Below are 115,343 nucleotides of genomic sequence, written 5' to 3'. Positions count from 1 at the left end.
TTTAATAAAGACAGCAATGGCAAGGTGGATGAAGGCAAAGACACCTATGGCTTTAACGCTAAAGTAGCGGTGGGCGTGGATAAGCAAGATATCTTGCAACACCAGAATGCCAATATTGAAGCAGGCAAGGTCAGCCTCAACAGCGGCAAAGATGTGAGTATTCAGGGCGGCAATATCAAGGCTGATGTGGTGAGCGGCAAAGTGGGCGGAGATTTAATCGTCAGCAGCCAGCAAGATCGCGATCACAGCACCAAGGCAGATATCAGCCTTAGCCTGAATGCCGAAAAACATCAGGGTGAAAATGGCCTGGTTGCCGATAAATTAGGCGGGCTGGGCGATACCGTAAAAGGCAAAGCCACCGGTGCAGTCAATAAGGCCGCCGATAAAGTAGCAGACAAGTATGAAAGCTTTGCCTTTAACAAAGGCCTGAAAACCGATACCACCCAGGGTGTTAGCTTTTCGGCCAAAGACGGCGGCAGTGTTGCCCTGCCGGAGCAGCTGACCAGCGGGCCATCAGAGGGTGGCAAGGTGGATGGTCTGGCGCGTAAAGCAGGTAATGGCATAAAAGAAGCGCTGCTTGGCCATGATAAAGAAGGCTCATCGATCACCCCATCGCTTGATTTAGCCATTAAACACAGCGCCAGCGATTTTGTAAAAACCGAATCAGGCATCAGCGGCAAGCAGGGTGTAACGCTGGATGTTGGTGGTAAATCGGTTTTAACCGGCGCTAAAGCAGAATCCGCCGCAGGCAAAGCGGCAATTGGCCATGTAGAAACGCATCAGCTCAGCGGCCGGGAGTATTCGGTATCTGCAGGCATTAACGCATCCACCTCGCCTGGCGAAGTGATTTCCAAGGGCATAGATAAAATCAGCTCGGGCAGCACACCCGTACTACAAGTGGGTGTGACCAACCAGGCGCAAGTCATTGATGGAGCCCTTATTTCAGCAAAATAATGCTTATAAATTACCTGCGTGTATCTTACGCAACAGGTAAATCAAATAGCTTATATTCAATATGAGTAATTTTAACGATGATCGGGCTATTAAGAGCTGCACCGGCAAGATCTCGTTACCCCAAGGCGGAGCGTATCAATCCGGGTAAAGCCCGGATTGATCCCCACCGGATGCCAAGCCCTTAAACCCTTGCCTGAGGCAATCAAACAATGGCTTTTATTCACATTTAAACTGACCGGGTATATCGCCATGAAATGGCCTTATCTAATTGCCGCAGCCTCCCTGATTGCCCTTAGCGCTTACTCACAATGGCCTGCAGACGCGCAATCCACCCCCGCAGCAACCCCGCCTTCCCCCTCCGGCATCATCAGTGTAAAAGCCCCCTGGCTCAGTGCAGCATCCACAGCCGGATCAGCAGAAGCTGTAAAAGATACTGACCAAAATCACGATGGCGTACCCGATGAGGTTAATGCTTATATCAGGCAGCATTACGCCACATCCCAGGTCAGCCAGCTCGCCTTTACCCAGCTGGCCCAAGGCTGGAGCAGCGCCATTTATGAGGTATCCACCCCGGAGCAAGCCAAGCTGGCGGGGGAGAAAATTGCCCGTGGCATTGCCTGCCTGATGAGCGAGGACGTCACGCAAAAAACGGGCAAAACAGCACACGCCATGTATGACGAGCTGCTCAAAACCCGCGCCGAAATGCTGGGTACACCCCAGCGTACCGAGGCCTATTTACGCTTTCAGACACTGGCAGCCGGCCAGTATTTTGCTGATCCTGGCAATCAGCCCTGCAATTTCCAGCCTGCCAGTTTAAGCAACTGAAACCACGCTTTACCCCTACACAAAACAGGAGCTAACCATGCTGAAACGCCTTATCCTGCTTGCCACTTTAATAGCCAGCCCGGCCTTTGCCGCGCCCGCTGCCGTGGTTTTTGTAAATGGTATTCAAAACACTTTTGATGATTCTGTTGCCAGCATGCTGGTGCTTAAAGCCAATATGAAGGCCAAAAAACTGGATAAAGACTTTGTCTATGGCAATGCCTATAACGCCAGCAATGGTTTTTTTAGCGATATGTGGCAGGTATTCCAGCAAAAAAAACATGAAACGCAAAACGTCAAAGACTTCTGGCGCATGCTTGATGGCGGCACCACCCAGGCGGGCTGGATGAGCCAGGATATTTACGATAAATATCTGAACAGCCTCAGCACCAGCTCAATGCCCGAGCTGCCTGAGCATTTGAAAATGTACCGCCAGTATCTGGCCGAAGGGCGCAAGCTGGTACTGGTTGCGCATTCACAAGGCAATCTCTACGCCAATGCCGAACAAAATATGCTGGTTTCCGGCCCGCGCAGCGCGCAGGGCAAAATCAGCAGCGTGGGAGTGGCCAGCCCGGCACAATATCTGTTGCCAGGCTCCAGCTATATCACCTCATCCTGGGATCAGGTGATTAACGGGCTGAGGATGATAAAAAACGCACTGCCATCTAATATCAGCATTGGCTTTCAGCCCGCACAAGACACACTGGGGCATTCTTTTGTAAAAATTTATATGAATACTGCATACCCGGCGGCAGATCAGGTGCTGAATAATGTCAGCCTGCAAGCGGCTTAAGCACTTACAGCTTACTCAAGCCCAGGCACGTTTTCGGATTAGTTGTAATCAATCGCACATATAATCTGGCCATACCCGCTTGCGCATTTGATTGCTGCGGCGTATCACTCTATGTGCGGGCAGCAACACAAACTGTTGGCGCACCGCATCATTCACTAAGGGATATTAAAGATGACTATCAAAGCAATCGGAATCTCTGGCAGCCTGCGTAAAGCATCAACAAACAGTGGCCTGCTGCGTTGTGCCAAAGCCAATTTACCTGCGGGTATGGAATTAGAAATCGTCGATATCTCGGCGATTCCTTTTTATAACGGCGATATCGCAGCAGGCGATCGCCCTGCGGTACTGACAGAGCTGCTGGCTAAAATTGCAGCGGCCGATGCGCTGGTATTAGCCTGCCCTGAATACAACTACTCCTTGGCCCCTGCCCTTAAAAACGTCATCGACTGGGCATCGCGCGAAGCTGATAACAAAGCACTGAACGGCAAGCCTGTGGCGATTTTAGGCGCGGCAGGTGGCATGGGCTCTTCCCGCTCGCAATATCATTTGCGCCAGGTTTGCGTATTTGTAAACCTGCACCCGCTGGCAAAACCCGAAGTCTTTGCCAACGCCTTTGCGGGCGGCTTTGATGCCAATGGCAATGTAATTGATGAAACCATCAGCAAAAATGTAGCGGCACAAATGGTGGCGTTGCAGGAATGGACTAAACAGTTGCAGAAGTAAGATTCTTAGCCTTGATACATCGCTAAACGTTGAACCACAGAGTAAAACGAGAACACAAAGAGCCACAGAGAAAACCATCAAATCATTGATTTTCTCTGTGAAACGCTGTGCTCTCAGTAAGATCTGTGGTTCAATATTTTGCTTACTCAGCTTTAAGCTGAAGCATATTTAATCCTGCCAGCGATACACATCCATCGCCAACACCCCGCCAGTGATTCCACTATGGCTGCGCTCTACTTTCTCCCCCTGAGCAGCGCCCATCACCACAAAAATAGGCAATAGATGCTCATCAGTTGGATGGGCACGGCTGGCTTCCGGTGCCTGACGGCGGTAATCGAGCAGAGCCTTGATATCGTTTGCCAGCAGCTTTTCATTCATCCATGCCTGAAATGCGGGCACGTATGCCGGCACACGCGGATCGCCCTCAGTAATATCGCCCATTACCTCGTACAGATTATGCGTCAGGCTGCCCGAGCCGATAATCATCACGCCTTCCTGCTGCAAACCTGCCAAAGCCTGCCCTAAGCGGTAATGATGCTCAGGGCCTTGCCTTGGCTGAATCGACAATTGCACCACCGGTACACCGGCATCCGGATACATCACCCTGAGCGGCACCCAGGCGCCATGATCCAAGCCCCGGCTGGGGTGAACCGCCACCGGCAAACCTGCTGCCTCTAATACAGCGGCCACTTTTTCTGCCAGCCACGGCGCGCCGGGTGCCGGGTATTGCAAATCAAACAGCGCCGCAGGAAAGCCGCCAAAATCGTGAATCGTTTCAGGCTGGCTGGCCGCACCCACCGCAGGCTGCAAAGAGCCCCAATGTGCCGACACCATCAAAATCGCCTTAGGCTTAGGCAAATCCGCCACCAAAGCCTGCCAGGCAAGACCCGTTTTCCCAGCATCCAAAGCCAGCATGGGAGAGCCATGAGAAATATAAAAACTGGGAAACATGATGAATTCCTTGGTGTTCGATATTTTAAGAACCTGAAATCTGCAGACACAGAGCGCACAGAGAATCGATTTTCTCCGTGAAACTCTGTATTTTCAGCATTCTCTGTGGTTCAAGATTTGGGTTTAAATCTTAATCCGCAAAACGAGGTGAGCGTTTCAGAGCAAATGCACCGTCGCCCATCAATACTTGCACCAGGGCCGCAGCAATCAAGAATACCGGGTATTCCCAGCCGCCATTAGCATTGCCAAACGACCAGCCATTAGCAAAGTGAACCGTGCTTGCACCAATCAATACCGGCAACAATGCAGCTGCCACTAAACGAGGGTAAAGACCCAGCAGCAGAAACAAGCCACCAAACACCTCAGCCCCCGCCACCGGATAAGCCATCCAGCCCGGAAAGCCAACCGAAGCAAAAAACTGTGCCGTGCCGGGCAAAGTAAACACAAACACCTTGGTTAAGCCGTGTGCCAGAAACATAATGGCCAGAGCCGTGCGAAGAAAAAGGGCTGCGTATGGGGCGGTTTTGTTATCAATCATTTTGAATCTCCAGTGGTTTGCGCCATGTGTTTGGCATCGATGGAGTGCAGTATGACGATTGCCGGTTGAGGGATAAATACAGATATCCTCAAATAATTATCCCTTAATATGGGATAATTATTTGAGGATGAAATTACGTAGGATGGGTAAAACCCGCCGTTTTCTAGCATCTCATTACTGGATTGAGCTGGTTAAATACCGTAGATCAAAAGATCTTTTTGAGTTTGATTACGGCGGGCCTCATCCCGCCCAACACGAGCCCACCATTATGGACAAACTCACCGCCATGCAAGTCTTCACCCGTGTAGTTGACGCGGGGAGCTTTGTAAAAGCAGCCGATCAGCTGGATATCTCGACAAGTGCTGTGTCGCGTTTAGTGGCGGAACTGGAAAGCCATTTAAATACCCGCCTCTTGCAGCGCAGCACCCGCAAGCTTAGCCTCACCGAGGCAGGCCGCGTTTACCATGCGCGGTGTTTGCAGATTTTAGGCGATGTGGCAGAGGCCGAATCGGAGCTGGGGCAGGAAGGCCAGCGGCCCTTTGGCCTGCTGCGGATTAATGTACCGGTGTCTTTTGGCCAGCTGCACCTCTCCCCGCTGATTTCGGCTTACCAACAGGCCCATCCCGATGTAATCGTAGAAGTTGAGCTGACAGACCGCAGTGTTGATCTGGTTGAAGAAGGCTTTGATCTGGCACTGCGCATCTCAGGCCAGATCAGCGATACGCTGGTGGCAAGGCGTTTAGCGACCATTCGTATTGTTACCGCAGCAGCGCCCGGCTATCTGGCCCGGCACGGCAGGCCGCTCACCCCTGCCGATTTAGCCAACCATAACTGCCTGATTTACACCCATGGCAATCGCCGGGGCGAGTGGGATTTTAGCGGGCCGGATGGCGATATCACGATAAAAGTAGCCGGGCATTTCAGAGCCAATAATGGCGATCTGTTGCGCCGCGCGGCCCTTGCCGGTGAAGGCATTATTTGCGAGCCAAGCTTTTTAATTGGTGAAGATTTAGCCAGTGGCGCGCTGGAAATCCTGCTGCCCGATTACACCGCCCCGGAGCTGGCGCTTTACGCCGTCTACCCCAGCCACCGCCACCTCTCCGCTAAAATCCGCAGCTTTATCGACTTTTTACCCGCCCAAATGAGCGAGCCGCCCGCCTGGGATGGCTGGATGAAAAAATAATTCATTACATATGCCAAGAGATTGCCTCTGTATATTGCCCACATCAGAGCCTAACCCGGACAAACGCCCATGAAATCCATCTTACTGATCAGCGCCCTCTGCTCGCTTTTAGTGGCTTGCGGCGGAGGGGATGTCACCGTAAATAGCGATGGCATCAATATTGTTGCCGTAGATACCGTGCCCGCCATCCATAATCTGCGCGTACTGGCCGGGGTAAAAGACGCCAGCGGCATTACCCCGATTAATGATGGTTTTTTCAGCGTGGAATGGGATGCTAAATCCACCGACATTGCCACGTTAAACCTATACCTCAGCAAAGATGCACTGGTCAGCGGTGATGATACCGATTTGTTTTTTACACTAAACCCGGAAAAAAACACGAGAGCAACCCTGAAATGGGAAAAAGACAAAGACAATATCTCTCTGTCTGGCGTGCCAACTTCGGTTAATTCATTTTTAAGCAATAACCCGGAAGGCAAAGGCTATATCATCGCCAAAGCCTGTGGCTTTAAAGTGGATACAGCGGGTGGATCACGCAAAGAATGCGTGCAGAAAGAAATAGCTATAAAACTTATTAAATAATATTAATTAAATAAAAAATCAGCCATTGATTAAAATTACAGGCCTCACAAATCTATATTCCATTTTATTGGAAAAAAAATTGTGATAAATATCATTAACTTTCTGTAAATAGTTGCTACTCTTTAATGCTGATCATCCATATGATGCCTTATCAATATGCTGCGGCTCTTGCCATAAAGATTGCATCAATTCACTTTTAAGGAAGATTAAATGAAAATTAAACTAGCTATCCTTACCGCCATCACCTGCGCAAGTACCTTTGCCGCCAGCCCGGATCCTATGAAACCCTTTCCTGCGCCAGAAGCAGGCTTTGTGCGCAAAGTGATTCAACTGCCGAAAGTAAAAAACCCGGAGCTTTACCGCGTGCAATTATTGCCGGGCAAGATGATGGAGGTGGATTGCAATACCAGGAATTTGGGCGGGCAATTAAAAAAGGAAACCGCACAGGGCTGGGGATATGATTATTGGGTACTGCCACAAATTGAGCCAGGCATCAGCACCATGATGGCGTGCCCTCCGAATGCGCCTAAAAAACAAGCTTTTGTCAGCGTTTATTCAGAAGAGCTGCACCGCTATAACGATAAATTGCCCATGGTGGTTTATGTCCCTGAAGGCGTGGAATTACGTTACCGTATTTGGTCTGCCAAAGATAAAACTCAAACTGCAGAAAATGGCTAATTAATTTATATGAAAAGGCGATATTAGCTCAATACCGGCATCGCCTTTTTTAATCTCCGCATTTATACCATTAAGAATACCCAATTAAATATTCACAGCCTGAGCGCCTTCTGCCTGTGCTTTAAGTCTTTGCAGGGTAATGGGCAGACCCTTATCCACCAGCGGGGCAAGCATTCTGATTAAGAGGGGTTTCAGCAGCCCGGCAAACGTCACCCGATGCACAACCCTGGTGCCGCCCTCCACAGCCTCCAGCTCGTGATCAAAATCCATTCGATACAGGAAGGTCTTGCTGGTAACCGTAAAGTTACGGTTTAGCTCAACGGCGGTCACTTCCATAGGCACCGTATTGCCCTTGGCAGGCGTTAAACTGCCCTTAGAGCCCAGCGTTAAGCCCTCTTTTAATGAAGAAGCTTTCGTATCCGGATCCCACCCCTTCCAATTATCAACATCCTGGTAAATACGAAAAATCGTTTCAGGTGCAGCGGCAATCACAACTTGCTTTTCAACGATATTCATCATTTTCTCCAAGTAAGCGCAAAGATACACGCCCACAGATTGCAAGGGGCAAGCCAATTTATGACACCATACTACACCCAAGCATTGAGGTAAATGCCAGAAATTTGTCAGTTTAATGTATTAATTAATCGGGGTTTTTATTGCGAAAACGTTAAGCCAGTTAATTTATTAGCTCATCGCACGGGGCTTAAGAATCCCCTTGAAGCACGCCGAAGCGAGGAATAAGCGGCTCGGGGTTTCGGAAAGGGGGTAGCGAGGCAGCGAGCGCGCAGCCTTTTTCGCCGAGCCGATTATCCGCAGTGAGGGGTTTCGTGCTGGCCGGGGTCGCCTTCTTTGCTTACTTTATTGGCGAAGCAGAAATCAAATACTTCGCGGGGGATTCCCGCTCCGAGATCAACGTGCCAAAAGCACTAAAAAGCCCTTGTATGGCGGGTTAGCGCAGGCGCAACCTCGATTCAGGGCTGCTAATAAGCTGAGGAGCCGTAATCAAGTAGGTGACGTGTAATTGGCGGCATGGCTGAGCGCGGGTTGATAAACCCAACCCGCCCTACAGGGCTATACCCACCAGTAAGGTGCCGTTGCAGGAATTGAAGCATCCTCAACTCCAGTAGCTATCCCAGCTTCTACGGAGGCAGCCGCCCCCAATAATTTTGCCTTACCCTCGAGATGAGAACGGACACGTAGGATCTTGCGTGCTCCATTGGTGCGCTCCTCAAAGATGTCTGCATAGCGCTTAGCATCGAAGTCAAGACTTGCAACGCACTCAGCAAGCCGGGCATGGTCGACAGCCCCCGCGGTGAAACTCCAGTTCATTGGATGAACTTTGACCTTGCCGTGAGGAACGATAAGCCGTTTGGTTCCAGCCAAGAACATGACAACGGCCATAGACTCAATATTTCCAATGCAGTGCATCGTAACGGGAATGGAAAGGGATCGTAGAAAATGGTACGCAGCAAACCCTTGGTCCGTGTTTCCACCATCACTCGATATGAGAATAACAAGCTCGGTAGCACCTTCTTTCAATGCTGAGAGCGTGGCATGTTGAAGCCCCGCCAGTGTGTCGGGATTGATGCTGCGCATGAAGTAAATGACATGCAAAGTCATTGGAATTCCTCTGTCGTATGAGGGAGCGACATCAAGCCATGTATGGCGGCTTAACCGCAGCCGTAACCCGTGCTTCAAAAAGCTGAGTGGTAATTAGCTTGTTGTCAGCCGCTGGCATTCTCACCCAGCGCGGGTTGATCAATCCAAGCCCCCATAATTAACAAATAATGAAAATAACAAGTCAGTTAGTAACCATATATCATAGCGATAACACCCACCATAAAAAACTCAATATGAAAGATATGCGACGATTATTACTTGGCTACCTGATACTGATAACGCTAAACACCCACGCAGGTGTAATAGAAAATACCTCGCGTGAAATCAGCCGGGGCATCTCGGATGGCGCGGTGCAAAGCACCACCAAAGCACTTGAACAAATTCAAAAAAACAGCGAACGAAGAGCTAAAGAATATGCGGAAGATAATAAGCGCAGGCAGCGTTTAGCCAGTATCAGCGGCTGCGCAACAAACGCTAAAAAAACCAGCTGCAAATGCTTTGATAAGCAAGGCGGAATTGAAAATATTCTGGACGAAAAACAATGTATGGAAGTGGTTAACCGCGGCCTGGCTGCAATCAACGATATGTAAAAATCAGGCAAACTCTGCTATGGCATCGATGCTCGCCTGCCACCGACGCCATTCTCACACGGGCAGCCTTACTTACTCTGCCTGACTAAGCTTTCTACATCCAGCGTTGCAGCGCTGGTTCTTTCTGCCAGTTTTCTGACTTCATCGGCTACCACCGCAAAGCCACGGCCTGCTTCTCCGGCGCGGGCGGCTTCAATGGCGGCATTCAGCGCCAGCAGATTGGTTTGATCAGCAATTGATTTAATCGTGCCGACGATGGTGGCGATTTCGGCCAGGCTTTTTTCCAGGCTTTGCCTTTGCGAGCTTTCGCCGCTCAGTGCTTCGGATTGCTTTTCGGCATCAATGGCGGCCAATGCACCCACTACGCGCAGCGGTGCGCCATTATTGTCACGGCGGGTTTTGCCTCTTGCGCGAAACCAGTGATATTCATTGTTTTTGCACTTCAGACGGTATTCGATGTCGTAAGGCGTTTTGCCGGTTTTATCGTTTAGATGCGCGGCAAATGCATCAAGCACACCTTGCTTTTCATCCGGGTGTAAGCGGCTGGCCCAGCTTTCCAGTACATCCGGAAACTCGTTCACCGAATGAAAACCCAATAAAGCCCTGAATTGCTCAGACCACCAGAAAGCATTTTGCGGGTTAACCGGGTTATCCACATCGACTTCCATATCCCACAGACCTTCAGACAGCATTGCGCTGCTTAGCTCGAACCTGGTCAGGGTTTTATCCAGCTCGGCCTCGTGCTGTTTACGCAGGGAGATTCCCTCTAAAGAGCCGGCCACTCTGAGCGGCACGCCTTCGCTATTACGCTGAGTAGCCCCCCTGGCCCTGAACCAGCGGTATTGCTTATCTTTGCATTGCAGGCGATATTCAATATCGTAAGGAGTGCGTCCGCTTCTGTCATTTAAGTGATCGGCAAAGGCAGTCAGCGTAGTGTCTTTATCGTCAGGGTGCAAAAGGTTAGCCCAGCTGCCCAGCACATTAGGAAAATCACGCTCATCGCTAAACCCAAGCAAATGCCTGAAGGTAGGCGACCACCAGAATACATTAGCGGGATTAACCGGATCACCCGCCACCACGCTCATATCCCAAAGGCCTTCGCTTGATGCCCGGTTCACCAGATCAAAACGTGTTTCTAAGGCCGTGTACTGCGCTTTTTCCCTCGCTAATTCTTCCTGCAAGGCACTGACTTCTTCATTCAAAGCCCGTTTTTCGTGCAGGGCCGCAGAAAGCTCTTCGCTGGTTTTATGCCAGATGCGATGTAATTTATCGCCAATTGCACGCAGCTTCTCGTCGCCATCCATGGTCCAGCGTGGCATATCTCCACGCAAAGCCGCTTCGGCCGCGCTGTCTAATTGGCTAATCAGCCGACTTTGCTTAAAAAACATAGTGCACCTCAATCGATACCCCGACCCAGACGGGATTTATATCAATCTAGTGCATTGCGGCTGTAGCTCTAAGAAAAAAACAAATATTTTTTACAAAATTAGTAATTAATTAATTGCTTCAATGTATTTTACATATAAAACACACGAAACAATTGTAAATTGTTAATGTAAGCTAATGGCTAATTTCTGCCAGCGGAGTAGTAAACTGTGCGTGCACTTTACTCACCACGGCCCTGGCATCTGCTTCTGAAGTGAGGCCCGCCAGCACCACCCGATAGCGTCGGGCCTGGCTGCGAATTTTTACCGGATACCCCGCCTGCTGCAAGCTGTCATAAAGCACCAAAGCCTCGTCAGCACTGGCGTAATTGGCCCAGGTAATACGCCATGGTCCTTTTTTTATAAGCGCACCGGCATGGCCTTCTATTTCGGTTTCTGCCGCCCATTTTTTAAGTTTTTCAGGCTCTACTTTCCCAACGGGCAGAGGCTCCTGATCATGCGGGGCAATATAAAAACTTAAAGGCTCGTTCAGCTCCACCTGCGGCCTGCCTTCTGCTGCCACAGATATTTTGCCTTCCAGCAGGCACACCACGTCTTTATCACTATCGGCCTTGCCCCATAAATCGGTACCGCGTATCCCCGCTGTTACGGCTGCCACAGTGACTTTCACCTCACGCTGGCTGTTTTTATTCAGTGCATTGGTCGTAAAGCGAAAAGCGCCGGTCACCATTTTTAGCGCAGCCTTAAAAACACTCCCATCTTTACCATTGGCTTCATTAAGCTGATCAAGGGATAAATGTGCATTCTCGCCCAGCTTCACCCGGCTGCCTTCGGGCAGCTGCAAGTAAACCCTTGCCCCTGGCCCGGTTGTGATCCGGTCTCCTGGTAAAAGCTGCAGCTGGGGTGAGAGTGGTTTTTTTATCCCGCTGCGCTCCACCCATGCAGGCAGCTGTACGGATTCCACAATGGCAGGCCCGGCATGGGCTAGAGAGGCGAGTAATAAACCCATTAAAAGCGCTAAACGCATATCAGCTTCCTTCTGAAACCCGAAATCCAAACATTCGGGATATAATCATCGGCTTTGTGTAAGTACAACGGGATTTCCGGCATGATCGAGCTCTATACACCGTCTGACATCGAGGCTGCGGCCCAGCAGCATTGGGAAAAAAATCAGGTTTTTGCGGCCATCGAAAAGGCCGGTCAGCCTAAATACTATTGCCTGTCTATGTTCCCTTACCCAAGTGGCAAGCTCCACATGGGCCATGTGCGTAACTACACCATAGGCGATGTACTCTCACGCTTCCACGCTTTGAATGGTTTTAATGTGATGCAGCCTATGGGCTGGGACGCATTTGGCCTGCCCGCTGAAAACGCAGCCATGAAAAACAGCGTAGCGCCTGCAGAGTGGACTTATTCCAATATCGAATATATGAAAACCCAGCTCAAATCTTTGGGCCTGGCCGTAGATTGGAATCGTGAAATTGCCACCTGCAAGCCAGATTACTATCGCTGGGAGCAGTGGCTGTTTACCCGCCTGTTTGAAAAAGGCGTGATTTATAAAAAGAGCGGCACAGTAAACTGGGATCCGGTTGATCAGACCGTGCTGGCAAACGAGCAAGTGGTGGATGGGCGCGGCTGGCGCTCTGGCGCGGTAGTAGAAAAGCGCGAAATCCCAATGTATTACTTCAAGATCACCGATTACGCCGAGCAATTGCTGCAAGATCTGGATCAGCTGGATGGCTGGCCGGAGCAGGTAAAAACCATGCAGCGCAACTGGATTGGCAAATCGCGCGGTATGGATGTGACCTTTCCGCTGGCAGAGGCTGCGGATGGCATCGAATCACTCACCGTTTACACCACCCGCCCCGATACCCTGATGGGTGCAACTTATGTGGCCGTTGCTGCCGAGCATCCGCTGGCCACTTCAGCAGCCGTGGGCAATGCTGACTTGCAAGCCTTTATTGCCGAATGCAAAAGCGGCTCTGTGGCCGAAGCCGATATGGCAACCATGGAAAAGAAAGGCATGGATTCCGGCCATAAAGTACGCCATCCGCTGACAGGCGATTTACTGCCGGTGTGGGTAGCCAACTATGTGCTGATGAACTACGGCACCGGCGCGGTCATGGCCGTGCCTGCGCACGATGAGCGCGATTTCGCCTTTGCGCATAAATACAATCTGCCACTGAAAGCCGTTATCGAAACCTCTGCTGGCCGTGATGTGGCCGAGCCATGGCAGGATGCCTATGGCGAGCACGGTATCTTGTTTAATTCCGGCGAGTTTGATGGCCTGAATTTTGAACAAGCCTATGACGCCATGGCCGCTAAATTGTCTGCACAGAATGCAGGCGCGCCAAAAACTCAGTACCGCCTGCGCGACTGGGGTATCAGCCGTCAGCGCTACTGGGGCTGCCCAATCCCTATTATCCATTGCGATGCCTGCGGTGATGTCCCCGTACCAGAGCAAGATTTGCCAGTTGTACTGCCAGAAAATGTGATTCCGGATGGTGCCGGCTCGCCTTTGGCCCGTATGCCAGAGTTTTACGAAACAACATGTCCTAAGTGCGGCGCAGCAGCTAAGCGCGAAACCGACACCATGGATACCTTTGTTGAATCTTCATGGTATTACGCCCGCTACGCCTCGCCAAAATGCGAAACTGGCCTGGTAGACAAAGCGGCGTCCGATCATTGGTTGCCGGTTGATCAGTATATCGGCGGGATTGAGCACGCCATTCTGCATCTTTTATATGCGCGCTTCTTCCACAAGCTGATGCGTGATGAAGGCCTGGTTTCTGGCGACGAGCCATTTAAAAAACTGCTCACCCAAGGCATGGTGGTGTGCGAGACGTTCTACCGCGATATGGATAACGGCGGCAAAGACTGGATTAACTTTGCCGATGTAGAAATCGAGCGCGATGCCAAGGGAAAAATGATTTCGGCCACCAGCAAGGCAGATGGCCTGCCGGTGATGGTAGCGGGCGTTGAAAAAATGTCCAAATCCAAAAACAACGGTGTTGATCCGCAAGAGCTGATCGAGCTGTACGGCGCAGATACCGCCCGCCTGTTTATGATGTTTGCCTCGCCACCAGAGCAATCTCTGGAATGGTCTGATGCGGGTGCTGAAGGCGCGCACCGCTTCCTGAAACGCTTCTGGAAGCTGTCGTTTGATCATGTCAGCTCTGGCGTGGTGGCTAAATATACAGCGGGTGAAATCAGCAAGGAGCAAAAAGCACTGCGCTTTGCCCTGCACACCGCCATTGCTAAAATCAGCGATGACTACAGCCGCCGTCAGCAGTTTAATACCGTGATTGCAGCCGTAATGGAGCTGCTAAATACTTACTCCGGCATGCTGAATAAAGGCCAGCTGGCAGATGATGCAGGCAAGGCAATCGCTCAGGAAGTGCTGGAAGCTGCGGCTATTCTGCTTGCCCCTATCGTGCCGCATATTTGCGAAGCAATCTGGGCGGCCCTGGTGCCACAAACCAGCTTGCTGAACCAAAGCTGGCCGGTAGTGGATGCAACGGCGCTGGTGCAGGACGAAATTGAAATGATGATTCAGGTCAACGGTAAACTGCGTGGCAGCATTCGCGTTGCCAAAGACACGCCAAAAGAGCAAATTGAAGCGCTGGCGCTGAGCCATGAGCATGTGCAGAAGTTTATCGAAGGCACGCCGAAAAAAATCATCGTTGTACCTGGCCGTTTAGTCAGTATTGTGGTTTAAAAGGCCACAGCGGCATGGCCGTTGCAACCTGCAGGCAATACGCGGGTTTCAGCGGCCATGACCGGCTATTTATCCAACCCGCAGCTAACCATGGGCAAATCTATGCTTAAAGCCTTTATCTCTTTGCTTCTGCTTGGCCTGCTGACAGGCTGCGGCTTTCATTTGCGCGGCACCGGGCCGGGTACGTTTCCGTACACCACAGCCCATGTGATCGGCGAAAGCGCAGTTGCCCAGCAGCTGAAGCAAAGCTTATCCACACTGCCAAGCGTTACGCTCAATGCGCTTAAGCCCGCTGTTGTAATTAATATTATGAGTGATAGCACCGAGCAAAAAGTGCTTACAGTTAATAATGCAGGCCGGGTTAGCGAATACCGTTTGTTTTATCGCGTTACTTACAGCGTACAGGCCGGTGAGCAGCAACTGATTGAAAATGGCAAATTGCAGCTCAACCGCGATTACAGCTACGACGAAAACAACAGCCTGGGTAAAGACGCTGAAGCAGGGCTTCTGATAGCCGATATGCAGCAAGACGCAGCCCAGCAAATTTTGCGCCGCATCAGCGCACTGGCCAAATTGAAAGATGCGCAGTAAATCATCCACATCCCATCAGCGTAAGGATTAACCATGCGCCCTGATGATCTGCCCCGCCACCTGAGCAAAGGCCTTGCCGCGCTTTACACCCTGCATGGCGACGAAACCCTGCTGGTGCTCGAAGCCGCGCAGCAAGTCAGAGATGCAGCAAGAGCTGCTGGCTATGCAGAGCGTGAAGTGCTCACCGCAGAGCCCGGCTTTGCATGGTCTGAGCTGGAAATGCAGGGCAATTCTTTTTCGCTCTTTTCAGATAAAAAACTAATCGAGCTGCGCATCACCACCGGCAAGCCCGGCATTGATGGCGGCAAGGCCATTGAAGCCTATTGCCAGCGCCTGCCGCCCGACACCATCACCTTAGTCACCTGCCCGCGCCTTGATAAAACCGGCCAGAACAGCAAGTGGTTTCAGGCTCTGGCGGCCAAAGGCGAAGTGCTTGAAGCCAAAAATATCGAACACCGCCAATTGCCCGAATGGATAGCCGGGCGGCTGGCACGCCAGCAGCAAAAACTCGCCCCGGAAGCACTGCAATTTTTAGCCGACCGGGTTGAGGGCAATTTGCTCGCCGCCTTTCAGGAAATCCAAAAACTGGCCCTGCTGCACCCTGAGGGTGAAATCAGCGTCAGCGATTTACAAGCCAGCGTTGCGAATGTGGCGCGCTACGATGTATTTCAGCTGGGCACAGCCTTACTCACAGGGGACGCCACCCGCTTTGCCCGTATGCTGGCAGGCCTGCGGGCCGAAGGGGAAGCACCACATTTAGTGCTTTGGTCGCTGGCTGAAGAAATCCGCACCCTGTACCGGCTGGGCCTTGGCAAACAACGCGGCACGCCCACCGCACAATTATTTAAAGAATTACGTATCTGGGGCGAAAAACAAAAGCTGGCAGAGCCTGCCCTGGCCCGCGTCAAAGCCGCCCAGCTAAAAACCGCCCTCGCCCACGCCGCCCTCATCGATCAGATGAATAAAGGCATAGGCAAAGGCGAAGTGTGGGACGAGTTGATGATGATGTGCTTGCCGCTGTTAAGGAAGAAATAATATGGTAAGGGTGAGGAAAACCTGCTCCTATCAGCTTAAAGTAAATTCGCAGGTTGGGTTAGCAGCTTTATCGTGTAACCCAAGCTACGTGAGCAGCACTCCGGCGAGTTTCACCCGCCCTGAATTTGAACAAACGCCACCAAGACAGACCCATCCAAATATAAAAAAACAGGGCCCTTCCAATGAAAGAACAAATCCTCGTCAACATCACCCCACAAGAAACCCGCGTGGCCACCGTTGAAGATGGTGTGGTTCAGGATATTCATATAGAACGATCAGCCCACCGCGGCCTGGTTGGCAATATTTATTTGGGCGTGGTGAAACGCGTCTTACCCGGCATGCAAAGCGCCTTTATTGAAATTGGCCTGGAGCGTGCCGCTTTTTTGCATATTGCCGATGTGATCGAGCAACGCCAGCATCCTAACGAAGTGCAAAGGATCGAGCGCATCGTGCACGAAGGCCAGCCGGTGCTGGTGCAAGTTGCCAAAGACCCTATCGGCAGCAAAGGCGCACGGCTCTCCACCCAGATCAGCATTGCAGGGCGCTTTTTAGTTTTTTTACCGCAAGAAAAACATATCGGCATCAGCCAGCGTATTGATAAAGATGTTGAACGCAGCCAGCTGAAAAAACGCCTTGAATTACTGCTGGCCGAATCAAAGCATCAGGGTTATATCATCCGCACCTCGGCCGAGCACGCCACCGATGAAGAGCTGACCGCCGATATTCAGTATCTGGATAAAATCTGGGCCGATATCCAGCAAAAATCAGTCACCCTGCCCGCCAGATCACTGTTATTTCAAGATTTATCTCTGCAATTGCGTGTGCTGCGCGATATGGTCAACAGCGAAACCGAAGAAGTGCTGGTTGATTCGCGCGAAAACTTTGCCAAAATGAGCGAATTTGCCGGGGCTTTTGTCTCTGATGTTTTGCCTCGGGTTAAGCATTACGCTGGCGAGCGGCCCCTGTTTGAATTGTTTGCGGTAGAGGCAGAAATCGAACACGCCATGGTGCGGCGGGTTGATCTTAAATTTGGCGGCTACCTGATTATCGATCAAACCGAAGCCATGACCACGGTGGATGTGAATACCGGCGGCTTTGTGGGCACCCGCTCCTTTGATGACACCATTTTCAAAACCAATCTGGAAGCCACTCAGGTCATTGCCCGCCAGCTGCGCCTGCGCAATTTAGGCGGCATTATCATTGTTGATTTTATCGATATGGATAATGAAGAGCACAAATCAGCCGTGATGGAAGAGCTGAAAAAAGCCATGAGCCGCGACCGTACCAAGGTTACTGTCAGCCCATTTACCAGCCTTGGCCTTGTAGAAATCACCCGTAAACGCACACGCGAATCGCTGGCCCATGTGCTCTGCCAGACCTGCCCAACCTGCCAGGGGCGTGGTGAAATCAAAACAGCGCAAACCATTTGCTATGAAATTCTGCGTGAAATCCTGCGCGAAGCCCGCCAGTTCAACGCCAAAGAATACCGAATTCTTGCCTCGCAAAGCGTGATTGATATGTTTCTGGATGAAGAATCCGCCAATCTTGCCCAACTGGCCGACTTTATTCAAAAGCCGATTTATTTGCAGGTAGAAAACGCCTATTCCCAGGAAATATTTGACGTGGTTTTGGTGTGAGCAAAACCCAGGCCAATTGGGGCTGGATCATTCCCGCATTGATCGGGGCCGCTATGTTTTTTATTCTTTTTGGAAAAAACATTCTGGCCCCGGCCAATACTGAATGGTTATTACAGGGAGATCCTGCACAAAGCTATCTTGGATGGCTTTTTTTTCGCCAGGATAATACCTGGCACTGGCCTTTGGGCTTAAATCCACAATACGGCGGGGTGATTTCCAGCTCTGTTGTATTTACCGATTCAATTCCGCTATTTGCTCTTTTTTTTAAATTATTCTCCCCGCTGCTCAGCGAACATTTCCAATACCACGGGATATGGATACTGCTCTGCTTTATTTTGCAGGGCGCACTCGCATGGCAATGCGCCAAATACACCACCCAATCATTTTATTACTGCCTTGCCAGCAGTCTTTTACTGCTGGCAAGTGCCCCCATGATGGCAAGAATAGGCGGGGTTGGTCACTTTGCCCTGTCTGCCCACTGGTTAATTCTGGGTGGATTCTGGGCTTATCTCAGTAAACAAAACAAGCTCTGGTATCTCTTTCTGGGGCTGGCAGCACTCATTCACGCCTATTTACTGGCCATGCTGCTACCCCTATGGCTGGCTTCTTTATGGGCCAATCCCCGGCTCAGATATCAATCGCTGATATTTATACCAATTTATATTTATGCGCTTTTATACAGCAGCGGCTATTTTTGTATCGCTGGCGGGCTGTCTGGCGCAGGGCAAATATACTATAGCGCCAATTTGCTTTCTGTCATTGATTCAAAAAACTGGGGCTTATTACACAAGCTGCCCTCCGCCTGGCCAGAGCAAAATGATGCAATGAATTATATGGGCACAGGTGCACTGTTTATCTATATCAATCTTATTTTAAACAGCCTTGCCAGATTAATAAAACCCACACAGAATCAGTCCGATTCAGCCGATATTCAATGGTGGCCGCTCGCAACAGCCTGCAGCCTGCTGGCCCTCTATGCCCTCAGCCCGCTGATTACCCTGGGCTCTTATCATTTAATTGAAATAAAATTGCCTGCAGCAATATCCGCTCTAACCGGGGTTTTCAGAGCGGTTGGCCGCTTTACCTGGCCCCTGAGTTATTTACTGATTCTGCTCAGCACCGTATTGCTATTAAAAAGATTTAAACCGCGGCAGAGCGCCTTTATCTTAAGCCTCGCCTTAATATTACAATTTGCGGATATCTATTGCACCATTGCCACACTAAAACAGGAAGGCATTCCCTCTGGCCTGAGCCGCCCCTCGCCATTAAAATCGCCATTCTGGCAGCAGCCTCCACAAGGTATCAATGCACTTAAAATTTACCCGCTGCAACATGCAGACCCGGATTATATTCATCTGGCCAATTGGGCTGCGCAACATAAAATGAGCATTAACACCGCTTATTTTGCCCGTCATGACGCATCCAGAATACAGCCTGAAAATAAAACTGTATTAAAGGCGCTAAAAGACGGCAGCATAGATAATAAAACATTGTTTATTATAAAAGACAATGCTTTAATTGAATCACTAAACAATAAAAAATATTTAATACAGCAAGAAGATCATTTTACCCTGCTCAGAAAAAAACCTGAATAAAACCCTGTGTGATCCGCGTTCAATAAAAGTACGGCTTTCTAATTTTCGCGGTTAAAATATTCCGGATTTTTCAGGCGGCACATCTTTAAACAGAAAACCTTTTATATAGTAAATACCTGCTTCAGATATGCTTATTGCTGGTGTATATCAGCTGAGGGTCTTTCATGAAACAATGGTTTATTGTACCCGGGCAATTACTCGCCGTAATCGGCCTGTGGGTTGTGGCTTATTTATTGCTTTATGGCCAGATACAAAAACAAGTTGATACACACGAAGGAATACCCTATCCCACATTCAGCTGGGCGGCCCCGCAGCTTTTATTCAAGCAGTCGCAATCAATCCAGTCACTCAGTCTGCAAGGCTATATTCCCGGCGCGCAAACATTAAGCATTTTATGCAATCAGCAGCCACTACAATCCCAGCTATTCAGGCAGGGCTATTTCACACTCAGCCATCGTTTTAACAATAGCTGCCCGGATGGCCAATTATCCATTCAATCCAGCTACTCACAAATTCCTGCCAATAAAACCGGCTCGCAGGACCACCGCGTACTTTCCTACCAATTAGGGTTGGCGCAAATTAATGGCAAAGATATTTCATTAGCCACATTAATTAAAACAAGCAGCGGGCTGTATGGGCTGGAAGAAAACTTCAGCCGGATCAGCACCACAGAAATATTAAGCCGCAGCCACGATGCTGGCTGGTATCACAAAATAGCCAGTAAAGATTATGCTTTTAATGGCGACAGAACCATCCAGCAAACCGTAGCATGGCCTTTTCTTTATCCCTATTCTGTTAAAGCCCTTCATGCCATCAGCGGGCTGGATATTGATAAAAGCATGCTGCGCTTTAATCTGATCTGCTCGTTGCTGGCAATGCTCAGCTTGTTTTATCTTGGCAAGCTATTAAAACTAAATACCTGCAGCGCCTTATTAGCCCCTGCATGGTTTGCATTTAACCCTTTTTCTTTCTTTGTTTTTGGCGGGTTTTCCGAATCGCTGTTTATGCTGCTCTTTTCTGCCGCATTAATTTTAGCCATTAAAGAAAAATGGATCAGCGCGGCCCTCATGATCAGCGCCATGACGGCATCCCGATTTATAGGGGGAATTGCTATCCTTTTACTAATGCTCTATTGGCTTTCAATCAATTATCAAAGCCAGGGCATCAAAAAAAGCAGCATCATGATCATTAAAATGGGGCTGATTTCAACGCTGGGTATTTTGCTGGATATGGCAGTAAAAGCCCATGCCACAGGCGAACCTTTAGCGGCCTTTCTGGTTCGCTCAGCATGGAAAATATCGCCTTTGCAATTAGCCACACGTATCTTTGATTTAAGGCTTATTCAATCTGCGGAGTATTTACCCGTTCTGCTGTTAGCGCTGGGGCTAATGATCTGTGCCATTTATATTTGTATATTGTGTATAAAAACACATCAACATAAAGCAGCACTGATTGCAGGCAGCGGCGCATTAATACTAGGCACCACGCTTTTAATGAACCCGGAAATCCACTCAGTCGGGCGCTATTCACTTTCACTTGCGCCATGCATTATTGGCATACTGAGTTATGATCGCTTAAAGCAGCAATCCACGGCACTTATTGCTTTAAGCTGCACAATCGGTGCGGCATTTTCCGGCCTGATTATCAGCAATATCTATTCAGGCCTCGCCCCGTTTTAACTTAGGCCCTGTTGACGTTTCATTCACAATTGCGCTAAGCAAGTAAACGTCAGCACCCCCTTATTACAACTGTTTATTTTTTTGAAATACCCAGATACGGCTGCCAAAATAACTCAGCAGGGGCACCAGCAGCAGGGAAAAAAACAAGGCCATCGCTTCATTAAACAAAGCTATTTTTAATAAAAAAGTCAGCAAAATATTATTCGCCAGAAACCCCATACTTGCGAGCAAAAAAGACTTTGCCAGTGTGCTGGGGTGCCAGGAAGTCATCGCAAAAGTCCAATAATTATGCCCAATATATGACAAAACAAAAGCGCCCAAAAAAGCACACAAATTTGCCAGATAGACATTCACTCCCGCGTAAAGCAGTATAAAAGCAATCAATAAATGCAGGCCGGTGGCCGCCAGGCCAACAATTCCAAATTTCATTAATTGCTTAATACTTTGCAGCCATCTTTTAAAAAACATATTCATTATTTATCTTAATTAAGAAGATGCGGCATCAAATGCCCTGGGGTGATTGATATATTCACCCTTTAAGCGGGGAAGATAGAGCTTTCTCACAATATAGGGCGGGCGGCGCTTTGACTCGACATAGGCCCTGCCTAAATATTCGCCCATAATACCAAGGCCGATCAGCTGCAAACCAGAGAAAAACAAAAAAAGGGTAATTAAAGATGCATAGCCAGGCACATCAATCCCATAAACGATGGTGCGAACTACAATATAAAGCGCGTAGATAAACGACACCGATGCCACCATAAACCCTAAATAGCTCCAGATTCGCAGCGGCGTAATAGAAAGCGATGTAATTCCCTCTATGGCTAAATTCCAGAGTTTCCAGAGATTAAATTTACTGCTGCCAGAGTTTCTTTCGGCTCTTTTATAATTAAGCGTTGTGGTTTTAAAGCCAACCCAGGCAAAAATCCCCTTCATAAAACGCCTGCTTTCCGGCAAGGACATCACCGTATCCACCACCAATCTGTCCATTAAGCGATAATCACCGACATTATCCGGCACATTCACCTCAGACATTTTATTGATGGCCTTATAAAACCAGCGGGCGCTGAGCCGCTTTGCCACGCTATCGCTTGATCTGTCGCTGCGTCTTGCTAAAACAACCTCGTAGCCTTCTTCCCATTTACTGATCATTGGTGCAATCAGCTCCGGCGGGTCCTGCAAATCTGCATCCATAGGGATAATTGCATCGCCGCTTGCATGAGCAAGCCCGGCGGTCAGCGCGGCCTCTTTACCAAAATTACGCGATAAATCCACCACCAGCAGCTCGGGCATCAGTCTTTGCTGCTCCAGCAAAATAGCCAGTGTTTTATCCGTACTGCCATCATTCACGGCCACAATCTCCCATGGGCGGGCCAGGCTGCGCAGCGTATCCGAGATTGTTGCCAAAGTATGCAACAGCCCCTCTTCCTCATTAAAAAACGGGATCACGATTGAAATCACAAACCACCCCCTCACCCTATTGAAGAACAATCTTTTTTAAGTAAAACCAAGGATACGAGTGCTTTTTTACAGGCGGAAATACAAAACAGGCAGCAACTAGATTACTGAAAGAATAGAAGAAAGCAAGAATACCGAAAGATCGTGGCAGGTTTGTGGAGCTTTGTGGACAAACATCTATTTTCCCGCCATTGACGTGCTTCACTTAAAACTACGCTCTGGTGTGCTCAGAAACGAGGCCAGGCAAGGCCCAGGCAAAGAAAGCCGTACATTATTTGCAAATCTGCCATTCATCTTTTCCGACGAACGTAGGGAAAAACTTCATATAGGCATTTCATATAGGAGAAAAATTTCCTAGATTGATGATTATGCCCAGCACATACTCTGTCCCTATTCTTACAAATGATGCACAGCGCCTCAGATTGCAGGCACTGCAGGCAGAGTTTTGTAATGCCTGCAATTTAGTTGCGCCGATCTCGCAGCAACACCGCTGCTGGCATCGCGTTACGCTGCACCATCTGGCCTACAGAGTGCTGCGTGAACAACACCCCGGTTTAGGTGCGCAAATGGCTTGTAATGCTATTTATGCCGTATGCCGTGCCTATCGCACCCTGTATGAACATCCGCAAAGTAAATGGAAAAACCTTCCTGCCGAATCCCCCCTGCCTAATTTGCTTTTTTTGGCTTCGGCTCCGGTTTATTTCGACCGCCATACCTTAAGCATTAAAGACAATATTTTATCGATGTTTACTTTAGAAGGACGCCTGAGATTTCAGCTGCAATTACCTGCCGAAGTGATCGAACGTTTTGCTTCCCATCGCTTAAGAGAAATTGTTTTAACGCAAATTGATCTGCAGTATGTGCTGAATTTTATTTTTCTGGATATCGATGAAGAATCCCAATCCAGCACTGATGATGAATGGCCAGAGTATTTATTAACCTTAGAATCACCTCAGACTAATACAGAAAACGTGTAACCTTTTTTAAAAGGAAATAACATGAAAAAGCAAATGCAGCCCCGCTCTGAACTGGCCATTGTATTACATAGTCTTCGCCAGCATTTTTGGGCAGCAGGGTTATTCAGTTTCTTTATTAATTTGCTGATGCTGGTTCCTTCCATTTATATGCTGCAGGTGTACGACCGGGTATTAGCCAGCAGAAATGAAACCACATTAATCATGATTACCATCATTACCCTGGGTCTGTATGGAATGATGTCTTTACTGGAAATGATACGCTCCAGATTATTAGTTCGTATCAGCAGTAAATTAGATTCACAGCTTAATTCAAGGGTATTTACTGCCGCCTTTGAGCGTAATTTAAAGCAGGGCAATGGTGATGCAGGTTTAGCTCTGGCCGATTTAACCAATATCCGCCAATTTTTAACCGGCCAGGGGCTGTTTGCTTTTTTTGATGCCCCATGGGCCCCTATCTATCTGGCTGTTTTATTTATGCTGGGTGCATTGCTGGGCTGGCTGGCAGTGATCGGCGCCATTCTTTTAACTGCGCTGGCCTATTTCACTGAAATGGTCAGCAAAAAGCCCCTTGCCGAGGCCTCTACCCATGCCAATTTAGCCACGCGCTTTGCCAATAATAATTTGCGCAATGCCGAAGTGATTGAAGCCATGGGCATGTTAGACGGCTTAATGAAACGCTGGTATCGCCACCACGGTAAATTTCTGGCCCTGCAGGGGGAAGCCAGCGATAAAGCCGGGGGCATTTCTGCCGTTACCAAATTTACCCGTATCAGTTTGCAATCGCTAATTTTGGGGGCAGGTGCGCTTCTTGTGATTGAGGGCAGCACCACACCGGGCGCAATGATTGCAGGCTCTATTCTGATGGGCCGTGCACTGGCCCCGATTGAGCTGGCCATTGGCTCATGGAAGCAATTTATCGGTGTGCGCTCGGCCTATTCCCGCCTGCAAGACCTGCTGACAGCCTACCCGGCCCGCAATATCGGCATGAGCCTGCCCCGGCCCAGCGGCCAGCTGCTGGCCGATAATATTTCTGCAGCGATTCCCGGCACCCAGAATATGGTGATCAAGAATATGAATTTCGGCATGGCTGCCGGGCAAATTTTGGGCATTATCGGGCCAAGCGCCTGCGGCAAATCCACACTTGCCCGCCTGCTGGTCGGGGTGTGGCCTACGGTTATGGGTAAGGTCAGGCTGGATGGTGTGGATGTTTATACATGGAGTAAAGCCGAGCTTGGCCCCTATATTGGCTACCTGCCTCAGGATATCGAACTGTTCTCCGGCACAATCGCCGAAAACATTGCCCGCTTTGGTGAAATAGACAGCGAAAAAGTAGTGGCGGCCGCTCAGATGGCGGATGTGCACGAAATGATATTGCGCCTGCCTCAGGGCTACGACACGGCCATTGGTGAAGGCGGTGCAGGCCTGTCTGGCGGGCAGCGCCAGCGTATTGGTCTGGCCCGCGCCCTCTACGGCATGCCCAGCCTGATTGTGCTGGACGAACCCAATGCCAATCTGGATGACACCGGCGAGCGGGCTTTAGTGCAGGCCATCCTGCGGGCCAAAGAAAGCGGCGCTACCGTCGTGCTGATTACTCACCGTACCCATGTTCTGGCCGTGGTAGACCTCTTGCTGGTGATGGCAGATGGCATGCTGAAATATTACGGGCCGCGTGATCAGGTATTAGCCGCGCTGACCCCGGCAGTTGCAGCACAGCCAGAGCAGCAAACCACAGCCTGATGCCTGAACGCAGCCCGGATATCCCGCTTTATCCGGCTGCAGGCCTGAGCAAAAAATAATCACTTTATCTTTATTGATTAAAAGGGTTGAGCCATGTTGAAACTAGCCACAAAAAAATCACCCGAACCCATACTCGATGTGAATGATGCATTAACAGATACCAGGTCAGTCACCCGTCTGGGCTTATTTATTCTTTTATTTGGCTTGGGTGGCTTTTTAATTTGGGCGATATTTGCCCCATTAGATGAAGGCGTACCCACCAATGGTGTGGTCTCTGTAGAAAGTAAACGCAAAGCCATTCAACATTTACAAGGCGGAATGATTTCTAAAATACTGGTCAAAGAAGGCGCAGAAGTACAAGTCAATCAGCCTTTGGTTTTACTCGATCAAACCCAGATTAATGCGGTGTTATCCACAGTACAAAATAATTACTGGCAAACACAGGCCCTGGCAGACCGGCTTTATGCAGAGCTGAAACACGCGCCAAAAATCAGCTTTAATGAAAAGCTGCTTAAAGCCACAAATCCGCAAGCTAAAGAAATCATGAATACGCAAATGCAATTATTTGATACCCGCCGCACGGTATTAATTAATGAAGGCAATATTTTGCAGCAAAGCATTGCAGGGATTAATGAGCAAATCACCGGGCTGCGTGCATTAAAAGACGGCCGTAAACAGCAAATGAGTTTATTAGAAAAAGATATCGCCGGTTTAAGAGAGCTGGTCAATGATGGCTATGCCCCGCGCTCGCGCCTGTTTGAAATGGAGCGCTTATTTGCCCAGCTTTCTGGTGAATATGGCGAAGGGCTTGGGCGGATCGAGCAGGCCAGCCGGCAAAAAGGTGAATTAAGCTTAAAAATCCTGCAGCGCACCCAGGAATTTGATAAAGAAGCCGAAACACAATACAGCCAGATCCAGGGTGATTTAAATCGCTGGAGCAATGAAATCAAAGCGAAAGAAGAAGATCTGTCACGCTCAGTATTACGCTCCCCCGCTGCGGGCCGCGTGGTTGGGATGAATGTGCATACCGTTGGCGGCATTATCCGCCCCGGTGAAACACTGATGGAAATCGTGCCCGAAAACGATGAATTAGTGATTGAAATTCAGCTGCCTCCCCATCTGATTGATAAGGTTCATCCGGGCCTTCTGGCTGATATCCGCTTCTCATCCTTAGGCAATAAAGGCACGCCCCCCATTTTAGAAGGCGAGCTGACCAGCATCTCGGCAGACCGCATTGTAGATTCACGTGGCAATGCCTATTTCAGCGCCAAAGTAGTGGTGACTAAAAACGGGCTTGCCAAGCTGAGTAAGGAAAAACTCGCCATCCAGCCTGGCATGTCCACCGAAGTAATCATTAAAACAGGCGAGCGCAGCCTGCTTGATTACATCGTGCGCCCACTGCTTAACCGCCTTGCCTTTTCCTTCACAGAAAAATAAGGGGATCTCGATGCGAACCAGGATCTGCTTACTCTCACTGCTTATGTGCTCTGCGCTTCATGCGGCAGAATTAGCCAGCCTTTATCCCAAGGCGGTACAAAACGACAGCCGTTATGCCATCGCCAGAGCTCAGAATCTTGCGGCTCAGGAAATTGTCCCCATCGCCAGAGCAGGGCTGCTGCCCAATTTATCAATCTCGGCCCAGGGCAGCCGTGAATGGGTGAACACAGAGTTTGATGTTGAAGTGGGCAAAAACACGCAAACCATTTCAAGAGACTATTTATATAACGGCCAGACTTATGCCGCCACGCTGGTACAGCCACTCTTTAAAATGGCGGCATGGGATAATTTATCTCAGGCCGAATTCCAGCAAAAAGAAGCTAACCACGCGCTGGAGCGCAGCCAGCAAGAGCTGATTATGCGTCTGGCCCAGCAATACCTGGATGTGCAGCTTGCCTTTGATAAGCTGCAGCTCTTAAACGAGCAAAAAAAGGCGTATCAGGAGCAAAAAACTCAGGCCAGCAAATGGTTTGCGGCGGGCTATGGCACTATCACCGATGTCAATGAAGCCCAGAATCGTCTGGATTTTGTGGATGCCGACATCCTTTCGGCAGAGGCCGCACACAGCAGCAAGCTGCATGAGCTAAGCGTCACCGTGGGCGAGCCGATGAATCATCTGCCCCACCGTAAACCCAGCGCAATGCAGGCAGATTTGCATCTGCGCTATTCCCTGAACGAGTGGCTGGAGCAGGCAAAAAAATATAACCCGGTGCTGTTTGAGCGCCAGGCCTCTGTAGATGCGGCTCAGCTGGAAATCAGTAAAAGCAATGATCAGCACCTGCCTACAGTGGATTTGCGCTTACGCACCAGTTACGAAGAAAGCCCCAGCTACAGCACCGTCGATAATGTCATCAAATCCAACAGCATTATGGTTTACGCCAGCATCCCAGTTTTTTCAGGCGGTGAAATCAATGCCCGCAGCAAGCGTGCCGTTGCCCAGCACACGGCCGCCAGTGAAGATCAGCGCAATATGCTGCAGCAGGTAGAGCTTGGGCTGCGCCAGCAATACCTTGATCTCAGCTCAAACTCGGCACAAATCAAAGCCCTGCTGGAAGCCGTTCGCTCTGGCGATGTGCTGATTCAATCAACCCGCAAAGGAATTCAATCCGGCGTGCGCAGCAATGTTGATTTACTCAACGCCCAAAGCCGCTTTTTTGAAGCACAGCAAAAACATACCGCAGCGCAGTACACCTACTTAAGCGGCTATATCCGGCTGAAGTTTTATGCAGGCACTTTGCAGGAAACAGACTTAAACACCCTGGACCTGGCCTTACGCTAAAACACGCCCCCGGCCATCGCCCTTGGGCAAAAGCGGGTGCAGACCTGACCGCAGTTAATCCGCTTATTGGTTTTATTTAAATCACCCTGATTCACTCAAAAAGAGAGATAAAGCATGAGTAACTGGACGGCAGGTTATGTTGCAGATATTGCTTACACCTATGGCTATTACGCTGAGCTGAATCCTCACAGGGTGAAAATGGCGTTTTTAAGTGCCGGGCTGGCCTGCCCCGAAATAGGCACGGCGTGCGAGCTGGGCTTTGGTCAGGGCGTCAGTGCCAATTTGCATGCCGCCGCCAGCACCATTCAGTGGTACGGCACTGATTTCAACCCCTCCCAGGCGGGCTTTGCCCAGGAGCTGGCCAGGGCCTCTCATTCAGAAGCAAAGCTGTTTGATGAATCGTTTGCAGATTTTGCCGCGCGCAATGATTTACCAGAATTTGATTTCATTGGCCTGCATGGCATCTGGAGCTGGATCTCCGATGAAAACCGCAGCACGATTGTGGATTTCATTCGTAAAAAATTAAAAGTGGGCGGTGTTTTATACATCAGCTATAACACCCAGCCCGGCTGGGCCAACTTTGCGCCTATGCGGCATTTAATGACTCAGCACGCAGAAGTGGTGGGTGTTGAAGGCAATGGGATTGTCAGCCGCATCAATGGCGCACTGGATTTCACTGAAAAACTGCTGGCTACCGAGCCGCTCTATGCCAGAGCCAACCCGCATGTGCACGAGCGGGTTAAAAAACTAAAAGAGCAAAACCGCCATTATTTAGCGCATGAATACTTTAACCGCGACTGGCTGCCCATGCATTTTTCCACCATGGCCGAATGGCTGGAGCCAGCCAAGCTGAGCTTTGCCTGCTCCGCTCATTATTTAGACCAGATTGATTCCATTAATTTAAGCAATGAGCAGCAACAATTTTTAGAAGACATCCCCGATGCCATGTTCCGCGAAACAGTGCGCGATTTTATGGTAAACCAGCAGTTCCGCCGTGATTACTGGGTACGTGGCCCGCGCAAGCTGGGCAATATCAAGCAAACAGAATTACTGCGTCAGCAGCGGATTATCCTGATCCAACACCGGCCCGATGTGTCGCTTACCGCCACAGGCAGCCTGGGTGAAGCCAATATGCAAGAGGCCGTTTATGCCCCTATTTTAGATACGCTGGCAGATCATCAGATCATGACACTGGGGCACATTGAGCAAATCACAGGCCAAAGCTTTGTGAAAATCTTGCAAGCCATCTATGTATTAATCGGCAGCGGCAGTCTGGTAACGGTTCAGAATGACGATGAAATTGCCAAAGCCAAACCCCGGTGCGAACAGCTGAATCTGCACCTTTGCAAACAAGCGCGGGCCAGCAACGAAGTAGGCTACCTGGCCAGCCCGGTACTGGGCGGCGGCGTGCCTGTTGGCCGCTTTCAGCAAATCTTTTTACTGGCCAGACAAGAGGGCATGCATCAGGCCGAAGAATGGGCCCAATATGCCTGGCAGATATTAGTGCGGCAGGAGCAAAGATTATTACTGGAAGGTAAAACCATCGACTCAGAAGAGGGCAATCTCAGCCAGCTCAGAAAATGGGCTCATACCTTTGCAGATAAGGAATTAAAAATCCTTAAAGCACTGGGCGTTGCCTGATGACTTCAGGCGGCACTTCTGCTCTGTCGCTTTCCCCTTGGTAAAAGGGGGATTGAGGGGGGTTTGCCTTTGGTTTTTTGCTTATTTAAGCTCAGCGTCAAAGCAAATCCCCCCTGGCCACCCTTTTTCAAAGCGGGGAATAAGTGTACTGCTTCTTATTTTTTTAAAATATAAAAGAATCAAATACTTAACTCAGCAACACCTGCCGCGCCTTCAGGTAATACGCTTTGCGCTGCTTCATCCCTGTGTATCCGCCATTAATGCTGATACTGATAAATTCAACCGGGGACAAATCCAATACTTCGCCATGATATTTTTTCTTTAAAACATCCTGGTCATCATGATTAGCCGCATCATTTAAATGCCGGCCAGCCCAGTATTCGCATGCACTCCAGACTGCATATTCGGCTTGCTCCAGCATTTCCGGGTGATTTATAAACAGATCCCGGCGGCCTTTTTTAATGCCTAATTGCAAATAATTAGCGCGGCCTGTGGTTTGAAAGATGCCGCGCCCTTTATATTTAACACCATCCCCCGCTTTGCAATTACCCAAATCTGCCCTGCCTTCATAAGCCGCCCCGCTTGCGTATTCTTGCAGCGTTTTAAAGTGATCGCTCTCAACGCAGGCTTGCGCTAAAAAATGGGCATATTCCTGAGCGCAGTCAATTTCATACTGCGGGCACAGCTTATTGATCCATTCAAGTAAGCCAGGCATCAGCGGCGTGGTCTTGCCTGCAATGGCGCTTAAATGTGCGGCAGTAATCAACAGGCCCATGATTCTCTCCTTTAAAAAGGGTAACTCTTTTTATAGCAGAGCAAAAAAACCCCGCCCCCTTTGCAAGGGGCGGGGTTGTTGGCTGGCAAAGAATCTGCCACCTGGCTTTCTTAGATTAGAAAGTTAAAACTTCACCAGCAAAGTTAGAGCCAGTCAGATCAACCAGACCCGTGATTTTCACCACGATGTCGTTGGCATCAAGGGCTGTTTGCTGCAGTGCTGCACCAGTGCTGTTCACCATGGCGACCACATAGGTGTCACCACCATATTGGAACCAATCCACTTTACCTGTGTTAGCAGCTAAAGTTGATGCGGTTGGGTCTGTACCCTGTGCAGTAGTTAGCAAGGTGTAATTAGCAGCCATGTTTAAAGCATCGGTCAGAGAAGCCGCTGTAGCCACGTTGATTTGTGAAGCTGCAACTGAAGCACCCAATAAGGTGAAGGCATCTGCTGTGGTACCAAAGCTGACTTGATGGCCTGTGATTGTAGAACCTGCAGCAAAGTTAATCGTGGTATTTGCGTAAGCTGCTGTTGTACCGCCTGTTACAGCACCTGTTACAACCACGGTTTCAGCACCCGCATTGGCTACACTCGCTGTACCAATATTCAACGTAGCCCCGGTACCCACAGTCACCTGCGTTGTACCCGCACCCGAAGCGATATTAAATACATCGCCAGCGCCTGTGGCCACAATGGTATTAGAGCCTGTACCCACTGTGATCACATCACCTGCACCGTTGGCAACCAGCTGGTTAGCACCATTACCCAGAGTGAAGGTATTGCTGCCGCCTGAAGCCACTGCCTGAATCACACCCGCACCAACCGATGCAGCTTCTGTACCAGCAGTTGAATCTGTAGCCTGAATAAATTTCAGACCCGAGCCGCTGGTGAAGAGATCAGCGGCCTGGCCTGCTGCCAGATTGAAGGTCACATTATTATGTGCATCTGCAGCAGTAACAGTGAAGGTAGTGGTGTTGGTGAAGGTACCGTTACCAAAGGTAAACTTGCCACCAGCCAGAGTGGAATCGATGGTGTTCAAGGCAGTACCGGTTTCTTTCAGCAGGGTGAAGGCGTTATTCCCTGTAACCTGAATGGTATTCACGGTATTGCTTGCATCGGACAGCTCTTGCACGATGTGCGCAGCGCCATTTGCAGCAAATTTCACTAAAGCGTCGCCTGTTACGGTCAGCTTATTCACTGTTGTGGCATTGGTTTGCAGTGTAACGGTCAGGCTGTTGCTGCCAGACGCGCCCACTTGCGTGGTTTCCAGCAAGCCAATATGCGTATTACCTGTCGCATTCAATACCAGCTCGGCTGAGGCGGCTAAGTTTGTAAACTTAGTGGTATTAGTATTGGCAGCAGCTGTACCGGCAGCGGTCAGTGTTGCTTTAGAGAAGCCGGTGTAATCCAGCGTGGAGCTTGTGGCCAGCGTTGTAATATCAGCAGAGCCGGTGATATTGGTTACATTCGTTGCAACCACAGTGGCTTCACCGAAGGTAGAACCAAAGCCCTTCACAGAAGCCACATCTTTCAGCTCAACAATCACGCTGTTGTTGTTAGTACCCGCTTGCAATGTATTGCCGTTATCAGACGACACTACATAGCTGCGGCCGTTGGACGAGAAGGCCACCACTTTATTTGCACCACCCGTGGTTGCACTGCTGACCAGGATAGACGCTGCGCTGATCAGCTCATTGGTAGTGAATTGGGAGAGGTTATTACCCCCTGTGGCACCGAAGGTAATCACGCCATTGCTGATGCTGTAGGTTAAGTTAGCCAGCTTGGTAAACAGCGCGCCAGAGGAATCCAGCACCGTTGCCATTGTATTGGCACCCGTTACGTTATTCACCCCATTGGTACCCGAATTAGCCAGAATGGTCTTGGCAAGGTCAGCATTATCAGCCGTATTACGGAAGGTAATGGTATCGCTTGCAGACTGGCTGTTAACGGTAAACTTAGTCACGCCGCCTTTACTGCCGTTGTCGGTGAGCGTTGCGCCTTCTTTCAGGATCAGCTTATCTACTTTGGCGGTTGAAGCAGTCAGATTCACTGTTTCACTACCTGAGGAGAACTTATGGCTGACTGCATTCCATGCGCCACCCAGGCCAGCTTTGTATTCACCACCGCCCGCACCTGAAGTAAACAGATTGTCGACTGTAGCAAAGTTAGTGCTGTCTGTTGTTGCAACGCCTGCACCCACAAAGGCTGCCGTACCGCCTACTGCCAGTTGCGAGATTTCGCCCGCTTGCACAGTAATCAGCACTTTAGTGGAATCCACCACCACGGCCGAAGCAATGCCTGGCTTATCGGTAGACGCTGCGGCGGTAATACCCGCAGCAATTTTAGTGGCGATTTGTGCTGTTGTATCGTTATTGGCAACAGCGATAGTAATAGCACCCGCACCACCGTTAAAGGTGACCGTGATATTACCGGCACCCGCACCACCAATCGCTGTAGCGGATTCAAGAACAATTTGCTGCTGTCCGCCCACAATCGAGTCAGCAATCGTTGCATTTGCAGCATTTTCTGCTGTACCCACTTCAAACGCAGCGGCCTTGGTTAAGACAATACTGCCACCACTTGCAACAGCCGTAACTGCCGGGCTGCCCGCACCACCTTTAACCACGTTACCCAGTGCATTATTGGTAGTGGCATCATTAGTAATGGCTGCTGCAAGTAAGCCTGCAACAGTTGCCGCACTATTGTTACCAATCGAGGTGTAGGTATACGTTGCACCATTGATGGTTACTGTGGCGGTCTCACCATTTTGCCAGTTGTTGGTTGCTGTACCGGTTAATGTCACCAGAGCTTTAAAGTTAGTGGTGTCATTAGAACCAGCGGCTTTCAGTACAGATGTACCCCCCGTAAAGGTTGTACCTGCATTGGATACCTTAGCTGCAGTGACATCAACCGATGTGGCGGAATTAACCAGTGTGCCGTCATTGGTTGTGGTGCCGGTATGGGTAGAAGCATTGATCGATGTAAAGCCCGCGTTAGAAGTAAGCGCCAGGCCGCGATCGCCACCTACCACCAGTGTTGCTGCGCCCGCTGTACCTGTATCTGTCAGTGTGACTGTATTCAGGCTGGTAGCATTGGCTGTAGAAACATAACCGCCTTTTGCATTGATGGTAATCGCTTCGAATGCGTTTGCTGTAATAGCACCCGTACCCAAGCCACCCCCTGCAGCAAGAATTGCCGAACCTGGGCTTGCCAGTGTTGTACCACCCGTACCCACATTAATCGTCAGCGCATTATTTGTTGCAGTGGTGTTGCTGCCTGCAAGGCTCACTGTTTTATCTGTGGTATTGGCTGTAACCGAGAATACGCCGCCAAGATTAGTCAGCGTAATATTGCCCGCCACTGCGCCCAGCTGAACATCGGTATTAAAGCCCGATGCATCGTAGCTGCCGCCAGCGCTATTGGCCAGCGCACCAAGACGCAAGATTTCAAAGCCTTTCACCGCAGTTGCGCTGCCTAAAGCCACATCTGTACCAGCTGCAGCATAGTTAGCCACCAGTACATCGCTGGTGCCTGCGCCGCCATCAATGGCAACCAGATTACCCCAGCCCGATGCATTGGAATTAACAGTGAGCGTATCTACACCGCTACCACCAATATATTTCTGTGCAGTGGCCGCAGTTGTGGTTGCCTGCATTAAGGAAGTGACATTACCCGTAGCAGCAGACGCATCTACCGTCATGGCTTTGCCCAAATTACCTGTACCAAATACATCGGCGGTATCAAAGGTGGTTGCACCTGCGCCTTTTAATGTTACGGTGGCAATGGCGGTAGAAACGTTACCCAGTTTCAGCGTAGCCGCTGCCGCATTGTTAACCGTAACCGCCGTTGCAGCTGCCGCATCCACTTGCAGAGTGGCGCTGGAAGCTGTGCCATTATCTGTAATGGTCAGTGTGCCGGCTTTGCTGTCAACCACAGTGACATTATTTGTGGTGGCAACACCGTTATCCCACACATTCTTATTATTAGCACCCTGAGTAATCGTCAGTGCATGTGCAGCCGTATTGTTGGTAATAGTAATGGTGTTGGCACCGCCTTCAGTATTGAGCACCGACAGCGCTGTTAAGGCATCTGATGTAATCGCTACGCCATCAGCACCTTGCAGACCAGTCAGGGATACATTAGCCAGCTTGCTGACACCCACTGCTTTACCTGAATTGCCACCACCCGTTGCCAGCGTAGCCTGAATATCTTTAATCGCTGCAGTATTACCCCCACGGACAGAAACCGTGGCTGCACCATTAGTGTTTACATTAACTACACCTACACCGTGATAGTTAATGCTGCCTACTGACGTCACATCTGCAATAGTTACATCACCTGTAGGGGCCAGATTAGCGTCTTTCAGTGCTGTACCTGCCGCATTAAGTGCATCAGAAGCAGCACCCACAGTAATTGCACCAGACGTTTTAGTGGTGGTAATAGCCACGGTAGAGCCACCGCGCACGGTAGTGGTATCAGCACCCGGGCCGCTGAAGGTGCGGGTAATTGCAACTGCACCGCTTGGTACGGTATTCACCCCGCTAATGACTTCACCTACTGTGACAGCACCACCCGTGGTATTTACGGTAACTGTTGTACCGCCATCCACAATCACATTACCTGCATTGGTGCTTGCTAAATAAGCACCTGTACCTGTAAGCATATCAGACTGATTAACCAGCACGGCACCTGTAGGTGCGCTGGCAACAGACTGACCAATTGTGACGTTCTGACCTTTAGCATTCACAGTCACATTGGAGCCGCCATCAATGACCACAGCACGGGCAAAGCCATTGCCATTCAGGGTTTCTGTAACCGTGACATTCCCTGTTGGATTGCTGACCTGATCTGCCACACCGGCATTGGCTGCACGGCCAATCGTGACATTTGCACCTGTTGTGCTGACAGTAACGTCTGTACCCCCGGTAATGAGCACGGCACCAGTAGCACCAGCGTTATTCACAATACCGGTGTTGGTTACTTTGATGATGCCACTTGGGTTCAGTGTGTTTTCTTTAGCTGCACCCAAATTACCGATATTTACCGCATTGGCTGCATTGGTTGTGATGGTGACGTTTTTACCGCCAGACACACCAATTGCACCCGCTGCTGTATTGTTATTGGTAGAGCCAGCCAGGCCGTTGTAAGCAATTTGTGCCACTTCATTGATAGTGACATTGCCTGTAGGCAGGTTTGTTAAATCAACCCGGCCTGCATCGCCCACAGTAATTGCGCCTGCACCTTTTAATGCGGTGTCGTTAATCGACACATCCACACCGCCAAATACAGTAATAGCGCCTGTGCCAGCGCTATTTACGGTGATATTGCCTGATGCATTGGCTACTTTACCTGCGGTGTTGTTACCGGTATTGGCTGTGGTATTACCAATTTCAATCACACCGCTGTTTGAAGAAGAGCTGGTGGTGACATTAACGGTAGTACCGCCAAACACATTCACGGCACCTGCAGCACTGTTGTTTTGATTAACAACAATTTTGCCTGTAGTCACTTCCGTAGCCAAAGGTACGCGGCCAGTACCAGGGCTACCCACCAGAATATTCCCGCCCACCGAGGTAGCAGTGACATCTGTACCGCCAACCACGGTTAAAGCACCTGCAAAGCCATTGTGTGTGGCATCAACTACTGTGCCATTTACACCATTCGCTGCCGTAAATACATCGGCTGCACCGCCGTTGGTTGTGCCTTTCAGGCTGCGTACATCGGCGTAGCCAACAGTGCTGAACCCTGTACCCGCTGCAGTATTACCAGAAGAATTCAAAATAATGTTCTGAATATTGGTCAGGGTAACGCCGGCAGGAATATTGCCGTTGGTGGTACCAGGGGACAAATCAGTAATCGTTAAGGTATTGGTGGTTTTACCTGCCGTACCAAATAATTTATCACCTGTGTTTAAGGTTGGGCCTTTGCCATCCACATTGAAAATCGTTTGTGAGGCAAAGAAGCTGTCTGCAGTTTGCAGATCTAAGCCAGGTGTTAAGGTAAATAAGGTTGCAGCACTCAGTGTTGCAATATTTGCAGGGATAGCGGCAGTTTGCGCAGCCTGTGTGCTTGGTAAAACTGCAGCCAGGAAAATACGTGCTGTAGTGGCTGAAGATTCGCCCACGTATTTCAGGATACCTGCGTTATCAGAAAGCGCATCGGTATATGCGCCAGCAACGGCAAGCTTGGATGCCAGCGTTGCAGCATCAGAGCCTGTTGCACCATCCAGAATAGCCAGCGCCATTTTACCAATCGTTAAACGGCCGGAATTGATTTCGTTGATGTAGTACTGCAGACCAACTGTTTCAGCAACACGGCCAAAGGCTGCTTTATATACAGCATCAATTTGAGCTTGCAGTGCTAAAGAACCATAAAGTGAGACAGATTCAGGTGATGTTGCAAAGGCATTTACAACATTAGAAACACCTTCTTTATCGACACGGTCAGACCAGTATTGTAAGCCAGCGTAATCAGCTGGACGTTGATAGTAAGCGATATACAGTTTCTGTACATAAGTCAGTGCTGCTGCAGTTGCCATTTTACGAACTCCTAAAAGTTTGTGTAAGCTATCGTCCAGCTTTAAGCCAGGGCTTTTCCATAATGGATCGTGCCACGGACAAATGCATTGTTCTCCTCCCCTAAATTTAAAAATGTGATAGCAATCACAAAATGAGGATTAGCCGCTCAGCACGGGGTGAACGGCTATTGAAAACCACAGCAAACAACTAAACCATTGATTTTATTTATAAAAATATTTTTACATGTAAAAAAACATAAAATTTATCTTGATTTTTAGCAAACAAAGCCAGCTTTTAGATATTTCATCCCCACAGACAAACAGATTGACCCATTTTTATATTTGTGATTTTTATATGACACCCCCCTGTAAATCGCTTTTTTTCGCCATTTTTATGGCCAAAAAATCCAATAAAACACTATAAAAACACAGTAATAGTTCTTATTTACAAACAAAGCCAGATTTTCTGCCTGCCAAGGCAAGAAAACAGACCTGACTAAACCATCAGGTATTTATTTTTCATGTAAGGATTGAAATAAGAGACGCTGGCCCGAAGCTCCGTACAATCAAGCTTCGGGATCGCAATGAAAAACACAGGAAGGAAAGTGCTGAATAAGCAGGATGGCCTTACTTTGCTTCTGCAGGCGTTTGCTTTTTGCCCGCCAAAAAATCATCTAAACCTTTTTGTACTAAATCGTAGGTTTTATCCACATTACTGGCAATGCTGCCATCGAGCACCTGCAAACTCTTAAGAATATCTCTTGCCTCTTTAAAACCCTGCTCTACCCCGCCACGAATCACCTTGGTAAATTCCTCAGCAATTTTATCCGGGTCTTGTCCGGGCCTTTGTTTGGCAAAAGCATCGTAAAACCCCGTTGAGAGCGCAACTATTCGCCCGGCAGTGCCTTCGGGCGAGTTATCCTGGCCCATCGCATTTTTAATGGCATCGTCACCAAATTCTGGCTTGAGCACTTCATTTATCTTATCAATAGCTGTTCTGAATAAAAGCTGCATTGGCTTATCGCCACTGCTGATCGACACCTGCAAAGATGCTTGCAAAATCTGCTGGTTTGTTTGTGCACGAATGCTTGCCTCGCTCAGCCCGGGCTTTTTATCCGTATCTTTCACATCCTTGCTTTGGACGGCGGCTGGCGATGAGGTGGAAACAGAGTTAATCACGATAAAGCTCCTTATCAATCTATCGCACAAAGGTATACGACAGATTATCGGCAGGAAACATACTTAACTTCAGGACTATCTTTCCTCCTCTGATCGACGGTTTGCTGCCAGGCGACTTGATTTAGCGCAAAACATGTAAAAATTGCGACATCCTTCCGTTTACCCGAATAGCATTCGTGGCTATGCTCCGCTCCTGATTGATCATTCTGCACCGGTTTTATATGCCCCAGCCCAAACACTCCCACTCCCTGCTTGAAGACTTACAAGGATTAATGACCGGCGTATTGCTTATGGCGCTGGCGATCCAGTTTTTTAAACAAGCGGGTCTGCTCACAGGCGGGGCAACGGGTCTGGCATTTCTGTTGCACTACATCGCCCATTGGTCATATGGCACCGTATTGTTTCTGATTAATCTGCCGATCTATATTTTCTCTTACCGTATGCTGGGTAAAGAATTCACGCTTAAAACATTTGCCTGCGTAGGCACACTCGCCCTGCTATGTGGCTGGCTGCCAAACTGGATTAATCTGGGGGATGTTGATCCTGTTTTTGCAGGTTTAATGGGCGGCTTACTGGCAGGCGTAGGTATTTTGATGCTGATCAGGCATAAAGCCAGCTTAGGTGGCGTAACCGTATTGGCTCTTTATTTACAAAAGCGTTTTGGCTGGCGCACAGGCTATGTGCAGTTAGTGGTTGATCTCTTTATTCTGTGTGTTGGTTTTGGCGTAGTTGATCACAAACAACTATTAATATCTGTATTAGGTGCTTTTGCTTTAAACCTTGCGATTGCAATTAATCACCGGCCAGACCGGTACATCGGCATGTAATAATACATCAATAAAAAAAGGCCATTATTTAATGGCCTTTTTTTATTTTGCTTACTCAACATTAATTTTCCTGCGACGATTCACCAACAAGGCAATTAAACCCAGCCCCATTAACGCATAAGTTTCCGGCTCTGGCACAGGTGCTGCAACCATACCTTGCCCCTGAATCCCCATCAGATCATAACCAGGCGACCAGCCACCATCACTGAGTGACCTTACTTTAACCTGGGCAATACCATTACTAAAACCACTTAAATTAATAAAGCTGGATTGAGCTGAATATCCCGAAGATGTTAAAGGCTCATATGCCATTCCAAGAAACGACCAACTATCTGTTGAATTTAAGCGCCCATAAATTTCTGCGCTTTCATTTGCGCCATTTGCAACTGAATAAATATTTAAACCCGTTGTCGCTTTTTGCCCCGTAAATGAATAAATCGCTTCATAGCCACTCTGCACAGCAACCCATTCACCGTATGTTGGGGCACCAGTAGCTAATGCTCCTGAAACATTAATTAAAGTGCCAGGAGTACCATTTTGAAACCCCAGAAGATTCGCATCATTCTGACTTGCATTTTTATAACTAATAAATTGATCAACATACGCATCAACAGCGTGCGCCGTACTAAATATGCCAGTCAGTACTATGATTGCGGCAGCATTTATTCTTATCTTCATGTTTATTCCTTATATTTAAAAATTAGAAACCACTAAATAGGTCACTATCATTTTAAAAATGAATGCTATTGGCAGATGAATTCATCTTTATCTGCCCTATGCATCAACTTGCCTGCGCCGATTAACCAGCAAGGCAATTAGTCCTAACCCCATTAATGCATATGTTTCTGGCTCTGGCACAGGAGCCGCCAGCATCCCCCGGCCTTGAATCCCCATTAAATCAAAACCAGGGGACCAGCCTGCTACGTCTGTACCACGGATCATCACCTGGCTGACACCGCTTAATCCCGTACCAGCTAAGCTTAGAAATGAAGAGACCGGATTATACGTTGTGCCTAATGGTGCTCCTTCAGTTACCGAGCCAATCATAGTCCAGGCATCCGCAATATTGAGCTTTCCCCAAACACTAACATTAGACAAAGCACCTGCATCCACATAATAAATATCCAGCCCTTCAGTCGCGTTCTGACCATTAAAACCATAAACAGCTGAGTAATCTGTAGGGATAGAAACCCATTGCGATACCGTAGGCGCACCAAGAATAATATTTGGATTAACAACTTCAGGAGGAGGTGCAGTCAGCGTGCCATTATTGCCATATGCCACCGCATTATTTCCTAATGCATCTTTGAAGCTGATAAATTGATCAACATATGCGTTTACCGCATGTGCCGAACTAAATAAGCTGAACAATATAGTAATTGCAGCCGCATTTTTCTTGATATTCATATCTGTTCCTTGAATTTTTAAAACATATGATTTAAAAAACGGCTTCATAAACAGCAATAGATATAAATGCATTAGTTAAGTTAAATATTTAACTAAGAAAACAGATTAATTAGATTTCAGCAATCCGTTTATCTGATGTGTATTTTTACCGGAAACAACTTTCCATTTCAATCCACAGAAAGATCAACATTCAGACGTCTGGTATTCAAGATATATAGAAATAATGAAGGAAAATCATCACATATTGCCTTTGTAATAAAAACACAGGCTGTTACAGCGCTATTTCCTTCGAAACAAAGCCATTCATTCGCCAATACAGCAATAGAACAGTTCTAGAGAAACATAGAGAAAGGAAGTGTTTGGAATTTGAAAGTTTGATTGGTATTAACTAAAAATTGGCCAATGTGTTCCAGTTCACAAAGAAAGCATTCAATGATCTGCTTACACATGGCACTTTTACACACAGCCAGGCGTCCGGAGTAAACAAGAAAAACTGCATGGTGCAGGGGAAAGCACAGCAGGCATAAAAAAACCGGCTTTTCCTGAACAGAAAAACCGGCATCTTATTTAATACCTTTATGAATCAGCGATCAGCAGCAGCCAGCTTCCGTGCTAATGCAGATAAAGCAGCCGGGCGGTTAGAACAGCAACTTAGCCGCCCTGCAGCATCAAGAGCAAGATCCAAATCATAGGGCAGACGGCCCGCAATCAGCCACAGCTTATCGTGTGGTAAGGCATCAATCAGCGCCCGCTGCTCTTTAGATAATGCAGCGTTATACGATACAAAAATAATTTGTTCTGCATGTGCGGCCCTGCTTAAAACCACGTCCAGCTCCGCCGCTGATGGCTGCAAGCCTATCCACTCTTCACTCACTGTAAATGCCAGCTCACGCAAAGGCGTCGCCAGTGAATTACGCGCTTCAGGCGTTTTGCCAAGAGCGACTTCATCAATCTCGGTATGAACGCGCACCTCGGCGCTAATCAACAAAACAGCTTTATTTTTATCGAGCTGCCTTGCCTCGCCACTGATTGCCGCCTGATGAACGCGCTCTGACAATTGCAATGACTCTGGAGCCAATAACGATGGCACAAGGCTGGCCCAATCCGACATCTGATAGCGCTGTTTTAATGCAAGAATACGCAGCACTGATTCATCAATACGAGCCTCTGAAATCTCACCATCTTTAACGGCCCGCAATACTTCAGCAAAGGCTGCTGCCTGCTTGGCTGGTGTATGTGAAATCAACACAATATCGGCTCCGGCGGCAATCGCTGATACAGCCCCTTCAACCGTACCTACCCCTTTGCCAATTGCATCCATTTCCAGGCAATCAGTAATCACAACCCCCTGATAATTCAGCTCATTTCTTAATAAGCCAGTGAGAACAGCGTGAGAAATCGTTGCTGGCTTAGCCAAATCCGGCTCAATAGCCGGAAATGCAACATGCGCCGTCATCACAGCATCCAGCCCTGCATCAAAAGCGGCACTAAACGGAGCCAGCTCTACGGCATCGAGACGAGCCCGGTTATGGGCAACCACCGGCATACTGTGATGGGAATCAACGGCAGTATCACCATGCCCCGGAAAATGCTTCCCCGTGGCAGCCATGCCAGCCGACTGTATGCCCCGCAATGCAGCCAGCCCATACTGGCAAACGTCGCTGACTGTTTCGCCATAAGCCCGCACACCAATCACCGGATTTTGCGGGTTATTATTAATATCCAGCACCGGCGCAAAATTGATATTTATCCCCAGCGATTTCAGCTCAGCATTACCAACCCTGGTAAGCGCTTCGCAATCTGCTTCGCTCGCTGTATGTTTAAATGCCATGGCTGAGGGCAGCGGTGTCACACCTGCTTCGATCCGCATCACCATGCCACCTTCCTGATCCGTACCAATCATTAATGGCACAGGGCTATTTTCTGAATTGATTTGTTGTAAGCGCAAATTCAGGGCAGCAAGCTGGCCAGGAGTTTCAACATTGCGCCGGAACAAAATGATGCCCCCCAGCTGATGTGCCCTTAGCATGTCTTCAATATGCGAATTGGGGACCAGACCATCAAACCCTACCATAAACAGCTGGGCAACTTTCTGGCTAAGAGTCAGGGATTGTAAGAGTTCAGCAGCGTGCATGGGCAATACTCCAGGGGGATATGGTGGTGTGCAGCCATTATAATGCGATGGGTTTCACCCGCCCTACGCGCTTTGTAATGTTGACAAGATGGGCAAAGTTACTTCGAATAACTGCAAACCTGTAACACATCACCACTTTGGCTGCTTAAATGATGAACCCAATAATCCGAGCGTTCATTTTTAGCGCCCTGCATCAGCCAGCCATTTTTTTGATAAGCCGCCATCGCCGCTTGATTATCCCGGCCAACAGCAAGCACGGCAGCTTTGCAATTTGCCGCCTGCAGCTGAGTAATTGCAAACTGATTAAGCCGCTTGAAATAGCCTTTACCCCGAAACTCCGGAACAAGATAGAACAGATGCACATAGCCTGTTTGCTCAAGATGGGAATAGGTTTTTAATTCTATTTGCCCAATAACTTGATCTGCTAAATAGACCTGAACATAAACCCATTGCGGATCATTGCTTCTGACGATGATTTTATTTCTGTAATCTGCCCCATCAACGCCCACAAACTCAGTGAAGCCATCCAAGCTCTGGAAGCTGCAAAAAAAGGCGTCTTTGCGAAACTGCAGGCAAAGATCAAAATCGCGCTGCGGATCTATTTTTTTAAACTGCATTGTTATTTCCTTTGGCGCATAAAAAAACCGGGCCATGCAGCCCGGTTTTTTTAATTAGCCCAATGCTTAAGCCAGGCGTTTCAAAACTTCAGCCTTGCCCAGCAAAGCCAGCACCGCATCCACCGAAGGCGTATGCGTGGTGCCGCAGACTTTGGCCCGCAGTGGCATGCCGACCTGCCCCATTTTTACGCCCTGCGATTTGCAGAATTCTTTAATAAATGCCGAGATGCTCGCGGTATCCCATACTTCCAGTGCTGCAGCTTCGCTGGCAAAGGCGCTCAGGCGGGCCAGATCATCGCTCGTCAGATGCTTGGCTACAATCTCATCAGAAGGCGTGAGCGGCTGGTAAAAGTATTCTGCTTCGGCAGCCAGCTCAACGATGGTTTGCACGCGCTCTTTAAGCAAAGCGACGACATCCACCAGGGCAGGCCCCTGGCTCAGGTCTATCCCTTTTTCATCCAGGAAGCGCTTAGCCAGATCAGCCAGGCGGGCAGTATCCGCAGCTTTGATATGCTGAGCATTCAGCCACAGCAGTTTTTCTTTATCAAAGCGGCTTGGGCTGGCTGATACATCTTTCAGATCAAACCATTCTACAAACTGCGCCATGGTGAAGCATTCGTCGTCACCGTGGCCCCAGCCTAAACGGGCCAGGTAGTTGAGCAGGGCTTCCGGCAAATAACCTGCGCGGTCGTAATCCACCACACTGACGGCATCGCGGCGCTTGGATAATTTCTGGCCCTGGTCGTTATGAATCATGGGCAGATGGGCAAATTGCGGCACCACCGCACCCAGCGCGTTAAAAATATGAATCTGGCGGGGGGTGTTATTCACATGATCATCACCACGAATCACCTGGGTGATGCCCATATCCCAGTCATCCACCACTACGCAGAAGTTATAGGTTGGTGTGCCGTCCGGGCGGGCGATGATCAGATCGTCCAGCTCGATATTGCCAATCTCGATCCGGCCTTTCACCAGATCATCCCATGCTGCTACGCCATCCAGTGGCGTTCTGAAGCGCAGTACGGGCTGCACACCCGCCGGAGGCTCAGGCAAAACCTTGCCTTCCTCTGGTCTCCAGCGGCGGTCGTATTTGGCTTTTAAGCCCAAAGCTTCCTGCTCGGCGCGCATGGCATCGAGCTCTTCTTTGGACATATAACAAGGGTAGGCGTGGCCACTGGCTAAGAGTTGCTTAACGGCTTCGCGGTAGCGATCCATGCGTTGCATTTGGTAAAACGGGCCTTCATCGTAATCGATGCCTACCCAATGCATGCCATCCATGATGGCTTTCACAGATTCTGGTGTGGAGCGCTCTAAATCGGTGTCTTCAATGCGCAGCACAAATGCACCGCCATTTTTGCGGGCATGCGCCCATGAAAACAGCGCGGTGCGTACACCACCAATATGTAATAAGCCCGTAGGACTAGGGGCAAAACGAGTACGTACAGTCATAAAAAAGCTACCGGAAATAGTGCGTGGAAGGCGATATTGTAGCGCGTAAGAGCAAACTGCGCCGCAGACGCAGCGGATCTACCCTATCCACCACAACAAACACTTAGGAATCCGATGCTTCTCATTACTGTGGCTTAAGCCGCGAAAGCTCCGCATAAATAAGGTCATTGGCGGCAAAAGCCGCTCCCTGCCCTTTTATGCTAAAGCTTGCAGCACTTCAGATCAAAGCGCCGCGGTACGCACCTGCTTGGCCGCCAGCACGCGGTTATTGATATTCAGCGGCAGATTATTGGGGTTTTGCACCACAATATTCTCGCTTAGCACCGGCATCGTGCTTTGCACCGGGCTCTCGAAACGCACCAAAATATCGTAGTAAGTACGTAAACGCTCAACAAAAATCACGGGTTCGCCACCGCGGGCATAGCCATATTTGGCGGATTTAAAATATTGCGGATTACGCAAAAGTGGCAGTGTGGTTTTTACATCCACCCAGCTATCCGGATTTTTGCCCAGCTTCACAGCCAATGCGCGGGCATCAAGCAGATGGCCTAATCCTACGTTGTAGGCGGCCAGCGCCAGCCAGGTACGATCAGGCTCAGTAATATTCTCAGCCAGGCTGTCTTTCATGGTCTGGATATAACGCGCGCCACCCTGAATGCTTTGGTAGGGGTCGAGGCGGTTCACGCCCAAACGTTCTGCCGTATCGTTGGTGAGCATCATCATGCCACGCACACCCGACATCGAAACCGCTTCCGGATCCCACATTGATTCCTGATAAGACAGTGCAGCAACCAAACGCCAATCCAGGCCGGTTTTCGTTTCAGCCTCTTTAAACCACTTTTTATAGCGTGGCAAAGTGGCTTTACGCTTGTCTAAAAACGCCATGGCATCCATTGGGCCAAGACGATTCACATGGCCGTAATATCGGTCAAGCAGACTGCGCAGCTCACCGCTTTGAGTCATTTTGCTGAAGAAGCCCTGAAACAAGGTAAACAGCTCGCTGTCTCCTTCCGGAGCAGCCCAAGCCAGCTGTTGCACCGAGCCCATATCACGCGAAATAGCGATTTTTGGGAAGTAATTTTGTGCAACATCCGCAGCATGCGAATCCACCATGGCGTAAGTGAGCTGGCCATTGGCAACGCGCTCAATCAAGTCTTCACTATCGCCATCTTCTACCACATGCCAGTTCAGACCAGGCTTGCTGGCCTTTAGCTTATCCAGCGCCATGGTGTACTGAGGCAGCGTACTGATACTTGCCTCTCCCGCGCTCAGCTCTGCCAGAACACTGGCTGCTGTTTTATTGCTTGGGTAAACCAGCACAGGCTCGATACTTTGGTAGGCCGGGCCAAATGCAAGCCCCTGGCTTTCAAAGCCATTTTGCACGCCAACGGCAAAATGAGCTTCATTTCCCTTTAGCCTGGAAAGTAACTCGGCATAGCTGCTGGTCACGATAAAACGCACTTTCAGCCCATTTGCTACTGCAAAGCGAGTAACGAGGTCGTACTCCAAGCCTGCGTAATTGCCTTCAGCATCGACATAGAGTGTGGTCGGACCGTTTTGTACCAGTACGACGAGTTCTTGTGATTCTGCCCAAGGAAGAACCCGGTTGGAAGATTGTTCCGGCATATCGCCGCAACCCGTTAGGACAACTGTTGCTAGAGCCATGAGCCAATGTTTCATGCGCATCCCGTTTGTTGATACCGGCCGCATTCTGCACTAATTCATCCTAAAATGACAAACACTGCTTTGCCTTAGGTAAAAATTGCGCTAGAATTCGTCTCCTCTTTGGAGAGGTGGCAGAGTGGTTGAATGTACCTGACTCGAAATCAGGCGTACTCGCAAGAGTATCGGGGGTTCGAATCCCCCTCTCTCCTCCAGATTTATCAAAAACGGCAAGCCCTCAGGCTTGCCGTTTTTGCGTTGAAGGAGCGCCAATATAAGGCCAAGCCCCTATCCCACGCTGTGACAAATTACCCTTTCGTCATAGCCGGCTCTTTCAAGATCGCAAATTTTTCCTTTTGGCGCAACTGCTTAAGTGCTGCCAATAGCAGTACTTGCGCGGTGTGAGGAGCGAAATGCTGCTCACATAAAGACGAAACTGGCAATAATCCCATTACGCTATTTGTTAACCAAATTGCATCTGCTTTTTTAATCTCATCCAGCTTCCAGACTCGTTTTTCCACCTTCCAGCCATGCTGCATTGCAGCATCAAAAACGACCTCACACATCACCCCATTTACCCCGCTTTGATCCAGTTTTGGGGTACTTAAAATGCTGTCGCTTAAAACCAACACATTACTCATTACGCCTTCGATAATCTGATCATCTCTGTCCAGCATCAGGCCTTCAAAAATATCCGGATCACTCCATTCCCGCCGCGCTAAAACATTTTCTAAACGATTCAAATGCTTAACCCCTGCCAGAGCGGGCTGCCAGCTTGTACGCGTCGTGCAAACCCGTACTTTTACGCCCTGCTGATAAAAATTATCGGGATATACAGGTAAAGCAGCCACTTGAACAATACGATTGACCTCCAGCGCCGGCGGCGAGCCATAACCACGAGCCGTTTCTCCTCTTGTAATGATGATCTTAAGCACAGCGTCAACAGGCGTAAGCTTTCGAAAGTCTTCTAACAGCAAAGACTCAGCCGGGCACATTATTCCTATTGCAGCACAATCTTGCTGTAAGCGTGCGTAATGTCTGGCCCAAAATTCAATCGCCCCGCCGGTGCAGCGCATGGTGCGAAACACTCCGTCACCAAATTGAAACGCCCGATCGGCCATACTGATGGCATCCTGGAGCTGGCCATTAAGCAATCTCATTTAAAACTCCATAAAAAAAGGGTGAACAAAACAATTTGCTTTGCCACCCTGAATTAAGCTGATGCACATGCACTTAAAAGCATGCCCGCCCTGCAAACGGGCTTATCCTTCAACGCCAATGGCACGCAATAAGCCACGTGCTTTATGCCTTGTTTCTTGTAATTCACGCTCAGGATCTGAATCAATCACAATACCAGCGCCTGCTCTGAAATAAAGCTGGTTTTGCCTTTGTAAGAAAGTACGAATCAGGATGTTGAGATCCATTGACCCATCCAAATTAATATAACCCATGCTGCCCGTGTAAGCATATCGTGGCCTATCTTCCAGCTCCCTGATAATTTGCATACAGCGAACCTTAGGGCAACCTGTAATGGTCCCTCCGGGAAAGAGCGCTCTGAGGATATCTGCTGGTGTTTGTCCAGCGCTTAACTGCCCGCGGACATTAGATTCAATATGATGCACAAAAGCATAGGTTGCCACAGCCATCAGCTCGTCCACCTGCACCGTGCCGGGACGACAAATACGCCCCAGGTCATTACGCTCTAAATCTACCAGCATAATGTGCTCAGCACGCTCTTTAGGTGTAGCTAAGAGCCGCTCTTTAAGCCGGGCATCTTCAGCTTCATCCAGCGATCTTGGGTGAGTACCTGCAATTGGCCGGGTTTCAACACAATCGCCTTTTACTTTAACCAGGCGCTCTGGTGAAGAGCTGACCACCGCACCATAGCTGCCTAAATCAAGCAGGGTAGAAAACGGCGCAGGATTGCGAACCCGCAAGCTGGCAAAAAGCTCGGCAGGGCTTAAAGCTTGTGCCAGCTGCACATCCCAGCCTCGGGATAAATTCACCTGAAAAACATCGCCTTCTCTTATATATATAAGAGCCTGCTCTGCCCCGTGTAAAAAGGCTTCAGGATCATCCTCGGTAATGGATGCAACTTGCGGCAAAGACGGATTAAATTCGGGCAAATCAGCAACCCGCCCGGCGAGCATTTCTAACTCTTCCAGTGTTTCGGCTACCAGCCATGCCTGCCCGGATGGGCGCTCAAGTAAAACAGCGGCAGGAATGCGTAATAAGGCAGCGACAGGAAAATCAGCCTCAGCACGTTGCGGCACATGTGGCTCAAAGACTGAAAGCAGCTCATAGCCCGCGTAAGTGAACCAGCCCCCCGCAAAAGGCGCGTCAAGCGGCAGCTCTTCCGGGCGGGGCAGCAAGGTATTCAGGGGCAAGCTGCGCAGATCACTGACAAAAGCATCGCCCTCACCCGCAGCATAAACACGTACTTCCCGCGGCAAGGCAAAGAGAATATCCCACCCCGCATGACCGCCACCTGTTTCAGCAAGGGCAGGAAAACGGACAGGATCGCTGGCGTGCAACGCTAATAAGTCAGGAGTTTGGGAAAGAGATAGACAGAACATAATCAGTATTTTAACAGGGCAAGTGCAGCCTTATACCTTATCACTTAAACAAGCGATAGCATTGTATTAAATCCCTTGTGTTTACTTATCACTAAGCCACCAGAGAAATAATGCTTTGTACAGGCATAGAAAACATACAAACAGGCAGGGGCAATGCCTTTGCTGTTATAGCTTCAGATCCGTTCACAAGGCCCATTTCATGCCATGAATGCGATCGCACCTTTTGGGCAAGCTGCTAGAATATATAAAACACCGCTAAAAAAAAGAAGGCAAATATGCGCTTATCCGCCTTACTTCTCAGCCTGATGATCAGCGGCACCGCCTGTGCCGAACCCGTGACTGTTTCCTCGCTCGATTTAGACCGTTATTTAGGCCGCTGGTACGAAATCGCCAGTTTCCCAATGTATTTTCAGCGCATGTGCGTTGCGGATACCACCGCGGAATACACAAAACAAGGGGACGATAAAATTGGTGTGCTCAATCGCTGCCGCAAACAAGATGGCAGCTTTGCAGAGGCAAGCGGACACGCAAGCGTGATACCCCACAGTGGCAATGCAAAATTAAAAGTCAGCTTCTTCTGGCCATTCTCTGCGGATTACTGGGTCTTTGGCCTGGGTGATGATTACCAATGGGCACTCGTAGGCAACCCTAATCACAAATATCTGTGGCTGCTTTCGCGCAGCCAGACCATCAGCAGGCAAGATTTAAATACCGCACTGGATATTGCCAAAGAGCAGGGCTTTGATATCAGCCAGCTGAATTACACATTACAGCGCGAGGATTAACCCCCAAGCCTGGCCAGGGTATATTCTGCAAGTAGTCTGTTTGCTAATGACTGCAACTTTACCCAAGTCCTGAATCGCTTGCTGTCTTACCTGGCTTTACCTTGTAAAAACACTATTTATATATACTGCAATTTACAGACGTAAAAAAGGCTGCCGGAGCAGCCTTTTTTGTTACTGCTTTCCGCTTTAAATTTTGCGGAAAACCAGCGTACCGTTGGTGCCGCCAAAACCAAAAGAGTTAGAGATTGCAACGCCAATCTTCATATCTCTCGCGGTATTAGCCACATAATCCAGATCACAACCACCCGCAATATCCTGCTCAAAGATATTGATGGTGGGCGGGGATACCTGATGATGCAGAGCCAGGATGGAGTAAATCGCTTCCACACCACCCGCGCCGCCCAATAAATGGCCTGTCATGGATTTAGTAGAATTTACCACCAGCTTTTTAGCATGATCACCAAAGGCAATTTTCAGCGCATTGGTTTCATTTGCATCACCCACTGGCGTTGATGTGCCGTGAGCATTCACATAATCCACTTCATCCGGATTAATGCCAGCATCACGCAAGGCGTTGGTTACGCCACGCGCCGGGCCTTCTGCCGTTGGCGAAGTGATATGGTAAGCATCCGAGCTCATACCAAAACCGATCAGCTCGGCGTAAATGGTTGCGCCACGTTTTTTAGCATGCTCGTACTCTTCCAGTACCAGCACACCCGCGCCTTCACCCATGACAAAGCCATCGCGCCCCGTATCCCAAGGGCGGGATGCCGTAGCCGGATCATCATTGCGGGTAGACAGCGCTTTCATGGCGGCAAAGCCGCCCATGCCAAGGCGGGAAATCGCGCCTTCTGCACCGCCAGCAACCATCACATCTGCATCACCGTACTGAATTATACGGGCCGCATCGCCAATACTATGCGCACCGGTAGTACATGCAGAAACGATGCCGTAACTTGGTCCCTGATAGCCTTTCAAAATGGTTACATGACCTGCAACCAGATTAATCAGGCAACCCGGAATAAAGAACGGGCCAATTTTGCGCGGGCCGCTTTCAAGCATCGCCGCGCTGGTCTGCTCGATAGACCAAAGGCCACCGATACCAGAACCAATGTTCACGCCAACGCGTGTTTTATCTAAATCCGCAACATCATCGAGACCTGCATCTTTAATCGCTTGCAGGGCTGCGGCGATACCGTAATGGATAAACACATCCATACGGCGTGCGTCTTTTGCCGAGATGTACTCGGTAATATCGAAACCTTTGACTTCACCAGCAATGGTGCAGGCCAGGTCGCTGGCGTCGAAACGGGTAATTTGGGTGATGCCAGACTGACCAGCGAGCAAATTTGCCCAACCGGTAGCCACATCATTGCCTACCGGCGAGACATGTCCCAAGCCGGTGACAACTACTCTGCGTTTAGACACGGGGCAGTCTCCGTGAGATGGCCCTATAAAGGACCAGATGGAACAAGACCTCCACAATAAACGCTTACACGCTTATCGCAGAGGCCTCGAGAAAAACTAATTACTTGTTCAGATTAGCATTGACGAAGTCAATAGCTTGCTGAACGGTAGTAATCTTTTCGGCTTCTTCGTCAGGAATTTCGCACTCGAATTCTTCTTCCAGTGCCATGACGAGTTCAACGGTATCGAGAGAATCGGCACCGAGGTCGTTTACAAACGATGAGTCAATCTTAACGTCTGTTTCCGGCACGCCAAGTTGCTCGGCAACGATCTTCTTAACACGCTGTTCGATGTTTTCCATGAATTTATGTCCCAAGCCTTGTCTTAATTACTAAAAAAAACGTCGGCATTCTACCAAAAAAACAGTCACAGCAAACGTTTGTCGAGTGACTTCGGTCAAATGCACAACCAAAAAACCACGCTGAGCGGCAAATTAAATCTGCGATCAGCGTAGATACCGCCTTAATTCATATACATTCCGCCGTTTACATGCAGGGTATTACCTGTAATGTAAGCAGCTTTATCTGACGCCAAAAAACTCACCGCATCTGCAATATCCTGCGGATTACCTAAGCGTCCTAAGGCAATTTGTTCGACTAGTTTAGCCTTTTGTTCATCAGGCAGCGACTTTGTCATGTCGGTATCAATAAAACCAGGCGCCACTGCATTCACAGTCACCCCTCTGGAGCCAATCTCACGCGCCAGCGATTTGGTAAAACCAAACAGAGCCGCTTTTGCCGAGCAGTAGTTTGCTTGCCCAGGATTACCTGTAGCTCCCACCACCGACGCAATATTAATAATCCGGCCCCAGCGCGCTTTCATCATGCCGCGCATAACGGCCTTGGAGAGCTTATACACCGGACGCAGATTGGTTGCCATCACCTCATCCCATTCTTCGTCCTTCATGCGCATCAGGAGATTATCACGGGTAATCCCTGCATTATTCACAAGAATGGTCACCGGGCCAAATTGTTGGGTAATTGAGTCAATAATCGCATCACAAGCGCCCTCTTCGGTCACTTGCAAGCGTAAGCCGCAACCCGCGTTACCAGCTTTTTTTAAGTAAGCCGTAATCGCTTCTGCGCCCGCGTCTGAGGTTGCGGTACCAATCACCAGCGCCCCTGCACGAGCAAGCTCAAGTGCAATCGACTGACCAATACCACGGGATGCCCCCGTTACCAGTGCTACTTTACCTTCAAAACTCATGCAAAATCTCCAGATTATTCAAGCAGCCTGCAAGGGCTTACAGCATTGCTTTTAATGTTTGCAGTGCTGCAGCGTCAACCAGCGCCACCTGCTGCGCTTCAGTTGCAATTCGCTTATTCAAGCCTGCCAGTACTTTACCCGGACCACATTCTGCAATCACGGTGATTCCGTCATTTGCCATCTTAGTGATGGTTTCCACCCAGCGTACTGGCTCATAAAGCTGACGAACCAATGCATCTTTAATTTGTGCGGCATCGCTATATGCGGCCACATCTGCATTATGCAAGACAGGAATCACAGGCGTATTGATGACGATTGTATCTAACTTTTGTTGCAACTTTTCTGCAGCAGGACGCATTAAAGCGCAATGCGATGGTACAGACACTGGTAATAACATCGCCCGCTTAGCACCACGCGCTTTACAAGCATCGCAAGCGCGCTCAACTGCAGCCTTGCTTCCCGCAATCACAACCTGGCCTGGTGAATTAAAATTCACCGCAGCAACAACCTCGCCCTGCGCAGCTTCTTCACAAGCCGCAATAATCTGATCATCAGCAAGGCCCAGAATAGCCGCCATTGCGCCTGTGCCTGCGGGCACAGCATCCTGCATCGCCGTTGCACGCAAACGGACTAATTGCAGCGCATCGCCAAAAGACAATGCCTCTGCCGCCACAAGCGCAGTGTATTCGCCAAGGCTGTGTCCTGCCAGGACTTCTGGCTGTGCGCCCCCTTGTGCCTGCCATGCGCGCCATGCGGCCACGCCTGCAGTCAGCATCAGAGGCTGAGTATTGACGGTTGCATTTAACAGCTCAGCAGGGCCATCAGCGACCATTTGCCATAAGTCTTCACCCAGAATCGCCGAAGCTTCGTCAAACGTTGCTTTTACTACCGCCAAATCAGCCCAGCCATTCATCATGCCGATTGATTGAGAGCCTTGGCCCGGGAATACAAATGCTAATGCCATTTTTTTCTCCTCTCACGCCGCTGAAGCACATGGCTTCAGCAAAATTCAAACAGTTATTTTAATGCCGGATAGTCAAACGGCGCATTGCTGCGCCGTTAACATTAAAACTGAGCGATGACCGCGCCCCAGGCAAAACCACCACCAATCCCTTCCATTAAAATTTTCTGGCCCGGCTTAATCCGGCCATCACGCACTGCTACGTCCAGCGCTAAAGGAATGGATGCAGCAGAAGTATTACCATGCTCAGCCACAGTCACCACCACTTTATCCATACTTAAACCAAGATGCTTTGCGGTGGATTCAATAATACGAATATTGGCCTGATGCGGAACCAGCCAATCAATTTCAGATTGAGCAAGGCCAGCGGCCTCAAGCGTTTCTACAGCCACATCAGCAAGTGCTCTGACTGCAAACTTAAATACAGCATTACCTTCCATATACAGCCACGGGCTGCCTGTCAGGCTACCGTATTTCACCTTTGCATCTGCTTTCAGAATATGGCGGTAACGGCCATCTGCTCGTAAATTAGTGGCCAGAATACCGGTTTCCACGGAAGGCTTCAGAACAACTGCGCCAGCGCCATCACCAAATAAGATGCATGTGCCGCGGTCTTCCCAGTTAATCAAGTGAGAAACCGTCTCTGCCCCCACCACCACGGCGCATTTTGCTGCACCCGTTTTCACAAATTTTTCAGCCGTACTCAGCGCGTAAATAAACCCTGCACATACCGCCTGCACATCAAACGCCGGGAAACCATGCAAGCCTAATTTATCCTGCACGATACAAGCCGTTGACGGAAAAATCTGATCACCCGTTGTTGTGGCCACAATCAGTAAATCAATTTCTTCTTTGCTTACACCCGCAGCGGCAATGGCCGCCTCAACGGCTTTCAGCGCCAAATCAGATGTCAGCTCACCTTCAGCTGCAATATGACGCTCACGGATACCCGTACGCGAAACAATCCATTCATCACTGGTTTCAACGCGCGCAGCGATTTCCTGATTTGAAAGAATACGAGACGGTAAATATGAACCAGTGCCAACAATGCGAGCGTACATGCCAAACCCCTTATTCGACGGCAGTCTCTTGAGCTGCCAATTCTGCGAGCTGATCCTGAACTTGTTCAGTGATGCGCTGAATCACGCCAGAGCGCGCCTCATCCATCGCCTGCCGCAAAGCCCAGTAAAAAGCCACTTTGTCTGCACTACCATGGCTCTTCACCACGATGCCTTTCAAGCCCAGCAAGGACGCACCATTATAACGGCGCGGATCAACTCTGGCTTTAAAGCGCGCCAATACCGGCCACGCAAGGAGTGCGATAATGCGCGTCCACCAGCTGCGGGTAAACTCTTGTTTTAAGAAATCGGCCAGCATTTTTGCCAGGCCTTCCGAAGCTTTTAAAGCCACATTTCCGGTAAAGCCATCGCAGGTAACCACATCGACCGAACCGCGGTAGATGTCATTTCCCTCAACATTGCCCTGAAAATTAAGCCGGGATGCCTTCAATAATTCTGAGGCCTCTTTAACCGTCTCATTTCCTTTCTGGTCTTCAGAACCAATATTGAGCAAGCCCACGGTTGGGTTTTCAATATGGCGGGTTGCCGCCACCAGCGAAGACCCCATAATGGCAAACTGCAAAATATTATGCGGTGTACATACCGCGTTGGCCCCAAGATCCAGCACGCAAGTCTCATTGCGGCTGGATGGCATCATTTTGGCAATCGCCGGGCGATCAATTCCGGGAATGGTTTTAAGTACGAAACGTGCAGTGGCCATCAGCGCGCCCGTATTGCCTGCAGAAACGCAGGCATTGGCTTCGCCGGATTTAACCAGATTAATCGCCACACGCATCGAAGAATCTTTTTTATTCTTCATCGCCGACTGAGGCGATTCATCCATGGTCACCACTTCACTTGCGGCATGAACACGCAAGCGAGGGCCTACCGTGGCATGGCAAGCTTTTAATTCAACCGCAAGAACATCGGGCAAACCAACCAGCACGACATTTACATGAGGAAATTCTTTTAGGAAGCGAAGCACTGCAGGCACTGTAACGTGCGTGCCATGATCGCCGCCCATTGCATCAACGGCAACGGTGATATCCATCGGGGGCTACAAGTCCTGTAAGGAGCCAGAGAGTATTTATCAGCCATTCAGTACGCGGCTGGGAAAACGCTGCAATCAGGGCTCCAAAAAAGGCACAGACTGGGGAATCCAGAACGGCGAACGGCGCAAGGGTTGCCCGCTTGCGCCGCATATTACAACCCTGAGGTTGTAAAAGGGATTACTCGCCCTTAGCTTTGATAACGCGACGACCGCGGTAAAAGCCATTTGGGGAGATGTGGTGACGCAAATGTGCTTCACCAGTCGTAGCTTCAACTGCCAGCGCCGGAGCGGTAAGGAAGTCGTGTGCACGACGCATGCCACGCTTGGACGGGGACTTTTTATTCTGTTGAACAGCCATGATTGTAGCTCCTTGAAAACCAGTTTAATTGACAGTTTATTCCGCTTCCCTGGTTTTCAACTGAGCCAGGACAGCAAACGGATTCGGTTTTGAATCTTTTAAAACAATGCGATCTGCACCACAGTCTTCGTGCCGGGGCGCGAAGGGCAAGGCAAGCAGAATTTCATCTTCTATCAACGCAATAACATCAAGCTCGGGATCGATAACGATACCTTCGAGATCTTCGTCAGCGTTTTCTGCCTCATCAAGATGGGCCTCGTCTGGAAACTGTACGAGAGTGCTACCCACATTAACAAAAAAGGGCATGGGCTTTAAGCAACGCTGGCAAACGAGTTGAACTTCGCCTTCCACATCAACAAATAACCACGGCCGCTCTAACTTATCAATGCCGCCAGACAACTTCCAGACCATGCTGCCCTCAGTACTAGCAAGCAGATCATGTAAGCGGCCTAACTCAGACAGCGGGATCGTACCTTCAATCTTTTCGCCTTCAAGCGCGAATTGACCGCTGTGAATAACAGTCATAAGGAACCAGAACGAATACAAGAAACCGCGCATGATACAATCTCTTAACTAACCCTGTCAAAGTCATTTACGTAAGAGTCTAACAAATCCATGCACTTACCTCGATTAGTCCTCGCATCGACCTCGCCCTATCGCAAAGAATTGCTGGAGCGGCTGGGTATTCCATTTATAACTGCAGCACCCGATCTGGACGAAAGCGCCCTGCCCGGCGAAACAGCAGGCGACACCAGCCTGCGCCTTGCCATCGCCAAAGCCCGCGTGCTTGCTGATCAATACCCGGACAGCCTGATTATTGGCTCGGACCAGGTTGCGCTTTTAAATGGCGAACAACTGGGAAAACCCGGCACGCACGATCGCGCCGTTCATCAGTTAAGTAAAATGCGCGGCCATACACTGGCGTTTCATACCGCACTTTGCCTGTACAACACGGGCACGGGCAAAGAGCAGCATTGTGTAGATATTACCCGTGTCACGATGCGTGATTACACAGACGCCGAGATCGAATCCTACCTGCAGCGCGAAAAACCCTATAACTGTGCAGGCAGCGCCAAAACCGAAGGCTTGGGCATTGTGATGATTGCCGCTATCGAGGGCAAAGATCCTGCCGCCATTATTGGCCTGCCGCTGATTGAACTTATTACCATGCTTAAAAATGAAGGATTTCCACTGCTATGAGCGGCACCCTGTATTTGATTCCTGTCCCGCTGGGCACAGACACACTGGCAAGCGTCATTCCGGCAGATGTACTCGCCACAGCGCAGCGCTTAACACACTTTATTGTTGAAGCGCCTAAAACTGCGCGGGCCTTCTTAAAAGAATTTGGCACGCCGCACGAGCTGCGCAGCTTATGGATGGAAGAGCTGAACGAGCACACCAAAGAAGACGCGCTTGGCGCGCTGCTAAAGCCACTGCTGGATGGCCACGATGTTGGCCTGATGAGCGAGGCGGGCTGCCCTGGCGTCGCCGACCCCGGTGCCAACCTGATCCGTTTAGCCCACCGCAAGGGCATTAAAGTTGCGCCGCTGGTTGGGCCATCGTCGATCTTACTTGCCCTGATGGGTGCGGGAGCCAACGGCCAGAAGTTCCGCTTTAACGGCTATATTCCCGCACAAGACCCCGCCCGCCTGGAGGCCATTCGCCAGCTGGAAAACGACTCTTTCCGCAATAAACAAGCCGAGCTGATGATTGAAACGCCTTACCGCAACGGCGCATTATTTGATGCCCTGCTCGCAGGCTTAAAAGGAAGCACCCAGCTGACTGTGGCTTGTGATCTCACTACAGCAAATGAACTGATGCTGAGCAAAACCGTAGCAGACTGGAAAAGCGGGCCTAAGCCAGATCTACACAAACGCCCAACGGTGTTTGTGATTTACGCGGCCTAAGAAAACGAGAGCAGGGAGTGGAGAATGGGGAATAAGATCTACGCCCTACTCTCCACACCCCAGCTTCTGCAACCTGTGCCCCTGTTTTTTGAACTCTTTCTGAATGAGCTTAAACACATCGAGTTCAAATTTGCGCGGCTTAGCCATCAAAGATGCTAACTCATCAAGGTGGTTGATCGCCCCCAGATAGCACCACTGATCAAACACCTGCAGCACAGGCGCCCATTCCGGGCCTTCTGCCAGTGCAACTGCGCCTTTATAGGGCCAGACTGGGAAGCGATAACGCTCCATAGCCGCAGCAAAACGAGCGTTGTGCGTAATATCACGGCCCACACAGGCACCACGGCAGCGGTTTTCCAGAAACGCGGAACAAGGCGTCATTGATTTGGGCTTTGGCTCCAGCCCCAAAATCTGCCTGCATAAGCCATGACCATCGATCATTTTATTTAAAACATTAGCCGCTTCACGGCGTGAACGGAAAGGGCCAAATACCGGCTCCGCCCCCACCTCTGCCCACGGCGTCCAATAGGGCTGCAGCACATCATCTTTGGATACTAAACGCCATGCTCCCAATTCTTTAATCCGGCGCTGTGGCGGGTTGTAGCTTGGCTCCAGTTGCGACACCAGGCTGGTTTCCAGCAGCACGGCCCCCAGCTCGCCCGATGTTTCATGCCAAGCCAGCCTTTGGGTGCGCTTGGCCAGCTGCACTTCTTTAGGATTGGCATCGCTAAAGTGGGCCAGCACGCGCTTTCTGATATTGTGATTTTTGCCAATATAAAGCGCCACATCATCCGTGCCATAAAAAATATAAACGCCGGACGACTCTGGCAATTCATCGATCTGGGCAGGGTCCAGCGCAGGTGGCAAGGCAGGCTGACGCAATAATTCGGCAATCGCCTGATGCAGCGCCTCAAAGCCATGATCTTTCAGTGCCACATCCAGAAACTGCTGCAATAGCTCGGCATCGGTAAGGGCGCGGTGACGGCCGCCCGAGAAAGTCAGCCCGTAGCGGGCAATCAGGGCATCCAGGCTGTGTTTATGCTCCACCGGATAAAGCTTGCGTGAGAGCTTTACGGTACACAGCACCTGCGCCTGTAAACGCATATCAAGGCGTTTAAATTCCTGTTTTAAAAAACCGTAATCAAAGCGCGCGTTATGCGCTACAAATATCCGTCCCTGCAATTGCTCCAGTACCTGCTCCGCCACCTCAGCAAAGGGCGGTGCATCGGCCACCATTTCATTACTGATGCCGGTCAGCTCCTGAATAAACTCAGGAATCTCTTTCCCCGGATTCACCAGTTGCGACCAGCTGCGGCTGCCCTGCCCGTCAATCTGCACAATGCCTACTTCGGTAACACGATCCGTATTCGGATTCGCACCGGTGGTTTCTAAATCAATCAGAACGAGGGGGAAAGAAAAATAAGGGTTGTTCATGAACGGGGTAATCCAAACAAGCGGGCATCAATATAAATCTGGCTAAGCCAAACCTTAAACCTCAGAATAAAAGGAAAGCACAGCGCGCCACAGAGAACAGTAAAAACATCTTTTTCCTCTGTGAACCTCTGTGCTCTCTTTGACTTCTGCGGCTTAAAGTTTGGCCATGCTTAAAATCAGGCTTTTACAAACCTGAAGCACTGATGGATTTTGCGGTTGCGGAAGTCTTCCGGCACGGATTGCCCGGAGATATCGGTGCACATAGGCTTCAGCCAGTCATCCAGCGTAAAGGTGCGCAGATTATTAGAGAAGTACAGCACGCCACCCGGTTTCAGCAGGGCCAGTACGCTTTCTAACAGCCAGGAATGATCACGCTGGATATCCAGAATACCGTTCATTTTTTTGGAATTAGAAAACGAAGGCGGGTCCATCACGATCAGATCGTAGCGGGTGCTTTCGCTTAAGGCTTCGGATAAAAACTCGAACACATCAGCACGCACGCGCTGATGGCGGGATGGATCCATGCCATTTAAAGCGAAATTGCGCTCGGCCCATTCCAGATAAGTATTCGACATATCCACAGTAGTGGTATGTGTGGCCCCACCGGCTGCAGCGTAAACACTAAAGGAGCCGGTATAGCTGAACAGATTCAGGAAGCGTTTGCCTTTGGCTTCTTCCATCACCCGTTTGCGGGTATTGCGGTGATCCAGAAATAAGCCGGTATCCAGATAAGCACCTAAATTCACCCAGAATTGATTGCCACCTTCCTGCACCACAAAGTCTTCAGACAGCTCGCCTTCCAGCTTTTCATACTGCTGCAGGCCTTTTTGGCGCTGACGCAATTTCAGCACTACGGCAGATTCATCAATATCCAGCACTTCGGCACAGGCACTGCGAATCGCTTCCAGCCAGGCGGCATGATCTTCATCGCTTTCCATCCAGCCGGTTGCCACTTCCTGCAAGTGCACACGGCCTTCATAGAAATCAACGATTACAGGGAATTCAGGTACGTCTCTATCGTATACACGGTAGCAAGTAATGCCCTGCCGACGGGCCCATTTGCCCCAATGTTTAACGTTTTTGGCAAAGCGGTTACGAAAGCTAGCGATATCAGCCATTTTTATAAAATCTTGAGCACATAAAAGCAGAAGTGTAACAGGCAGAGCAAAAACCAGCCTGCACTAATCGACTACCGCCCCGATATCAGGCCACGCCGCGCTTAAAATACCAGCCATACAGCAGGCTCTGGCTTAAGGCTGAGCCTGATTTGCCCGCAGCGCCAGAAAGCGGTTAAACACCGGCTCAGGTACATATTGCCGCACTACGCCCTGCCAGCCAGCTGGCCCGACAAGCCCTTTCACCATGGTAGAGCTCACCTCTGCGATTTCACGCGGCGGCATCAGAAACACGGTATCAATATGCGGGGCAAGATCAGCGTTTACATAACGCATTTTGCGCTCGAACTCGTAATCGGCAGCTTCACGGATGCCGCGCAGAATAAAATTAGCCCCTTGCTCGCGGGCATAATTCACCAGAAATGAATTTTCAAAAGACTCCACCCGCAAGGAGGGCAAATGTGCGGTGGTTTCTCTGAGCATGGCCAAACGCTCAGCCAGGCTAAAGGTATATGTTTTATCCGGATTATCACCAATCGCAACAATCATTTCATCGAACATACCCACGCCATGCTCGATCATCCACAGATGGCCATTTGTCACCGGATCAAAACTACCTGCATATACCCCTTTACGCATGGGGATCATTTCCTATTTAAAAGATTTTGCTTATTACAGCCAGCAGCCCATATTTGGGACAAAAAAAACGACGCGCTCTGACTGCCCGCCGGGCAGCCAGAGTATCACGCCGTTTGACTTACATCTGCGCGTTGCGCCTTAACAAGAGGTGTTAAGCCTGCGGAGTGTCGATTTTTACAATTTGCAGGGTGTTTGCACCCAGACCGGCTTGCGAGCCCCAAGTCATTGCGAAGCAATCGCCAGCAGCAACACGATCATCACGCACCAGGGCCATTTTTACATGGGCAATTTGCGCATCGCGCTCGTTACCTACGGATTCTGGCATAAGCATGGGCTGAACATGGCGATATAACGCAAGTTTACGGTAAGTTGATACATTTTGTGTGACGGCCATAATAGGCACGGCGCTGATATAGCGTGACAGCCACAGTACTGAAGTACCTGAATCAGTCAGGGCCACAATCGCCTTCATAGGTAAGTGGCTGGCAGCATACACTGCCGCCATTGAAATACCCTGATCAATACGCTCAACCACTGCATCGCTGATAAAATCATTATCGCTTTGCATATCAGCGTGTTTTTCTACTTCCTGGCAAACACGCAACATGGCTTCTACAGATTCTACAGGGTACTTACCCGCAGCCGATTCAGCCGACAACATCACCGCATCTGTACCATCAAGCACCGCATTGGCCACATCAGACACTTCAGCGCGTGTAGGCACCGGGCTGCTGATCATGGATTCCATCATTTGCGTCGCAGTAATCGACAATTTACGCATCTGACGCGCCATCTTAATCATGCGCTTTTGCAAAGCAGGTACTGCCGCATCGCCCACTTCAACGGCCAGATCACCACGCGCCACCATAATACCGTCGGACGCTTCCAGGATTTCTACCAGATTGGTGATGGCTTCGGTGCGCTCAATTTTGGCGATCAAGCCTGCATGGCTGCCTTCTGCCAGCAACAGAGTGCGCGCCAGGTGCATATCGCTGCCACTCTTAGGGAATGAAACAGCCACATAATCAGCGTGCAATGCAGCCGCTGTTTTGATATCGGCCATGTCTTTTTCGGTCAGCGCGGGCGCTGTTAAGCCGCCACCCTGGCGATTGATCCCCTTATTATTAGATAAGGTACCGCCCACAAGTACTTTAGTTAAAACTTTAACGCCTGTTACCGAAATAACTTCCAGCTTAATTTTGCCGTCATCCAGCAATAAAATATCGCCCGGCACCACATCATTTGGCAATTCTTTGTAATCCAGGCCCACATAATCCTGATTACCCAGCTCACATGCCGCATCCAGAATAAACTCAGTGCCTTTTACCAGCTCAATTTTGCCGTTTTCAAACTTACCAACGCGAATCTTGGGGCCTTGCAAATCAGCCAGAACCGCAACAGATTGCCCGAGGCGCTCTGCAATAGAACGCACTAAATTAGCGCGATCGGTATGGTCTTGTGCGGTGCCATGGGAGAAGTTCAGCCTAACCATATTCACCCCGGCCTGAATCAGCTGTTCCAGGACCTTAGGGTCGTTGGAAGCGGGGCCGAGGGTTGCAACAATCTTTGTGCCTCTGATCATTAGGTCTTACTCCTGAATAAGGTGGAATCTTCAAATCAAAAATATCTTGGATAATTTTCTTTCTGATTTCTTGATTTTGTTCGCGATCATACCTACAAAATGCTTACTTTGTGCAAGCATACATTTTCGTCTTAGCCTATTGCGATTATCCCATCCGCATGAATAAGTTCCGACTCCGCCGGCGGGATGCCAGAAGTGAAGATATTTCATCGCTAAAAAGTACGGATCTCTTGCTCAAATTATCTGCATTCAAGACTTGGGGCAGTATCAATCTGCCAGGCAAATCGCATGCACAGATCATCCTGTTGCATGTGGCAAGCAGAATACGCCTTCCGAATAAGAATTCTTAGATGTAAATCAGTAAGTGTTTAGTCAAACGAAGTCACACCGCAAAATCGCCAATCCCGGATGCTCAGAGCCTTGAGCAAGAGCAAGGTTCCCCTTAGCAAATGCTCACTTTACCCGCGCCGTGAGTGGCCGTTTTTTCTGCAGGCCAGTATGGCCCTGCCGGGCACAACTTACTTCCCAATCCTTGCCATCAGCTCAGCATTTTTAGCTTTACGCTCTTCCTTTGTCATGGCGGGTTTGGGCTTGTCCCCTGCCAGACGGCCGCTGATGATCACATCTTCGGGCGGTAATTCTTTTAAAAAGCGGCTTGGCTCGGTAATTTGCCATTCGCCAGCGCGGCGGCGCTTGCCGCAATAGCTGATGGTCAGAGTGCGCTGGGCGCGGGTAATGCCCACATACATCAGCCGCCGCTCTTCTTCCACCATATTGCTTTCAATCGAATTCTGATGCGGCAGGATGTTTTCTTCACAGCCGATCAAAAACACATGCGGATATTCCAGCCCTTTGGATGCATGCAGTGTAGATAACTTCACCGCATCGACTTCTTCTTCATCACGCCCTTCCAGCATGGTGATCAGCGCGATGGTTTGCACTATATCAATCAGGCTTTTGTCGTCTTCCTCGCCTTTTTTGGTAATCCAGGCCACTAAATCCTGTACGTTTTTCCACTTGCTTTCGGCCGGGCGCGGCTCGTCGTTTTCATACAGCCATGTTTCAAAATCAATCCCCAGCAGCAGCTCATTTAATAAAGGCCCGGCTGGCTCTTTAACTGCCCGGTCTTGCATGCGATTGATAAAATCGCAAAACAGGCGCAAAGGCTCGTACTGTGCGGCTTGTACCTGATGAATAAAGCCTTCTTCATAGACCGCAGTAAAAAAAGAGACATTGCGGGTGGCCGCATAGCTGCCCAGTTTTTCCAGCGTAACATTGCCCACGCCACGCTTAGGCGTCGTCACGGAGCGAATAAATGCCGGGTCATCGTCCTGATTGGCAATCAGCCGCAAATACGCCAGTACGTCTTTAATCTCGGCCTTGTCGTAAAACGATTGCCCGCCCGAAATCACATAGGGAATACGGCGCCCCCACATCTGTTGTTCGATAATCCGGGCCTGATGATTACCACGGTACAAAATGGCATAGTTGGAATACTTACCATTGCTTAAAAAGCGGCTCGATTCCAGATGATCCAGCACCATCGCCGCTTCTTCTTCCTCGGTTTTGGTTTCAATCACCATAATCGGGTCGCCCACCCCAAGATCAGACCAGAGCTTTTTCTCAAACAGCTTAGGATTATTGCCGATCACCGCATTGGCGCAGCGCAAAATACGCGCCATAGAGCGATAATTTTGCTCCAGCTTAATCACTTGCAGCTTGGGAAAATCCTCTTGCAATAGGCGCAAATTATCCACATTTGCACCACGCCAGGCATAGATAGACTGGTCGTCATCTCCCACCGCCGTAAACAAACCTGTTACGCCAGCCAGCAGCTTAACCAATTGATACTGGGTGGTATTGGTATCCTGGTATTCATCCACCAGCAAATAGCGCAGGCGGTTTTGCCATTTTTCCAAAACCTCGGGATTAGCCTCGAATAAATCGACAGGCAGGCGGATCAGATCATCAAAATCCAGAGCCTGATAAGCAAACAAGGTGTCCTGATAGGAGGTATACAACCTGGCCAGCTGTAATTCGCCCTCTGATTGCGCCATATTCAGCGCTTTTTCTGGCGAGATGCGATCGTTCTTCAGCATGGAAATCTGGCTCATGCTGGTGCGAATCAGCTGCTTATCGGTGGTAACAAGTTGCTCGCTGATAATCTTGGCAGCGTCTGCCGAATCCAGAATAGAAAACTGCGGCTTATAGCCCAGATGCCGCGCTTCTTCCCTCAGCATTTTCAGCCCCAGGGAGTGAAAGGTAGAAACCGTCAGCCCCTTGAGCATTTCCTTAGGCAGCAGCGCCCCCACACGCTCCTGCATCTCGCGCGCGGCCTTATTGGTAAAGGTAATCGCCGCGATATTTTTGGCATTCATGCCCGCCTTCTCAATTAAATACGCAATCTTCTGCGTAATCACCCGCGTCTTGCCGGAGCCTGCGCCCGCCAGAACGAGGCAAGGCCCGCCCAGATAAACGACAGCCTCGCGTTGGGGAGTATTTAAGAGATGCAGCATGAGAAACCCTGGTAGTGAAACAGCGGCCGAAGTTTAACATGGGCAGGCCTGCCGCTGATCGGAGGGGCGAAACGCCCGGCTTAAAACAACTTCACCAAAGCCTCACAAACCTGCGCCAGATACCTGGCATCAACATCATCAAACGTCGCCAGTTCTGCCGAATCCACATCCAGTACCGCCAGCACCACGCCTTCACGATTTATCAGCGGCAAGACGATTTCTGAGCGGGCTAAGGACGAGCAGGCGATATGCCCGGCAAAGGCATCGACATCCGGCACCACCAGCGTTTGCGCCTGCGCCCATGCACTGCCGCAAACACCGCGCCCTTTTGGAATACGGGTGCAGGCAATTGGCCCCTGAAATGGCCCCAGCACCAGCTGATCCTGCTTCACTATATAAAAGCCCGTCCACAGCCAGCCAAAGGTGTGATGCATGGCGGCGCAAACATTGGCCATCGCGGCAATCAAATCGCTCTCGCCCTCAATTAAAGCCAAAGCTTGCGGAATCAGGTTTTGATACAGCTCTTCTTTGCTATTACCTTGAATCAGTAAATTTTCTGCCATTTTTATTCCAATCCATATTGATGATTCGCTATCTAAACTACATTTCACTCAGCTTTTAGCCAGTGACTTATTTAGCTTCACTCTCTCCCAAAGTACATACATATTAATGCCGCCTGATACACCAAACAAATAAGCAAGAATCACATTGATGTCTTGCAAGGAAAAAGCAATCACACAACAAAATTGTAAAATAGTGATTCCAATAAGTATTTTATCCTTCCCATTCATCATTACAGTTCCAGTTAATGCTCATTTATTTAGTAATGAAGCAGATGACTATCTAAGCGCATCGCCAACAGCAATGCTATATGAGAATCCAGTATGATGCTGTCAAATCTAGTCAGATCAACCGAGACTTCTATGATCCAAATTTCTGGACTTACCTTTGATTACCCCGGCCACCGGGCGTTGAATCAATTGAATCTGAGTGTAGAGCCTGGCAGCGTTACGGCGCTGGTGGGGGCCAATGGAGCAGGTAAAACCACCTTGATGCGCTGCATTGCCGGCCTTGAAACACCGCTTTCCGGCTCGATTGCTGTGGCGGGCTTAGATGTACAGGAAGAACCACGCGCGGTGCACAGGCAGATGGGCTATTTATCAGATTTCTTTGGCCTCTACCAGGATTTAACCGTGGCGCAGTGCCTGGAATACGCGGCGGCATCGCAAGGCCTGGCAAAAGATGCGATTGAAGCCGCCATCAATAACACCGCGCAGCGCTTGTCTTTGCAAGATCGCTTAGGGCAAAAAGCCAGCAGCTTGTCGCGAGGCTTGCGCCAGCGGGTAGCCATCGGGCAGGCGATAATTCATGCACCGCAAGTATTGCTGCTGGACGAGCCCGCATCGGGCCTCGACCCGGAAGCGCGTAATGAGCTGGCGATATTATTCAGGCAACTGCAAGCCAGCGGCATGACACTACTGGTTTCATCGCATATTCTGGCCGAGCTGGAAGCCTATTCCAGCCATATGCTGGTGCTGAAAGACGGCAAAATCTTAGAGCACCGCGCCTTGTCGGGCAGCTCACACAGCAGCAGAGCCCTGCAGCTCAGCCTGGCCAGCCCCAATCCGCACCTTGCCGAAATACTGGCAGGCCACTCCAAAGTGATGCTCGGCAAAAATCAGGACAATCACGCCGAGTTTGATTTCAGCGGCACAAGCGATGAGCAGGCCCAATTACTGGCAGAGCTGATCCAGGCAGGGCTAGCCATCAGCAGCTTTGGCGAACAGAACTTGCAACAAGCTTATTTGCGCACCATCGCCAGCAAGGACGCAAAATGAAGCCTGAATTCAAACATCATTTGGCGTTGAGCTTTTGCAGGAAAAACTTGCAGAAAGTTTTCCTGCGCACCAGGAAGGAAACGATATGAATCCAGAATTCAAACGCAATCTGTGGTTAAGTTTTTCCATGCAACGCTTAATCGGCATGCCTGCCATCCTTGCACTGATTTTTTTAGCCGTAGGAATGAACACCGAATTAAGACACCTGGGAAGCACCGCAGTAGCGCTCTTTATAGGAATAGTCTGGCTGTGGGGGACCAAAAATGCCGCAGCCGCCATTGGTGACGAGCAGCGCGATCACACATGGGACCAGCAAAGGATGAGTGCGCTCAGCCCGTGGGAAATGGCATGGGGCAAGCTGTTTGGCGCAACGCTGTTTAATTGGTACGGCGGCGCACTCTGCCTGCTGATGCTGCTGGTGGCAGAGCTGCCAGGCAATCCAACCAATGCCATCAGCAAGGCGCTGTCAATGGCTGCCATTGGCCTGCTGCTGCATGGCACGGCGCTGGTGATTAATCTGCAACTGAGCCAATCTGATCTGGCTCAAAACCGCCGGGGCAGCTTTAATTTGCTGCTGGCCATCCCTGCTTTTTTTATGATGCCCAATCTGTTTGAGATGAGCGATACGCCGCTTACCTGGTGGGATATTTCCTTTCTGCCACTGCAATTTCAGCTGCTGGCGGGCTCTTTCTTTGCATTTTGCAGTGTGTTTGCTGCATGGCGGCTAATGCAAAATGCCCTGCAAGTGCGCACCCTGCCCTGGGCATGGCCCTTGTTTGCCTGCCTGCTGGCCGCTTTCTTTGCTGGTTTTAAACATGATCAGCTGGCAATGCTCGGGCTGATTATTTGCAGTGTAATGACTTATGCCATGCTCTTTGCAGAGCCCAATGGCTTCACCGTCTGGCAACGGGTCATCACCCGCATCCAAAACCAGAACTGGCACGGGGCACTGATCAATCTGCCGCTCTGGCCAACGACACTGATCCTGTCTTGTATTTTTGCACTACTGGCAGGCAACCAGGGCACTGGCGACTTTGCTGACAGCACACCGATATCCATCTCACTGATCTTGCTGCGGGACTGCGCCATCTGCTTATTCATCGCATTAAACAGCAATAGCAAACGGATACTCGCCAGCAGCCTGCTCTGTCTGGCTATCATCAACGGCCTGCTGCCATTCTTAGCCCACAGCAGCGGGCTGGAAAGCCTGGCCTCTATCCTGATGCCGATCAGCCACACATCTGCGATTGCCAGCATTTTAATCAGCGCAATACACGCAGCAATTGCCATTTGTTTATTGATTTGGAGATGGCAGAAAATGGTGAAGCAGAAGGATTGATGTCGCCCTTTTAGCGACGAACGTAGCTTTAAAAGCTACGTTCGTCGCTAAAAGGGATATTAGATTCACCTGCCCGGTGGCGGGGTGATTTGTTTGGATTTGTAATCGCACACATCATTCACTACGCAGCTCCAGCATTCGGGCTTACGCGCTTTGCATACGTAGCGGCCGTGCAGAATCAACCAGTGATGGGCGTTGAGTTTGAATTCGCCGGGGGTGACTTTAAGCAGTTTTTCTTCGACTACTTTCACGTCTTTACCCGGCGCTAAGCCAGTGCGGTTGGATACGCGGAAGATATGTGTGTCGACCGCAATAGTCGGTATGCCAAACGCGGTATTCATCACCACATTGGCAGTTTTCCGGCCAACTCCGGGCAGTGCTTCCAGTGACGCTCTGTCTTGCGGTACTTCGCTGCCGTGCAAATCGATCAGCATCTGACAGGTTTGCAGCAAGTGTTTGGCCTTGCTGTGATATAGGCCGATGGTGGCAATATAGGATTCAAGCCCCTCCAGCCCCAGCGCCAGAATACTTTCGGGTGTATTCGCAACAGGAAACAAACGCTTAGTCGCTTTGTTGACGCCCACATCGGTAGCCTGAGCCGACAGCAAGACGGCTGTGAGCAGCTCGAAGGGTGTGCTGTAGTTCAGCTCGGTAGTGGGATTAGGGTCCAGACCGGCAAGGCGCTGATAAAAAATACGCCGGGTTTCTTTATTCATTTTTTATTCCAGAAATTCATTTCTGGCTCAAAGCACGTGCCTGGCATATCCAATGTTTTGTCTTGCATATAGGCCTGTGCATCCGCGATGGCCTGGTTATAAACACTAGGCGCAATTTCTTTCATAAAGAAATCCAGCAGCATCCCGGCCTGCAAGCCACCAATCGGCTCATCCATATTTTCATCGAAATAACGGCGAATCGACTTCACCAATAAGGCTTCAGCTTCTTTGGATATTTTTAATGTCATGAGGGACCTGTTTATTTAGAAAAATCATCATCAGACATCTCATCCCACTCATCCCAGGGCATGCTCATTATCTGAAAGTAATAATACAGCGCCACGACAAGCGCCACGGAGCCCAGCACCAGCAGCGCCAGTCTGCCCCAAAAGCCCATGCTCATCAGCCACCAGACCAGGCTGGCTAACAACAGATAAGCTAAAAGCTCAGTGATTCGGCACAGCATCTGGCAGCCGCACTGATTGTGCTCTGGCTTCTGCTCTTTTATCCATTGCCGTTTTGCCTGCAATTAACAGCCCAAGACCGATAAATGCGCCGGGTGGAAGGATGGCGAGCAAAAACTGGTAATGCATATCGGCGGGGATAATATAAATCGTCCACGCTTTGGCAGCAGGGCCAAACACCAAGTCGATACCAGAAAGCAGAGTACCCTTGCCCACCAGCTCGCGCATCCCGCCCAACACCGCCAGCACCATGGTCAGGCCGATGCCCATAAAGAATCCATCGAGGGCTGAATCCCAAACACTATTGCGGGAGGCAAAGGCTTCGGCACGCGCCAGCACGATGCAGTTGGTCGTAATCAGCGGAATAAAAATCCCCAGCACCACATACAAGCCATGAGCGTAGGCGTTAAACAGCAAATCAACCACCGTCACCAGCGCAGCGATAATCAGAATAAAAATCGGGCTGCGTAATTCATTCGGCACAAATTGCCTGATGGCTGCAATGGCCGCGCCAGAAACCAGCATCACCAAGCTTGTTGCCAGCCCCAGCGATACGCCATTCACAATATTGCTGGAAACCACCAACACGGGGCACATGCCTAAAACCTGCACCAAACCCGCATTCTGCTTCCAGATGCTATTTCTGATAATTTCTTTGCTCACTTACTGCTCCATGACGTGATGCAATTAAAACCGCAAATATTCTAATACATGATATGCAGACACAGAGCACACAGAGAAAACCTTAAGAAAGTGCAGGCCTAAGAGCTTGCTCTGTACTCATCCACTTCAGCTTTCGTCGTAAAGCAAATCAGTTTTTCTCAGGCTGTACAACGGCTGGCACACCCTATGTATCTTGAACGTTTCTCAGTGGGCTCTGTGTTCTTATTCAGCTCTGTGTCTGCAGAGCTTTTTTAGCTTACCGTACTCCAAAGTTGCGGCTTGCTGGCCACGTATTCCAATACTCGTTTTACCGCTGCTGTCACAGCGCGCGGGCTGATGGTGGCGCCGGCCATATAATCAAAACCACCACCGTCTTTTTTAACTTTCCACGCCGCAGCATTTTGGGTGTTCAGCTCTTTGCCTTTAAATTGCTCTATCCAGGGTGATTTGGCCGCGTCGATATAATCCCCCAGCCCAGGCGTTTCTTTATGCGCTACAACGCGCACGCCCAGCACCTGGCCATCAATATCCACGCCCACCAGCAATTTGATCTTGCCTGCATAACCATCCGGTGCGGTGGCTTCAAACACGGCGGCGACGGTTTTACCGGCTTTTTTTGCCAGATAAAAAGAGCTATCACCATCGTTACCCAAAGCTTTGCCATCCGCTGCCGACAAGGCGTGGGCGTCTTTCAGCAGATTGTTATCAAAGCTTTTGGCGGGCAACACCTGGGCAATCAGCGCCACTTTGGCTTTTTCTTCATTAAACAAGACTTTCTTGCGGGTCAGCTGATAAGTGCCTGCCATCAAGGCCGTAAACACCACCGCAAACAAAAACAGCGTCGCCGCACCTCGCACCCCATTAGCAAACATGGTCTTCATTAAACAACTCCTAAAATCTGGAAAACCTAAGCTACGAATCTATTTAATCAAGACTTACGCCCAAAGACCGGCGGCTGGGTGTATTGGTCGATAAAGGGCGTAGCGATATTCATGATCAATACTGCAAATGCCACACCATCCGGATAAGCACCGAACACGCGGATCATATAAGTCAGCACGCCTGCTAAAGCGGCAAAGATCAGCCTGCCGCGTGGTGTGGTTGGCGCAGTAACCGGGTCGCTCACAATAAAAAACGCCCCCAAGATGGCCGCGCCGCTAAACAGATGAAACCAAGGCGGGCTGTAGTAGGCGGGGTCCACTCCGTAAAACAATGTGGCGGTCAGCATAAATGCACCAAGAAAACCCACAGGAATTTGCCATGGAATCAGCTTAGACCAGAGCAAATAAAGCCCCCCCAGCAAAAATCCCGCCGCAGCCCATTCGCTGCCAACCCCTGCTACCGCGCCAAAAACAGGCTGCTGAAAAATATCGCTTAAAGCATGCTGCTGCAGCAGCGCTGTTTTAACCGTATCCAGTGGTGTGGCCGAAGCCATGGCATCAAACGCCTGCGGCAGCTGGCCGCTAAAAATGGTGAAGATCTGAGCCAGGCTGTCCAGATGCGGCATATCCAGCGGCAAAGGCGCTGCCCAGCGCGACATTTGCGCGGGGAAAGACACCATCATCACCGCAAAACCCACCATGGCCGGGTTAAACGGATTCTGCCCCAGGCCGCCATAGAGATGCTTGGCCAGGCAAATTGCAATTAATGTGGCCAGCACCACCATCCACCAAGGAGCGAGTGGCGGTATAGAAAGCGCCAGCAAAACCGCCGTCACCGCTGCCGAGCCATCGCTGATAAATGGTTTAACCGGATAGTTGCGCAGCTTTAAACAAGCCGCCTCGGCCAGCAAAGCGGTGCCAAGAGCCAGCGTCATTTGCACCAGCACACCCACGCCAAAAGCCCAGGTCAGCGCAATAATCCCCGGCAACAAAGCCGCCGCCACTTTGAGCATGACAACTTGCAAGGGCGTCGGTTTAATAAAAAACGGCGATGTGTTCATTTACATCCTTATGTTTTTGGGCACGCCATACCGTGCCGCTACGATGCTTTTCTTATTCCTGATTAGCGGGATAGCTCAGTAAAAATCATTTCAAATTTTAAATATATGAAAAGCGTCATCCCCGAGTGCTTTTATCGGGGATCCAGCTATTTAGAGCACAGCGTAACTGGGTTTCCGCCTTCGCGGAAATGACGCTTCAGTAAGCTGAGCGAAGCCACTAATCAGGTTCTTGTTTAAGGCTGGAAATCCGCTTACACCTCATCGTATGGCAAATCATCCGCATCAATGCCGATAAAATCAGGTTCTGGATCTTGGCTAAACTGCACGGCCTGTATCTCTGTTTGGCCCAGCATTAAGGCTTTAGCCACCCGGTGCATGCCGTCCATTACCCTGCCGTCTTGCGACAAAATAATAGGGAAGCGCAGATCGGTTTCATTGATTAATTTGGCGTGCTCAGAAATAGCCCGGCAAGTGGGCACGGCTCCGCCCTCATCAAACCAATAGCTCTGATCTAACTCAGCAATCTGCTCCAGCGGCACGCTGATCTCGGCAAACTTTACGCTCAGCTTAATCAGCCGGTGCACGTCCCAGGCCTTTAAGCCCTGCTCTGATGCACGTAAATGATATTGCTTTCGCATTGCCTCAAGATCATTCATCTTTCGCTGCCTTAGCTGCTTTTGCCGCCATCGCTGCATCAATACGCGCCTGGCGTTCAGCGGCCAGTGCTGCTTTTTCCTCTGGGCTCATGGCAGCAAGCCGTGCTTTTTCTGCGTCTCTTTTGGCCATAGAAGCCCGAATTTTGGCGGCTTTTTCTTCATCAAGAGAAGACGCTGGCACTTCTGCAGGCACAGCGTTTTCTGCTTTTCTTAATGCAGCAGCGGCTTTGGCCCCGGCGATTTCGGCTTGTTTGGCTGCACCCCACGCACTGCGCTCTTCCGGGCTCATTGCGGCAATACGAGCGCGCTCTTCCCGCCGCTTATCCAGAATTTCTTTAGTGCGGTCGGTTTTATCCAGGCTGCTGGCTGGCAGGGTTTGCGCTGGGGCCATTGGCTGCGCTTCGCTGCGCACCACCGGTGCAGCGGCTTCGGCCTCGGCTTTTTTCGCGGCGGCTCTGGCCATTGCAGCGGCAATTTTGGCTTTTTTCTCGGCCGCTAATTGCGCGGTCTGATCCGCTTCTGGTGTAGCTGTACTGTCACTTACAGGCGCTTCGCTGGCCACCGCAGCCTTAGCCATCGCCGCTTTAATTTTGGCTGCGCGGATGGCGTCTTCCGGATCATCCGATTCCACCGCTTGCGCTAGTTTTTGTGTCGCTTTAGCGGCCAGGCGTTCGGCTTTTTCTTGTTTCTCGCGCTCGGCCCTGAATTCTCTGAATTCGAAACGCTCGCGGGCTAAATCGGCGGCGTGCTTGGTTTTTTCAGCGGCCCAGATTTCAGATTTAGCAAAGCGGTAGTAATCCACGAGACGAATATTGCTGGGGCACACATAGGCGCAAGCGCCGCACTCTATGCAATCAAACAGATTGCGCTCCTGCGCTTTGCCAAAGTTTTTGCTTTTAGCAAACCAGAATAAATCCATAGGTTGCAGTTCAGCAGGGCAGGCTTCGGCGCATTTGCTACAACGAATACAAGGCATTTCTCGTGGTTTTTCGGGGAAATCCGCAGGCGTTTTGGCGATCACACAATTGCCCGCTTTGCTCAGCCCCGCGGCCAGAGACGGCAGCTCAAAGCCCATCATCGGGCCGCCATAGATATACCCGCTGCTGCCTTTATCTCCCGCGGCTTTTAATAGCTCTGCCAGCGGCGTACCAATCAACGCCTCGTAATTGCCTGGGCGCTCTACATTGCCGGTAATCGTGACCACACGGCGAATCACCGGCTCGCCATGGGCCAAGGCGCAGTAAATACTATGGATGGTAGCCACGTTAAAGCACTGCACGCCCAAGTCTGTAGAGCGCATGCCACTTGGCACTTCGATATTGCACAATAACTTGATTAACTGTTTAGCACCTCCCGATGGATACAGCGTGGGCACTTGCACCACATCAATGGCCGCGACTGCCTTGCTGCGGCTGGCTTTTATCGCATCCCGCAGCGCTGCTGCAGCTTCAGGTTTATTGTCTTCAATACCAATCAACACCTGCTTTGCATTGAGCAAAGACTGCACCATCAAAATACCGGCGATGATTTCGGCAGCGCGCTCCTGCATCAGCCTGTCGTCGCAGGTGATATACGGCTCGCACTCTGCGCCATTAACAATCAGGGTATCGAGTGGCTTTTTTCCATCTAAATTGCTGCTTAATTTAAGATGCGATGGAAACACCGCACCGCCCAGGCCCACTACGCCCATATCGCGCAAATAAGTGCGCACTGCATTTGGCTCTGCATTACGCCAGTCAAACAGCGGGCGCTCCTGCCACTGATCCTGGCCATCGGGAATCAGCACAATGCAGTTATCGCTTAAGCCCGAAGGATGGGCCACCGGATATAAACCAACAGATTCAATGCGCCCTGACGTTGGCGCATGTAAGGCGGCCGAGATCATGCCGTCTGCCGCAGCAATCAGCTGGCCCTTAGCGACTTGTTCCCCGACTTTAACCACAGACTTGGCAGCGCTGCCTATGCTTTGTTGCAAGGATAAAATCAGCCTGGCCGGTAATGCCGCTGTTCTGATCGGATAATGGCTGGATTCGGCTTTATGCTCGGGCGGATGAACACCGCCGTGAAAGGTGATGATTTGCCTGGTCATGATTGCAACTTAATTGGGATAACAGGATAGCGCCAGCGCCAGTTATTCACCGTGGTACCTAGCGGAACAATATCAATGCAATCCACAGGGCAAGGCGCTACGCATAGCTCACAGCCTGTGCATTCAGCCGCAATCACGGTATGCAGCTGCTTGGCCGCACCCACAATGGCATCCACAGGGCAGGCCTGAATACAGAGCGTACAGCCGATGCATACGGCTTCATCAATCAGCGCTACGGATTTGGGTTTTTCTACGCCATTCTCTGCATTAAGCGGCTTAAATTCTTTGCCCAGCAAATCGGCCAGTTTACGAATGCCATCTTCCCCCCCTGGAGGGCAGCAGTTGATATCGGCTTCTTCATTGGCAATTGCTGTGGCATAGGGTTTACAGCCAGGAAAGCCACACTGGCCACACTGAGTTTGCGGCAGGATCGCATCGATTTTATCCACCAGCGGGTCTTCATCAACCTTGAACTTGATCGCAGCAAAGCCCAGCACCGCACCCAGCACCAAAGCAAGAACAGCCATTAACAAAATGGCCAGTAAAAAAGACATAGTTTTCCTATAAATGATTGCACATCACAACTTACAAACCCAAATCCAGAACCACAGAAAGCACGGAGGACACAGAGTTACAAGGAGAAAACCTACAAGATATCAATACCTGAAGACATGACTTAGCAATGAATTTGATTTTCAATCTGCGCCTGCTTCGGGAGATCTTTTTTTATGATTACTCCATGAACTTCCGGGGTTTCACCATGCCCCTCCGTGGTTCAAGATTTGGGTTTTACCGCACCAGGCCAGCAAATCCCATAAATGCCAAACTCATCAAACCTGCGGTGATAAAAGCCACCGGTGTGCCTTTAAAGAATTCGGGGATGTCTGCTCCTTCCAGCCTTTCGCGCATGGCTGCAAACAGAATCAGCACCAAACTAAAACCCACTGCCGAGCCAAAGCCAAATAACAGTGATTCGACAAAATTATATTTTTGCGCAGAGCTGATCAAAGGCACGCCCAATACCGCGCAATTGGTGGTGATCAGCGGCAGATAAATCCCCAGCGCCTGATACAACACTGGGCTGGCTTTATGAATAAACATTTCAGTAAATTGCACAATCGCGGCAATCACCACAATAAAAGCCAGGGTGCGCAGGTATTCCAGGTGCCAAAAGATCAGGATCTGATCGATCATCCACGAGGTGCCTGAGGCCAGCGTCAGCACAAAGGCCGTGGCAAGGCCCATGCCGATCGATGCTTCCAGCTTTTTAGACACGCCCATAAACGGACATAAGCCCAGAATACGCACCAGCACCGCATTATTTACCAGCACCGCGCCCAGAAGCAGCAGCAGGTAGTGTTGAAAATCCATGGTTTAAAATCCTTCCTCAGAGCGGGTGAAAATCCAATCTGCTTAAGTACACACGCCATTGGAGCGGCTATCCGCCCCAGATCACTTTAAAAAAGCTTACGAGGCGGGTACCACGGGTGCAAAAAATCCGGCTTTTTTACTTAAATGGACAGGATGATGGATAAACCGCAGTAAAGCTTTCTGATCAGGCGGGCTTCCTGCCGTGGCTTTTACCCGCCTGCCAATTTATGGCAGCTTCAAAGCCCTCACCTTTTACGCTTTTAATTCATCAAGCCGTAAGAGCCGCAATCGCCTCGACACAATCACTGACCATCTGCGGGCCTTCATAAATCAGGCCGCTGTACACTTGCACGAGGCTGGCACCCGCACGGATTTTCTCAGCCGCGTGCTCGCCCTTGAAAATCCCACCCACACCAATAATAGGCAAAGCACCATCCAGTGCCTCAGCCAGATCACGGATCACCTTGGTTGATTTGGCCCTGACCGGCGAGCCTGACAAACCGCCCGCTTCATTGCCGTGTTTTAAGTGCTCTACACCCACCCTGGATAAGGTGGTGTTGCTGGCAATCACGGCATCAATACCGCTGGCCACAAGACGCTCAGCAATATCCTGCACCTGATTGCTGTCTAAATCGGGCGCTATTTTGAGGGCAAGAGGTACATAGCGGCCATGACGGTCCGCAAGTTCTGTTTGCTTTTGCTTTAAAGCCTTCAGTAACCGCCCCAATTCATCCGCACCTTGCAGCTGGCGCAAGTTTTTTGTATTCGGGCTGGAGATATTAACCGTGACATAGCTGGCGTGTTCGTACACTTTATCCAGGCAGATAAGATAATCATCAGCCGCACTTTCAATCGGAGTGTCGAAGTTTTTACCAATATTGATGCCCAGAATGCCTTGATAATTACTGTTTTTAACGTTCTCGATCAGCTTATCCACGCCATCATTATTAAAACCCATGCGGTTAATAATGCCCTCGGCTTCTGGCAGACGAAACAGGCGTGGCTTGGGATTGCCCGGCTGCGGGCGTGGAGTGACGGTTCCAATCTCCAGGAAACCAAAGCCCAGCTCAGCCATCGCATCGATATGATCGCCATTTTTATCTAAGCCTGCGGCCAGACCAACAGGATTAGGGAAGTCCAGCCCCATCACAGACACAGGGCATTCAGGCACCGCAGGCGTAAACGTGCGCAAAAATCCCAGGCTGTGTAAGGCATGCAAGCCGGTGAATGCTGCAGCGTGCGCTTTTTCGGCGTCGAGCAAAAAAAGAAAAGGTTTAGCTAACTGATAAGACATGAGGCAGGAAATCCGGCAATTGATAGGCAAAACTGCACTAAAGGCGCTGCTGGCTTCCCTTTTCCAATGTGCAATCACACAGAGGAAAAGGGTTACACAGATAAGACTAAATGCTCAATCAACCCTTGCGGTTGACGCAAGCATCAAAAGTGTTTTGCATCAGGGTAGCCACAGTCATCAGGCCCACGCCACCCGGCACAGGGGTAATCCATGCGGCCTTTTCTTTGGCCACATCAAATTCAACATCACCACAGAGCTTGCCGTTTTCTAAGCGGTTAATACCCACGTCGATCACAATCGCGCCCGCCTTAATCCAGTCCCCCTTCACAAAATTAGGGATGCCTACGCCGGCCACCACAATATCTGCACCGCGAACTTTGCTTTCTAAGTCTTGCGTTTTGCTATGACAGACCGTCACGGTAGCGCGCGCCAGCAACAGCTCTAAAGCCTGCGGGCGACCTACGATATTAGATGCGCCAACAATGACAGCGTCTTTACCAACGATATCAATACCAGTGCGCTCTAATAAAGTCATCACGCCACGAGGGGTGCACGGGCGCAGCAAAGGCATTTTTAAAGCAAGGCGGCCAATATTATAAGGATGGAAGCCATCCACATCTTTTACCGGATCAATCAGCTCGATCACTTTCTCTGCATTGATATGTTTAGGTAAAGGCAGTTGCACCAGAATACCGTCGATCTCATCATCCTGATTAAACTTGGCCACAAGAGCCAGCAAATCTGCTTCTGAAGTGTCCGCTGGTAAATCAATATCAATAGAGCGAATACCTGCATTGGCACACTGACGCTTCTTATTACCTACATAAACCTGGGATGCAGGATCTGCCCCAACCAAAATGACGGCAAGTGCAGGAGCACGCAAGCCACTTGCCACACGGGCATCTACTTTGGCACGAACATCACTAACAATTTCGGCCGAAATGATTTTTCCGTCGAGAATTTGGGCTGTCATGGGTAAAACTCCTGCTGTAGCGATCGCAAAAAACGCATTTTCTCATGCAAAAGCCTCCAGCCCAAACATTTCCTGCATATTTTTCAAACTAAGCTTCATTGAACCAAGTAAGAAATATCAAAAAATTTAGTCTAATATTAAAATATTTTTCCAAGCTAAAATCATCTTAAAAAACAACAAGTAGCATAAGAAAAGCCCCCTTTAACCCATGATTTTTGCCCCTCCATCATGAAAAAAGATCACGAAGGTGCTTGACGCAAAAAAATCCTCACAGTATATTGCGTCCTCTGTTCGGGGCGTAGCGCAGCCCGGTAGCGCATCTGCTTTGGGAGCAGAGGGTCGTGAGTTCGAATCCCACCGCCCCGACCAGAACTTATCCTTATACGATAAGTTGTTTTAAAGTAAGATCTTATCCGCCCAGATAAGCAGATTTATAGTACGGTTGTACAGTGTGCCCGTAGCTCAACTGGATAGAGCAACGGCCTTCTAAGCCGTAGGTTACAGGTTCGATTCCTGTCGGGTGCGCCAAGTGTGTAATCGACTATTAAAACGAACCAAAATTTTTGTTTCAGACTTGTAGTAGTTTAAGTCTAAAACGCACCGCTCAGCGGTGGCTGTAGCTCAGTTGGTAGAGTCCAGGATTGTGATTCCTGTTGTCGTGGGTTCGAGCCCCATCAGCCACCCCAGTAATAAAAAAAACCCAGCTTCGGCTGGGTTTTTTCATTTCAGTCATCCAGCTCTCCCTTCCATATTGTTTATGTGGCATTGCTCATGTACTTGCCATACGATGCTGCTCATTCTCGTCTCCAGAGCCCGACTCGTGAAGCTTGCCCTTATCCCTTTATTTATTTCTGCATCGCTTTGGGCCGCGCCACCCAAATTGCCTTTTTATCAGCTCAATGCCAGCCAGCTGGCGGTGGTGGTGAATCGTAATGATCCGCTCTCTGCTGAGATTGCCCGTTATTACGTACAAAAACATGGTTTAAAAGCAGAGCAGATTTTTGAGATCAGTCTGCCAATTGATCGCACCTGGGTCAGTGAAGGTGAATTTGCCGTAGCTAAGGCTGAGCTGGATGCGGCACTGCCTGCGCATATTCAGGCACTGGCGCTCGCATGGGCCAGGCCTTATCGGGTCAATTGCCTTGGAATGACCTATGTCTTTACGCTGGGATATAAAGAGGGGCTTTGCCAGGATAGTGGCAAGCCTACGCCCGCGTCCCCTTACTTTAACCACGCCAGCACCCTGCCTTTCAGTGATCTGGGTATACGGCCCAGTATGATGCTGGCGGCCAATAATCTGACAGAGGCAAAAAAGCTGATTGACCGGGGCAATGAGTCATGGGGGAATTTCCCACGGGGTACTGCTTATTATTTAACAACCAGCGATACAACGCGCAGCGCCAGAGCGCCCCTATTCCCCAAAAGCCAAACCCTGCAACACCCGCCTGTGAGAATAGAAAATCTGGCCAGCGATGCCCTTAGCAATAAAAAAGATGTTCTGATTTATCAAACAGGGCTGGCAAAGGTAGATAAGCTGGAAACCCTGCAGTTTTTACCCGGTGCACTGGCCGATCACCTGACTTCTTATGGCGGCATGCTGACCGACAGCGGCCAGATGAGCAGCCTAAAATGGCTGGAAGCTGGCGCTACCGCCAGCTACGGCACGGTGAGCGAGCCTTATTCATATCCGCAAAAATTCCCTCACCCGCAGGTTTTGCTCTTTCACTATCTGGCCGGAGCCTCTGCCGTTGAAGCCTATTGGAAAAGTGTGGAATGGCCTGCTCAGGGCGTATTTATTGGTGACCCGCTGGCCGCGCCGTTTCGCAGCCTTAGCCCGCGCAAGCAATAACCTGGTAACGTTCCGCCACAAACCACGGCAATGGGAGAATACGGAGGGGCACAGAGGAAAATAAGGTTTTCTCTGCGCCCTCGTTTTACCCTGTGTTTCAAGATTTAGCATTCTGCCCTTTAAACCGGCGCTGCTTTTCCGTACTACTGAATAGTTACAAAGCGCCATGCAAAGTCAAAAGCCTTATAATCGGGCAGCGATTCTTTGAGGCTTTATCTATATGCATACCTTTTACTGGCACGATTACGAAACCTTTGGCATCAACCCGCGCCGTGATCGCCCTTCGCAATTTGCCGGCATTCGCACCGATGCAGCATTAAATGAAATCGGCAAGCCGCTCAATATTTTCTGTAAACCCGCCCCCGACTACCTGCCCGACCCGGAAGCCTGCCTGCTGACCGGCATTACGCCGCAACATTGCTTAGAAAATGGCGTGGATGAATTTGAATTTGCCGCCCGTATTGAGGCCGAGCTGGCCACGCCCGAAACCGTGTCTTTGGGCTACAACACCATTCGTTTTGACGATGAAGTCACACGCTTTATGTTCTGGCGCAATCTGATCGAGCCCTACTCACGTGAATGGCAAAATGATTGCAGCCGCTGGGATTTACTCGATGTGGTACGCACCACCTATGCGCTGCGCCCTGAAGGAATCATCTGGCCCACACACGATGATGGCCGCCCTTCCTTCAAACTTGAGCACCTCACCAGGGCCAACGGCATCAGCCACGAAGCGGCTCACGATGCGCTGTCTGATGTACGCGCCACCATCGCTCTGGCACGGCTGATCCGTGAGAAACAACCCAAACTCTTCGACTTTTGCTTTTCACTGCGTAAAAAAGACAAAGTACTGGAGCAAATAGGCCTGTCTGACAGCAAGCCATTTCTGCATATCAGCGGCATGTTTTCTGCCGAGCGTGGCTGCATCGCGCTGGTCTGGCCACTCGCCATGCACCCCAGCAATAAAAACGAAATCATTGTTTGGGATTTAGCCTTTGATCCAAGCGAGATTTTCACTTTAGATGCGGAAACCATACGCCTGCGCATGTTCAGCAAAACGGCTGATTTACCCGAAGGCGTCACCCGCCTGCCAATTAAAAGCATTCATATTAATAAGTCCCCGATTGTGATCGGTAATCTCAAAACCTTAAGCAGCGAGCGGGCCGCACACTGGAATATCGATGTAGAACAGGCCTTAGCCCACGCCCAAATCGCCGGAAGCGCTCCCGATATGAGCGCAATCTGGCAGCAGGTATTTACCAGTGAGCATGCCCAAGCCGATGTGGATGAAGATTTATACGGCGGGTTTATCGGCAATAACGATAAGCGCCTGCTGGCCAAACTCCGCCACTTCAGCCCTGAAGAGCTGGCAAAAGAGCGGGTGAGCTTTGAAGACCGCCGCCTTGAAGAAGTGTTTTTCCGCTACCGTGCCAGAAACTTCCCGCACAGCCTGAACCCAGCCGAACTGCGCCGCTGGGAGCAGCATCGTGCAGCCAGATTATTTGACGGCGCAGGCGGTGCCCGCACACTGGAAGCCTTTGGCGACACAATAGATACTTTGTCCGAAAACGTCAGTGACGCGCAAGCCAGTATCCTTTCCGCCCTGTTTGATTATGCAGAAAGCATTATGCCGTTTGAGGAATAAGCCGCGGGGAGTGGGGATTACCTTTATTAACACTGATCTCTGCTCCCCCAAAATCTACCTGCCTTGAAAAAAACCAATATTTTTTTCCAGCACCCGGGCATGCTCTGCCAGCTCCTGGGCCGCACAGCTGAGTGAATCAGCATCGCTGGCATTGGCCTGAGTGCTTTGAGTAAGCTGCTCTACGGCGCAGCTGATGTGATCAATCCCCTGCGCCTGCTCTTGTGAGGCAAAAGAAATTTCCTGAATCAGCAAAGATGTTTTTCGGATAGATGGCACAATTTCTTCGAGCAGCTTACCCGCAGCCTCTGCCTGGCTCACGCTGTTTGCGGCCAGATCACTGATTTCCTGTGCGGCCAGCTGGCTGCGCTCAGCCAGTTTTCTAACTTCGGATGCAACAACCGCAAAACCCTTACCATTTTCACCGGCTCTGGCCGCTTCAATCGCTGCATTAAGGGCCAATAAATTAGTCTGATAAGCAATATCATCAATCACACCAATCTTTCTGGCAATTTGTCGCATGGCATTAACTGTTTGCCTGACGGCTTCGCCACCATTTGCAGCATCACCAGCTGATTTCCCCGCCATACTGTCGGTCATTTGAGCATTTTCGCTATTTTTGCCCACCGTAAAATTAATCTCTTTAAGAGACACGCTGGTATTTTCAATATTCATCATTTGTTCTGATGAATTTTGCGATAAGCGTTGAGCCGAGGCATTCACCCGCTCTGATGTCAGAGCCAGCACGCCCGACGCAGCTTTGATATCTCCAATCACCTGCCTGAAACGCTGCAGCATTCCATCCAGCGCCCCTAACAAACTTTGCTCATAAAGCACATGAAATCGGGAGTTTAAGTTTCCTGCCGCAATTTCTTGCACATATTGCAAAGCCTCCCTTGGCTCACACCCCATTAAACGAATAAGACGGTGGTACATCCATCCCAGAGCCAGCAAGATGGCAAGACCAAATAAAAAAAGTATGGCCAGCAAAAGCTTTAAAAAAGACAGCTCTTTTTGCTCGGCCTTGTTCACGGCAAGCATGGTTCTTTTATCCAGCAAGACAAAAAAGTCATCTACCGGACGCATAATTTGTGCTTTGTACTGGTGATACGTCGTGTTATGCATTAAATCGGCTGCGAGTTTTAAATCTGGCTCACCCTTCTTCGTAAAGCCCCCGGCTTCATCAGCAAAAAATCCTTTTACCGCATTCATTGCAATGGTTTCATTTTTCACCAAACCATCAGAATTAGCCTGAGCTTCTTTTAATTTGGCAAATTCGGCTTCAGTAAAGCCTGCCTTGAGCATTAATTGTTGCAAAGCAATTTGCTCCCCATCAGGCCGGGGCAAACGATCACTAACCGCCTTAAAATCCCAATAAATACGCTGATACTCCTGAGGCCTGGGCTTTTTTCCATTGCGAATATCCAGCACATCCCAGTATTGCTTTTCATATTTGGCATCGCCGGTTATGACATAACTACGGGCAAGACGGGTCAAATCATCAGAGCTTTGCCTTAGCTCATCGGCCAGTAAATAAGAGTTGTATCGCTGAAACTCGGTCTGGCCATGCTCATCGGCGCTTTTCTTTAATAAAATCACCACGCTGGCCAGCAAAATCAAGGTAAGTACGACCAAGAACCCCAACGCCAAAAACATGCTTTTTACACTGCGCATACTGTAAGCCCCATAGAGCCAAATGCTCCATTCAAGAATAGGACAGCTTTGAATTAAGAAATAAAGAATTAGCTATCCAATAACAGATAAATCATTTCATTCAGCCCTGCGACGAACTTGAAAGGTTCAAATTCTCTGTGCCGTTACTCAATCTCACAGAAAATTATTCGCTGCCATACAGAAAGTCATACGCGTGTACAACACACTTAATGCACCGGGAGACATAAACCAGCACAGCCATCGATAAAGCCGCAAACACCGCAGCCAGCCTTGCAAAATATGGCGCAGGATGTGCAAAGCATTGCCTCCCGCTACCGGCTGGATGAGGTGATCATCTGAGCGTTCTGCAGTGCAGCGATAAAACTGAGGCCAGCGTACATTCCCGCAGCGTTCTGGCTTAAAATAGGTTTTTTGCTTCCAGCCGAAACTCATCCGATGAAAATCGCCCTTGCCCAGCTCAACTCCATCGTCGGCGATCTTGCCGGCAACACGACCAAAATCTTTGCGGCCGCCGCCGAGGCAAAGGCCAAAGGCGCGGATATTTTGCTCACGCCAGAGCTGGCGTTAAGCGGCTATCCACCGGAAGACCTGCTGCTGCGCCCGGCCTTTTTAGCCGAGTGCGCCCAGTGCGTTGGCCGCTTTATTGACGAGCTGGACGGCATTACGCTGGTGCTGGGCTATCCGCGCGCCAGTGGCGACGAGCGTTTTAACAGCGCCATCGTGATTCGGGATGGCAATGTATTAGGCCGCTACGACAAATTGCTGCTGCCTAATGATCAGGTATTTGATGAAGTACGTTATTTTTCACCCGGCTATTCGCCCTTTGTATTCGAACAGGATGGCGTGCAGATTGGCTTAGCCATTTGTGAAGATATCTGGGATGTAGAGCCTGCCTCCGCCGCGGATGACGAGGGGGCTGAATTATTACTCATACTGAATGCATCTCCGTACAACCAGGCCAAGCAATCCACCCGCCGCGAAGTCGTCGGCCAGCGAGTGGACGAAACAGGCATGGCGATGGTGTATTGCAATATGGTGGGCGGGCAAGATGAGCTGATTTTCGACGGCCAGTCTTTTGCCCTGAATAAATCAGGCGAGCTGGTTGCGCAGTTACCCGCATTCAGCGAGCAAGTAGCGATCGTTGAATATCAAAAAGGCGATCTGCAAACCGCTGAAATCACCCCGGATTTAAGCGACGAAGCCAGCGCCTATCAGGCCCTTGTTTTGGGCGTACAGGACTATATCGGCAAAAACCGCTTTCCTGGCGTGCTGCTTGGCTTATCTGGCGGCATTGATTCTGCGCTCACGCTCGCCATTGCTGTGGATGCCTTAGGTGCAGATAAGGTGCATGCGGTCATGATGCCCTCCCGCTACACCGCGGACATCAGCGTAAATGACTCGCGCGAAATGATTAAAATCCTGGGCTGCAAGTATTCAGAAATCGAAATCTGGCCGATCTACGAAGCCTTTATGAACGGCCTTTCCGCTGAATTTGAAGGCCTGGCAGCGGATACCACCGAAGAAAACCTGCAAGCCCGCGCCCGGGGTACGCTCCTGATGGCGCTTTCAAACAAGTCAGGCAAGCTGGTGCTCACCACGGGCAATAAATCCGAAATGACCACCGGTTACGCTACGCTCTATGGCGATATGGCGGGTGGCTTTGCTGTGCTTAAAGACGTGGCAAAAACACTGGTTTATCAGTTATCCAGCTGGCGCAATACGCAAGGAGTGGTGATTCCGGAACGGATTATCACCCGCCCGCCATCAGCGGAACTTCGCCCGGATCAAACCGATCAGGATTCATTACCTGCTTATGAAATTCTGGACGCCATTTTGCAAGCCTATGTAGAAGAAAACCTGAGCCGTGCCGACATTATTGCCAAAGGCTTTGCTAAGGCGGATGTGGATCGCGTGGTGCATTTACTCACCATCAATGAATACAAGCGCCGTCAGGCTCCGGTTGGGCCACGCATTACTCATCGCGCTTTTGGCAAAGACTGGCGCATGCCGATTACCAATCGCTTTTCGATGTAGCTGTTTGGATGAGCAAAAAGCAGGCCGTCATTAAGGCGGCCTGCTCCTGAAGCCTACCCCCTTACACATAACCTGACCTACCGACTCCCGGATTAAATCATGCTCAAGCTCGACCGTTACTCGCGCATTGCCAGTTATTTTATCATCGGGCTATTTCTGCTCTTAGTGATGCTCAATCACTTACTTCCTGCCTTGCTGATTGGTCTTTTAGTCTATGAATTAGTCGCCCAGGCGGCACAAGCCCCCCTTGTTTCACGCCTTCCCCCCAAACACGCTAAACCTGTGGCCCTGATTATTTTTTCTGCCATCATCATTCTGCTTCTGGTGTTAATGGGGTTTAGCCTGGCTTCGGTGTTTCATGGTGAGTCGGCATCCATGCCCAGCATTATGCGAAAATCGGGCGAGATTGCCGAAGCACTGCACCTTGAGCTTGCCAACTGGCTGCCCGCCTGGATGCTGGAAAGCCTTCCACAAGATGTAAGTGCATGGAAAACAGCGTTCTATCAATGGTCAGATAAGCATATTGCCCAGCTGCAGCAAATTGGTGCGCGCACAGGCCATACGCTGGCACAAATGCTGATTGCCATGGTGATTGGTGCCATGCTGTCTTTACATCACAATAGTGATGACAAAGCCCCCTTACTCAGCGCACTGCAAACACGTTGTTCCCGCTTAGCCAATTCTTTCCGGCAAATTGTTTTTGCCCAGGTTCGCATTTCCGCGCTGAATACCTTTTTTACGCTGATCTATCTGGCCGTTATCCTGCCTTCACTCGGCGTATCGTTACCGCTGACTAAAACCCTGATTGTGATTACCTTTCTGGCAGGGTTATTACCTGTTATTGGTAATCTTCTTTCTAATACCGCCATTGTGGCCGTCAGCATGAGTGTTTCGGCATCCGTCGCCGCAGGCTCACTGGCCTTTTTAGTAATCATTCATAAATTAGAGTACTTCCTGAATGCCCGTATCGTTGGCGGGCGTATCCATGCATTTGCCTGGGAGCTATTACTGGCCATGCTGTTAATGGAAGCGATCTTTGGCTTACCCGGCCTGGTAGCGGCCCCTATTTTCTATGCTTACTTAAAACAAGAGCTTAAAGCCGCCGAATTGATTTAGTTCATCTAAATTACCGGATGACTGGCTGGAGTCATCTGTAACGCGAACGTAACTCACCACTGTTATTCTTACAATTCACGTTGCATATTTGGCTTCATATGAATGAATCACCCTGCCTTGAGTCGCTCAAGCACGAACTTGAAAATATTATCAGCCAAAACCAGTTAACGGCTCTTTTTCAACCTATTGCATCAACCCGAGACGGCGAAATTTTTGGCTATGAAGGGCTTATCCGTGGCCCTTCAGCCAGTTTTCTGCATTCTCCTATTAATCTTTTCCGCGTTGCCGAAGAGCTGGGCTGTTTGCATGCACTGGATTTTGCCTGCCGCAAAGCCGTAATTAAGGCCTTTGTAAAAGAAGAATTATCAGGGCGGCTGTTTCTGAATGTGATTCCATCCTGTCTTGCCGAGCAAGACTTTAAGCCAGGCGCAACGCTGGCCTTATTAACCGATGCGGGTCTTACACCACAACGTGTAGTCATTGAGCTCACCGAAACCCAGCCCACCCACGATTACAATCTGCTTAAAGAAGCGCTGCTGCATTACCGGAATATGGGTTTTAAAATTGCGCTTGATGATCTGGGAGAAGGGTTTTCTTCACTCCGTCTGTGGTCAGAACTCAAACCTGAGTTTGTTAAAATTGATAAATACTTTATCCAGGGCCTGGCTGACGATGCGCAAAAAAGACAGTTTGTACGATCCATTCAGCATATCGCGCTCAATACCGGCACCCGCGTCATTGCAGAAGGCATAGAAAGCCAGGCCGATTTACAAGTTGTGCAAAAAATTGGTATTGGCTATGTACAGGGTTATTTTATTGCGCGACCTAATACCCATCCCCCCAGGCAGCTCAATCTTAATCTGCAGGAAAAAGACCACCGGCCTGGCGGGCTAAAAGAGCAGAGCGCCGGGCAGCTGCTCGTTGAAGTGCCCTCCGTGGTTCCCAAACAAAGCGGCACAGAAATCTGCCGTATCTTCAGCAAATATCCTCACATTCATGCCCTGCCAGTGATTGATGAAGGCCGGCCTGTCGGGCTTTTGCGCCGGCATGAAGTCATTGAGTTTTTTGGGCGGCCTTTTGCCAACGAGCTGTATGGCAATAAACCCTGCAAAGCATTAATGGATTGCACGCCTCTGATTGTTGAGCACTCAACCAGCCTGCAAGAATTATCACAGCTCGTCACCGCAGCGGATCACAGACACCTTGCCGATGGCTTTATCATCACCGGGCAGGGGCATTATTTAGGGATGGGGACAGGCCATGATTTGATGCGTGCCATTACCGAATTACAAATTCGGGCCGCACGCCATGCAAACCCGCTTACCTTATTACCCGGCAATGTACCTATCGAAGAACAAATAGAAGTTTTACTGACAGAACAGCGCAATTTTACTGCCGCCTACATCGATCTGGACCACTTTAAACCCTATAACGATGTGTATGGCTATGCTTGCGGTGACAGAATGATACGCATGCTGGGAGAATTGCTCCTCAGCGTGGCCGATCCTCAAATGGATTTTGTCGGACATATCGGCGGGGATGATTTTATGATTCTGTTTCGTTCAGAAGACTGGAAGCAGCGCTGCCAGAATTTACTCAAAGAATTTGAGCTTAAGGTACAAAGTTTATTTAAACCCGAGCACCAGCTGCAAAATGGCTATAGCAGCACAGACCGCCGCGGCGAGCTGCAGCATTTTCCACTAAGCAGCCTATCGATCGGGGTAATTGAAGCGCATACCGGCGTGTATTTAACGCATCATGAAGTTGCTGCTGCCGCGACCCATGCCAAGCATCTGGCTAAAAGTAAAATGGGGAACAGCTTATTTGTTGAGCAACGCCGGCTGGCCCAACAGGAGGCGCTGCTGGCATAACTTCAGCCAGGCTTTATGCCTGATCACTGACCGCTTCGCCCTGCTGCAAAAAATCAAGCGACCAATCCAGGCCGTACTCTTCATTAGCCAAATGGATCAGTGGCGCAAGGCCTGCTAATAAAGCAGGAAGATGCGGCCGCACTTCTTCCTTATGGCCTTTATGCAGCATCAGCAGCGCATCAGACAGCGGCAATAAAGGCAGACGGTTGACGTTCTCATCCGGCATTAAAATCCGCCCCTCGCCTGAAGAGCCATAAAGGCGTGTAATCGCCTTACTGAATAATGCCGGTGCCAGATGCGTATCGTCATGCCAGGAGTTAGCAACCGCAACGCTGGCACTAACCTCTAAACGCTCATCACGGAAATTAATCCGCGCAGCCGATACGCATTGCCTTAAACGCTCGGCCATGACGCGAACTTCACTTAATGAAGTACCAGGCGCCACAATAGCAAACTGCGGCCCTTCCACATGGGCCAGCGTATCCTCACGGCGCAATTTTGCCGCCAGCAGCTTTGCCAGCAGGCTGAGCATCTGATCTGCCAGCCTGTCGCCTAACTTTTGCTTTAACGGCTGATAATGGTCGATCTCTAAAAGTAAAAGAGTCACTTCAGAATTATGGCGCATGGCGTAGGCCATGGATTGCTCCATCTGCAGCATCAGCAAATGCGAGCTGGCCACCCCTGTACTGTGATCTCTGGATGCAACCTGAGCCTGTTCTGTACGAACGATGGCCAGCTCATGCTGCATGGCAGCAAGATGAATATTCGCAGCGACACGCGCCAGCAGTTCTGTTCTGTCAGTTGATTTAGAAATAAAATCTGTCGCGCCACATTCAACGCATTTTTGCTTGATTGCGTCGTCTTCTTCACCAGAAATAATAATCACCGGCAGCAAATACAGCCGGCCATCCCCGGCACTCCGTGCGCGGGCCAAAAGGCCCAGCCCATCAAGCTCCGGCATACTTAAATCGGAAATAAGCAGCTGAATTGTTTCATCGGCCAGCAGTTGCTGCCAGCCCTCTTCGCCATTGGCCGCTTCGACCACGTCATAGCTGGTGGCAAGATGCTTCTTGATTGTCGCCCGCACAATGCGGGAATCATCCACAACAAGAATGCGGGGTAAATGAAGTTGTTCTGAATCCACTTGCGACATCAAATCATGCTCGTCTTGCATCGTTGATAAAATTTAGCATAAACGCGTCAGCTCTGCCGATATACGGTCAAGTAAGCAGCGATAAATCCGATAATATTCAAGCATCCACCGGTTTTAAATTGGGCCCCAAAAGGAAACCCTGCTGTAACCTGATGCAGTTTTTTCGTTTGCCAGCGGTAAGCTACCTCTAAAGCACATAAAATTAAGCGAATCCTCCGTCCTCCCGCAAGCATTGTATTCATCTCACAAGCGGCCAGCCCAAATAAGGAGCGAGCTTTATGTCTATAAATTTGCAGCTTCAGTTAAGCATTGCACCGCTTTCTTGCTTTGAAGCTCAGCGCTGCCTCACTCAGCTTGCGCGAGAAGGCATTGTAACGCTATGGCAAGATCAACGCCCATTAAGTAATGATACTTGCTTACTTAATTTAAGTGCAGAGTGTGCAAGCTCTGAAAGCCCAGAGTGGCTGAGCGAACGCTTAGCCGCCGCCGTATGGAAAGAAACAGGCCGGTTTGTGCGCCTGAGCTGTCTTGTTGATACCGAAGCAGCAGAGCATCTTTTTACCTTTGAAGAACCAGACTACCAACGCCTTATGCCTGCCTTCCGCCTGCGGATGCCACCATTACGCCGCTGATCTGTAAATAGCGGGCAAACAAAAACCCCAGCCGAGGCTGGGGTTTTCTTCACTCGAACATCCGTAGAATCAGGCCATAGCCTTGATTGCTGCAGACAAACGGCTCTTATGACGAGCTGCTTTGTTCTTGTGGAAGATTTCTTTGTCAGCGATACGGTCAATGATACTGACGGACTGTTGGAAGACAGTCTGAGCCGCAGCTTTATCACCTGCTTCCACAGCCTTCAGCACCTTTTTGATCGCGGTGCGGAAAGCGGAACGCTGGCTGGTATTGTGCTGGCGGGCTTTCTCAGCCTGACGTGCACGCTTGCGAGCTTGGGCACTGTTAGCCATGTTTTGAAACTCCTGACGGGCTTGCCCAAAAAGCGGGCTAATTCGGAAACCGGCGATGATAGCGCCACTTTTACGTTCTGGCAAGCAATGATCAACTTGATTCTGCTCAGAGCACGAAAAAACCTCATTTTTCCCATAAATTCAGTGGGTCACCGCCTGGCTTGCTACAGGGATAAGATACGGCCTTATAATTGCGCCCTCACTACTCAGACCCTCCGGCATGAACCTTCTTAAAACACTGGCAGCAGTCAGCTCCATGACGCTGGTTTCACGCATATTAGGCTTTGTCCGCGACACCATTATTGCCCATGTATTTGGCGCAGGTGCTGCCACGGACGTCTTTTTTACTGCTTTTAAACTGCCGAATATGCTGCGCAGAATTTTTGCCGAAGGTGCATTTTCACAAGCCTTTGTGCCTACTCTGGCCGAGTACAAAACGCGCAAAGGAGAGGAAGCCACCAAAGATTTTGTCGCAAAAATTGCCGGCATGCTGACTTTAGTTCTGGTTTTAGTCACTTTGCTGGGAGTTTTGGCAGCCCCTGCAATTATTTATTTTTCTGCGGCTGGCTTTGCCAAAAACCCGGATAAATTTAATCTGGCAGTCGAGCTGCTCCACTATATGTTTCCCTATATTTTGCTGATTTCGCTATCTTCTTTGGTCGGCAGCATTTTAAATACCTACAATCGTTTTTCTGTTCCAGCCTTTGTTCCCACGCTCTTAAATATTTCATTTATTGCCTGCGCACTCTGGCTGGCCCCGCTAATGGATCGCCCTATTTTTGCACTGGCTATTGCCGTACTGATTGGTGGCGTTGCCCAGCTTTGTTACCAACTGCCCCACCTGGCTAAACTGGGAATGCTGATGTGGCCCAAGCTGGATATGAAAGACGAAGGTGTCTGGCGGGTTATCAAGCAAATGGGCCCCGCCATTTTTGGCGTATCGGTTGCACAGATCAGCCTGATTATTAACTCCAACCTTGCCTCTTTTTTAGCTTCAGGCAGTGTTTCATGGATTTACTATGCCGACCGGCTGATGGAATTCCCAACGGGCGTGCTTGGCGTGGCCTTAGGAACGATTCTGCTGCCCAGCCTGGCCCGCAGCCATGCCAGTGGTGATCAGGCCAGCTATGACCGCTTACTGGATTGGGGACTGCGCCTGTGCATCATGCTTTGCCTGCCGGCCACCGTGGCCTTAGCCATCCTTGCTGAGCCTTTAGTGCTCACCCTGTTCCAGGGCGGCAAGTTTTCTATGCACGATGCCTTAATGACCCAACAGGCGCTGGTGGGCTATAGCGTGGGCTTAATCGGGCTGATCCTGATTAAAATCCTCGCCCCGGCGTTTTATGCCCGCCAGGATATTAAAACCGTGGTGCGTATCGGCATTATCACGCTATTGGCCACCCTGGCGATCAACCTGATTTTCTTGTACACCCTGCCACTTAAGCATGCCGGGCTGACGCTGGGGATGAGTTTGGGTGCGTGCCTGAATGCAGGCTTGCTATACCGCACGCTGCGTTTACGGGGCTACTACGCCCCACAAGCTGCATGGAAGGGTTTTATGCTGCGCATCGTACTGGCCGTCGCTACCATGAGCGCCCTGCTCTTTGTGCTGCTGCACTTTATGCCCGCCTTTGCCGGAATGCATAAGCTGGTCAGGGCAGGCTGGCTTAGTGTTCTGGTTGTCACCGGTGCAGGAGCTTACTTTGCGGCACTCTTTGCCCTCGGTTTCAGACCAAAAGACTTTTCACGCAAAGCGATTACGGATTAGTGAATAACTTATCAGGCAGGTTTAAAAAAATTCCCCTGCTAAATATACTCATTTCAAACGAAACAGAGGTCTTAATGAAACCACTCAGAACAATCATCATTGGCATGATATTGGGATTGATTGGCCATACAACTTCGGCAGCAGACGAATTTGCTCTGCTGCGGGAAGAAAAACTAGGCAATCTGCAGATTGGTCTTCCTGAAAAAGAAGTCATAAAAACAATCAGCTGCAAGGAAAAACGCGGGCCTGATAAATTGTGGGATGCAGACGGGGCCTATCATCAGGAGTGGTTTTATACCGATTGTGGCATTACGCTTGATATGGTTTCAGAGAAAAAACGCGGCGCAAAAAAAATAGCAGCAATTACCATATTTGCACCCAGCACTTTAAGTACCCGCCGTGGCATCAGGATTGGCAGCAGCATGCAGGATGTGATGAAAGCCTACAAACCCTATTGGAATAAAGAAGAGAGTGACGCCAATCATTTTATAGCGGGCAGCATCTATGGCGGAATCATCTTTAGCCAGGAAAAAAAGAAAGTGAAAAGTATTTTTCTTGGTGCGGCGGCTGAATAAAAAACCTTGCAACAAGGCCAAAGCCATTACATTTTCCCAATAAAAAACCCACGAATCGCTTCGTGGGTTTTTTATTAGGTGCCCGCTAAATTACAGCACTTTAGCAATCGCATCTGCTACGTAATCAATGTTTTTTGTATTGAGTGCAGCAAGGCAAATCCGGCCAGTTGAAACCGCGTAAATACCGTATTCGTTTTTCAACACTTCAACCTGCGCCGCAGTCAGGCCGGTATAGGAGAACATACCACGCTGAGCCGCTACAAAACTAAAATCTTGCGCTACGCCACGCTCTGCAAGCTTAGCAACTAGGCTGGTACGCATTGCACGGATACGATCACGCATGCCGGCTAATTCGTCCTCCCACTGCTGACGCAACTCTGGGTTGGACAGCACTGCAGCCACTACAGCACCACCATGGATAGGTGGGTTGGAGTAGTTGGTACGAATCACGCGTTTCAGCTGGCTTAATACCCGGCCCGCTTCCTCACGGTTTTCTGTCACGATGGACAAAGCACCTACGCGCTCGCCATACATCGAGAAGCTCTTAGAGAAAGAGCTGGAAACAAAGAATTGCAAACCAGAGGCAGAGAATAAACGCACAGCAACGGCATCTGCATCGATGCCATCAGCAAAGCCCTGATAAGCCATATCAAGGAAAGGCACCAGGTTACGCTCACGGCAGGCTTCAACCACTTCCGCCCACTGTGCATCGCTCATATCTGCGCCAGTCGGGTTATGACAGCAGGCGTGCAATACGATGATGGAGCCTGCTGGCAGGCCAAGCAGAGCCGCTTTCATGGCGGTGAAATTCACACCGCGAGTCGCTACATCGTAGTAAGGGTAGTTTTCTACCTTAAACCCTGCTGATTCAAACAATGCGCGGTGGTTTTCCCAGCTTGGATCGCTGATATAGACGCTGGCATCTGCATTCAGACGCTTTAAGAAATCAGCGCCGATTTTCAAAGCGCCCGTGCCGCCTAAAGCTTCTGCAGTGACGACGCGGCCGGATGAAACCAGCTCGCTGTCCGCACCAAACACCAGATTTTGTACCGCCTGATTGTATGCACCCAAGCCTTCGATGGCTTGATAGCCCCGTGGTGGCTGGGCTTCCATACGGGTTTTTTCTGCCGCTTTTACCGCAGCCAGCAATGGAATCTTGCCATTGTCATCGTAATACACACCCACACCCAGATTAACCTTGCCAGCACGTGTATCGGCATTGAAGGCTTCATTAAGACCCAGAATCGGGTCACGAGGTGCCATTTCTACTGCGGTAAAAATCGAGGATGTCATCCTGTACTCCAGCAAAAGTAATTGGGAAGGCGTGAAAGCAATCTGGCTCTCTGAACAGCATGGTGACAGTAAGAAAGCAAGACGGCTGGCAATGCGCTAAAAGCACACTTTACAGCCAGCAATTTTAGCATGGTCAGGCCCACACACGGCCTTTTCCTTGTAAGCAAAAGCACTGCACGCGCAAAACTTTGCCCATCTTGCCGACCATCGGTCATGATTTTTATGCAGTGCAACAAAAAGCGAGCCTGCAAGCTCGCTTTTTAATAAGCATCCCAAAGCTTTAATTTACAGCTAAAGGCTCAACCAGCTTCACGACCTGCCGCACACCCGAAACACGGCTGGCAGCACGGGCAGCAGATTCGGCAATATCAGGCCTGCTTACGCCCATTAAATAAACCACGCTGCGCTCGGTAATGACTTGCAAATGCACTGCGTCGGCATCGTTGGCATCCGCCAGCAAGGCGGTCTTCACTCTGGCGGTCAGCTGTGTATCGTACAGACGATTAGCGGCAGTGGAAGGCACAGAAACAACGGTTTCGTTGTAAATTTTACGGGCCCTGGACTGGCGCTGAGCAATTTCATACACCTTTGCCTTAGCCGCCTCATCCGGCACTTCGCCTGTGAGTAATACCATGCCATTAAATGCAGTGACATTGATATGGGCTTTTTCTTTCCATGTATCGATGATATCGCTGCTAATTTTTGCGCCTAAATCAAAGTCTGTTTTGATGACTTCTGACTTACGCGGATCCGATCCCACCATAGCGCCTACAGCTACGCCGCCTACCAGAAGAATGGGGACGCAGGCAGATAAAGACGCCGCCAGCCCCAGGGTGAGTAGTGCGCTTTTTAGCCGCATTATTCGCCGCCCAGCAACATAAAATCAACTGCGTCGCATAGCGCATGAATCATGGTGATATGTACTTCCTGGATTCGTGCCGTGCGCTGCACCGGCACACACAAATGCACGTCGTCACCCGACAGGATTTCACCAATCTGGCCGCCATCCCGCCCGGTAAAGGCAATCACATTCATTTGCCTGTCGTGTGCTGCATGAATTGCTGAAATCACATTCGCAGAATTACCCGATGTAGAGATCGCAATCAACAAATCGCCAGGACGGCCCAGGGCATGCACTTGCTTAGAGAAAACCAGATCGTAATCGTAGTCATTGGCAATAGCGGTAATCGCCGAAGTATCGGTAGACAAAGCGACTGCGGCCAAGCCTGGGCGTTCACGCTCGAAACGGCCCACCATTTCTGCAGCAAAGTGCTGCGCATCAGCAGCCGAGCCCCCATTACCGCAGGTTAAAATCTTGCCGTCCGAGATAAAGGTTTGCACCATTTTCTCGGCACCAATACGAATCCCTGGGGAGAGCAGCTCCATGGCCATTTGCTTGGCGTCGATGCTATCCAGAAAATGCTGTCGAATACGTTGTGCTAAATCCATTTTTATCCCTCAGTGGCGTCTATACAGTTTTGGAGCCAGTTGATCGTTTCCCCTTCAAAGCAAATTGCATCGAAGCGGCAAGGCGGTAAAGGAGAAACATTTATTAGGTAATATTGTGCGGTCGCACGCAGTTTAGCGCGTTTCGCAGGGCTTATGCTGGCCGCCGCCCCGCCAAACCGCGCATTGCGCCGCTGCCGCACTTCCACAAATACTAAGGTATTACCGTCCTTAGCGAGTATGTCAATTTCACCACGCTGGCATTGCCAGTTGCGCCCGATGATTTTTAAACCCTGTTGCTGCAAGAAAATCACAGCCGCATTTTCTGCGGCAAGGCCCAGCTTGTTCATGGTATCGGGGTTGCCGGAGCGCTCTCTTCTGCGCTGCTAAAAGTATTAAGCGTGAGCTCCCGCTCAATTAATCCGCCGCTTCCCAAGGTGATGTGCCCGCTTAAACCATCAAAATCAACTTCTGCCTGTTTACTCAATAAAACAGCCAGCTTCCATGCATCAACCCCCAGTGCAAATAAACGCTCAACATCATTCGACTTTGAACGATTCCGATTCAGCAAAGCGTATTCACTGTTGCCCGGCTGCAAAATCCACGGTGTTTCTAAATAACGGATTCCATTCATATCCACACGAGCCGTCCGGCTTAAAGCACCCGGATTAATCTGGCTGGTGGCATAAACCGGCCGCTCGTTACCAATAAATGGGCGGGAGATCCGTGTTTGCCTGGAGCCAGCGGCAAAAAAGACCGAGTCATGCCCGCCGTCTTTCAGCTGAGCCCTCAAAGCCTGCGCCTGGCTGCGTGCATCTTTTAAAGAAAAGATCGTGGGTTGCGTGCCATTTGCCTCTTTCCAGCTATCCACAAAGCCCTGCACCATCCGGCCAGCCAGTGGGCTGTCCCCTTGCAAAACCAAAGGCATACGCAGGCCATCATCAAACATTTGTCTGGCAATTTGCTGGGCCTCCTGCTCTATAGACAAGGAAAAACTATAGAGCTGAGCACGGCGCAATGTTTTTTCATCGAAAGAATTCAAACCAATGACTGGGATATCAAAATCGCCCACATCGGCCAGATAATTAATTGAAGGCTTGGTAAGCGGCCCGATAACCGCTATCGCGCCCTGCTGATGCAGCTGCTGAAACTGCTCAAAAACCTCAGCAGGAACATCATCAGTATCAAAAATTTTTACTGCAGGCACATCAGCACTGCCATTGGTTTTTTCAGCAGCCAATACGCCGGCTTTAATCGCATCTACCGCAGGACGCATCGCCTTACTTTTACCTGGCAGCAATACCGCAATAAAACCATCGCGCCTAACCGGCTTAGCCTCAGCAGGCGCAAGGGGTAAGATCTGTGCCGGGCTGGCCTCAGAGGCCGCCGCCTGTGAGGCAATGGTAAACGCGGGTTTAGCGGCCACAGGAGCAATAACAGGCGCAGCAGCACAACCGGCTATGGCAGTAAGCAGTACAGCACCGTATAGTACGGACCCTAGCGCACTGCGCCATTCCGAAGCAAAAAGGAGAGCCTTGGCGTGCATACAGAATCCAATCCTATTATTAAGTCCGCATTATATGTGGTAGCCACTCCAATCGGTAACCTTAACGACATGACGCCCCGCGCCATTGCCGCACTAAAAGGAGCCGATGTGATTGCGGCCGAAGATACCCGGGTTACCGGGCAGCTGCTTAAACATTTTAATATTTCGACACCAATGGTGTCTTTGCGAGAGCACAACGAACACAGCATGGCTGAAAAGCTGGTAGCCCGCATACTGGCCGGGGAAACAATCGCGCAAGTATCCGATGCCGGAACACCTGCCGTCTCTGATCCCGGAGCCCTGCTTGCTGCAGCAGCACACGCAGCGGGCTGCAGGATTATCCCGGTTCCTGGCGCATCTGCACTGACAACTGCATTATCGGCCAGTGGCTTTAACTGCCCGCACGCTTTGTTTTATGGCTTTTTACCGCCCAAGACCAAGCAACGCTGCGATGCACTAAGCGAACTAAAAGATCAAAGCTTCATCAGCGTGTTTTATGAAGCACCACACCGTATTGTGGATTGTTTAAACGATATGGCCAGTGTATTTGGCCCGGATCGTGAGGCAGTTCTCTGCCGGGAAATCACCAAAACCTTTGAAACTATCCGCCGCCTGCCACTTGGCGAGCTGGCCGCATGGGTTGCCAGCGACAGTAATCAGGAGCGTGGCGAATCGGTTGTGGTGGTGAATGCAGCGCCCCGAGCAGAAAAAGCCGATGGCGCTGATTACGACAGCGTTTTATTGCCCTTAATTGCTGAATTGCCACTCAAACAGGCCGTGGCGCTGGCCGTTTCCATTACCGGCGCACCTAAAAACGCCCTGTATGAACGTGCTTTAACGCTAAAAAAAGAAGCATAAAACGATTTCTGCCGGAAAAAGCACAGGAGGTTTGCTGACAAATCCATCAAGCTATACGATTTATGTTCAGCCTGATGTATGAATCTGCAAACCCTCTAATAATAAATCCGCCTTAAATAACAATAATTTATGTAATATTCCAGAAAATATCCGCAATTAACGGCAGATAATACTTGCCAAGCAAGGCAGGCTTCTACATAATTCGACTCCTGCACTGAACGAGCCCGGGTGGCGAAATCGGTAGACGCAGGGGACTCAAAATCCCCCGCCGCAAGGTGTGTCGGTTCGAGTCCGACCCCGGGCACCACTCGTTAAGTACTGATAAATAAAGGATTTCACGGCATCGGCCTGAAATCCTTTTTTTTCGTCTGTGCACCCTCACATCGCAAAAACACCGCACTTTTTAAGCCATCCCCTTCAGCGCAAAGCCTCAATCCACGCTCTTGCTGCACGCGATAAATACACATCCTTACGCCAGCCAAGCGCGATTCGCCACGGGATTTCAGGCTCGCTTAAAGCGGCAATCACACAACGGCCAGCCGGAATACGGCGGGCAACAGATTCGGGCAGTAATGCCACACCCAGACCGCTTTCAACCAGAGCCACCATAAACTCCCATTGCCCGCTTCGCCCCGCAATTTGCGGGCTGAAACCCTGAGTCTGGCAGGCTGCCTGCACTCTGTCGTTCAGCGAATAGGAAGCACTATAAAGCACAAAATGCTCCGTACTCAGCTCGGTCAGGCGCACCTCAGACCGGCCCTGCCATTTGGATGTGGCAGCAGCGACTAAAACTAAACGATCATCCGACAGCGGCAGTGTTTCAAAACGATTTTCATCGACGGGCAGCAGCAATCCGCCAATCTCCAGCTCCCCAGTATCCAGCGCAGCTTCAATGGCTTTGCCGCCTTCTTCACGCAGGCTCAGCTCGATCTGCGGATGTAGCCGTTTGAAATTAGCAATCAGCGGTATAAATAACATACCGGCCAAAGGCGGCACCCCCAGCGTCAGCTCGCCAACGGCCATGGTATTTAAATCGGCCAGCTCGGCTTGCAGACGAGCCTCTGCAGCTAATACGTCCAGGCCCCGATTCAGCACCACACGCCCTGCGTCAGTAAGATGAAAACGGCGGTATTCACGAAGCAGCAGCGGCGTGCCCAGCTCTTCTTCCAGATTTTTAACCATTTTGCTGATGGTTGGCTGAGTGACATTCAGTGCTTCTGCTGCGGCTGTAAAACTTTGTAAATTTACGACTTCGATAAAGTAGCGCAGTGCTTTGATATCCACGACACATGCCAAATTGGAATAGATATCATGATAATAAGTCATTTCAGCTATTTATCCAGAGGGCGTAATATCAAGGCTTATGACAAGGAGTTGAAGTGGTGTCTGACAAGCTGTTTTCCTTTTTCCGTGTGCTCGCCCAAATTGGCCTCTTGATTGCCATTTGGCTGGCATCCGACTGGTTTGTGCGACGTACCGGCTTACCTGTACCTGGCGGCGTATTAGGGCTGGGTATTGTCTTTGCACTCCTGCTTTCAGGAGTACCGCTTAACTGGGTTAAAGATGGCGCTCAGTGGCTATTAGCCGAAATGCTGCTGTTTTTTGTGCCTGCAGTGGTTGCCATGGTGAAATACAAAGCACTCTTTATCAGTGAAGGCTGGCAGTTATTGGTGGTGATTTTCTTAGGTACGGCGCTGGTGATGTGCGTGACCGCCTTAGTGGTAGACCGTTTTTTTAAAATTGAACATCAGCTGCGTTTGGCAAAAGCCAAAAAGCGATCGGCATCATGACTCTGTCTGTCTCTGCACTTGCCTTTATTTGTCTGGTACTGACCATTGGTGCATACGCACTGGCTAAGTTTTTATATGCGCGCCATCAACGCTGGTGGCTGGCACCACTGGTGTTAACACCGGTACTGCTGGTGGCGTTTATGCTGCTGACACATACCCCTTACGAAACTTATTATTCTGATACCCGCTGGCTCTTATGGCTGCTTGGCCCTGCCACGGTGGCTTTTGCGGTGCCCCTCTATGAATACCGCACCCTGATGGTCAAACACTGGCTGGCTTTATCTGCAGGCGTCATTGCTGGCTGCTTTACCGCGTTGCTGAGCTGCGTTCTGCTGGCAAAACTATTTCATTTATCGCCAGAGCTTACCCGCAGCCTGTTACCCAGATCCATCTCCACACCTTTTGCCCTGGCCGTATCTGATACCTGGGGCGGATCACACGAGCTGACGGCCTTATTTGTGGTGATTACCGGCTTAATGGGCATGCTGTTTGGCGAGCTGATGCTGGTGCTGCTACCACTGCGCTCCAGACTGGCACGCGGTGCTTTATTTGGCGCAGCCGCCCATGCGGTGGGCACCGCCAAGGCGCGGGAAATTGGTAATGAAGAAGGCGTAGTCGCCTGTATCACCATGATGGTTTCAGGCGTAGTGATGGTACTGATTGCCCCCTTACTGACTCCCCTATTTGCCTGAGGCAGGGTTATCTCTGTGTGTTGATTACAAACAAAGACAATATTTTCTTATTCGCCAGCTCCATAGTCATTATAAGATATGAAAATTATTCTCGCCTTTAACAATCAATGCCTAAATTATCCCCAATCCTCTTGCTTGATGTAATTCAACAGCAACGATTTGGCGTTGAATATCAACCATTAATTCATACACATAATTTAGAGACAATTGCCCATGAAGCGCTTGCCCGGTTTTATCGGGCAGATGAACAGCTGCTTCGTACTGATCATTTTTTTAATGCGCTGCATGAAAGTCCACTGACCTTGTTTCAGGTGGAATATCAAATGAAGCAATTGCAATTAGAAAATGCCCCCAGCGGTGAATTGTTTTTAAATCTTGATCCTGATGCCTATGCAGTGACCGAAATAGCCGGTGAAATCAATCCCCTGCTGGAGCTGATCCATTGCCGCACCCATATCGTGCTGGAGATCATAGAAAACAGTAATATTTCTGATGCACGCCAAAGCGCAAATATGGCAAAAGCATTTCATGAAAAGAATATCCAACTGGCATTGGACGATATTGGCTCGCCGCACTCCATGCTTTCGCTGCCCATATTAATTACCGTAGATTGCTTAAAGTTTGACCGAAGCTGGTTTAATGAGCTGGATCAGGCAAATCATCGTACGGCCTTAGAAAACCTGATTCGCTACGCCAAAGACACCGGCAAACGCACCGTATTAGAAGGAATAGAAACCATCGAACAGCTGGAAATCGCCCGCCAGCTGGATGTTGATATGGTGCAGGGCTTCTTGTTTAAAGAGCGATTTATCCGCGTGCGGACATAAAAATATGTAATCAATTCAATTAATTAAGAAATAATCACCTATTAAGCCGCTTTTACTTCCTGTAAAAGCATTACACCATGGATTTCATCTCATAAAATGCACCGCATTTGCCAGAGGCTGTACGCCTCTGTGTTTATTTGCCAATCGCCCAATCATCCGCACAGGAATAAGCCCAAGCAATGTCGTCGAATAAAAAACACAGTCTTTATGCAATTGCCATAATTATTCTGATTTGTAGTTTAAGCGCTTGTGACGATAGCAGCATGGCTCAAATTGAGAAAATAGCCCATAGCCAGGAGGCCAAAACACTGGCCAAACTGGGTGAAATAGCAATTGATAAAGCGCTTAATCAAAAAAATGAGACCGAATCCAATCCATCCCCGAACGAGCCGGTTGAATTAGTCACTGGCCGCACCGCCACGGGCCAGCGGGATTTCAACCGCGCCAAACAAGTCTTGCCCGATGTATTTCGCGGCATGGAAAGCGATTTCTACTGTGGCTGCGCCTATAAGGGCAAAGAAATGGATTTGGCCAGCTGCGGCTACACCCCCAGAAAAAGCGAAACACGCGCTTCGCGTTTGGAGTGGGAGCACGTGGTCCCGGCCTGGGTATTAGGCCATCAGCGTCAATGCTGGCAAAACGGCGGGCGCAAAAACTGCAGTGATAACGATCCGCAATTTAAAAGCGCCGAAGGCAATCTGGTGAACCTGGTGCCGTCTGTGGGCGAAGTCAACGGCGACCGCAGCAACTTTGCCTATAGCGCATGGACCCGCAATCCCGAGCCTATGTATGGCCAGTGCAAGACAATTGTTGATTTCAAAAACAAAAAAGCCCAGCCACGGGAAGAAGTGCGGGGCCGGATTGCCCGCATTCATTTTTATATGTACGAGCGCTACCAGCTCAAACTATCCAGACAAGACCAGCAGCTGATGTGCGCATGGGCCAAAACCTACCCGGTGGATGATTGGGAAATCAAGCGTGATCAGCGCATTGTGAAGCTGCAAGGCGATGGTAATCATTTTGTGAGTGAAAGAAAAACAGCGGATTATTGCGCCTGATAAGCATACCTTGCCAAGCGTTGTAAGCAAGGCCGGGTCTGCGGCTTGATGCCTGACCCGGCCCCATCACTCACTTAGCTGAAACACACTGCCTGCAAATACTAAGGCAGTGTTTTTAATGCAGCGGCTGCAGGTTTAGAGAAGTTATACCCGTCGTGCTTATCCCAGTTAACCGACCATGTCATTACCCCACGGTAATCGGGATATGCTTTGGCAGGTTTAATGCTGCCGCAATTTTGCAGCTTAGTCAGGCAAGTCAGCGAATCGGCCACCACTTTTGCGGTAACAAAACCGCGCCCTGCTGATTGCGGCCCCGACGGCACACCAAAAGCCACCTGATCCGGGCGCAAGCCTTTGAAAGTCCAGCCCGTGCCATAGCTGACAGAGAAGCCTTCAATCAGCATCATACTGCCCGCCACCAGCGCATCTACCGTGCCTTCATTGAGCGTGGCGGTGGAATATGGCGAGGTAAAGCCACCATTATTGTAATACTGCACATGCAGCACCGTCAGCTCATCCCGCAAGCCATCAATAATCGGCAGGTAAGCGCCCCAAATGCTGCCATAGGAAATGTACCCTCCCTGCACATAAGGATGCTCGGGAGCCATCGACAGGTAAAAGCCCGGGCCCACCTTAGCTTTAAGCTGCTTCACGCCGGTAATCAGATTATTAATAATCGGCGCACCAATCGAAACTCCGCTGCCACTCTCCAAATCCAGATCAATCCCGTCAAAGCCATATTTAGTAATGATGGCGTAGAGGCTATCCACAAAGTGGCTGACATCGGAGGCGCTGTTTAATGTGATCGAGCCATCCTGCCCGCCTAAAGACAACACCACTTTCTTGCCCTTGGCCTTCAGCGCCGCCACATCGGCAATAAATTTCGCCTCACCACCAGCATTCTTATCCAGATTAAACGCCACATTGCCGCTGCCGGCATTATCTGCAAAAGCGACCACCACCACATTCCAGTCATCACTGACCTGAGCCAGCGGGAAAGTATCGCCAGCCGGATTGGTAAAGTTATGCCAGTAGCCCACTAATGCATGCTTGGGCAGCGTTCCTGGTGTTGGTGTTGGTGTTGGTGTTGGTGTTGGTGTTGGTGTTGGTGTTGGTGTTGGTGTTGGCGTTGGCGTTGGCGTTGGCGTTGGCGTTGGCGTTGGCGTTGGCGTTGGCGTTGGCGTTGGCGTTGGCGTTGGCGTTGGCGTTGGCGTTGGCGTTGGCGTTGGCGTGCCTGCAATTTCTTTCCACAAGGCTGGTGTTGCCGCAGGATTCCAGTTGGCCCCCACGTAGGCAGTGTGCGTTACCAAGGCCTGATATGTTTTACCTGCGTAAACCACCTGAGTGCCGCTGCTATAGGTATTCCCTTCTTGCCAGTTATCCAGAGCGAAGGCTGAAATACTCAGCATCAGCGAGGCAATTAGCATGGCAACACGGGTAGTGCTAGTCTTTTTAGTCATAACTCCATCCTTATTAAGTATATTGAAAGTGCCCACTACTTTCTGTGAAGCAGTTATAAGCACGGCGTCAGCATACAACAAGTAAGCAAGCAGCTAAGCCTTTGAATTCAAAAAAATAGTTCTTGAAACCTCACCCAACGTCATCTATATAACGCAGCTTTTACACTGCAAAAACATTAATTTCTTTCATGTTTTTAATGAAAAGCCTGCATGCAATGCATACACCGCCAATGTTAAGATGAAACGATTAGCGCCCAGGATAAAAAATAATGACGCCCTCCCCGATCAGCTTTGAATTTTTCCCTCCGAGAACGCCAGAAGGCGCAGAAAAACTACGCACCACTCGCCGGCAGTTGGCACAATTTAAGCCCGAGTTTTTCTCAGTCACCTTTGGTGCTGGCGGCACAACGCAGGAAGGCACACTGAACGCCGTGCTGGATATTCAATCCGAAGGCCATGCGGCTGCGCCACACCTATCCTGTGTGGGCTCGTCCAAAGAAAGCATCCGCAAGATTGTGCAAAACTATAAAGACCACGGCATTCGCCATATTGTGGCTTTGCGTGGCGATATTCCTTCGGGGATGGGGGATTTTGGCGAGTTTCGTTACGCAAATGAATTGGTAAGTTTTTTACGTGATGAATTTGGCGATTGGTTTCATATTGAAGTGGCTGCCTATCCGGAGTTTCACCCGCAAGCCCAAAGCGCCGAAGCCGATATTCGCAATTTCGTAAATAAAGTGCGCGCTGGTGCTGATTCGGCCATTACCCAATACTTTTTTAATGCGGATGCTTATTTCCGTTTTGTGGATGAAGTGAATGCACGCGGCGTAACCATTCCTATCGTGCCGGGCATTATGCCTATCCAAAACTTCAGCCAGTTGGCGCGTTTTTCTGATATGTGCGGAGCAGAAATTCCCCGCTGGCTGAGGCTGCGGCTGCAAGCCTTTGGCGACGACACGGCATCGATCCGCGCCTTTGGTTTAGATTTTGTCACCGAGCTGTCTGACCGGGTATTAGCCGGTGGTGCGCCGGGGCTGCATTTTTATACCCTTAATGCAGCCGGCGCAGTTTCTACCGTTTGCCAGCGCCTTGGTCGCTGATCGATTCAAGCACCTGCACCTGATTACCACTGCGTTTGGCACGATAAAGAGCCTTATCCACCATGCGTAAGAAGTTAGCAGCGCTGATTTCTTCTGCCCCTGAATAAACGGCAAGGCCCTGGCTGATCGTCAGGGCTGAGCCGTCTTCCTGCACCAGCCCAAGCTTTATCATCGCAAGGCGAATACGTTCAGCCAGCAATTTGCCCACATGCAAATCGGTATTGGGCAATAAAAGCACAAACTCATTGCCCTCAATCCGCGCTGCGCAATCACCCGTACGTTCCGCAAATTTAGCTAAAACTGCTGCCACTTTCTGCAAAGCGATATCGCCCTCATGGCGGCCAAAGCTATCGTTATATTGCTTAAATGAATCGACATCCAGAACGATTAATAATAAGGGTTGCTGATCCCGGATGGCATTCGCCATTTCTTGCTCAAGCCGCTCATCAAAAACGCGCCGGTTTGCAATTCCGGTTAAAGCATCATGGCGGGTTAAACGTTCTAATTGGGTATTGGCGGCCAGCAAAGCATTCTTTGCTTCTTTCAAAGATAATTGCTGACGGCGATGCGCTAATACATTGGAGCAGAGGCCCGCCACGAGAGGCAGTAAACGCATTTCCAGCTCGGAACACACACGATCCTGGTCAGATACACCCGCAAATAAAAGCCCTAAACGCTCGCCATTAAAATCAAGCGGCAGCACTGCTAATTGCGTTAAATGCAAATCACGGCATAACGCAGCCTCATCGCTCTCATCAGGTAAATCACCACCGATGCCCATTACAAAAGCAGACAACGAATCAAGATTTTTCTTGCTTAACTGAAATAAGCTGCGTTTGCCTAAATTAAAATCAGTACGAATTTTTTTATCATCTTTATCCCAAAAACAGATATCGCCTTTTTGGCTGTCATCGGCAAAATGAATAGCAATCAAGGCATCAAGCCCCATCAATTGCCCTGTTTCTTTTAATGTTTGCTCTAATCCAATTTTGGCACCATCTAAAGGCATACTCAAATAACGAGCTGCATCTTTAGATAACAACTGTAAAAACCCGGATAAATAAAATGATTCATCCGTACGCTGGGCCACTTCAACTTCTAACTGATCACGGCTTTCCGCCAGAGCATGGATCAGCTGGCCACGCTGCTGCTGCTGATGTAATAAATTATTTTGTAAATTAGCAAAACCTTGCAGCAGATTATCTAATTCATCACGAACCGGGCTTTCAAATAAAGGCGGAGGGGGAGCGGTATCTAAATGATCGGGCCGCAAAAGATGAGTATGAATGGTCAAGGCATCCAGGCGCCGTAATACCACTTTTCGCAAGAAAAGTTGTAAAGCAAAAAGCAGCCCGGTTACAAAAAGTAATTGCGCAAGCGCAAAAGGAAAAACACGATATGCAACCTGCTTCCAGATTTCATAGCGATCGCTGATTAAAGTCAGGCTTCCCACAGGAATCACGCTGCTTTTATGCATTAATTCAACGGTATAGCTTAATTCCTTAGCGGTCTCATTAGTGTCACCCCTTAAGTAACGGGCACCACTGGGTGTTGTCAGAACAAGGCCAGCCACACTGCTTACTGCAGAAAGGGTATCAATCTCTTCGGTAATGCCAATGGGATCAATATCCCACAGTGCAGCACTCAAACGGGGCCGGTGCTCCTGGACCAGGCTGACCAGCTGAGCATGCAAATTCTCAGCCACATCAAAATAACTAAGCACCGCATACACCATCACAATCACCAGCATCAGCAAAAAGCCAATGCGATATAAAATTTTACTTAGCCGCTGTGCTATTGGCTGGAAATGCTTACGTGCGCTCATTGTAATAAGGACTCTAAAGAAAAATCATACTGCTTTACTTTGGGATTCAGTACTTTGCTGTAACGGGCAAAATTAATCTTTTGCACGCCTTCTTCGCTAAACCGATCCATAAATAAATTAGCTTTCGATGCGCTCACTAAACCCAATAAAGGCAATTGCATTTGTGCGCCCTGCTGACCACTAAAATCCTGACCATGGGCATAATCATACAGCAGCACCATGCTCCATGCCCCCACCATAAAATGCCCCGCCGATAAAGCGGTTAAACGACCATTTTTAATCATTGAAATGGCATCATTGGAATAATTAATTGCAGAAACTAAGACTTCTTTATTGCGGCTTTTTCTTTGCTCTAAACTTGCAATCACACCAAAAGCCATCAAATCATTAGCGCACCAGACAGCCGCAACATCAGGGTAGCGGTCACGCAGCACATTCATTTGCTCAGCAGCAAGCCCGCGGCCCCAATTGCCATAAACAATTTGCTTTAATTCCACATTGGGAAACTCTTTGAGCGCCCTCTGTAAACCCAGTACACGATCCTGTGACGCAGGAGTGGACTTATCACCTGCAATTGCCAGTAATTGATATTGCCCGTTGGCTGCAGGTTTTTTAGTCTGCACCAGCCGGGTTAATAATGCTTTACCTGTTAAATAACCAGCCTGCTGATTATCAGGGAATAAGCTTCCTATCCAATATTTAAAATGTGTACGGGGAGTACCAAATTGCTTAACCTGATCTGGCGTTAAATCATTCAGCGCCAGCAAAACTGGGATGCGTGCCCGCTCGGCAATGGCCAGTAAAGGCGGCGCCATTTGCCTTTCATTAACCACAATTAAATAATCCGGTTTCGGGCCCTGATCCAGTGTTTGCTGCAGCAAAGAAGGCATGCGCAAATGATCGCGCTCCGCATAAACAACTCTCAGCTCCATACCCAGATTTTTAGCCGCTGCAGCCATCGCCTGGCTCACGCTGACCCAAAATGTTTCACTTTCTTTGCCTGGATTAACAAACAAAACCGAAATCGCCCACGAAGATGAGCTGCTTAATAGCAATATCAAAACACAAAGACATCGGCATAAATTCATATATCACTCCCAAGTAATAAAGGAATGAAAAGTGTTATTTTGCATCGATACAGCATCCTTTACGGCAGCACTGATATAAGTTTATCCACGGCAATTGTAAAGTTTACACCCTGGCACCGCTATGTGCTGAATCACATAGATCTGCGGCGAAACCATCCGGTTAAAGATAAACGCTCCCGCTGGCTAATTAATACTTCATGCTCAAAACGATTAGATAAAAAAATCACCAGCTTGCCGCCCTGAGGTAGGATATCCAAATGGCGGTGCTCATCTAAATATAAACGTAATTCTCCGCCGTCCTGTTCTGTCCATTCCGGATTAAGATATAAAACAACCGTTACAACCCGGCTGTCTTCACCCCGGTGCTGATCCAGATGGCGCGCATAAAAACTGCCCACCGGATAAGCAGCAAAATGGCATTCCAGCTCATCCAATCCCAAATACAATGCTGCATTCAGGCTTTGCTTTAATTCATCCAGCTGGCTTAATGCCCTGGCCGCAATCGGATCATTAGCATCAATCCAGCAAATATTATCGCCCCTGATTTGCTCCTGCACGATATGGCCTTCTTTTCTGCCTATCCCTGCCTTGTGAAATAAATCCCGCCGCTCCTGCATTGCCGAAGCCAGAATTTGCACTTCGTTGCTGTCTAAAAATTGTGGAACAATCGTAAAGCCATGTTCTGCCAAATCATCAAGAATTAAATCAATGCCCATTTGTTTCGCCCGATACTACATCTTTTGTTGGGATAAAAAAATCTGCCGGCCGTTTCAAAAAACGGCGCATAAGCTGGCCTAATAATGGCCGGGTCTGACCAAAAGACAGCTTGCGTGAACGCAGTGCAACCCAAAGCGCTAAAGTAAAGCTCATCACAAGATTAGTCATTCCAATCAGCACCACGCCCAGCAGCGAGATCACCACGACATACCAGTCCATCTGGAAATTTTGCGCAACTAAAGCAAAAGAAAAATTCGCCGATGAAAAAGTAATATGCCGGATATCAATTGGTAAGCCCAGCAATGCACCAATTGTACCTATTGACCCCAGCATAATCCCAAAATAAAAATTACCAGCCAGAGCGCCTAAATTATGCTCAATATAATTTGCTATTCTTTGTGTTCTGGCAGCTCCAAGCCAGCGGTTTAACCAGGGCAATGCAGCAATTCGCTCAGGTATTTCGTTATAAATCGCTTTATTGTCGTAATAACCAGAAATCAGCCCCGACATAAACAAACACACACCTGCTATAGCGGCATGAAAAATAGCCAGGCTGGCAATTGGGCTTAAATCCTGCAGCAAATGATTCGCTTTATCAGTATTTACAAAAGCCTCGCCTAATTGCCATTGCCAGGCCATACCAATCAATAATGCCACGGGCATGGCCAGTAAAACATTGCCCGCAATAGCCACAAACTGTGTTCTGAAGACTTTAACAATCAGCTCAACCAATTCGCCCAGGCTGTCTTTTTGCTTTGCAGAAGAATGAATTGATGCTGCAATTTTAGCGGCCGTCATTGCGGGCTGCTTGGTTGCCACAGTAAAGTGCATGATATGAATAAACATAAACCCAAATGCATAATTCAAACTAAATGCAATTGCTTCCAGCAATAAAGGCAGATGTGCTTTGGTAATCAGAATTTTCAGCATGGCCATAAAGCCAACAATAATCCCCGCCCCGGCCGCCGATTTAAACATTCCTACCCAATCACGACGGGTTTCAGCGATGTAGTGCTCGCCGGTATGGCTGGCATGCTCTGTGACCTGCAAAGCCAGTAATTCGGTATTTTCTGCAAAAAGGTCTTTTAAACTATATTTGCGATTTTCTGCAGTTACAAAAGCATGCAGGGTATTCAGTAAAGTTGTTGATTTTTCTGGCGATGGATCAGGATTAGCCAGAGTCAGTAAAGTTTTCAAACGATCAATATGCTGGCGTAAGCGGATAAGCAAATATGTTAAGCTCACTGACACACCCTGCTTAGCCGCATTTTTGCGTACTTTGGCAATAACTTCTTCGCATTGAGCCAGCAATACACGGATTTGCAAATCATCTTCACTAGGCTTGCCATCATGAATTAAATCTTGCCGGTAACGCTCAATCCAGGCCAGTGTTTCTACATTTTGCCGCACAAAAGGCGATTCAAAACGTTCGATATCCGGATGATTTTTTACAATTTCAGGCTCAAGCCCTATTGCTGAAACACGGCAGGATAAAACCTGAATCGCTTCGAGCATTTGCACTAAAGTCAGATTAATACTGTCTCTGTCTGTTTCATCATGAAAATGCAATGCATTGCCTAAATCCTGCCACACCTCGTGCGGCACATTGCCAAACCAAACGTAATCATCATGGTGATTAAACGCAGCACCAAATAAATCTTTTAATGAGGATAAATTAACCGTCGGTGGCAGCAGGCTATGGCCAATTCGCCGCACCAGTGCATCATAAAGACTTTCATTTGAAAGAATGCCGGTATCGGTATAAAGATGAACCTGCTTTGTTGTTGAAAGCAAATGCAGTAAATGGCGGCGTAAAGCCGTGCGCAATTCAATATGCTGTTCCAGCAAATAGCACAAGGCCTGAATATTATTAACAGCCTGAGTGGTGTTTTCAGCTTTAGCGGGGCGCAATGCAGCTATCAGCTGGCAAAGCAGCCCGAAAGCGTGATCCACCGTAGCGGCCTGCATCGATTTCAGTATTTTTTCCATTCAGTACTCTTTGTTCAATTTATTACAGAGTGCTTAAAGCACCACATCCTTCTCAGGCGGTTGCACTGCAGATCCTCTAAGCATTTTTAATTTGATGTTTCCGGTTGACCTGTCTCTGGCAGAGATAGTGCCCCTAATAATCTGTTTAATGTGAATTGGACGGGAATCAAGCCCTGTTGGCAAGCCGCCTTTTTCCCCTTTTCATCTTTATAGCGACCCAGTACTCACTTAGCTTAACTGCAACCTAGCAATACAGTGAATGATTTGTCAGCAAAAACAGACCATTCCTAAGCATTAAATCATTTTAAGCTTGCACTTATGTACAATCTGTCAGAAATGACTGATAAGGAAGCAAGCGATGCATTTGATTTACCTGATGCTGACTGCCGCTATTTTACTGGTGAACTTAGCCGCTCTTGGCCGCCTCTTTAGTAACTACTTTGCAGATGCACAGCTTGCAAGAGCCGCCGGAACGCTTACTCTGCTGACGGGGTTCTTCTTTATTGAGCACTTCATTGGTCTTGGGCGCTTAAGCTGGATCTGGCCAATCAGCACTTTACTCAGTGTTCCACTCTTGTTTAAGCACTGGAAAACGGGGGGCTGGCGGGATGAGCTGCCATTCTGGCTGCCCTTTGCCTATGTATTTGCCTGGCGCTTTGTCTTCCCCGATATTGATGGCCAATCCGAGCACCTTACTGATCTGGCTTTTGTATCTAACTATATCAGTGGCACAAAGCTGCCCCCGGTGGATGTCTGGCTACCCGCTTACCGGTTCGATATTTACTACGGCTTTTTGCACTACGCCACCGCCTTAATGGGGCGTGTATTGGCTCTGGATGCAGGGCGGGCGATGAACTTTGGGTTTTGCCTGACGATCGCACTGACCATCAGCCTGGCCTGGAGCATCACCAGCCACTTTATTGCAGAACGTTGGAAAAAAGGCTTGCTCATCGCCGCGCTCTTAGTGGGTGGCACAGGTGTCGCCCCACTTCTCCCTGTGCTTTTTGAGCCAGCAAGCAATGATCAGGCCGCCATTACCCAGCTGTGGGCGAATACCCGGTTTGCGGGGCTCTATGATCAGCAGATCAATACTGCAGCAGGCCAGGCACTCTTTCCCAAAACAGAAGGGGTCACAGCGAGAGAATTACCTCTGGAAACGCTGTCTTATTACATCTACCTCGGTGATTTACACCCTCCCCTCGCAGGCTTTGCCCTGCTCTTTTTTGCGCTCGCTCTGATCATCCGTTTAGAAAATGAAGCTAAAGCAAAGCCACTCGCCTTTGCTTTAGGCGCAAGTGTGCCACTATTGCTTGCGGTAAATGCCTGGAATCTGCCCTTGCAGGGCTTGCTGGTCTTGGGATGGTGCGTCTATCGGCGGGCAGGCCGGCAACCTTATTACCTAAAATATTTAATCGCCGGGGCCGTCTGCGCTCAGGGTTTACTCTACCCCTTTATCAATAGCTACGCGCCCAATGCCTTATCTGCTGGCTTTGCCTTAGTTGCAGCAGAGGATCACACCCCATTGCGCCAGGGCCTGGCCATCTGGTGGCCTGTACTGTTGCTGGCTGTTTTAGCACTTAGTCAGGGAAGCAAAAACCAGCTGGCCTTCTGGAGCGGAGCAGGCGTTTTATTATTGCTGGCGCTGATGGAGTTCGTGTTTATCGACGATCCGCTCTCAGGCGCCTATAACCGTTTCAACTCAACCTTAAAATGGTGGTCCTGGCTTTACCCTGCTGCGCTCATACTACTGGGATCAATCACCCTCAGCAGCCCTAAGCGCTGGCAACAATATCTGGCTGCAATCCCCCTTATCGCCATCTGCGCCTATGCTCTGCCTCAGGCTCAATACTGGCGCTACCACCCCAAAACCAGTGCAGGCCAATTTGCAGGGGATGGCTGGTTAAAAAATGACTTCGCCCACAGAGCAATTTTGAATCACCTGCGTACGGCAGAAAAAGGTGTGGTCCTGGAAGGGCTAGATGCAGGCTCTTACACACCGGCAAGTGCCTTTGCCCTGCACAGCGGCCATCCTGCGGCACTGGGCTGGCCAGATCATGAAAGCCTGTGGCGTAATCAGGCGCCCTTTATTCAGGCGGAAGCAGGCAAGATCCGTGCCTTTTATCATGCATCTCTTCCCAATGCAGAAGCATGGCTCAACAGCCAGAACATTCGTTATATCGTGTGGAGCCGCTTTGATCAAACCCGCGGGCCGGCAGCATTCTCCCAGCTTAAGGCACAGCTTGAGCCCCACTATGCATGGCGCGCTTTAGTGATAGAAAACGGTGTTGAATTTGGCGTTTGGGAGCGACGCTTCTAAGCCGCAACTTTTCTCTTAGCAGGAGGGAATTCAGAGTCGCCGGGCTCCCTCCTGCACAGAAATGTATCACCCTTCCCTAAGCCAGGGCGCAACCTTGCCGCCTTGTCGCCATTGCTCTTCCAAACGCGCCCATATTTTATTTTTATCCTCATCACTCATCATGACCCACGTCGATACCTCGACGACGCTACGGCCACATCCACGGCAAATTTCATCCCCAAGCGCGGTTGAACAAACGGCAATACATGGTGAATCAGGGCGATTTTTTTCCAATATTTAATCTCCTTGTGGTGGAAAGTAATCACTAATTACTGCCAAACATCCCTATCACTGATCTGTCACAAACAACCGGCATGATTTAACAATCCCCTCCCAGAGCCTACAAGTATGCCGGAGAGCACTCTCAAGTTTCGCAGCATTTGGATCTCTGACCTCCATCTTGGTACATCAGGCTGCCAGACTGCTTATTTACTCGACTTTCTCAAGCATTGTGATGCCGATCATCTTTATTTGGTTGGCGACATTATCGATGGCTGGGCCTTAAAACGCTCATGGTTCTGGCAGCAAAGCCACAATGACGTTATCCAGAAAATTCTCAGAAAAGCCCGCAAAGGCACCAGGGTAACGTATATCCCTGGCAACCATGATGAAGGTGCAAGGCAGTTTTTAGGGCTGATGTTTGGGGAAATCATCATCGAAGATGAAGTCATCCATACCATGGCCAATGGTAAACGCTTTCTGGTACTGCATGGCGATCGCTTTGATGGCGTTGTGCAATGCGCAAAATGGTTGGCAATTGTCGGTGACCGCCTCTATACCATTACATTGAAACTAAACCATTGGTTTAACCGTGCCCGTGCAAGGTTTGGCCTGGGCTATTGGTCTCTGTCACAGTTTCTGAAACATAAAGTGAAATCAGCAGTGAGTTTTGTATCCAATTTTGAAACGGCAGTTGCAGCAGAAGCCAAAGCTCTCGGCCTGGATGGCGTCATTTGCGGGCATATCCATAAAGCAGAAATGCGCGAAATTGATGGCGTGCTCTACTGTAATGATGGCGACTGGGTAGAAAGCCTGACCGCCCTCGTTGAATTACCAACAGGTGAATTGCGCATCCTTACCTGGCAAAAATTCTTTCATGAGCAGCAAACAGAACTTATCAACCTGTACGCACCTAATTCACCCCTTTTCGAAGGAATGACAGCATGAATATTTTGATTGTGACTGATGCATGGGAACCTCAAGTAAACGGCGTGGTTCGCACCCTCAAGCAAACCCGGCAAGAGTTGGAGCATCTTGGTCACATCGTTGACGTGCTCTCCCCTCTCGAATTCAAAACCATTCCCTGCCCTACCTACCCGGAAATTCAGCTATCCCTGTTTCCTGGCAGAAAGATTGCTCAGCGCATCAAAACATTCAAACCGGACGCTATCCATATCGCTACAGAAGGCCCTTTAGGGCTGTCTGCACGCCGCTACTGCATCCGCAACAAGCTCCCCTTTACCACCGCCTATCACTCGCGTTTTCCGGAGTATGTACAGCTGCGCATTGGCATTCCTCTTTCATGGACTTACGCCTGGCTGGCCCGCTTTCATAATGCAGCAGAAGCCGTCATGGCCCCTACTCACGTTGTGGTAAAAGACTTAGAAGCCCGTGGTTTCAAAAAGGTAGTTATGTGGTCTCGCGGCGTCGATCTCAAAATATTCAGCCCGGGCGACAGAGAACGCCTGCAAACCCGCCACCCTATTTTTGTCTATGTAGGCCGTGTAGCCGTAGAAAAAAACATAGAAGCATTTTTAGAGCTCGATTTACCCGGCTCTAAGTGGGTATGCGGAGATGGCCCTGCAGCGGCACAATTGCGCGCCAAATATCCCGATATCAACTGGCTGGGTGTACTTAGCCAGGAAGAGCTTGCCAAAGTTTATAACGCAGCCGATTCTTTTGTTTTCCCATCAAAAACAGATACTTTCGGCTTGGTTCTGCTCGAAGCAATGGCCTGCGGCTGCCCCGTAGCCGCTTATCCAGTCACCGGCCCGATTGATGTCATTGGCGCAGATGGTCCTGGCGCACTTAATGCTGATTTGCAAAAAGCCTGCTTAGACTCTTTAAAATTAAGCCGCGAAGAAGTACGCAAGCACGCAGAAAAATTCTCATGGGCTGCAGCCAGTCAGCAGTTTCTGGCACACTTGCACCCATTTACACCCACAGCCCAAAACGAGCTGGCACTCAGCCTAGCAAACACGGGTGAATAAACCGCTGATGATATAGGGGCACAATTTTTGCAGATTGAATAACAGTTCTGCGTGCGAGGTTGAGATCGCACAAGTTGGGTCAGCAGCTTTATCGCGCAACCCAACAAGCAACCCCACTGCCAGTTGCTGCTCCATTTCTTCCGCGCAAAGCAAAACCCCCGCCTCTTTCGAGTACGGGGGTCTTGTTACGGCTTAGGGTGTCTGGCAA

103 protein-coding genes and 5 tRNA genes (1 of these 108 running past the window's edge) are annotated in these 115,343 nt (G+C 49.7%); 47 read left to right on the top strand and 61 right to left on the bottom strand.

The features are described 5' to 3' along the window. The 4 genes from HA050_RS18435 to HA050_RS18420 form a co-directional block, all read left to right on the top strand. A protein-coding gene (locus HA050_RS18435; protein WP_166829454.1) for a hemagglutinin repeat-containing protein crosses the window boundary here: on the top strand, window positions 1–954 show its 3' end. 3,933 nt of this gene lie to the left of the window's left edge; only the last 954 of its 4,887 coding nucleotides appear in the window; the start codon falls outside the window, past its left edge; the stop codon is at window positions 952–954. Between the two features lie 249 nt (window positions 955–1,203). Continuing rightward, window positions 1,204–1,779 (top strand): hypothetical protein, encoded by a 576-nt coding sequence (locus tag HA050_RS18430; protein WP_166829451.1) that lies wholly within the window; start codon window positions 1,204–1,206, stop codon window positions 1,777–1,779. A 37-nt stretch (window positions 1,780–1,816) separates the two neighbouring features. After that, window positions 1,817–2,569: a hypothetical protein gene (locus tag HA050_RS18425; protein WP_166829448.1), complete on the top strand. Its 753-nt coding sequence runs from the start codon at window positions 1,817–1,819 to the stop codon at window positions 2,567–2,569. Window positions 2,570–2,740: 171 nt separating this feature from the next. After that, window positions 2,741–3,292 (top strand): NADPH-dependent FMN reductase, encoded by a 552-nt coding sequence (locus tag HA050_RS18420; RefSeq protein ID WP_166829445.1) that lies wholly within the window; start codon window positions 2,741–2,743, stop codon window positions 3,290–3,292. Between the two features lie 168 nt (window positions 3,293–3,460). Here the strand turns inward: HA050_RS18420 and HA050_RS18415 are convergent, their stop codons facing one another. Next, window positions 3,461–4,243, bottom strand: a complete 783-nt coding sequence (locus HA050_RS18415; protein ID WP_166829442.1) for a DODA-type extradiol aromatic ring-opening family dioxygenase — start codon at window positions 4,241–4,243, stop codon at window positions 3,461–3,463. A gap of 130 nt (window positions 4,244–4,373) precedes the next feature. Then, complete coding sequence (locus HA050_RS18410; protein ID WP_099400025.1) at window positions 4,374–4,781, bottom strand: DoxX family protein; 408 nt, start codon at window positions 4,779–4,781, stop codon at window positions 4,374–4,376. A 127-nt stretch (window positions 4,782–4,908) separates the two neighbouring features. Here HA050_RS18410 and HA050_RS18405 point away from each other — a divergent pair, with 127 nt between their 5' ends. The 3 genes from HA050_RS18405 (at window position 4,909) to eco (ending at window position 7,224) form a co-directional block, all read left to right on the top strand. After that, window positions 4,909–5,964 (top strand): LysR family transcriptional regulator, encoded by a 1,056-nt coding sequence (locus HA050_RS18405; RefSeq protein WP_240929160.1) that lies wholly within the window; start codon window positions 4,909–4,911, stop codon window positions 5,962–5,964. Between the two features lie 69 nt (window positions 5,965–6,033). Further along, the gene (locus HA050_RS18400) at window positions 6,034–6,546 is read left to right on the top strand and encodes a hypothetical protein (protein ID WP_166829439.1); all 513 of its coding nucleotides are present in this window, start codon (window positions 6,034–6,036) and stop codon (window positions 6,544–6,546) included. A 210-nt stretch (window positions 6,547–6,756) separates the two neighbouring features. Beyond that, the gene (eco, locus tag HA050_RS18395) at window positions 6,757–7,224 is read left to right on the top strand and encodes a serine protease inhibitor ecotin (RefSeq protein ID WP_166829436.1); all 468 of its coding nucleotides are present in this window, start codon (window positions 6,757–6,759) and stop codon (window positions 7,222–7,224) included. 84 nt (window positions 7,225–7,308) lie between these two features. Here the strand turns inward: eco and HA050_RS18390 are convergent, their stop codons facing one another. Together HA050_RS18390 and HA050_RS18385 are read right to left on the bottom strand one after the other, a co-directional pair. Beyond that, window positions 7,309–7,740, bottom strand: a complete 432-nt coding sequence (locus HA050_RS18390) for an SRPBCC family protein (protein WP_166829434.1) — start codon at window positions 7,738–7,740, stop codon at window positions 7,309–7,311. 555 nt (window positions 7,741–8,295) lie between these two features. Next, window positions 8,296–8,844, bottom strand: coding sequence for an ATP-dependent Clp protease proteolytic subunit (locus tag HA050_RS18385; protein WP_166829431.1), 549 nt, complete (start codon window positions 8,842–8,844; stop codon window positions 8,296–8,298). 242 nt (window positions 8,845–9,086) lie between these two features. Between HA050_RS18385 and HA050_RS18380 the strand changes: the two genes are divergently transcribed. Beyond that, a complete protein-coding gene (locus HA050_RS18380) occupies window positions 9,087–9,434 on the top strand; it encodes a hypothetical protein (RefSeq protein WP_166829428.1) in 348 nt (115 codons plus the stop codon). Between the two features lie 68 nt (window positions 9,435–9,502). Here the strand turns inward: HA050_RS18380 and HA050_RS22390 are convergent, their stop codons facing one another. Then, window positions 9,503–10,822: a methyl-accepting chemotaxis protein gene (locus HA050_RS22390; protein WP_166829425.1), complete on the bottom strand. Its 1,320-nt coding sequence runs from the start codon at window positions 10,820–10,822 to the stop codon at window positions 9,503–9,505. A gap of 172 nt (window positions 10,823–10,994) precedes the next feature. Further along, entirely contained in the window at window positions 10,995–11,846 is an 852-nt protein-coding gene (locus HA050_RS18370) for a FecR domain-containing protein (RefSeq protein ID WP_166829422.1), read from the bottom strand. Between the two features lie 81 nt (window positions 11,847–11,927). On the opposite strand from HA050_RS18370, the gene leuS reads away from it, so the two are divergent. The 6 genes from leuS (at window position 11,928) to HA050_RS18340 (ending at window position 21,074) form a co-directional block, all read left to right on the top strand. Continuing rightward, window positions 11,928–14,537, top strand: a complete 2,610-nt coding sequence (gene leuS, locus HA050_RS18365) for a leucine--tRNA ligase (protein WP_166829419.1) — start codon at window positions 11,928–11,930, stop codon at window positions 14,535–14,537. Window positions 14,538–14,558: 21 nt separating this feature from the next. Then, window positions 14,559–15,128, top strand: coding sequence for an LPS-assembly lipoprotein LptE (locus HA050_RS18360; RefSeq protein ID WP_166829416.1), 570 nt, complete (start codon window positions 14,559–14,561; stop codon window positions 15,126–15,128). 33 nt (window positions 15,129–15,161) lie between these two features. Then, window positions 15,162–16,163 carry a DNA polymerase III subunit delta gene (gene holA, locus HA050_RS18355; RefSeq protein ID WP_166829413.1) on the top strand — a complete coding sequence of 334 codons (1,002 nt, stop codon included), beginning with the start codon at window positions 15,162–15,164 and terminating at the stop codon, window positions 16,161–16,163. A 182-nt stretch (window positions 16,164–16,345) separates the two neighbouring features. After that, complete coding sequence (gene rng / locus HA050_RS18350; protein WP_099399062.1) at window positions 16,346–17,800, top strand: ribonuclease G; 1,455 nt, start codon at window positions 16,346–16,348, stop codon at window positions 17,798–17,800. Then, entirely contained in the window at window positions 17,797–19,395 is a 1,599-nt protein-coding gene (locus HA050_RS18345) for a DUF6311 domain-containing protein (protein WP_308418917.1), read from the top strand. Before rng ends, HA050_RS18345 begins: the two co-directional genes overlap by 4 nt. A gap of 164 nt (window positions 19,396–19,559) precedes the next feature. Next, a complete protein-coding gene (locus HA050_RS18340; RefSeq protein WP_166829407.1) occupies window positions 19,560–21,074 on the top strand; it encodes a hypothetical protein in 1,515 nt (504 codons plus the stop codon). A 63-nt stretch (window positions 21,075–21,137) separates the two neighbouring features. Here HA050_RS18340 and HA050_RS18335 read toward each other — a convergent pair whose 3' ends face one another. After that, the gene (locus HA050_RS18335; protein WP_166829404.1) at window positions 21,138–21,503 is read right to left on the bottom strand and encodes a GtrA family protein; all 366 of its coding nucleotides are present in this window, start codon (window positions 21,501–21,503) and stop codon (window positions 21,138–21,140) included. Window positions 21,504–21,560: 57 nt separating this feature from the next. Continuing rightward, window positions 21,561–22,535, bottom strand: coding sequence for a glycosyltransferase family 2 protein (locus HA050_RS18330; protein ID WP_166829401.1), 975 nt, complete (start codon window positions 22,533–22,535; stop codon window positions 21,561–21,563). A 365-nt stretch (window positions 22,536–22,900) separates the two neighbouring features. Here HA050_RS18330 and HA050_RS18325 point away from each other — a divergent pair, with 365 nt between their 5' ends. From HA050_RS18325 to HA050_RS18305, 5 genes are all read left to right on the top strand, one after another. After that, the gene (locus tag HA050_RS18325) at window positions 22,901–23,509 is read left to right on the top strand and encodes a hypothetical protein (protein WP_166829398.1); all 609 of its coding nucleotides are present in this window, start codon (window positions 22,901–22,903) and stop codon (window positions 23,507–23,509) included. A 21-nt stretch (window positions 23,510–23,530) separates the two neighbouring features. Continuing rightward, a complete protein-coding gene (locus tag HA050_RS18320; protein WP_166829395.1) occupies window positions 23,531–25,246 on the top strand; it encodes a type I secretion system permease/ATPase in 1,716 nt (571 codons plus the stop codon). A gap of 93 nt (window positions 25,247–25,339) precedes the next feature. Next, window positions 25,340–26,683, top strand: coding sequence for an HlyD family type I secretion periplasmic adaptor subunit (locus tag HA050_RS18315; protein WP_166829392.1), 1,344 nt, complete (start codon window positions 25,340–25,342; stop codon window positions 26,681–26,683). 10 nt (window positions 26,684–26,693) lie between these two features. Continuing rightward, window positions 26,694–28,022 carry a TolC family outer membrane protein gene (locus HA050_RS18310; protein ID WP_166829389.1) on the top strand — a complete coding sequence of 443 codons (1,329 nt, stop codon included), beginning with the start codon at window positions 26,694–26,696 and terminating at the stop codon, window positions 28,020–28,022. 114 nt (window positions 28,023–28,136) lie between these two features. Next, window positions 28,137–29,663: a class I SAM-dependent methyltransferase gene (locus tag HA050_RS18305; protein ID WP_166829386.1), complete on the top strand. Its 1,527-nt coding sequence runs from the start codon at window positions 28,137–28,139 to the stop codon at window positions 29,661–29,663. A 187-nt stretch (window positions 29,664–29,850) separates the two neighbouring features. Here HA050_RS18305 and HA050_RS18300 read toward each other — a convergent pair whose 3' ends face one another. From HA050_RS18300 to HA050_RS18290, 3 genes are all read right to left on the bottom strand, one after another. Then, a complete protein-coding gene (locus tag HA050_RS18300) occupies window positions 29,851–30,438 on the bottom strand; it encodes a glycoside hydrolase family 19 protein (RefSeq protein WP_166829384.1) in 588 nt (195 codons plus the stop codon). Between the two features lie 115 nt (window positions 30,439–30,553). After that, window positions 30,554–36,976, bottom strand: a complete 6,423-nt coding sequence (locus HA050_RS18295; RefSeq protein WP_166829381.1) for a DUF4214 domain-containing protein — start codon at window positions 36,974–36,976, stop codon at window positions 30,554–30,556. Window positions 36,977–37,582: 606 nt separating this feature from the next. Next, window positions 37,583–38,134 carry a DUF5610 domain-containing protein gene (locus tag HA050_RS18290; protein WP_166829378.1) on the bottom strand — a complete coding sequence of 184 codons (552 nt, stop codon included), beginning with the start codon at window positions 38,132–38,134 and terminating at the stop codon, window positions 37,583–37,585. A 221-nt stretch (window positions 38,135–38,355) separates the two neighbouring features. Here HA050_RS18290 and HA050_RS18285 point away from each other — a divergent pair, with 221 nt between their 5' ends. After that, window positions 38,356–38,961, top strand: a complete 606-nt coding sequence (locus tag HA050_RS18285) for a YitT family protein (protein WP_099400044.1) — start codon at window positions 38,356–38,358, stop codon at window positions 38,959–38,961. A 51-nt stretch (window positions 38,962–39,012) separates the two neighbouring features. Here HA050_RS18285 and HA050_RS18280 read toward each other — a convergent pair whose 3' ends face one another. From HA050_RS18280 to mltF, 6 genes are all read right to left on the bottom strand, one after another. Next, window positions 39,013–39,639 carry a PEP-CTERM sorting domain-containing protein gene (locus tag HA050_RS18280; protein WP_166829375.1) on the bottom strand — a complete coding sequence of 209 codons (627 nt, stop codon included), beginning with the start codon at window positions 39,637–39,639 and terminating at the stop codon, window positions 39,013–39,015. Between the two features lie 96 nt (window positions 39,640–39,735). Beyond that, window positions 39,736–40,368 carry a PEP-CTERM sorting domain-containing protein gene (locus HA050_RS21980; RefSeq protein WP_205836501.1) on the bottom strand — a complete coding sequence of 211 codons (633 nt, stop codon included), beginning with the start codon at window positions 40,366–40,368 and terminating at the stop codon, window positions 39,736–39,738. A gap of 583 nt (window positions 40,369–40,951) precedes the next feature. Next, a complete protein-coding gene (gene nagZ, locus HA050_RS18270) occupies window positions 40,952–42,502 on the bottom strand; it encodes a beta-N-acetylhexosaminidase (RefSeq protein WP_166829372.1) in 1,551 nt (516 codons plus the stop codon). 98 nt (window positions 42,503–42,600) lie between these two features. Beyond that, window positions 42,601–43,119, bottom strand: a complete 519-nt coding sequence (locus HA050_RS18265) for a GNAT family N-acetyltransferase (RefSeq protein ID WP_166829369.1) — start codon at window positions 43,117–43,119, stop codon at window positions 42,601–42,603. Window positions 43,120–43,185: 66 nt separating this feature from the next. Continuing rightward, a complete protein-coding gene (gltX, locus tag HA050_RS18260; RefSeq protein ID WP_166829366.1) occupies window positions 43,186–44,571 on the bottom strand; it encodes a glutamate--tRNA ligase in 1,386 nt (461 codons plus the stop codon). 222 nt (window positions 44,572–44,793) lie between these two features. Further along, window positions 44,794–46,236 carry a membrane-bound lytic murein transglycosylase MltF gene (mltF, locus tag HA050_RS18255; RefSeq protein WP_166829363.1) on the bottom strand — a complete coding sequence of 481 codons (1,443 nt, stop codon included), beginning with the start codon at window positions 46,234–46,236 and terminating at the stop codon, window positions 44,794–44,796. A 122-nt stretch (window positions 46,237–46,358) separates the two neighbouring features. Between mltF and HA050_RS18250 the strand changes: the two genes are divergently transcribed. Beyond that, window positions 46,359–46,448 (top strand) — tRNA-Ser (locus tag HA050_RS18250). Window positions 46,449–46,541: 93 nt separating this feature from the next. On the opposite strand, the gene pabC is transcribed toward HA050_RS18250, so the two are convergent. Together pabC and HA050_RS18240 are read right to left on the bottom strand one after the other, a co-directional pair. Continuing rightward, entirely contained in the window at window positions 46,542–47,393 is an 852-nt protein-coding gene (gene pabC / locus HA050_RS18245; protein WP_166829360.1) for an aminodeoxychorismate lyase, read from the bottom strand. Between the two features lie 102 nt (window positions 47,394–47,495). After that, window positions 47,496–48,809, bottom strand: coding sequence for an aminodeoxychorismate synthase component I (locus HA050_RS18240; RefSeq protein ID WP_166829358.1), 1,314 nt, complete (start codon window positions 48,807–48,809; stop codon window positions 47,496–47,498). 275 nt (window positions 48,810–49,084) lie between these two features. On the opposite strand from HA050_RS18240, the gene HA050_RS18235 reads away from it, so the two are divergent. Beyond that, window positions 49,085–49,594, top strand: coding sequence for a lipocalin family protein (locus HA050_RS18235; RefSeq protein ID WP_166829355.1), 510 nt, complete (start codon window positions 49,085–49,087; stop codon window positions 49,592–49,594). 186 nt (window positions 49,595–49,780) lie between these two features. Here HA050_RS18235 and fabF read toward each other — a convergent pair whose 3' ends face one another. The 8 genes from fabF to HA050_RS18195 form a co-directional block, all read right to left on the bottom strand. Further along, window positions 49,781–51,022, bottom strand: a complete 1,242-nt coding sequence (gene fabF / locus HA050_RS18230) for a beta-ketoacyl-ACP synthase II (RefSeq protein ID WP_166829353.1) — start codon at window positions 51,020–51,022, stop codon at window positions 49,781–49,783. A 100-nt stretch (window positions 51,023–51,122) separates the two neighbouring features. Next, window positions 51,123–51,362 (bottom strand): acyl carrier protein, encoded by a 240-nt coding sequence (gene acpP, locus HA050_RS18225; protein ID WP_115229095.1) that lies wholly within the window; start codon window positions 51,360–51,362, stop codon window positions 51,123–51,125. 161 nt (window positions 51,363–51,523) lie between these two features. Beyond that, entirely contained in the window at window positions 51,524–52,267 is a 744-nt protein-coding gene (gene fabG, locus HA050_RS18220; protein WP_166829351.1) for a 3-oxoacyl-ACP reductase FabG, read from the bottom strand. Between the two features lie 37 nt (window positions 52,268–52,304). Further along, window positions 52,305–53,231: an ACP S-malonyltransferase gene (gene fabD, locus HA050_RS18215; protein ID WP_166829348.1), complete on the bottom strand. Its 927-nt coding sequence runs from the start codon at window positions 53,229–53,231 to the stop codon at window positions 52,305–52,307. A gap of 101 nt (window positions 53,232–53,332) precedes the next feature. Further along, window positions 53,333–54,289: a beta-ketoacyl-ACP synthase III gene (locus tag HA050_RS18210; RefSeq protein ID WP_166829346.1), complete on the bottom strand. Its 957-nt coding sequence runs from the start codon at window positions 54,287–54,289 to the stop codon at window positions 53,333–53,335. A 10-nt stretch (window positions 54,290–54,299) separates the two neighbouring features. Then, window positions 54,300–55,337 (bottom strand): phosphate acyltransferase PlsX, encoded by a 1,038-nt coding sequence (gene plsX, locus HA050_RS18205; protein WP_115229088.1) that lies wholly within the window; start codon window positions 55,335–55,337, stop codon window positions 54,300–54,302. A 178-nt stretch (window positions 55,338–55,515) separates the two neighbouring features. Next, complete coding sequence (rpmF, locus tag HA050_RS18200; protein WP_046351409.1) at window positions 55,516–55,695, bottom strand: 50S ribosomal protein L32; 180 nt, start codon at window positions 55,693–55,695, stop codon at window positions 55,516–55,518. Window positions 55,696–55,731: 36 nt separating this feature from the next. Continuing rightward, entirely contained in the window at window positions 55,732–56,253 is a 522-nt protein-coding gene (locus HA050_RS18195) for a YceD family protein (protein ID WP_240929159.1), read from the bottom strand. A 57-nt stretch (window positions 56,254–56,310) separates the two neighbouring features. Here HA050_RS18195 and HA050_RS18190 point away from each other — a divergent pair, with 57 nt between their 5' ends. Together HA050_RS18190 and HA050_RS18185 are read left to right on the top strand one after the other, a co-directional pair. Continuing rightward, window positions 56,311–56,895, top strand: coding sequence for a Maf family protein (locus HA050_RS18190; RefSeq protein WP_166829343.1), 585 nt, complete (start codon window positions 56,311–56,313; stop codon window positions 56,893–56,895). Continuing rightward, window positions 56,892–57,602, top strand: coding sequence for an SAM-dependent methyltransferase (locus HA050_RS18185; protein WP_166829341.1), 711 nt, complete (start codon window positions 56,892–56,894; stop codon window positions 57,600–57,602). The genes HA050_RS18190 and HA050_RS18185 overlap by 4 nt, the downstream gene beginning before the upstream one ends. A gap of 45 nt (window positions 57,603–57,647) precedes the next feature. Here HA050_RS18185 and HA050_RS18180 read toward each other — a convergent pair whose 3' ends face one another. The 7 genes from HA050_RS18180 to HA050_RS18150 all read right to left on the bottom strand — a co-directional run bounded on the left by HA050_RS18180 (window position 57,648) and on the right by HA050_RS18150 (window position 65,682). Further along, window positions 57,648–59,036, bottom strand: coding sequence for an exonuclease domain-containing protein (locus HA050_RS18180; protein WP_166829338.1), 1,389 nt, complete (start codon window positions 59,034–59,036; stop codon window positions 57,648–57,650). A gap of 176 nt (window positions 59,037–59,212) precedes the next feature. Beyond that, window positions 59,213–60,154, bottom strand: a complete 942-nt coding sequence (locus HA050_RS18175; protein WP_166829336.1) for a class I SAM-dependent methyltransferase — start codon at window positions 60,152–60,154, stop codon at window positions 59,213–59,215. Window positions 60,155–60,286: 132 nt separating this feature from the next. After that, window positions 60,287–60,790: a pantetheine-phosphate adenylyltransferase gene (gene coaD / locus HA050_RS18170; RefSeq protein ID WP_099399080.1), complete on the bottom strand. Its 504-nt coding sequence runs from the start codon at window positions 60,788–60,790 to the stop codon at window positions 60,287–60,289. A gap of 151 nt (window positions 60,791–60,941) precedes the next feature. After that, window positions 60,942–62,372, bottom strand: a complete 1,431-nt coding sequence (gene pyk, locus HA050_RS18165) for a pyruvate kinase (RefSeq protein WP_166829333.1) — start codon at window positions 62,370–62,372, stop codon at window positions 60,942–60,944. Window positions 62,373–62,890: 518 nt separating this feature from the next. Further along, window positions 62,891–64,888: a UvrD-helicase domain-containing protein gene (locus HA050_RS18160; RefSeq protein WP_166829332.1), complete on the bottom strand. Its 1,998-nt coding sequence runs from the start codon at window positions 64,886–64,888 to the stop codon at window positions 62,891–62,893. An 80-nt stretch (window positions 64,889–64,968) separates the two neighbouring features. After that, window positions 64,969–65,451, bottom strand: a complete 483-nt coding sequence (gene msrC, locus HA050_RS18155) for a free L-methionine (R)-S-oxide reductase MsrC (RefSeq protein ID WP_166829330.1) — start codon at window positions 65,449–65,451, stop codon at window positions 64,969–64,971. Between the two features lie 48 nt (window positions 65,452–65,499). After that, entirely contained in the window at window positions 65,500–65,682 is a 183-nt protein-coding gene (locus HA050_RS18150) for a hypothetical protein (RefSeq protein ID WP_166829329.1), read from the bottom strand. 129 nt (window positions 65,683–65,811) lie between these two features. Between HA050_RS18150 and HA050_RS18145 the strand changes: the two genes are divergently transcribed. After that, the gene (locus HA050_RS18145) at window positions 65,812–66,726 is read left to right on the top strand and encodes an ABC transporter ATP-binding protein (RefSeq protein ID WP_166829327.1); all 915 of its coding nucleotides are present in this window, start codon (window positions 65,812–65,814) and stop codon (window positions 66,724–66,726) included. Between the two features lie 85 nt (window positions 66,727–66,811). Next, window positions 66,812–68,065 (top strand): hypothetical protein, encoded by a 1,254-nt coding sequence (locus HA050_RS18140; RefSeq protein WP_166829326.1) that lies wholly within the window; start codon window positions 66,812–66,814, stop codon window positions 68,063–68,065. A 65-nt stretch (window positions 68,066–68,130) separates the two neighbouring features. Here HA050_RS18140 and nth read toward each other — a convergent pair whose 3' ends face one another. From nth to folD, 12 genes are all read right to left on the bottom strand, one after another. Continuing rightward, window positions 68,131–68,781 (bottom strand): endonuclease III, encoded by a 651-nt coding sequence (gene nth, locus HA050_RS18135; RefSeq protein ID WP_166829325.1) that lies wholly within the window; start codon window positions 68,779–68,781, stop codon window positions 68,131–68,133. Continuing rightward, window positions 68,778–69,029 carry a DUF2164 domain-containing protein gene (locus tag HA050_RS18130; RefSeq protein WP_166829323.1) on the bottom strand — a complete coding sequence of 84 codons (252 nt, stop codon included), beginning with the start codon at window positions 69,027–69,029 and terminating at the stop codon, window positions 68,778–68,780. Before HA050_RS18130 ends, nth begins: the two co-directional genes overlap by 4 nt. A gap of 11 nt (window positions 69,030–69,040) precedes the next feature. Then, window positions 69,041–69,247, bottom strand: coding sequence for a hypothetical protein (locus HA050_RS18125; RefSeq protein ID WP_166829322.1), 207 nt, complete (start codon window positions 69,245–69,247; stop codon window positions 69,041–69,043). Next, a complete protein-coding gene (locus tag HA050_RS18120; protein ID WP_166829321.1) occupies window positions 69,228–69,908 on the bottom strand; it encodes an electron transport complex subunit E in 681 nt (226 codons plus the stop codon). The genes HA050_RS18125 and HA050_RS18120 overlap by 20 nt, the downstream gene beginning before the upstream one ends. A 251-nt stretch (window positions 69,909–70,159) precedes the next feature. Continuing rightward, the gene (rsxG, locus tag HA050_RS18115; protein ID WP_166829318.1) at window positions 70,160–70,789 is read right to left on the bottom strand and encodes an electron transport complex subunit RsxG; all 630 of its coding nucleotides are present in this window, start codon (window positions 70,787–70,789) and stop codon (window positions 70,160–70,162) included. 47 nt (window positions 70,790–70,836) lie between these two features. Then, a complete protein-coding gene (locus tag HA050_RS18110; protein ID WP_166829315.1) occupies window positions 70,837–71,850 on the bottom strand; it encodes an RnfABCDGE type electron transport complex subunit D in 1,014 nt (337 codons plus the stop codon). Between the two features lie 251 nt (window positions 71,851–72,101). After that, window positions 72,102–72,506 carry a ParB N-terminal domain-containing protein gene (locus HA050_RS18105; protein ID WP_205836499.1) on the bottom strand — a complete coding sequence of 135 codons (405 nt, stop codon included), beginning with the start codon at window positions 72,504–72,506 and terminating at the stop codon, window positions 72,102–72,104. Beyond that, complete coding sequence (gene rsxC, locus HA050_RS18100) at window positions 72,499–74,595, bottom strand: electron transport complex subunit RsxC (protein WP_166829312.1); 2,097 nt, start codon at window positions 74,593–74,595, stop codon at window positions 72,499–72,501. Before rsxC ends, HA050_RS18105 begins: the two co-directional genes overlap by 8 nt. Next, window positions 74,592–75,149: an electron transport complex subunit RsxB gene (gene rsxB / locus HA050_RS18095; protein ID WP_166829310.1), complete on the bottom strand. Its 558-nt coding sequence runs from the start codon at window positions 75,147–75,149 to the stop codon at window positions 74,592–74,594. Before rsxB ends, rsxC begins: the two co-directional genes overlap by 4 nt. A gap of 235 nt (window positions 75,150–75,384) precedes the next feature. Then, window positions 75,385–75,966, bottom strand: coding sequence for an electron transport complex subunit RsxA (gene rsxA, locus HA050_RS18090; protein ID WP_166829308.1), 582 nt, complete (start codon window positions 75,964–75,966; stop codon window positions 75,385–75,387). A gap of 268 nt (window positions 75,967–76,234) precedes the next feature. Next, a complete protein-coding gene (locus tag HA050_RS18085; protein WP_099398619.1) occupies window positions 76,235–77,260 on the bottom strand; it encodes a quinone-dependent dihydroorotate dehydrogenase in 1,026 nt (341 codons plus the stop codon). A 118-nt stretch (window positions 77,261–77,378) separates the two neighbouring features. Further along, the gene (folD, locus tag HA050_RS18080) at window positions 77,379–78,233 is read right to left on the bottom strand and encodes a bifunctional methylenetetrahydrofolate dehydrogenase/methenyltetrahydrofolate cyclohydrolase FolD (RefSeq protein ID WP_115229027.1); all 855 of its coding nucleotides are present in this window, start codon (window positions 78,231–78,233) and stop codon (window positions 77,379–77,381) included. 292 nt (window positions 78,234–78,525) lie between these two features. Between folD and HA050_RS18075 the strand changes: the two genes are divergently transcribed. The 5 genes from HA050_RS18075 to sbcB all read left to right on the top strand — a co-directional run bounded on the left by HA050_RS18075 (window position 78,526) and on the right by sbcB (window position 81,727). After that, window positions 78,526–78,602 (top strand) — tRNA-Pro (locus HA050_RS18075). Window positions 78,603–78,684: 82 nt separating this feature from the next. Then, a tRNA-Arg gene (locus tag HA050_RS18070) sits at window positions 78,685–78,761 on the top strand. A gap of 82 nt (window positions 78,762–78,843) precedes the next feature. After that, window positions 78,844–78,919, top strand: a tRNA-His gene (locus HA050_RS18065). A gap of 134 nt (window positions 78,920–79,053) precedes the next feature. After that, window positions 79,054–80,082: a TIGR03790 family protein gene (locus tag HA050_RS18060; protein ID WP_166829306.1), complete on the top strand. Its 1,029-nt coding sequence runs from the start codon at window positions 79,054–79,056 to the stop codon at window positions 80,080–80,082. Window positions 80,083–80,302: 220 nt separating this feature from the next. Then, window positions 80,303–81,727 (top strand): exodeoxyribonuclease I, encoded by a 1,425-nt coding sequence (gene sbcB, locus HA050_RS18055; RefSeq protein WP_166829303.1) that lies wholly within the window; start codon window positions 80,303–80,305, stop codon window positions 81,725–81,727. Window positions 81,728–81,781: 54 nt separating this feature from the next. Here the strand turns inward: sbcB and HA050_RS18050 are convergent, their stop codons facing one another. Next, entirely contained in the window at window positions 81,782–83,398 is a 1,617-nt protein-coding gene (locus tag HA050_RS18050) for a methyl-accepting chemotaxis protein (RefSeq protein ID WP_166829301.1), read from the bottom strand. A gap of 435 nt (window positions 83,399–83,833) precedes the next feature. Between HA050_RS18050 and HA050_RS18045 the strand changes: the two genes are divergently transcribed. The 3 genes from HA050_RS18045 to HA050_RS18035 all read left to right on the top strand — a co-directional run bounded on the left by HA050_RS18045 (window position 83,834) and on the right by HA050_RS18035 (window position 88,419). Next, window positions 83,834–85,432, top strand: coding sequence for an NAD+ synthase (locus HA050_RS18045; protein WP_166829297.1), 1,599 nt, complete (start codon window positions 83,834–83,836; stop codon window positions 85,430–85,432). A 99-nt stretch (window positions 85,433–85,531) separates the two neighbouring features. After that, window positions 85,532–86,548 (top strand): AI-2E family transporter, encoded by a 1,017-nt coding sequence (locus HA050_RS18040; protein WP_166829295.1) that lies wholly within the window; start codon window positions 85,532–85,534, stop codon window positions 86,546–86,548. Between the two features lie 98 nt (window positions 86,549–86,646). Further along, window positions 86,647–88,419 (top strand): GGDEF domain-containing protein, encoded by a 1,773-nt coding sequence (locus HA050_RS18035; RefSeq protein ID WP_166829292.1) that lies wholly within the window; start codon window positions 86,647–86,649, stop codon window positions 88,417–88,419. A 13-nt stretch (window positions 88,420–88,432) separates the two neighbouring features. Here HA050_RS18035 and HA050_RS18030 read toward each other — a convergent pair whose 3' ends face one another. Beyond that, window positions 88,433–89,572 carry a diguanylate cyclase domain-containing protein gene (locus HA050_RS18030; RefSeq protein ID WP_166829290.1) on the bottom strand — a complete coding sequence of 380 codons (1,140 nt, stop codon included), beginning with the start codon at window positions 89,570–89,572 and terminating at the stop codon, window positions 88,433–88,435. Window positions 89,573–89,850: 278 nt separating this feature from the next. On the opposite strand from HA050_RS18030, the gene HA050_RS18025 reads away from it, so the two are divergent. Continuing rightward, complete coding sequence (locus tag HA050_RS18025) at window positions 89,851–90,204, top strand: hypothetical protein (protein ID WP_166829288.1); 354 nt, start codon at window positions 89,851–89,853, stop codon at window positions 90,202–90,204. A gap of 69 nt (window positions 90,205–90,273) precedes the next feature. Here the strand turns inward: HA050_RS18025 and rpsT are convergent, their stop codons facing one another. Beyond that, window positions 90,274–90,537: a 30S ribosomal protein S20 gene (rpsT, locus tag HA050_RS18020; protein ID WP_099398629.1), complete on the bottom strand. Its 264-nt coding sequence runs from the start codon at window positions 90,535–90,537 to the stop codon at window positions 90,274–90,276. Between the two features lie 220 nt (window positions 90,538–90,757). On the opposite strand from rpsT, the gene murJ reads away from it, so the two are divergent. Both murJ and HA050_RS18010 read left to right on the top strand, forming a co-directional pair. Next, complete coding sequence (murJ, locus tag HA050_RS18015) at window positions 90,758–92,305, top strand: murein biosynthesis integral membrane protein MurJ (protein WP_166829286.1); 1,548 nt, start codon at window positions 90,758–90,760, stop codon at window positions 92,303–92,305. 74 nt (window positions 92,306–92,379) lie between these two features. Next, window positions 92,380–92,880 (top strand): hypothetical protein, encoded by a 501-nt coding sequence (locus tag HA050_RS18010; protein ID WP_166829283.1) that lies wholly within the window; start codon window positions 92,380–92,382, stop codon window positions 92,878–92,880. A gap of 90 nt (window positions 92,881–92,970) precedes the next feature. On the opposite strand, the gene HA050_RS18005 is transcribed toward HA050_RS18010, so the two are convergent. The 5 genes from HA050_RS18005 to HA050_RS17985 form a co-directional block, all read right to left on the bottom strand. Next, the gene (locus tag HA050_RS18005) at window positions 92,971–94,173 is read right to left on the bottom strand and encodes an amino acid aminotransferase (protein WP_166829280.1); all 1,203 of its coding nucleotides are present in this window, start codon (window positions 94,171–94,173) and stop codon (window positions 92,971–92,973) included. A gap of 280 nt (window positions 94,174–94,453) precedes the next feature. Then, window positions 94,454–95,032: a BON domain-containing protein gene (locus tag HA050_RS18000; protein WP_166829277.1), complete on the bottom strand. Its 579-nt coding sequence runs from the start codon at window positions 95,030–95,032 to the stop codon at window positions 94,454–94,456. Continuing rightward, window positions 95,032–95,622 (bottom strand): phosphoheptose isomerase, encoded by a 591-nt coding sequence (locus HA050_RS17995; RefSeq protein ID WP_099398634.1) that lies wholly within the window; start codon window positions 95,620–95,622, stop codon window positions 95,032–95,034. Before HA050_RS17995 ends, HA050_RS18000 begins: the two co-directional genes overlap by 1 nt. 2 nt (window positions 95,623–95,624) lie before the next feature. Beyond that, window positions 95,625–95,969, bottom strand: coding sequence for a YraN family protein (locus HA050_RS17990; RefSeq protein ID WP_166829274.1), 345 nt, complete (start codon window positions 95,967–95,969; stop codon window positions 95,625–95,627). Then, window positions 95,966–97,165, bottom strand: coding sequence for a penicillin-binding protein activator (locus tag HA050_RS17985; RefSeq protein ID WP_166829271.1), 1,200 nt, complete (start codon window positions 97,163–97,165; stop codon window positions 95,966–95,968). Before HA050_RS17985 ends, HA050_RS17990 begins: the two co-directional genes overlap by 4 nt. Between HA050_RS17985 and rsmI the strand changes: the two genes are divergently transcribed. Next, window positions 97,160–98,023, top strand: a complete 864-nt coding sequence (rsmI, locus tag HA050_RS17980; protein WP_308418916.1) for a 16S rRNA (cytidine(1402)-2'-O)-methyltransferase — start codon at window positions 97,160–97,162, stop codon at window positions 98,021–98,023. The genes HA050_RS17985 and rsmI overlap by 6 nt on opposite strands. A gap of 222 nt (window positions 98,024–98,245) precedes the next feature. Beyond that, a tRNA-Leu gene (locus HA050_RS17975) sits at window positions 98,246–98,330 on the top strand. A gap of 110 nt (window positions 98,331–98,440) precedes the next feature. Here HA050_RS17975 and HA050_RS17970 read toward each other — a convergent pair. Beyond that, window positions 98,441–99,349: a LysR family transcriptional regulator gene (locus HA050_RS17970; protein ID WP_166829268.1), complete on the bottom strand. Its 909-nt coding sequence runs from the start codon at window positions 99,347–99,349 to the stop codon at window positions 98,441–98,443. Between the two features lie 56 nt (window positions 99,350–99,405). Here HA050_RS17970 and HA050_RS17965 point away from each other — a divergent pair, with 56 nt between their 5' ends. The 4 genes from HA050_RS17965 to HA050_RS17950 all read left to right on the top strand — a co-directional run bounded on the left by HA050_RS17965 (window position 99,406) and on the right by HA050_RS17950 (window position 102,390). After that, window positions 99,406–99,813 (top strand): CidA/LrgA family protein, encoded by a 408-nt coding sequence (locus HA050_RS17965; protein ID WP_166829265.1) that lies wholly within the window; start codon window positions 99,406–99,408, stop codon window positions 99,811–99,813. After that, window positions 99,810–100,505 (top strand): LrgB family protein, encoded by a 696-nt coding sequence (locus tag HA050_RS17960; RefSeq protein WP_166829262.1) that lies wholly within the window; start codon window positions 99,810–99,812, stop codon window positions 100,503–100,505. Before HA050_RS17965 ends, HA050_RS17960 begins: the two co-directional genes overlap by 4 nt. Before the next feature lie 107 nt (window positions 100,506–100,612). Continuing rightward, complete coding sequence (locus HA050_RS17955; protein ID WP_166829259.1) at window positions 100,613–101,332, top strand: EAL domain-containing protein; 720 nt, start codon at window positions 100,613–100,615, stop codon at window positions 101,330–101,332. Between the two features lie 263 nt (window positions 101,333–101,595). Next, a complete protein-coding gene (locus HA050_RS17950) occupies window positions 101,596–102,390 on the top strand; it encodes an endonuclease (RefSeq protein WP_166829257.1) in 795 nt (264 codons plus the stop codon). A gap of 101 nt (window positions 102,391–102,491) precedes the next feature. Here the strand turns inward: HA050_RS17950 and HA050_RS17945 are convergent, their stop codons facing one another. Further along, complete coding sequence (locus HA050_RS17945; RefSeq protein ID WP_205836498.1) at window positions 102,492–103,850, bottom strand: glycosyl hydrolase family 18 protein; 1,359 nt, start codon at window positions 103,848–103,850, stop codon at window positions 102,492–102,494. A gap of 269 nt (window positions 103,851–104,119) precedes the next feature. Between HA050_RS17945 and metF the strand changes: the two genes are divergently transcribed. Next, window positions 104,120–104,950, top strand: a complete 831-nt coding sequence (gene metF / locus HA050_RS17940) for a methylenetetrahydrofolate reductase [NAD(P)H] (protein WP_166829254.1) — start codon at window positions 104,120–104,122, stop codon at window positions 104,948–104,950. On the opposite strand, the gene HA050_RS17935 is transcribed toward metF, so the two are convergent. From HA050_RS17935 to HA050_RS17920, 4 genes are all read right to left on the bottom strand, one after another. After that, window positions 104,922–106,775 (bottom strand): GGDEF domain-containing protein, encoded by a 1,854-nt coding sequence (locus tag HA050_RS17935; protein ID WP_166829251.1) that lies wholly within the window; start codon window positions 106,773–106,775, stop codon window positions 104,922–104,924. The genes metF and HA050_RS17935 overlap by 29 nt on opposite strands. Continuing rightward, entirely contained in the window at window positions 106,772–107,863 is a 1,092-nt protein-coding gene (locus HA050_RS17930; RefSeq protein WP_166829248.1) for an ABC transporter substrate-binding protein, read from the bottom strand. Before HA050_RS17930 ends, HA050_RS17935 begins: the two co-directional genes overlap by 4 nt. Before the next feature lie 131 nt (window positions 107,864–107,994). Next, entirely contained in the window at window positions 107,995–108,579 is a 585-nt protein-coding gene (locus HA050_RS17925; protein ID WP_166829245.1) for a 2OG-Fe(II) oxygenase, read from the bottom strand. Next, window positions 108,569–110,569 carry a site-specific recombinase gene (locus HA050_RS17920; protein WP_166829242.1) on the bottom strand — a complete coding sequence of 667 codons (2,001 nt, stop codon included), beginning with the start codon at window positions 110,567–110,569 and terminating at the stop codon, window positions 108,569–108,571. The genes HA050_RS17925 and HA050_RS17920 overlap by 11 nt, the downstream gene beginning before the upstream one ends. A gap of 358 nt (window positions 110,570–110,927) precedes the next feature. Between HA050_RS17920 and HA050_RS17915 the strand changes: the two genes are divergently transcribed. Next, window positions 110,928–112,886, top strand: coding sequence for a DUF2298 domain-containing protein (locus tag HA050_RS17915; protein WP_166829239.1), 1,959 nt, complete (start codon window positions 110,928–110,930; stop codon window positions 112,884–112,886). 66 nt (window positions 112,887–112,952) lie between these two features. Here HA050_RS17915 and HA050_RS17910 read toward each other — a convergent pair whose 3' ends face one another. Beyond that, window positions 112,953–113,159 carry a DUF1289 domain-containing protein gene (locus tag HA050_RS17910; RefSeq protein WP_205836497.1) on the bottom strand — a complete coding sequence of 69 codons (207 nt, stop codon included), beginning with the start codon at window positions 113,157–113,159 and terminating at the stop codon, window positions 112,953–112,955. A 114-nt stretch (window positions 113,160–113,273) separates the two neighbouring features. On the opposite strand from HA050_RS17910, the gene HA050_RS17905 reads away from it, so the two are divergent. Together HA050_RS17905 and HA050_RS17900 are read left to right on the top strand one after the other, a co-directional pair. Continuing rightward, on the top strand, window positions 113,274–114,092 hold the full coding sequence (locus HA050_RS17905; protein WP_166829236.1) for a UDP-2,3-diacylglucosamine diphosphatase: 819 nt from the start codon (window positions 113,274–113,276) through the stop codon (window positions 114,090–114,092). Beyond that, window positions 114,089–115,135, top strand: a complete 1,047-nt coding sequence (locus HA050_RS17900; RefSeq protein ID WP_166829233.1) for a glycosyltransferase family 4 protein — start codon at window positions 114,089–114,091, stop codon at window positions 115,133–115,135. Before HA050_RS17905 ends, HA050_RS17900 begins: the two co-directional genes overlap by 4 nt. Window positions 115,136–115,343 lie beyond the last annotated feature (208 nt).

The organism is Iodobacter violaceini (genome assembly GCF_011601265.1).
Taxonomy (GTDB): Bacteria; Pseudomonadota; Gammaproteobacteria; order Burkholderiales; family Chitinibacteraceae; genus Iodobacter; species Iodobacter violaceini.
This window is presented reverse-complemented; position numbering and strand designations above follow the sequence as displayed.

Excerpts from the sequence above, each read along its gene's own strand:
- HA050_RS18430 (WP_166829451.1), top strand. The coding sequence starts at position 1,204 with ATGAAATGGCCTTATCTAATTGCCGCAGCCTCCCTGATTGCCCTTAGC.
- HA050_RS18425 (WP_166829448.1), top strand. The coding sequence starts at position 1,817 with ATGCTGAAACGCCTTATCCTGCTTGCCACTTTAATAGCCAGCCCGGCC.
- HA050_RS18420 (WP_166829445.1), top strand. The coding sequence starts at position 2,741 with ATGACTATCAAAGCAATCGGAATCTCTGGCAGCCTGCGTAAAGCATCA.
- HA050_RS18415 (WP_166829442.1), bottom strand. The coding sequence starts at position 4,243 with ATGTTTCCCAGTTTTTATATTTCTCATGGCTCTCCCATGCTGGCTTTG.
- HA050_RS18410 (WP_099400025.1), bottom strand. The coding sequence starts at position 4,781 with ATGATTGATAACAAAACCGCCCCATACGCAGCCCTTTTTCTTCGCACG.
- HA050_RS18405 (WP_240929160.1), top strand. The coding sequence starts at position 4,909 with ATGAAATTACGTAGGATGGGTAAAACCCGCCGTTTTCTAGCATCTCAT.
- HA050_RS18400 (WP_166829439.1), top strand. The coding sequence starts at position 6,034 with ATGAAATCCATCTTACTGATCAGCGCCCTCTGCTCGCTTTTAGTGGCT.
- eco (WP_166829436.1), top strand. The coding sequence starts at position 6,757 with ATGAAAATTAAACTAGCTATCCTTACCGCCATCACCTGCGCAAGTACC.
- HA050_RS18390 (WP_166829434.1), bottom strand. The coding sequence starts at position 7,740 with ATGAATATCGTTGAAAAGCAAGTTGTGATTGCCGCTGCACCTGAAACG.
- HA050_RS18385 (WP_166829431.1), bottom strand. The coding sequence starts at position 8,844 with ATGACTTTGCATGTCATTTACTTCATGCGCAGCATCAATCCCGACACA.
- HA050_RS18380 (WP_166829428.1), top strand. The coding sequence starts at position 9,087 with ATGCGACGATTATTACTTGGCTACCTGATACTGATAACGCTAAACACC.
- HA050_RS22390 (WP_166829425.1), bottom strand. The coding sequence starts at position 10,822 with ATGTTTTTTAAGCAAAGTCGGCTGATTAGCCAATTAGACAGCGCGGCC.
- HA050_RS18370 (WP_166829422.1), bottom strand. The coding sequence starts at position 11,846 with ATGCGTTTAGCGCTTTTAATGGGTTTATTACTCGCCTCTCTAGCCCAT.
- leuS (WP_166829419.1), top strand. The coding sequence starts at position 11,928 with ATGATCGAGCTCTATACACCGTCTGACATCGAGGCTGCGGCCCAGCAG.
- holA (WP_166829413.1), top strand. The coding sequence starts at position 15,162 with ATGCGCCCTGATGATCTGCCCCGCCACCTGAGCAAAGGCCTTGCCGCG.
- rng (WP_099399062.1), top strand. The coding sequence starts at position 16,346 with ATGAAAGAACAAATCCTCGTCAACATCACCCCACAAGAAACCCGCGTG.
- HA050_RS18340 (WP_166829407.1), top strand. The coding sequence starts at position 19,560 with ATGAAACAATGGTTTATTGTACCCGGGCAATTACTCGCCGTAATCGGC.
- HA050_RS18335 (WP_166829404.1), bottom strand. The coding sequence starts at position 21,503 with ATGAAATTTGGAATTGTTGGCCTGGCGGCCACCGGCCTGCATTTATTG.
- HA050_RS18325 (WP_166829398.1), top strand. The coding sequence starts at position 22,901 with ATGCCCAGCACATACTCTGTCCCTATTCTTACAAATGATGCACAGCGC.
- HA050_RS18320 (WP_166829395.1), top strand. The coding sequence starts at position 23,531 with ATGAAAAAGCAAATGCAGCCCCGCTCTGAACTGGCCATTGTATTACAT.
- HA050_RS18315 (WP_166829392.1), top strand. The coding sequence starts at position 25,340 with ATGTTGAAACTAGCCACAAAAAAATCACCCGAACCCATACTCGATGTG.
- HA050_RS18310 (WP_166829389.1), top strand. The coding sequence starts at position 26,694 with ATGCGAACCAGGATCTGCTTACTCTCACTGCTTATGTGCTCTGCGCTT.
- HA050_RS18305 (WP_166829386.1), top strand. The coding sequence starts at position 28,137 with ATGAGTAACTGGACGGCAGGTTATGTTGCAGATATTGCTTACACCTAT.
- HA050_RS18300 (WP_166829384.1), bottom strand. The coding sequence starts at position 30,438 with ATGGGCCTGTTGATTACTGCCGCACATTTAAGCGCCATTGCAGGCAAG.
- HA050_RS18295 (WP_166829381.1), bottom strand. The coding sequence starts at position 36,976 with ATGGCAACTGCAGCAGCACTGACTTATGTACAGAAACTGTATATCGCT.
- HA050_RS18285 (WP_099400044.1), top strand. The coding sequence starts at position 38,356 with ATGCCCCAGCCCAAACACTCCCACTCCCTGCTTGAAGACTTACAAGGA.
- HA050_RS18280 (WP_166829375.1), bottom strand. The coding sequence starts at position 39,639 with ATGAAGATAAGAATAAATGCTGCCGCAATCATAGTACTGACTGGCATA.
- HA050_RS21980 (WP_205836501.1), bottom strand. The coding sequence starts at position 40,368 with ATGAATATCAAGAAAAATGCGGCTGCAATTACTATATTGTTCAGCTTA.
- nagZ (WP_166829372.1), bottom strand. The coding sequence starts at position 42,502 with ATGCACGCTGCTGAACTCTTACAATCCCTGACTCTTAGCCAGAAAGTT.
- HA050_RS18265 (WP_166829369.1), bottom strand. The coding sequence starts at position 43,119 with ATGCAGTTTAAAAAAATAGATCCGCAGCGCGATTTTGATCTTTGCCTG.
- gltX (WP_166829366.1), bottom strand. The coding sequence starts at position 44,571 with ATGACTGTACGTACTCGTTTTGCCCCTAGTCCTACGGGCTTATTACAT.
- mltF (WP_166829363.1), bottom strand. The coding sequence starts at position 46,236 with ATGGCTCTAGCAACAGTTGTCCTAACGGGTTGCGGCGATATGCCGGAA.
- pabC (WP_166829360.1), bottom strand. The coding sequence starts at position 47,393 with ATGAGATTGCTTAATGGCCAGCTCCAGGATGCCATCAGTATGGCCGAT.
- HA050_RS18240 (WP_166829358.1), bottom strand. The coding sequence starts at position 48,809 with ATGTTCTGTCTATCTCTTTCCCAAACTCCTGACTTATTAGCGTTGCAC.
- HA050_RS18235 (WP_166829355.1), top strand. The coding sequence starts at position 49,085 with ATGCGCTTATCCGCCTTACTTCTCAGCCTGATGATCAGCGGCACCGCC.
- acpP (WP_115229095.1), bottom strand. The coding sequence starts at position 51,362 with ATGGAAAACATCGAACAGCGTGTTAAGAAGATCGTTGCCGAGCAACTT.
- fabG (WP_166829351.1), bottom strand. The coding sequence starts at position 52,267 with ATGAGTTTTGAAGGTAAAGTAGCACTGGTAACGGGGGCATCCCGTGGT.
- fabD (WP_166829348.1), bottom strand. The coding sequence starts at position 53,231 with ATGGCATTAGCATTTGTATTCCCGGGCCAAGGCTCTCAATCAATCGGC.
- HA050_RS18210 (WP_166829346.1), bottom strand. The coding sequence starts at position 54,289 with ATGTACGCTCGCATTGTTGGCACTGGTTCATATTTACCGTCTCGTATT.
- plsX (WP_115229088.1), bottom strand. The coding sequence starts at position 55,337 with ATGGATATCACCGTTGCCGTTGATGCAATGGGCGGCGATCATGGCACG.
- rpmF (WP_046351409.1), bottom strand. The coding sequence starts at position 55,695 with ATGGCTGTTCAACAGAATAAAAAGTCCCCGTCCAAGCGTGGCATGCGT.
- HA050_RS18195 (WP_240929159.1), bottom strand. The coding sequence starts at position 56,253 with ATGCGCGGTTTCTTGTATTCGTTCTGGTTCCTTATGACTGTTATTCAC.
- HA050_RS18190 (WP_166829343.1), top strand. The coding sequence starts at position 56,311 with ATGCACTTACCTCGATTAGTCCTCGCATCGACCTCGCCCTATCGCAAA.
- HA050_RS18185 (WP_166829341.1), top strand. The coding sequence starts at position 56,892 with ATGAGCGGCACCCTGTATTTGATTCCTGTCCCGCTGGGCACAGACACA.
- HA050_RS18180 (WP_166829338.1), bottom strand. The coding sequence starts at position 59,036 with ATGAACAACCCTTATTTTTCTTTCCCCCTCGTTCTGATTGATTTAGAA.
- HA050_RS18175 (WP_166829336.1), bottom strand. The coding sequence starts at position 60,154 with ATGGCTGATATCGCTAGCTTTCGTAACCGCTTTGCCAAAAACGTTAAA.
- coaD (WP_099399080.1), bottom strand. The coding sequence starts at position 60,790 with ATGCGTAAAGGGGTATATGCAGGTAGTTTTGATCCGGTGACAAATGGC.
- pyk (WP_166829333.1), bottom strand. The coding sequence starts at position 62,372 with ATGATCAGAGGCACAAAGATTGTTGCAACCCTCGGCCCCGCTTCCAAC.
- HA050_RS18160 (WP_166829332.1), bottom strand. The coding sequence starts at position 64,888 with ATGCTGCATCTCTTAAATACTCCCCAACGCGAGGCTGTCGTTTATCTG.
- msrC (WP_166829330.1), bottom strand. The coding sequence starts at position 65,451 with ATGGCAGAAAATTTACTGATTCAAGGTAATAGCAAAGAAGAGCTGTAT.
- HA050_RS18150 (WP_166829329.1), bottom strand. The coding sequence starts at position 65,682 with ATGATGAATGGGAAGGATAAAATACTTATTGGAATCACTATTTTACAA.
- HA050_RS18145 (WP_166829327.1), top strand. The coding sequence starts at position 65,812 with ATGATCCAAATTTCTGGACTTACCTTTGATTACCCCGGCCACCGGGCG.
- HA050_RS18140 (WP_166829326.1), top strand. The coding sequence starts at position 66,812 with ATGAATCCAGAATTCAAACGCAATCTGTGGTTAAGTTTTTCCATGCAA.
- nth (WP_166829325.1), bottom strand. The coding sequence starts at position 68,781 with ATGAATAAAGAAACCCGGCGTATTTTTTATCAGCGCCTTGCCGGTCTG.
- HA050_RS18130 (WP_166829323.1), bottom strand. The coding sequence starts at position 69,029 with ATGACATTAAAAATATCCAAAGAAGCTGAAGCCTTATTGGTGAAGTCG.
- HA050_RS18125 (WP_166829322.1), bottom strand. The coding sequence starts at position 69,247 with ATGCTGTGCCGAATCACTGAGCTTTTAGCTTATCTGTTGTTAGCCAGC.
- rsxG (WP_166829318.1), bottom strand. The coding sequence starts at position 70,789 with ATGAAGACCATGTTTGCTAATGGGGTGCGAGGTGCGGCGACGCTGTTT.
- HA050_RS18110 (WP_166829315.1), bottom strand. The coding sequence starts at position 71,850 with ATGAACACATCGCCGTTTTTTATTAAACCGACGCCCTTGCAAGTTGTC.
- HA050_RS18105 (WP_205836499.1), bottom strand. The coding sequence starts at position 72,506 with ATGAATGATCTTGAGGCAATGCGAAAGCAATATCATTTACGTGCATCA.
- rsxC (WP_166829312.1), bottom strand. The coding sequence starts at position 74,595 with ATGACCAGGCAAATCATCACCTTTCACGGCGGTGTTCATCCGCCCGAG.
- rsxB (WP_166829310.1), bottom strand. The coding sequence starts at position 75,149 with ATGTCTTTTTTACTGGCCATTTTGTTAATGGCTGTTCTTGCTTTGGTG.
- rsxA (WP_166829308.1), bottom strand. The coding sequence starts at position 75,966 with ATGGATTTTCAACACTACCTGCTGCTGCTTCTGGGCGCGGTGCTGGTA.
- HA050_RS18085 (WP_099398619.1), bottom strand. The coding sequence starts at position 77,260 with ATGTCTTATCAGTTAGCTAAACCTTTTCTTTTTTTGCTCGACGCCGAA.
- folD (WP_115229027.1), bottom strand. The coding sequence starts at position 78,233 with ATGACAGCCCAAATTCTCGACGGAAAAATCATTTCGGCCGAAATTGTT.
- sbcB (WP_166829303.1), top strand. The coding sequence starts at position 80,303 with ATGCATACCTTTTACTGGCACGATTACGAAACCTTTGGCATCAACCCG.
- HA050_RS18050 (WP_166829301.1), bottom strand. The coding sequence starts at position 83,398 with ATGCGCAGTGTAAAAAGCATGTTTTTGGCGTTGGGGTTCTTGGTCGTA.
- HA050_RS18045 (WP_166829297.1), top strand. The coding sequence starts at position 83,834 with ATGAAAATCGCCCTTGCCCAGCTCAACTCCATCGTCGGCGATCTTGCC.
- HA050_RS18040 (WP_166829295.1), top strand. The coding sequence starts at position 85,532 with ATGCTCAAGCTCGACCGTTACTCGCGCATTGCCAGTTATTTTATCATC.
- HA050_RS18035 (WP_166829292.1), top strand. The coding sequence starts at position 86,647 with ATGAATGAATCACCCTGCCTTGAGTCGCTCAAGCACGAACTTGAAAAT.
- HA050_RS18030 (WP_166829290.1), bottom strand. The coding sequence starts at position 89,572 with ATGTCGCAAGTGGATTCAGAACAACTTCATTTACCCCGCATTCTTGTT.
- HA050_RS18025 (WP_166829288.1), top strand. The coding sequence starts at position 89,851 with ATGTCTATAAATTTGCAGCTTCAGTTAAGCATTGCACCGCTTTCTTGC.
- rpsT (WP_099398629.1), bottom strand. The coding sequence starts at position 90,537 with ATGGCTAACAGTGCCCAAGCTCGCAAGCGTGCACGTCAGGCTGAGAAA.
- murJ (WP_166829286.1), top strand. The coding sequence starts at position 90,758 with ATGAACCTTCTTAAAACACTGGCAGCAGTCAGCTCCATGACGCTGGTT.
- HA050_RS18010 (WP_166829283.1), top strand. The coding sequence starts at position 92,380 with ATGAAACCACTCAGAACAATCATCATTGGCATGATATTGGGATTGATT.
- HA050_RS18005 (WP_166829280.1), bottom strand. The coding sequence starts at position 94,173 with ATGACATCCTCGATTTTTACCGCAGTAGAAATGGCACCTCGTGACCCG.
- HA050_RS18000 (WP_166829277.1), bottom strand. The coding sequence starts at position 95,032 with ATGCGGCTAAAAAGCGCACTACTCACCCTGGGGCTGGCGGCGTCTTTA.
- HA050_RS17995 (WP_099398634.1), bottom strand. The coding sequence starts at position 95,622 with ATGGATTTAGCACAACGTATTCGACAGCATTTTCTGGATAGCATCGAC.
- HA050_RS17990 (WP_166829274.1), bottom strand. The coding sequence starts at position 95,969 with ATGAACAAGCTGGGCCTTGCCGCAGAAAATGCGGCTGTGATTTTCTTG.
- HA050_RS17985 (WP_166829271.1), bottom strand. The coding sequence starts at position 97,165 with ATGCACGCCAAGGCTCTCCTTTTTGCTTCGGAATGGCGCAGTGCGCTA.
- HA050_RS17970 (WP_166829268.1), bottom strand. The coding sequence starts at position 99,349 with ATGACTTATTATCATGATATCTATTCCAATTTGGCATGTGTCGTGGAT.
- HA050_RS17960 (WP_166829262.1), top strand. The coding sequence starts at position 99,810 with ATGACTCTGTCTGTCTCTGCACTTGCCTTTATTTGTCTGGTACTGACC.
- HA050_RS17955 (WP_166829259.1), top strand. The coding sequence starts at position 100,613 with ATGCCTAAATTATCCCCAATCCTCTTGCTTGATGTAATTCAACAGCAA.
- HA050_RS17950 (WP_166829257.1), top strand. The coding sequence starts at position 101,596 with ATGGCTCAAATTGAGAAAATAGCCCATAGCCAGGAGGCCAAAACACTG.
- HA050_RS17945 (WP_205836498.1), bottom strand. The coding sequence starts at position 103,850 with ATGACTAAAAAGACTAGCACTACCCGTGTTGCCATGCTAATTGCCTCG.
- metF (WP_166829254.1), top strand. The coding sequence starts at position 104,120 with ATGACGCCCTCCCCGATCAGCTTTGAATTTTTCCCTCCGAGAACGCCA.
- HA050_RS17935 (WP_166829251.1), bottom strand. The coding sequence starts at position 106,775 with ATGAGCGCACGTAAGCATTTCCAGCCAATAGCACAGCGGCTAAGTAAA.
- HA050_RS17930 (WP_166829248.1), bottom strand. The coding sequence starts at position 107,863 with ATGAATTTATGCCGATGTCTTTGTGTTTTGATATTGCTATTAAGCAGC.
- HA050_RS17925 (WP_166829245.1), bottom strand. The coding sequence starts at position 108,579 with ATGGGCATTGATTTAATTCTTGATGATTTGGCAGAACATGGCTTTACG.
- HA050_RS17920 (WP_166829242.1), bottom strand. The coding sequence starts at position 110,569 with ATGGAAAAAATACTGAAATCGATGCAGGCCGCTACGGTGGATCACGCT.
- HA050_RS17915 (WP_166829239.1), top strand. The coding sequence starts at position 110,928 with ATGCATTTGATTTACCTGATGCTGACTGCCGCTATTTTACTGGTGAAC.
- HA050_RS17905 (WP_166829236.1), top strand. The coding sequence starts at position 113,274 with ATGCCGGAGAGCACTCTCAAGTTTCGCAGCATTTGGATCTCTGACCTC.
- HA050_RS17900 (WP_166829233.1), top strand. The coding sequence starts at position 114,089 with ATGAATATTTTGATTGTGACTGATGCATGGGAACCTCAAGTAAACGGC.